The 115,343-nt window shown below is 44.9% G+C and carries 106 protein-coding genes (2 of these 106 cut by a window edge); 52 read left to right on the top strand and 54 right to left on the bottom strand.

Annotated elements, in window-relative coordinates; translation table 11 throughout:
• The 4 genes from cmk to gyrA form a co-directional block, all read right to left on the bottom strand.
• A protein-coding gene (cmk, locus tag ACXACM_RS12970; protein ID WP_474822219.1) for a (d)CMP kinase crosses the window boundary here: on the bottom strand, positions 1-649 show its 5' portion. The gene continues 26 nt to the left of window position 1, outside the view; 649 of the gene's 675 nt are visible here — the first part of the coding sequence; its start codon is at positions 647-649; the stop codon falls past the left edge of the window.
• 138 nt (positions 650-787) lie between these two features.
• Positions 788-2,068, bottom strand: coding sequence for a 3-phosphoshikimate 1-carboxyvinyltransferase (gene aroA, locus ACXACM_RS12965; protein WP_474822218.1), 1,281 nt, complete (start codon positions 2,066-2,068; stop codon positions 788-790).
• A 4-nt stretch (positions 2,069-2,072) separates the two neighbouring features.
• Entirely contained in the window at positions 2,073-3,158 is a 1,086-nt protein-coding gene (serC, locus tag ACXACM_RS12960) for a 3-phosphoserine/phosphohydroxythreonine transaminase (protein ID WP_474822216.1), read from the bottom strand.
• 94 nt (positions 3,159-3,252) lie between these two features.
• Positions 3,253-5,949 carry a DNA topoisomerase (ATP-hydrolyzing) subunit A gene (gene gyrA, locus ACXACM_RS12955; RefSeq protein WP_474822215.1) on the bottom strand — a complete coding sequence of 899 codons (2,697 nt, stop codon included), beginning with the start codon at positions 5,947-5,949 and terminating at the stop codon, positions 3,253-3,255.
• A 280-nt stretch (positions 5,950-6,229) separates the two neighbouring features.
• On the opposite strand from gyrA, the gene ubiG reads away from it, so the two are divergent.
• From ubiG to yfaE, 4 genes are all read left to right on the top strand, one after another.
• Positions 6,230-6,940 carry a bifunctional 2-polyprenyl-6-hydroxyphenol methylase/3-demethylubiquinol 3-O-methyltransferase UbiG gene (gene ubiG / locus ACXACM_RS12950; protein WP_474822214.1) on the top strand — a complete coding sequence of 237 codons (711 nt, stop codon included), beginning with the start codon at positions 6,230-6,232 and terminating at the stop codon, positions 6,938-6,940.
• Between the two features lie 422 nt (positions 6,941-7,362).
• Positions 7,363-9,684, top strand: a complete 2,322-nt coding sequence (gene nrdA / locus ACXACM_RS12945; RefSeq protein WP_474822213.1) for a class 1a ribonucleoside-diphosphate reductase subunit alpha — start codon at positions 7,363-7,365, stop codon at positions 9,682-9,684.
• 73 nt (positions 9,685-9,757) lie between these two features.
• Positions 9,758-10,888, top strand: a complete 1,131-nt coding sequence (gene nrdB, locus ACXACM_RS12940; RefSeq protein ID WP_474822211.1) for a class Ia ribonucleoside-diphosphate reductase subunit beta — start codon at positions 9,758-9,760, stop codon at positions 10,886-10,888.
• A gap of 16 nt (positions 10,889-10,904) precedes the next feature.
• Complete coding sequence (gene yfaE / locus ACXACM_RS12935; RefSeq protein WP_474822210.1) at positions 10,905-11,177, top strand: class I ribonucleotide reductase maintenance protein YfaE; 273 nt, start codon at positions 10,905-10,907, stop codon at positions 11,175-11,177.
• 37 nt (positions 11,178-11,214) lie between these two features.
• Here the strand turns inward: yfaE and ACXACM_RS12930 are convergent, their stop codons facing one another.
• The 4 genes from ACXACM_RS12930 to dapA all read right to left on the bottom strand — a co-directional run bounded on the left by ACXACM_RS12930 (position 11,215) and on the right by dapA (position 14,964).
• A complete protein-coding gene (locus tag ACXACM_RS12930) occupies positions 11,215-12,054 on the bottom strand; it encodes a DMT family transporter (protein ID WP_474822209.1) in 840 nt (279 codons plus the stop codon).
• 165 nt (positions 12,055-12,219) lie between these two features.
• Positions 12,220-12,933, bottom strand: a complete 714-nt coding sequence (gene purC / locus ACXACM_RS12925) for a phosphoribosylaminoimidazolesuccinocarboxamide synthase (RefSeq protein WP_474822207.1) — start codon at positions 12,931-12,933, stop codon at positions 12,220-12,222.
• A gap of 18 nt (positions 12,934-12,951) precedes the next feature.
• Entirely contained in the window at positions 12,952-14,067 is a 1,116-nt protein-coding gene (gene bamC, locus ACXACM_RS12920; RefSeq protein ID WP_474822206.1) for an outer membrane protein assembly factor BamC, read from the bottom strand.
• Positions 14,068-14,076: 9 nt separating this feature from the next.
• Complete coding sequence (gene dapA / locus ACXACM_RS12915; RefSeq protein ID WP_474822205.1) at positions 14,077-14,964, bottom strand: 4-hydroxy-tetrahydrodipicolinate synthase; 888 nt, start codon at positions 14,962-14,964, stop codon at positions 14,077-14,079.
• 161 nt (positions 14,965-15,125) lie between these two features.
• On the opposite strand from dapA, the gene ACXACM_RS12910 reads away from it, so the two are divergent.
• Both ACXACM_RS12910 and bcp read left to right on the top strand, forming a co-directional pair.
• Positions 15,126-15,665 (top strand): glycine cleavage system transcriptional repressor, encoded by a 540-nt coding sequence (locus tag ACXACM_RS12910; protein WP_474822204.1) that lies wholly within the window; start codon positions 15,126-15,128, stop codon positions 15,663-15,665.
• Complete coding sequence (bcp, locus tag ACXACM_RS12905; protein WP_474822202.1) at positions 15,662-16,129, top strand: thioredoxin-dependent thiol peroxidase; 468 nt, start codon at positions 15,662-15,664, stop codon at positions 16,127-16,129. The genes ACXACM_RS12910 and bcp overlap by 4 nt, the downstream gene beginning before the upstream one ends.
• Positions 16,130-16,192: 63 nt before the next feature.
• Here the strand turns inward: bcp and ACXACM_RS12900 are convergent, their stop codons facing one another.
• Entirely contained in the window at positions 16,193-17,275 is a 1,083-nt protein-coding gene (locus ACXACM_RS12900) for an AI-2E family transporter (RefSeq protein ID WP_474822200.1), read from the bottom strand.
• Between the two features lie 267 nt (positions 17,276-17,542).
• Between ACXACM_RS12900 and bepA the strand changes: the two genes are divergently transcribed.
• The gene (bepA, locus tag ACXACM_RS12895; RefSeq protein WP_474822199.1) at positions 17,543-19,006 is read left to right on the top strand and encodes a beta-barrel assembly-enhancing protease; all 1,464 of its coding nucleotides are present in this window, start codon (positions 17,543-17,545) and stop codon (positions 19,004-19,006) included.
• On the opposite strand, the gene ACXACM_RS12890 is transcribed toward bepA, so the two are convergent.
• Positions 18,992-19,495 (bottom strand): TlpA disulfide reductase family protein, encoded by a 504-nt coding sequence (locus ACXACM_RS12890; protein ID WP_474822197.1) that lies wholly within the window; start codon positions 19,493-19,495, stop codon positions 18,992-18,994. The genes bepA and ACXACM_RS12890 overlap by 15 nt on opposite strands.
• 83 nt (positions 19,496-19,578) lie before the next feature.
• On the opposite strand from ACXACM_RS12890, the gene arsC reads away from it, so the two are divergent.
• Genes arsC through ACXACM_RS12875 form a run of 3 tightly spaced genes read left to right on the top strand, consistent with a single transcriptional unit; the run spans position 19,579 to position 20,962 of the window.
• The gene (gene arsC / locus ACXACM_RS12885) at positions 19,579-19,932 is read left to right on the top strand and encodes an arsenate reductase (glutaredoxin) (protein WP_474824344.1); all 354 of its coding nucleotides are present in this window, start codon (positions 19,579-19,581) and stop codon (positions 19,930-19,932) included.
• The gene (gene wrbA / locus ACXACM_RS12880; RefSeq protein ID WP_474822196.1) at positions 19,932-20,525 is read left to right on the top strand and encodes an NAD(P)H:quinone oxidoreductase; all 594 of its coding nucleotides are present in this window, start codon (positions 19,932-19,934) and stop codon (positions 20,523-20,525) included. Before arsC ends, wrbA begins: the two co-directional genes overlap by 1 nt.
• 5 nt (positions 20,526-20,530) lie before the next feature.
• A complete protein-coding gene (locus tag ACXACM_RS12875; protein WP_474824342.1) occupies positions 20,531-20,962 on the top strand; it encodes a DUF2069 domain-containing protein in 432 nt (143 codons plus the stop codon).
• Between the two features lie 9 nt (positions 20,963-20,971).
• Here ACXACM_RS12875 and hda read toward each other — a convergent pair whose 3' ends face one another.
• The gene (hda, locus tag ACXACM_RS12870; RefSeq protein WP_474822195.1) at positions 20,972-21,709 is read right to left on the bottom strand and encodes a DnaA regulatory inactivator Hda; all 738 of its coding nucleotides are present in this window, start codon (positions 21,707-21,709) and stop codon (positions 20,972-20,974) included.
• 7 nt (positions 21,710-21,716) lie between these two features.
• On the bottom strand, positions 21,717-22,985 hold the full coding sequence (locus ACXACM_RS12865) for a DUF2066 domain-containing protein (protein ID WP_474822193.1): 1,269 nt from the start codon (positions 22,983-22,985) through the stop codon (positions 21,717-21,719).
• A 204-nt stretch (positions 22,986-23,189) separates the two neighbouring features.
• Between ACXACM_RS12865 and purM the strand changes: the two genes are divergently transcribed.
• From purM to fadE, 4 genes are all read left to right on the top strand, one after another.
• Positions 23,190-24,227, top strand: a complete 1,038-nt coding sequence (gene purM / locus ACXACM_RS12860; protein ID WP_474822192.1) for a phosphoribosylformylglycinamidine cyclo-ligase — start codon at positions 23,190-23,192, stop codon at positions 24,225-24,227.
• Positions 24,228-24,878 carry a phosphoribosylglycinamide formyltransferase gene (purN, locus tag ACXACM_RS12855; protein ID WP_474822190.1) on the top strand — a complete coding sequence of 217 codons (651 nt, stop codon included), beginning with the start codon at positions 24,228-24,230 and terminating at the stop codon, positions 24,876-24,878.
• Positions 24,838-25,584: a DUF3108 domain-containing protein gene (locus tag ACXACM_RS12850; protein ID WP_474822189.1), complete on the top strand. Its 747-nt coding sequence runs from the start codon at positions 24,838-24,840 to the stop codon at positions 25,582-25,584. Before purN ends, ACXACM_RS12850 begins: the two co-directional genes overlap by 41 nt.
• A 162-nt stretch (positions 25,585-25,746) precedes the next feature.
• Complete coding sequence (gene fadE, locus ACXACM_RS12845; protein WP_474822187.1) at positions 25,747-28,176, top strand: acyl-CoA dehydrogenase FadE; 2,430 nt, start codon at positions 25,747-25,749, stop codon at positions 28,174-28,176.
• 164 nt (positions 28,177-28,340) lie between these two features.
• On the opposite strand, the gene ACXACM_RS12840 is transcribed toward fadE, so the two are convergent.
• Positions 28,341-28,976, bottom strand: a complete 636-nt coding sequence (locus tag ACXACM_RS12840) for a response regulator transcription factor (RefSeq protein WP_474822185.1) — start codon at positions 28,974-28,976, stop codon at positions 28,341-28,343.
• A gap of 179 nt (positions 28,977-29,155) precedes the next feature.
• Here ACXACM_RS12840 and cmoA point away from each other — a divergent pair, with 179 nt between their 5' ends.
• The 8 genes from cmoA (at position 29,156) to ACXACM_RS12800 (ending at position 38,368) form a co-directional block, all read left to right on the top strand.
• Positions 29,156-29,902, top strand: a complete 747-nt coding sequence (cmoA, locus tag ACXACM_RS12835; protein ID WP_474822183.1) for a carboxy-S-adenosyl-L-methionine synthase CmoA — start codon at positions 29,156-29,158, stop codon at positions 29,900-29,902.
• A gap of 3 nt (positions 29,903-29,905) precedes the next feature.
• Positions 29,906-30,889, top strand: coding sequence for a tRNA 5-methoxyuridine(34)/uridine 5-oxyacetic acid(34) synthase CmoB (cmoB, locus tag ACXACM_RS12830; RefSeq protein WP_474822181.1), 984 nt, complete (start codon positions 29,906-29,908; stop codon positions 30,887-30,889).
• A gap of 95 nt (positions 30,890-30,984) precedes the next feature.
• The gene (locus tag ACXACM_RS12825) at positions 30,985-31,854 is read left to right on the top strand and encodes a kinase (RefSeq protein ID WP_474824340.1); all 870 of its coding nucleotides are present in this window, start codon (positions 30,985-30,987) and stop codon (positions 31,852-31,854) included.
• Positions 31,854-32,672: an HAD-IIB family hydrolase gene (locus ACXACM_RS12820; RefSeq protein WP_474822180.1), complete on the top strand. Its 819-nt coding sequence runs from the start codon at positions 31,854-31,856 to the stop codon at positions 32,670-32,672. Before ACXACM_RS12825 ends, ACXACM_RS12820 begins: the two co-directional genes overlap by 1 nt.
• 14 nt (positions 32,673-32,686) lie before the next feature.
• Positions 32,687-33,910, top strand: coding sequence for a glycosyltransferase family protein (locus ACXACM_RS12815; protein WP_474822178.1), 1,224 nt, complete (start codon positions 32,687-32,689; stop codon positions 33,908-33,910).
• Between the two features lie 3 nt (positions 33,911-33,913).
• Positions 33,914-35,674, top strand: a complete 1,761-nt coding sequence (locus ACXACM_RS12810; protein WP_474822176.1) for a sugar phosphorylase — start codon at positions 33,914-33,916, stop codon at positions 35,672-35,674.
• 64 nt (positions 35,675-35,738) lie between these two features.
• Positions 35,739-36,992 carry a molybdopterin molybdotransferase MoeA gene (gene moeA, locus ACXACM_RS12805; RefSeq protein ID WP_474822175.1) on the top strand — a complete coding sequence of 418 codons (1,254 nt, stop codon included), beginning with the start codon at positions 35,739-35,741 and terminating at the stop codon, positions 36,990-36,992.
• 5 nt (positions 36,993-36,997) lie between these two features.
• Positions 36,998-38,368, top strand: a complete 1,371-nt coding sequence (locus ACXACM_RS12800) for an MATE family efflux transporter (protein WP_474824338.1) — start codon at positions 36,998-37,000, stop codon at positions 38,366-38,368.
• On the opposite strand, the gene ACXACM_RS12795 is transcribed toward ACXACM_RS12800, so the two are convergent.
• The 6 genes from ACXACM_RS12795 to ACXACM_RS12770 are packed head-to-tail and all read right to left on the bottom strand — an operon-like array spanning position 38,365 to position 43,871.
• A complete protein-coding gene (locus tag ACXACM_RS12795; RefSeq protein ID WP_474822174.1) occupies positions 38,365-39,066 on the bottom strand; it encodes a rhomboid family intramembrane serine protease in 702 nt (233 codons plus the stop codon). The two genes, ACXACM_RS12800 and ACXACM_RS12795, sit on opposite strands and share 4 nt — an antisense overlap.
• 30 nt (positions 39,067-39,096) lie before the next feature.
• Positions 39,097-39,699 (bottom strand): nucleotidyltransferase family protein, encoded by a 603-nt coding sequence (locus ACXACM_RS12790; RefSeq protein WP_474822173.1) that lies wholly within the window; start codon positions 39,697-39,699, stop codon positions 39,097-39,099.
• A complete protein-coding gene (locus ACXACM_RS12785) occupies positions 39,684-40,670 on the bottom strand; it encodes an XdhC family protein (RefSeq protein WP_474822171.1) in 987 nt (328 codons plus the stop codon). Before ACXACM_RS12785 ends, ACXACM_RS12790 begins: the two co-directional genes overlap by 16 nt.
• On the bottom strand, positions 40,667-41,830 hold the full coding sequence (locus ACXACM_RS12780) for an RDD family protein (RefSeq protein WP_474822170.1): 1,164 nt from the start codon (positions 41,828-41,830) through the stop codon (positions 40,667-40,669). The genes ACXACM_RS12785 and ACXACM_RS12780 overlap by 4 nt, the downstream gene beginning before the upstream one ends.
• Before the next feature lie 29 nt (positions 41,831-41,859).
• Positions 41,860-43,035, bottom strand: coding sequence for a vWA domain-containing protein (locus ACXACM_RS12775; protein ID WP_474822168.1), 1,176 nt, complete (start codon positions 43,033-43,035; stop codon positions 41,860-41,862).
• Complete coding sequence (locus ACXACM_RS12770) at positions 43,035-43,871, bottom strand: AAA family ATPase (RefSeq protein ID WP_474822167.1); 837 nt, start codon at positions 43,869-43,871, stop codon at positions 43,035-43,037. Before ACXACM_RS12770 ends, ACXACM_RS12775 begins: the two co-directional genes overlap by 1 nt.
• Before the next feature lie 300 nt (positions 43,872-44,171).
• Here ACXACM_RS12770 and cysK point away from each other — a divergent pair, with 300 nt between their 5' ends.
• Together cysK and ACXACM_RS12760 are read left to right on the top strand one after the other, a co-directional pair.
• On the top strand, positions 44,172-45,137 hold the full coding sequence (gene cysK / locus ACXACM_RS12765; RefSeq protein ID WP_474822166.1) for a cysteine synthase A: 966 nt from the start codon (positions 44,172-44,174) through the stop codon (positions 45,135-45,137).
• 139 nt (positions 45,138-45,276) lie between these two features.
• Positions 45,277-45,735, top strand: coding sequence for a hypothetical protein (locus ACXACM_RS12760; RefSeq protein WP_474822164.1), 459 nt, complete (start codon positions 45,277-45,279; stop codon positions 45,733-45,735).
• Position 45,736: 1 nt separating this feature from the next.
• On the opposite strand, the gene ggt is transcribed toward ACXACM_RS12760, so the two are convergent.
• Positions 45,737-47,470 carry a gamma-glutamyltransferase gene (gene ggt, locus ACXACM_RS12755; RefSeq protein ID WP_474824336.1) on the bottom strand — a complete coding sequence of 578 codons (1,734 nt, stop codon included), beginning with the start codon at positions 47,468-47,470 and terminating at the stop codon, positions 45,737-45,739.
• A gap of 35 nt (positions 47,471-47,505) precedes the next feature.
• Positions 47,506-48,270 (bottom strand): enoyl-CoA hydratase, encoded by a 765-nt coding sequence (locus tag ACXACM_RS12750; RefSeq protein ID WP_474822162.1) that lies wholly within the window; start codon positions 48,268-48,270, stop codon positions 47,506-47,508.
• 59 nt (positions 48,271-48,329) lie between these two features.
• Between ACXACM_RS12750 and rrtA the strand changes: the two genes are divergently transcribed.
• Positions 48,330-48,962 (top strand): rhombosortase, encoded by a 633-nt coding sequence (gene rrtA / locus ACXACM_RS12745; protein ID WP_474822161.1) that lies wholly within the window; start codon positions 48,330-48,332, stop codon positions 48,960-48,962.
• Between the two features lie 32 nt (positions 48,963-48,994).
• Here rrtA and ACXACM_RS12740 read toward each other — a convergent pair whose 3' ends face one another.
• Complete coding sequence (locus ACXACM_RS12740) at positions 48,995-51,487, bottom strand: prolyl oligopeptidase family serine peptidase (RefSeq protein WP_474822160.1); 2,493 nt, start codon at positions 51,485-51,487, stop codon at positions 48,995-48,997.
• A 265-nt stretch (positions 51,488-51,752) separates the two neighbouring features.
• On the opposite strand from ACXACM_RS12740, the gene ACXACM_RS12735 reads away from it, so the two are divergent.
• A complete protein-coding gene (locus tag ACXACM_RS12735; RefSeq protein WP_474822158.1) occupies positions 51,753-52,289 on the top strand; it encodes a glutathione peroxidase in 537 nt (178 codons plus the stop codon).
• A 369-nt stretch (positions 52,290-52,658) separates the two neighbouring features.
• Here the strand turns inward: ACXACM_RS12735 and ACXACM_RS12730 are convergent, their stop codons facing one another.
• The gene (locus ACXACM_RS12730) at positions 52,659-53,906 is read right to left on the bottom strand and encodes a cystathionine gamma-synthase family protein (RefSeq protein WP_474822156.1); all 1,248 of its coding nucleotides are present in this window, start codon (positions 53,904-53,906) and stop codon (positions 52,659-52,661) included.
• A gap of 207 nt (positions 53,907-54,113) precedes the next feature.
• Between ACXACM_RS12730 and ACXACM_RS12725 the strand changes: the two genes are divergently transcribed.
• On the top strand, positions 54,114-54,890 hold the full coding sequence (locus tag ACXACM_RS12725) for an NRDE family protein (RefSeq protein ID WP_474822155.1): 777 nt from the start codon (positions 54,114-54,116) through the stop codon (positions 54,888-54,890).
• 108 nt (positions 54,891-54,998) lie between these two features.
• Positions 54,999-56,189 (top strand): amino acid aminotransferase, encoded by a 1,191-nt coding sequence (locus tag ACXACM_RS12720; protein WP_474822153.1) that lies wholly within the window; start codon positions 54,999-55,001, stop codon positions 56,187-56,189.
• 65 nt (positions 56,190-56,254) lie between these two features.
• On the opposite strand, the gene ACXACM_RS12715 is transcribed toward ACXACM_RS12720, so the two are convergent.
• The 4 genes from ACXACM_RS12715 to ACXACM_RS12700 form a co-directional block, all read right to left on the bottom strand.
• On the bottom strand, positions 56,255-57,430 hold the full coding sequence (locus tag ACXACM_RS12715; protein ID WP_474822152.1) for a response regulator: 1,176 nt from the start codon (positions 57,428-57,430) through the stop codon (positions 56,255-56,257).
• A gap of 94 nt (positions 57,431-57,524) precedes the next feature.
• Positions 57,525-57,899 (bottom strand): hypothetical protein, encoded by a 375-nt coding sequence (locus ACXACM_RS12710; protein ID WP_474822151.1) that lies wholly within the window; start codon positions 57,897-57,899, stop codon positions 57,525-57,527.
• A 77-nt stretch (positions 57,900-57,976) separates the two neighbouring features.
• Positions 57,977-61,132 carry an efflux RND transporter permease subunit gene (locus ACXACM_RS12705; RefSeq protein ID WP_474822149.1) on the bottom strand — a complete coding sequence of 1,052 codons (3,156 nt, stop codon included), beginning with the start codon at positions 61,130-61,132 and terminating at the stop codon, positions 57,977-57,979.
• Positions 61,125-62,354 carry an efflux RND transporter periplasmic adaptor subunit gene (locus ACXACM_RS12700; RefSeq protein WP_474822147.1) on the bottom strand — a complete coding sequence of 410 codons (1,230 nt, stop codon included), beginning with the start codon at positions 62,352-62,354 and terminating at the stop codon, positions 61,125-61,127. Before ACXACM_RS12700 ends, ACXACM_RS12705 begins: the two co-directional genes overlap by 8 nt.
• A gap of 322 nt (positions 62,355-62,676) precedes the next feature.
• Here ACXACM_RS12700 and ACXACM_RS12695 point away from each other — a divergent pair, with 322 nt between their 5' ends.
• Positions 62,677-62,985, top strand: a complete 309-nt coding sequence (locus ACXACM_RS12695; RefSeq protein WP_474822145.1) for an isoamylase early set domain-containing protein — start codon at positions 62,677-62,679, stop codon at positions 62,983-62,985.
• Between the two features lie 31 nt (positions 62,986-63,016).
• On the opposite strand, the gene ACXACM_RS12690 is transcribed toward ACXACM_RS12695, so the two are convergent.
• Both ACXACM_RS12690 and ACXACM_RS12685 read right to left on the bottom strand, forming a co-directional pair.
• Positions 63,017-63,943, bottom strand: coding sequence for an electron transfer flavoprotein subunit alpha/FixB family protein (locus ACXACM_RS12690; RefSeq protein ID WP_474822143.1), 927 nt, complete (start codon positions 63,941-63,943; stop codon positions 63,017-63,019).
• The gene (locus tag ACXACM_RS12685) at positions 63,940-64,692 is read right to left on the bottom strand and encodes an electron transfer flavoprotein subunit beta/FixA family protein (protein ID WP_474822142.1); all 753 of its coding nucleotides are present in this window, start codon (positions 64,690-64,692) and stop codon (positions 63,940-63,942) included. Before ACXACM_RS12685 ends, ACXACM_RS12690 begins: the two co-directional genes overlap by 4 nt.
• A gap of 251 nt (positions 64,693-64,943) precedes the next feature.
• On the opposite strand from ACXACM_RS12685, the gene ACXACM_RS12680 reads away from it, so the two are divergent.
• The 5 genes from ACXACM_RS12680 to fldA all read left to right on the top strand — a co-directional run bounded on the left by ACXACM_RS12680 (position 64,944) and on the right by fldA (position 68,893).
• Positions 64,944-66,587, top strand: coding sequence for an electron transfer flavoprotein-ubiquinone oxidoreductase (locus ACXACM_RS12680; protein ID WP_474822140.1), 1,644 nt, complete (start codon positions 64,944-64,946; stop codon positions 66,585-66,587).
• Between the two features lie 112 nt (positions 66,588-66,699).
• Positions 66,700-67,092, top strand: coding sequence for an H-NS histone family protein (locus tag ACXACM_RS12675; protein ID WP_474822139.1), 393 nt, complete (start codon positions 66,700-66,702; stop codon positions 67,090-67,092).
• A gap of 137 nt (positions 67,093-67,229) precedes the next feature.
• Positions 67,230-68,012 carry an alpha/beta fold hydrolase gene (locus ACXACM_RS12670; protein WP_474822138.1) on the top strand — a complete coding sequence of 261 codons (783 nt, stop codon included), beginning with the start codon at positions 67,230-67,232 and terminating at the stop codon, positions 68,010-68,012.
• A 106-nt stretch (positions 68,013-68,118) separates the two neighbouring features.
• Positions 68,119-68,337: a DUF2788 domain-containing protein gene (locus ACXACM_RS12665; protein WP_474824334.1), complete on the top strand. Its 219-nt coding sequence runs from the start codon at positions 68,119-68,121 to the stop codon at positions 68,335-68,337.
• Between the two features lie 31 nt (positions 68,338-68,368).
• Entirely contained in the window at positions 68,369-68,893 is a 525-nt protein-coding gene (gene fldA, locus ACXACM_RS12660; protein WP_474822136.1) for a flavodoxin FldA, read from the top strand.
• 43 nt (positions 68,894-68,936) lie between these two features.
• On the opposite strand, the gene ACXACM_RS12655 is transcribed toward fldA, so the two are convergent.
• Positions 68,937-70,937, bottom strand: coding sequence for a methyl-accepting chemotaxis protein (locus ACXACM_RS12655; RefSeq protein WP_474822135.1), 2,001 nt, complete (start codon positions 70,935-70,937; stop codon positions 68,937-68,939).
• A 468-nt stretch (positions 70,938-71,405) separates the two neighbouring features.
• Between ACXACM_RS12655 and fur the strand changes: the two genes are divergently transcribed.
• Positions 71,406-71,831: a ferric iron uptake transcriptional regulator gene (fur, locus tag ACXACM_RS12650; protein WP_474822134.1), complete on the top strand. Its 426-nt coding sequence runs from the start codon at positions 71,406-71,408 to the stop codon at positions 71,829-71,831.
• Positions 71,832-71,864: 33 nt separating this feature from the next.
• On the opposite strand, the gene ACXACM_RS12645 is transcribed toward fur, so the two are convergent.
• The 4 genes from ACXACM_RS12645 to ACXACM_RS12630 are packed head-to-tail and all read right to left on the bottom strand — an operon-like array spanning position 71,865 to position 75,122.
• A complete protein-coding gene (locus ACXACM_RS12645; RefSeq protein WP_474822132.1) occupies positions 71,865-72,731 on the bottom strand; it encodes an aminotransferase class IV in 867 nt (288 codons plus the stop codon).
• A 10-nt stretch (positions 72,732-72,741) separates the two neighbouring features.
• Positions 72,742-73,680 carry a 5-oxoprolinase subunit C family protein gene (locus ACXACM_RS12640; protein WP_474822131.1) on the bottom strand — a complete coding sequence of 313 codons (939 nt, stop codon included), beginning with the start codon at positions 73,678-73,680 and terminating at the stop codon, positions 72,742-72,744.
• Complete coding sequence (locus ACXACM_RS12635; protein WP_474822130.1) at positions 73,673-74,359, bottom strand: 5-oxoprolinase subunit B family protein; 687 nt, start codon at positions 74,357-74,359, stop codon at positions 73,673-73,675. The genes ACXACM_RS12640 and ACXACM_RS12635 overlap by 8 nt, the downstream gene beginning before the upstream one ends.
• Positions 74,360-74,387: 28 nt before the next feature.
• On the bottom strand, positions 74,388-75,122 hold the full coding sequence (locus ACXACM_RS12630) for a 5-oxoprolinase subunit PxpA (RefSeq protein ID WP_474822128.1): 735 nt from the start codon (positions 75,120-75,122) through the stop codon (positions 74,388-74,390).
• A gap of 66 nt (positions 75,123-75,188) precedes the next feature.
• Between ACXACM_RS12630 and ACXACM_RS12625 the strand changes: the two genes are divergently transcribed.
• The 5 genes from ACXACM_RS12625 (at position 75,189) to ACXACM_RS12605 (ending at position 84,083) form a co-directional block, all read left to right on the top strand.
• Positions 75,189-76,028, top strand: coding sequence for a CvfB family protein (locus ACXACM_RS12625; protein WP_474822127.1), 840 nt, complete (start codon positions 75,189-75,191; stop codon positions 76,026-76,028).
• Positions 76,029-76,039: 11 nt separating this feature from the next.
• Positions 76,040-76,438 carry an OsmC family protein gene (locus ACXACM_RS12620; protein ID WP_474822126.1) on the top strand — a complete coding sequence of 133 codons (399 nt, stop codon included), beginning with the start codon at positions 76,040-76,042 and terminating at the stop codon, positions 76,436-76,438.
• 207 nt (positions 76,439-76,645) lie between these two features.
• Positions 76,646-77,716, top strand: a complete 1,071-nt coding sequence (locus ACXACM_RS12615) for an efflux RND transporter periplasmic adaptor subunit (protein ID WP_474822124.1) — start codon at positions 76,646-76,648, stop codon at positions 77,714-77,716.
• A 24-nt stretch (positions 77,717-77,740) separates the two neighbouring features.
• Positions 77,741-81,034 (top strand): efflux RND transporter permease subunit, encoded by a 3,294-nt coding sequence (locus ACXACM_RS12610; protein ID WP_474822123.1) that lies wholly within the window; start codon positions 77,741-77,743, stop codon positions 81,032-81,034.
• Positions 81,027-84,083: an efflux RND transporter permease subunit gene (locus ACXACM_RS12605; protein WP_474822122.1), complete on the top strand. Its 3,057-nt coding sequence runs from the start codon at positions 81,027-81,029 to the stop codon at positions 84,081-84,083. Before ACXACM_RS12610 ends, ACXACM_RS12605 begins: the two co-directional genes overlap by 8 nt.
• Positions 84,084-84,175: 92 nt before the next feature.
• Here ACXACM_RS12605 and ACXACM_RS12600 read toward each other — a convergent pair whose 3' ends face one another.
• Complete coding sequence (locus tag ACXACM_RS12600; protein WP_474822120.1) at positions 84,176-84,496, bottom strand: hypothetical protein; 321 nt, start codon at positions 84,494-84,496, stop codon at positions 84,176-84,178.
• Between the two features lie 393 nt (positions 84,497-84,889).
• Positions 84,890-85,414 (bottom strand): hypothetical protein, encoded by a 525-nt coding sequence (locus ACXACM_RS12595; RefSeq protein ID WP_474822119.1) that lies wholly within the window; start codon positions 85,412-85,414, stop codon positions 84,890-84,892.
• Positions 85,415-85,668: 254 nt separating this feature from the next.
• Here ACXACM_RS12595 and ACXACM_RS12590 point away from each other — a divergent pair, with 254 nt between their 5' ends.
• The 8 genes from ACXACM_RS12590 to ACXACM_RS12555 all read left to right on the top strand — a co-directional run bounded on the left by ACXACM_RS12590 (position 85,669) and on the right by ACXACM_RS12555 (position 92,621).
• Positions 85,669-86,904: a pyridoxal phosphate-dependent aminotransferase gene (locus ACXACM_RS12590; RefSeq protein WP_474822118.1), complete on the top strand. Its 1,236-nt coding sequence runs from the start codon at positions 85,669-85,671 to the stop codon at positions 86,902-86,904.
• Between the two features lie 19 nt (positions 86,905-86,923).
• Positions 86,924-87,529 (top strand): 5'-deoxynucleotidase, encoded by a 606-nt coding sequence (yfbR, locus tag ACXACM_RS12585; protein WP_474822116.1) that lies wholly within the window; start codon positions 86,924-86,926, stop codon positions 87,527-87,529.
• An 87-nt stretch (positions 87,530-87,616) separates the two neighbouring features.
• Positions 87,617-88,984 (top strand): anti-phage deoxyguanosine triphosphatase, encoded by a 1,368-nt coding sequence (locus tag ACXACM_RS12580; protein WP_474824332.1) that lies wholly within the window; start codon positions 87,617-87,619, stop codon positions 88,982-88,984.
• Positions 88,985-89,193: 209 nt separating this feature from the next.
• Positions 89,194-90,198, top strand: coding sequence for a protein-methionine-sulfoxide reductase catalytic subunit MsrP (gene msrP, locus ACXACM_RS12575; protein WP_474822115.1), 1,005 nt, complete (start codon positions 89,194-89,196; stop codon positions 90,196-90,198).
• Positions 90,198-90,839, top strand: coding sequence for a protein-methionine-sulfoxide reductase heme-binding subunit MsrQ (locus tag ACXACM_RS12570; protein WP_474822114.1), 642 nt, complete (start codon positions 90,198-90,200; stop codon positions 90,837-90,839). The genes msrP and ACXACM_RS12570 overlap by 1 nt, the downstream gene beginning before the upstream one ends.
• A 133-nt stretch (positions 90,840-90,972) precedes the next feature.
• The gene (locus ACXACM_RS12565) at positions 90,973-91,347 is read left to right on the top strand and encodes a deoxyguanosinetriphosphate triphosphohydrolase (protein ID WP_474822112.1); all 375 of its coding nucleotides are present in this window, start codon (positions 90,973-90,975) and stop codon (positions 91,345-91,347) included.
• A gap of 52 nt (positions 91,348-91,399) precedes the next feature.
• Positions 91,400-91,864 (top strand): YchJ family protein, encoded by a 465-nt coding sequence (locus ACXACM_RS12560; RefSeq protein WP_474822111.1) that lies wholly within the window; start codon positions 91,400-91,402, stop codon positions 91,862-91,864.
• Positions 91,865-91,988: 124 nt separating this feature from the next.
• Complete coding sequence (locus ACXACM_RS12555) at positions 91,989-92,621, top strand: SDR family oxidoreductase (protein WP_474822109.1); 633 nt, start codon at positions 91,989-91,991, stop codon at positions 92,619-92,621.
• A gap of 24 nt (positions 92,622-92,645) precedes the next feature.
• On the opposite strand, the gene ACXACM_RS12550 is transcribed toward ACXACM_RS12555, so the two are convergent.
• The 14 genes from ACXACM_RS12550 to yceD form a co-directional block, all read right to left on the bottom strand.
• Positions 92,646-93,194 (bottom strand): pyridoxamine 5'-phosphate oxidase family protein, encoded by a 549-nt coding sequence (locus ACXACM_RS12550; RefSeq protein WP_474822108.1) that lies wholly within the window; start codon positions 93,192-93,194, stop codon positions 92,646-92,648.
• 15 nt (positions 93,195-93,209) lie between these two features.
• Complete coding sequence (locus ACXACM_RS12545) at positions 93,210-93,983, bottom strand: TatD family hydrolase (protein ID WP_474822106.1); 774 nt, start codon at positions 93,981-93,983, stop codon at positions 93,210-93,212.
• A 24-nt stretch (positions 93,984-94,007) separates the two neighbouring features.
• The gene (gene holB, locus ACXACM_RS12540; RefSeq protein ID WP_474822105.1) at positions 94,008-94,892 is read right to left on the bottom strand and encodes a DNA polymerase III subunit delta'; all 885 of its coding nucleotides are present in this window, start codon (positions 94,890-94,892) and stop codon (positions 94,008-94,010) included.
• On the bottom strand, positions 94,889-95,506 hold the full coding sequence (gene tmk / locus ACXACM_RS12535) for a dTMP kinase (RefSeq protein ID WP_474822104.1): 618 nt from the start codon (positions 95,504-95,506) through the stop codon (positions 94,889-94,891). The genes holB and tmk overlap by 4 nt, the downstream gene beginning before the upstream one ends.
• Before the next feature lies 1 nt (position 95,507).
• Complete coding sequence (gene mltG / locus ACXACM_RS12530) at positions 95,508-96,521, bottom strand: endolytic transglycosylase MltG (RefSeq protein WP_474822102.1); 1,014 nt, start codon at positions 96,519-96,521, stop codon at positions 95,508-95,510.
• On the bottom strand, positions 96,518-97,315 hold the full coding sequence (gene pabC / locus ACXACM_RS12525) for an aminodeoxychorismate lyase (RefSeq protein WP_474822101.1): 798 nt from the start codon (positions 97,313-97,315) through the stop codon (positions 96,518-96,520). The genes mltG and pabC overlap by 4 nt, the downstream gene beginning before the upstream one ends.
• Positions 97,316-97,521: 206 nt before the next feature.
• Positions 97,522-98,760 (bottom strand): beta-ketoacyl-ACP synthase II, encoded by a 1,239-nt coding sequence (gene fabF, locus ACXACM_RS12520; RefSeq protein WP_474822100.1) that lies wholly within the window; start codon positions 98,758-98,760, stop codon positions 97,522-97,524.
• An 81-nt stretch (positions 98,761-98,841) separates the two neighbouring features.
• A complete protein-coding gene (gene acpP, locus ACXACM_RS12515) occupies positions 98,842-99,081 on the bottom strand; it encodes an acyl carrier protein (protein ID WP_216026242.1) in 240 nt (79 codons plus the stop codon).
• Positions 99,082-99,276: 195 nt separating this feature from the next.
• The gene (fabG, locus tag ACXACM_RS12510) at positions 99,277-100,017 is read right to left on the bottom strand and encodes a 3-oxoacyl-ACP reductase FabG (protein ID WP_474822098.1); all 741 of its coding nucleotides are present in this window, start codon (positions 100,015-100,017) and stop codon (positions 99,277-99,279) included.
• A 21-nt stretch (positions 100,018-100,038) separates the two neighbouring features.
• Positions 100,039-100,962 (bottom strand): ACP S-malonyltransferase, encoded by a 924-nt coding sequence (gene fabD, locus ACXACM_RS12505; protein WP_474822097.1) that lies wholly within the window; start codon positions 100,960-100,962, stop codon positions 100,039-100,041.
• A gap of 48 nt (positions 100,963-101,010) precedes the next feature.
• A complete protein-coding gene (locus tag ACXACM_RS12500; RefSeq protein ID WP_474822095.1) occupies positions 101,011-101,976 on the bottom strand; it encodes a beta-ketoacyl-ACP synthase III in 966 nt (321 codons plus the stop codon).
• Positions 101,973-102,998 (bottom strand): phosphate acyltransferase PlsX, encoded by a 1,026-nt coding sequence (gene plsX / locus ACXACM_RS12495; RefSeq protein ID WP_474822094.1) that lies wholly within the window; start codon positions 102,996-102,998, stop codon positions 101,973-101,975. Before plsX ends, ACXACM_RS12500 begins: the two co-directional genes overlap by 4 nt.
• Positions 102,999-103,016: 18 nt before the next feature.
• The gene (gene rpmF / locus ACXACM_RS12490) at positions 103,017-103,187 is read right to left on the bottom strand and encodes a 50S ribosomal protein L32 (RefSeq protein ID WP_474822093.1); all 171 of its coding nucleotides are present in this window, start codon (positions 103,185-103,187) and stop codon (positions 103,017-103,019) included.
• Between the two features lie 3 nt (positions 103,188-103,190).
• Positions 103,191-103,721 (bottom strand): 23S rRNA accumulation protein YceD, encoded by a 531-nt coding sequence (yceD, locus tag ACXACM_RS12485; RefSeq protein ID WP_474822091.1) that lies wholly within the window; start codon positions 103,719-103,721, stop codon positions 103,191-103,193.
• 162 nt (positions 103,722-103,883) lie between these two features.
• Here yceD and ACXACM_RS12480 point away from each other — a divergent pair, with 162 nt between their 5' ends.
• Complete coding sequence (locus ACXACM_RS12480; protein ID WP_474822090.1) at positions 103,884-104,504, top strand: Maf family protein; 621 nt, start codon at positions 103,884-103,886, stop codon at positions 104,502-104,504.
• On the opposite strand, the gene ACXACM_RS12475 is transcribed toward ACXACM_RS12480, so the two are convergent.
• Together ACXACM_RS12475 and rluC are read right to left on the bottom strand one after the other, a co-directional pair.
• Positions 104,493-105,146 (bottom strand): HAD-IA family hydrolase, encoded by a 654-nt coding sequence (locus tag ACXACM_RS12475; protein WP_474822088.1) that lies wholly within the window; start codon positions 105,144-105,146, stop codon positions 104,493-104,495. The genes ACXACM_RS12480 and ACXACM_RS12475 overlap by 12 nt on opposite strands.
• Positions 105,133-106,086 carry a 23S rRNA pseudouridine(955/2504/2580) synthase RluC gene (gene rluC / locus ACXACM_RS12470; RefSeq protein WP_474822086.1) on the bottom strand — a complete coding sequence of 318 codons (954 nt, stop codon included), beginning with the start codon at positions 106,084-106,086 and terminating at the stop codon, positions 105,133-105,135. The genes ACXACM_RS12475 and rluC overlap by 14 nt, the downstream gene beginning before the upstream one ends.
• A gap of 723 nt (positions 106,087-106,809) precedes the next feature.
• Here rluC and rne point away from each other — a divergent pair.
• A complete protein-coding gene (gene rne, locus ACXACM_RS12465; RefSeq protein WP_474822085.1) occupies positions 106,810-110,001 on the top strand; it encodes a ribonuclease E in 3,192 nt (1,063 codons plus the stop codon).
• Positions 110,002-110,066: 65 nt separating this feature from the next.
• Positions 110,067-111,041, top strand: a complete 975-nt coding sequence (locus tag ACXACM_RS12460) for a phosphotransferase (protein WP_474822084.1) — start codon at positions 110,067-110,069, stop codon at positions 111,039-111,041.
• Between the two features lie 50 nt (positions 111,042-111,091).
• On the opposite strand, the gene ACXACM_RS12455 is transcribed toward ACXACM_RS12460, so the two are convergent.
• Positions 111,092-111,643 (bottom strand): DUF2058 domain-containing protein, encoded by a 552-nt coding sequence (locus ACXACM_RS12455; RefSeq protein ID WP_474822083.1) that lies wholly within the window; start codon positions 111,641-111,643, stop codon positions 111,092-111,094.
• Positions 111,644-111,655: 12 nt separating this feature from the next.
• A complete protein-coding gene (topA, locus tag ACXACM_RS12450) occupies positions 111,656-114,289 on the bottom strand; it encodes a type I DNA topoisomerase (protein ID WP_474822081.1) in 2,634 nt (877 codons plus the stop codon).
• A 351-nt stretch (positions 114,290-114,640) separates the two neighbouring features.
• Here topA and astB point away from each other — a divergent pair, with 351 nt between their 5' ends.
• On the top strand, positions 114,641-115,343 hold the 5' portion of the coding sequence (gene astB, locus ACXACM_RS12445; protein WP_474822080.1) for an N-succinylarginine dihydrolase. 644 nt of this gene lie beyond the right edge of the window; only the first 703 of its 1,347 coding nucleotides appear in the window; it begins with the start codon at positions 114,641-114,643; its stop codon lies off the right edge, out of view.

The raw sequence follows: 115,343 nt of genomic DNA, 5'->3' as shown, positions 1-115,343 counted from the left end.
CCATCGCTTTATCAAACACTTGGTTAATATCCAAGTGCGTAGAATCAATTACAATTGCATCTTCAGCCGGTACCAAAGGCGCTACTGAACGGGTAGTATCCCGCTCATCTCTCGCTTTGATATCGGTTAAAAGGCGCGCAATATTAACATCCATGCCCTTGTCTTTCAACTGAGCATATCTGCGCTCGGCACGGGCTTCGGCACTAGCCGTGAGGAATAACTTTACACCTGCATCGGGAAAAACCACTGTCCCCATGTCTCGTCCGTCTGCGACAAGGCCAGGTTCCATCTGAAATGCACGCTGGCGTCGAAGCAATGCTTCTCTCACTCTCGGTAGTGCTGCTATTTGCGAAGCTACCGCCCCGACCTGTTCAGTTCGAATGTCATCTGTGACATCTTCACCTTCGAGAATTATTCGCGTGCTGCTGCCATTGGTTTCAAAACTTACATCAAGGCCCGTTGCTAAAGGCACTACGCAACCTTCATCATCCACGGGTAAGTCATGATGTAAAGCCGCTACCGCTAAAACGCGGTATATTGCGCCACTGTCCAGGAAATGCCAGCCGAGTCTCTCGGCGAGTAAGCTACTTAATGTTCCTTTGCCTGCTCCGCTGGGTCCGTCTACCGTGACGACAGGAATAAGTTGCATACCTGCTCCACTTTAAAAAAAGGTTAATAAATCGCGCGCAATTATACGCGCCTTCTCAACAGAAGCAATGCCGACAAAAGTATTGTCGGCATGGTTTTCACCTATTTTCGAAGACTTTTCCGAACTGTTGATGGCGATTTAATGACAAATTGAGGAAAAACGATTGAAGTAATCGGGGAATGTTTTCGCTGTACAACCCGGATCATTAATTGTCACTGATGTGTCACTAAGCGCGACCAACGAAAAGCACATGGCTACACGATGATCATTATATGTATCAATAGCAGCATGGGTTAATTTCTCTGCTGGCCACACCGTAATATAATCATGACCTTCCTCAACAGTAGCACCTACTTTTCTCAGTTCAGTGGCCATCGCGTGGAGACGATCGGTTTCTTTGACCCGCCAATTATAGATGTTCCTGATAGACGTAGGCCCTTCTGCAAATAATGCAGTGGTTGCAATTGTCATCGCAGCATCGGGAATATGATTCATGTCCATATCAACGCCAACGAGAGGCGCACCGATGACAACAATCGCATCATCGAACCACTCAACACCTGCTCCCATGGCTTCAAGTACGTCAGCAAAGCGAATATCGCCCTGAATACTTTTACTGCCTATTCCCGTCACCTTAACCCTGCCACCTTTAATTGCTGCAGCAGCAAGGAAATACGACGCTGATGACGCATCACCTTCCACTAAGAAGGTTCCTGGAGCCTGATATACCTGATTGCCCTTTACTTCAAAACTTGAATAGTCATTATTAGTAACATTCACGCCAAACTTTTGCATGGTGTCCAGGGTTATATCGATATAGGGTTTTGATACCAACTCGCCTTTTATTTTAATTATGGTATCAGTGGTGAACAATGGTGCAGCCATTAGCAACGCAGTGAGGAATTGACTGGACACGCTGCCGTCTACAAACACTTCACCACCTTGCAAGGCTTTGCCTGCTATGTGCAAAGGCGGGAAACCAGGGTTCTTTAAATATGTAATATTAGCACCGGTTTCATTTAGCGATTCCACCAAATCGCCAATAGGACGCTCTTCCATTCGCGGTTCACCAGTAAGCAATACATTGACGTCGCTGGCGGCAAGCACCGCACAAAGTGGCCGCATTGCCGTTCCGGCATTACCTAAAAACAACGAAAGTTGATCTGCTACTGAAAATTTCCCACCCACTCCAGTCACTTCACACTGGGTTTTGCAATTGCTGAGGGTGTATTCCACGCCGAGCTGTTCCAATGCGACTAACATATGTCTTATGTCATCACTATCGAGCAAATTAGTGAGTCGAGTGGTGCCTTTGGCTAACGCTGCAAGTAACAGCGCCCGGTTAGAAAGGCTTTTTGAACCAGGTACGTTGACTTCGCCGTCGACGCGACTTATTGGTTGTAAGGTTAACTGCTCCACACTATCACCCGTATTGCTTTTCAAATTGTTGCATAAATTCTACCAATGCCTGAACACCCGCTTTAGGCATGGCATTGTAGATACTGGCCCGCATACCGCCCACCATACGATGACCTTTTAAAGCCCGAAGACCAGCGGCTTCCGCTTCTTCAAGAAAGCACGTATTTAAACTGTCATCAGCTAACAGGAAAGGAACATTCATGATAGAGCGATTGTCCGGATGAACGGGGTTACGATAAAAATCGCTGCCATCGATAGCCGCGTAAAGTAAGGCGGCCTTTTCTTTATTGCGATTTTCCATCACAGACAGGCCACCTTGTGCCTTCAACCACTTAAACACCAAGCCTGCCAAATACCAGGAAAAGGTGGGAGGCGTGTTATACATGGAATCGTTCTTTGCCATCAGGCCATAGTCAAAAATTGAAGGGGTTTCAATTCTGGCGTTGCCGATGAGATCCTCTCTGACAATGATTACCGATAAGCCGGATGGGCCAATGTTTTTCTGTGCCCCAGCATAGATAATACCATGGGCACTCACATCAAGAGGAGCTGACAATATGCAAGACGACATATCTGAGACCAAAGGCACGTCACCGCTTTCTGGCAACCAGTTGTATGCAATGCCATCCACGGTTTCGTTCGGGCAAAAATGCAAGTATGCGGCAGACGCATCAATAGTTTCTGGAGAAGGCGGCACCATATAGGCCAACCCGTCTTTTTTTGAAACTTCACCAACAACCTTTGCTCGATTGTATTTGGAGGCCTCCGTCACAGCACCTTTTGACCAGGAACCTGATACAAGATGTAAAGAAGTATCATTCGCTTTAGATATATTTAATGGAACAGCAGCAAATTGTCCTCTGCCGCCGCCATGTGAAAACAACACCTTATAATTGTCCGGGATGGCGAGGAGATCTCTGAGATCCTGCTCTGCTGTGGCGGCCACATCAATAAATGCCTTACCGCGGTGACTCACCTCCATTACCGAGCAACCTGAGCCCTGCCAATCAGTAAACTCAGCCTGAGCTTGTGCCATGACTTCAGCAGGTAACATGGCGGGTCCTGCACTAAAATTATATACGTTTTTCATAGCAAATTTTTCAACACCTGCAAACACAACAAGCGGCATAAGCCGCTTGTTCATAAAAGAATGAAAATGGCCTCATACCTGAGACCACTTTCCCTTATTCTTCTGTCGTTGGCTTATTATTATCAGCATCGGCGGCACCCTCATTTAAAGGGGTGTCTGCGGTATTTTCTCCGCTTTCCTCGCCTTCCAGTTCAAGCTCATCGTCGATAATTTCTTCAATGCGCTGGAGCCCGACAACGTGCTCATCTTCACCGGTACGGATCAGACGAACACCCTGGGTATTCCGTCCCACAGTTGATACTTCATCAACACGGGTTCTTACCAGGGTTCCCTGGTCACTGATAAGCATAATTTCATCCATCGGATCTACCTGAACAGCGCCGACGACTTTGCCGTTGCGTTCCGATACCTTAATAGACACCACGCCTTGGGTAGCACGACTCTTGGCCGGATATTCCTCTAGCGGCGTACGCTTACCATATCCGTTCTCGGTAGCGGTTAGAATTGCGCCATCGCCTCTTGGAACGATAAGTGATACTACCCGCTGACCGTCCTGAAGTTTTATACCCCGAACACCTGTTGCCGTCCTTCCCATTGGGCGTAAGGCTTGAAGCTCTTCACCTGTTTCAGGGTCTCGTTTTACCTCACCGGTCTCTGCATCGCGAAGCTTCTCGTTAAAGCGAACAACCTTACCTTCATCAGAGAACAACATAATGTCGTCATCACCATGGGTAATGTCTACGCCGATAAGTTCATCGCCTTCGTTCAGGTTCACCGCAATAATACCGCTGGAACGAGGTCTGGAATAGAGGCTGAGATCAGTTTTCTTCACGGTACCATTAGCGGTAGCCATGAGCACAAACTTACCTTCTTCAAACTCTTTGATTGGCAATATCGCAGTGATGCGTTCGTTGTCTTCCAAAGGAAGGATGTTAACAATTGGCTTACCGCGAGCATTACGGCTGGCAAACGGCAATTGATAAACTTTCAACCAGTACAACCGGCCCCGCGTGGAGAAGCAAAGAATGTGATCGTGTGTATTAGCTACCAACAGACGCTCAATGAAATCTTCGTCTTTCATTTTAGTTGCTGACTTGCCTTTACCACCTCGTCGTTGCGCCTCATATTCGGTAAGTTTTTGATATTTGACATAACCTTCACGTGAAAGCGTTACAACCACATCCTCTTGTTCGATGAGATCTTCTATATCAATATCGTGGCTGGCTGCAGTGATCTCTGTACGTCTTTCATCACCGAACTCATCCCGTACTTTTTCAAGTTCTTCACGAATGACTTCCATCAAACGTTCAGGGCTCTGCAGTATGTGAAGTAACTCAGCAATCAGCGCCAGAAGCTCTTTATACTCATCGAGAATTTTTTCATGTTCAAGGCCTGTAAGCTTGTGCAGACGTAAATCAAGAATCGCTTGAGCTTGCTGTTCGGTGAGGAAATATTTGCCATCTCTAATACCGAATTCCGGGGTTAGCCAATCTGGTCTTGCAGCATCATCTCCCGCCCGCTCCAACATGTCGGCGACATTACCCAAATTCCAACCTTGGGATACCAACGCTTTTTTCGCTTCTGCCGGGCTAGGCGAAGCTTTAATAAGTTCGATGATAGGATCGATATTGGTGAGCGCAATAGCGAGACCTTCAAGGATATGGGCGCGATCCCGTGCTTTGCGCAGTTCAAACACCGTTCTTCGTGTAACGACTTCCCGGCGATGGAGAATAAACGCTTCGAGCATTTCCTTGAGGTTAAATACTTTAGGCTGGCCATTATCCAGCGCCACCATATTAATGCCGAAAACAGTTTGAAGCTGCGTATTGGCATATAAATGGTTCAACAGTACTTCAGCAGATTCGTTGCGCTTCACCTCAATAACGATGCGCATACCATCTTTATCAGATTCGTCCCGCAGCGCAGAAATACCTTCAATGCGCTTCTCTTTTACCAGTTCGGCAATTTTTTCGATAAGACGGGCTTTGTTAACCTGGTAGGGAATTTCGTTGACTACAATGGTTTCTTTGCCGTTGCTGTCAGTTTCAATCTCGGCCTTGGCACGAAGATAAATTTTACCACGGCCCGTGCGGTATGCATCGTTGATCCCTTTGCGGCCACTGATCATAGCTGCTGTAGGGAAATCTGGCCCTGGGATATATTCCATCAAACTTTCAATGGGCAGTGACGGGTCTTCAATTAGCGCAACACAACCGTTAATAACTTCCGTAAGATTGTGCGGCGGGATGTTTGTTGCCATACCAACAGCAATACCTGACGAACCGTTGACCAACAAATTGGGTACTTTGGTAGGTAATACTTCTGGGATGTGTTCTGTGCCGTCGTAGTTAGGCACGAAATCCACTGTTTCTTTTTCTAGATCAGCCAATAGCTCATGGGCTATCTTCGCCATTCTGACTTCGGTATAACGCATGGCTGCCGCCGAGTCGCCGTCTACCGAACCAAAGTTACCCTGCCCGTCTACCAGCATATACCGAAGAGAGAAAGGCTGTGCCATACGAACGATGGTATCGTAAACTGCACTGTCGCCGTGGGGGTGGTACTTACCGATTACATCACCCACGACACGGGCTGATTTTTTGTAAGGTTTGTTGAAGTCATTTTTGAGTTCATTCATCGCGAACAATACGCGACGGTGAACAGGCTTAAGACCATCTCTTACATCGGGCAACGCGCGCCCGACAATAACGCTCATCGCATAATCAAGGTAAGAGTTTTTCAACTCTTCCTCTATATTAACGGGAAGAATTTCTTTAGCGTTATCACTCATAAACTGCAATATCCCTTTTTTAATCTATCCAGGCAAAGGTACAAACTTTCGAAATAAAAGTATAAAAGCTACCGCCAGCCTGTTTATTATTGGGTGGCTAATTAATCCTTGAGTGTACCATTGCAAATACAATTTATGTAGCGCTTAATCGCTGCAATTGCGGGCTAAAGCACTAACAGCTTACTTTTCACTCAATTGAATTAACGACATCGCGATTAATGTGCCTTTTCGCTATGTGATCATGTATCGTAATACATTATGCAGTTGATATGAGAATGTTATGACTACTAATGTTGATCAACAGGAAATAGCTAAATTCAGTGAGATCGCTTCGAGATGGTGGGATGCTGAAGGTGAATTTAAACCTCTCCATCTTATTAATCCATTACGTCTCGATTTTATCGCTCAACACAGTGAAGGCCTGTTTGGGAAAAAAGTTCTCGATGTAGGATGTGGTGGTGGAATTCTGGCAGAATCAATGGCGAAGCTTGGGGCTGAGGTAACTGGCATCGATTTAGCTGAAGCATCTTTGGAAGTTGCCAAGCTCCACAGCTTGGAGTCGCAAGTGTCTGTAGACTATCACTGTGTTGCAGCGGAGGCCTTCGCATCGCAAAACCCCGGGCAATACGATATCGTAACCTGCATGGAAATGCTCGAACACGTTCCCGACCCTGCGTCCATTATTAAAGCGTGTTCCACATTAGTGAAGCCCGGAGGACATCTTTTTTTCTCAACCATTAACCGCAATGTAAAATCTTGGCTAATGGGCATTATTGGCGCAGAATATGTACTTAAACTTGTACCTAAAGGCACACACCAACACGAGCGGTTCATCAAGCCCTCTGAACTTATGGCGATGACTGATGAAACGGATATTTTGATCCGTCACGCTACAGGCCTTCATATGGATCCCTTAAGCCGCCAGTTCTATTTATCTGACAAAAATATCGATGTGAACTATATTATTCATGGGCAAAAATCAAATGGATAGCACAATATGTTGTGTCAGTGCACTCATTGACCACCACATGTAGTTTTTTCCATCAGACTGCCATCAGTGATTAAAAACTTTTAATCACTGACGAAAAAAATAAATAACAGTTGCATTTAGCTGGATAGATACATTTAAGCACCTTCTAGGTGAGTCACTACTAACTAGGATTACGCGTTGATTTGATCGCTGTTTTAACCACCAGATATTGGGTTGCAAAAGGCTAGAAACCTCATTATCTTGTGTCTTATCCGGCGGGTGTTTCACTAAAAAAATGCAATGAGAATTTTCAGGATCTCCAGCAGTCAACAAACGATCTACCGCGGGACAGGCTTTTACAGCCACCCTAATATTTCAAATATAATCGATGAAACGGGTGCCAGCCCAATTTTCATGCGCTAACAAACTAACGGCCAGTACTAATGAATAACAACTTGTATGTCACCAAGCGTAATGGCGAAAAAGAAGCCATTGAGTTAGATAAGATCCACAAAGTGATTACATGGGCAGCTGAAGGATTAAACAATGTTTCTGTTTCCCAGGTTGAAATAAAAGCTCAGATACAATTTTACGACGGTATTAAAACCGGAGAAATCCATGAGACCCTGATAAAATCAGCTGCCGACCTGATCTCTACTGATGCACCTGATTATCAGTATCTGGCCGCACGTTTGGCTATTTTTCACTTGCGGAAAAAGGCCTATGGTCAGTTTGAACCTCCCAGATTGTTTGATCACGTCAAGAAAATGGTTGAAATGGGTAAATATGACGAGCACTTACTGGCAGATTACAGTCAGGAAGAGTTCGACGCCATGGACGATTTCATTGATCACTGGCGGGATATGAATTTCAGTTATGCCGCAGTGAAACAGTTAGAAGGTAAATACCTGGTACAAAACCGTGTTACCGGCGATATTTACGAAAGCGCACAGTTTCTGTATGTGCTTGTTGCTGCATGTTTGTTTGGGAATTACCCGAAAGACACCCGTTTGCAGTACATTCGTCGTTTCTACGACGCAGCTTCCACGTTTAAATTATCATTGCCCACACCCATTATGGCCGGTGTACGCACCCCTACCCGTCAGTTCAGTTCTTGCGTACTGATTGAAACCGGTGACAGCCTTGATTCAATCAACGCCACTGCCAGTGCCATTGTGAAATATGTAAGTCAGCGCGCTGGTATCGGTGTAAACGCCGGGCGTATTCGCGCCTTAGGCAGCCCAATACGCGGTGGAGAAGCATTCCACACCGGTTGTATTCCATTTTACAAGTACTTCCAGACTGCAGTAAAAAGCTGCTCTCAGGGCGGTGTTCGCGGTGGTGCGGCTACCTTGTTCTACCCGCTTTGGCACATGGAAGTAGAATCACTACTGGTATTAAAAAATAACCGTGGTGTTGAAGAGAACCGCGTTCGTCATCTCGACTATGGTGTGCAATTTAATAAACTCATGTACCAGAGAATGATGAAGGATGATTACATCACCTTGTTTAGCCCCTCAGACGTGCCGGGTTTATATGATGCCTTCTTCGCTGATCAGGACAAATTTGAGCAGTTGTATGTGCAGTACGAACAGGACGAATCCATCCGTAAGAAACGTATCAAAGCGATGGAGTTGTTCAGTTTATTTATGCAGGAGCGCGCTTCAACGGGTCGTATTTATCTGCAAAATGTAGATCACTGCAATACACACAGTCCGTTTGACCCTGCGGTAGCACCTGTACGCCAGAGTAATCTCTGCCTTGAAATCGCCTTGCCAACCAAGCCTCTCGAGCATGTGAATGATGAAAATGGCGAAATCGCTTTGTGTACGCTGTCTGCTTTTAACCTGGGCGCAATTGATTCTCTGGATGAACTTGAGGAATTATCTGACCTCGCGGTTAGAGCCCTGGACAGCCTTCTTGACTATCAGGATTACCCTGTACCAGCGGCTTACCATGCCACAATGAATCGCCGTACTTTAGGTATTGGCGTTATCAACTTTGCTTACTATCTGGCGAAGAATGGCGTGAAGTATTCTGACTTCAGTGCCAATGGACTTATTCATAAAACATTTGAAGCCATGCAATATAATTTGTTGAAAGCTTCGGTGAATCTGGCCAAAGAAAAAGGTGCATGCCCTAAGTTCAATGAAACGACGTATGCAAAAGGCATTCTACCCATAGATACCTACAAGAAAGATTTGGACAAAGTATGTAATGAGCCGCTGCACCTTGACTGGGAATCTCTTCGAGAAGAGATCAAAACTCACGGTTTGCGGAACTCTACATTGTCTGCATTAATGCCTTCGGAAACGTCATCGCAAATTTCAAATGCTACAAACGGTATTGAGCCACCGCGAGGCCACATCAGTATTAAATCGAGTAAAGATGGGGTCCTCAAACAGGTCGTTCCAGAGTATGAAGCACTGAAAGATAAGTACGAGTTGCTGTGGGACATTCCATCTAATGATGGTTACTTACAGTTGGTTGGCATCATGCAGAAATTCGTTGATCAAACTATATCAGCCAACACCAGCTACGATCCGAACAAATACGAAAGTGGCAAGGTGCCAATGAAGCTGTTACTCAAAGATTTGCTGACAGCTTATAAATTGGGCGTAAAAACGCTGTACTATCACAACACTCGAGATGGCAACACTGATTCCAGTTCTATGGAAGTGAAGCAAACACAATCTCAGCCTCAGGCCCAAACCGCTGTTATCGAAGAAGATGACGATTGTGCCGGTGGTGCTTGTAAGATATAGGTCCGTAACAGGTTGGGCGCGAATGCGCCCTCTTACGTACTCCAGTTAAATTTTGTATTGAGTGATAGCAGTGATGAAATATACAACCTTCAATCAACAAAGCGTTAATCCCCTCGTAGAACCAATGTTTTTTGGAAACCCGGTTAACGTTGCCCGTTATGACCAGCAAAAACACAGTATTTTTGAGAAACTCATCGAAAAACAAATCTCCTTCTTCTGGCGTCCGGAAGAAGTTGATGTCACGCGGGATCGCGTCGACTTTCAAAAGCTGACTGAGCCTGAGCAACATATATTTATTTCCAACCTGAAATACCAAACATTATTAGATTCAGTTCAGGGACGTAGCCCTAATATTGCGTTTCTCCCTATCGTATCACTGCCTGAGTTAGAAACCTGGATAGAAACCTGGTCATTTTTCGAAACCATTCACTCCCGTTCTTATACTCATATATTGCGAAACCTGTTTTCTGACCCCAGCAGTATCTTTGAAGACATTGTGGTAAATGATCAAATCAAACGTCGTGCGGCAGATATTTCCAAATATTATGATGATTTGATTTTCCATACCCAGCTTTGGCAAACACAAGGCGAAGGGATCCACACCGTCGATGGCAAAGCGTACGAAGTGACAATGCGCGTGCTTAAAAAGAAAATGTTCTTGTGTATGAATTCAGTAAATGCGCTGGAAGCTATTCGCTTTTACGTTTCCTTTGCTTGTACATTCGCGTTTGCCGAAAGGGAACTCATGGAAGGTAACGCCAAGATCATTCGCCTGATTGCCCGTGACGAAAACCTTCATTTGTCTTCAACCCAACACATTCTCAATTTGTGGGCTAAAGGCAAAGACGACCCGGAAATGGCAGAAATCGCAGAGGAATGCAAAGAGGAAGCCCGGGAGATATTCGTCAGCGCAGTAGAACAGGAAAAAGAATGGGCTGACTATCTGTTCAAAAGTGGCTCAATGATTGGCATGAACAAAGAGATTTTATGTCAGTATGTTGAATACATCGCGAACCAGAGAATGACAGCAATTGGCTTTGATGCACCGTTTGAAGTAAAGAGTAACCCATTACCGTGGATGAACAATTACTTGAATTCAGACAACGTCCAGGTGGCACCTCAAGAGTCTGAAATTAGCTCTTACCTGGTAGGACAAATTGACTCGGCAGTAAGTGAAGACGACTTCGCTGATTTTGAGTTATAAGCCTTTATAGCTTTACATGGATAAAACAGACAAGTTATTGCAGATTGACATCGTCAATCTGCAATCTATTCATGGTTTGCCCGAAAAAACCCTACTGGAATCACTAGAAGCTGCAGGTATCGCGTGCCACTACCACTGTCGGGATGGTTTTTGTGGCGCTTGTCGCACCAAACTACTTTCAGGCACGGTAACTTATACATCAGACCCCCTCGCCTTCATTGATGATGATGAAATTCTACCGTGCTGCTGCAAACCCGATGGCCCTATCAAAATAGACATCTCACAGTAACGCTGAACGCTTCTTTCAAGGCATTGCATATCCATACTTAAGCCTGTTGTTTATTTCGTATAACTAACACTATGCCACCCAATATAGCTACGCTGGCAAGAATAATTTGCAGGCTTATGGTTTCACCAAGAAATATCCAGCCCATCAGCGTGGCAATAACGGGAACACTCAGTTGTATGGTAGCGGCGTTCGTGGCTTTGATAAGTGGAAGTACACGATACCACAGTGCATAACCCAACCCTGATGCCAAGGAACCGGATAAAACGGCAAGGACGAACCCGGTAAGATCGACGGTTGCAGTGGATGACATAAGTAACAACACTATTGCCGCCATGGGACTGGCTTTGACAAAATTACCGCCTGTCATCTCTAGTGCAGACGATACCCCCCTTCCCATAAGGGAGTATGCTCCCCAGGCCACACCGGCGATCACCATGGTGCTCGCCGCCAGTAAAGGTGGCGACGTCAAGCCGGGTAAGAGTAAAATTATTAAACCGAGGATAGCCAGAACAAAACCAGAGGTTTGGATCCGGCTGAACGTTTCGCCTTTGAAAAATCCCCAGGTGAGCATGGAAATCTGAACAGCACCGAATAAAAGAAGAGCTCCTGTGCCGGTACTTAAATTTACATACGCGAAAGAAAACCCTCCTGCGTATATAAATAGCGCGGTAGCACCAAACCAACTTCCTTCCCGAAAGCCATTTTTCCTATTGAGCAATAACAATACCGTCAGGGTAATGGCACCACTTAACAGACGAACGAACGTGAAACTTGCCGGGTCAATTGCCGTTTCGCTCAAGGCCATACGACACAAAAGTGAATTGGCTGCAAACGCAATCATTGCCGCTGCAATAAAAATAACCTGAGATAGATGCATTACACGCCTGAATTAAAGCTTTATCGGTATACCTTCGATCTTATAGCAATTTGGATGGTATTTGGCTTAATATACAAAAAATATTGATGGATTTAACGGACAGAGGAAGTAACAGGGCAACAAGGGAGAAATGCGTCAATCACAGGTGCGATTGACGCAGGTATATTACAACTGCAAACCAAGGCGTGCTGCCACCTCGATATAGGTTTCAACGACTGAGCCTAGCCCTTGACGGAAACGATCCTTATCCATTTTTTTACGGGTTTCCTTGTCCCACAATCGGCAGCCATCTGGTGTGAATTCGTCACCTAGAACAATATTGCCGGCGCTGTCTAACCCAAATTCCAGTTTATAATCAACCAGAATCATACCGCCTTCATCAAAGAGTGCCTTAAGCACATCATTGACTGCAAAGGTTAAACGTTTCATTTCGGCAATTTGTGCCTCCGTTGCCCAACCAAATGAAACAATATGATAATCGTTGACCATTGGATCGTGAAGTGCATCGTTTTTAAGGAAAAACTCAAACAAAGGTGGATCAAGTGAAATACCTTCTTCAACCCCTAACCGACGAACCAATGAGCCTGCAGCCACATTTCTAACCACACATTCAACTGGGATCATATCCAGTTTCTTGACCAGTGAATCGTTATCGGATAACAGTGACTCTACCTGAGTAGCAATGCCTGCCGCTTCCAGTTTATTCATAATGAAGTGGTTAAACTTGTTATTTACCTCTCCTTTGCGGTCTAACTGTTCAATTTTTTCACCGTCAAATGCAGAAGTATCATTTCTGAATTCCAGAATCAGCTTGTCACTGTCATCGGTTAAAAAGACTGTTTTCGCTTTACCACGATAGAGTTCTTCGCGCTTTTCCATTGTTTCTCTCAAGAAAGTTTAAATATCCAAATCGTCTTCAGACATGACGCGAGCAAACTGATCATACATATCGGCCACCTTTTTGGGCTCGAAGGGTTCGCTCTCGTCATTCATAAACGTAATGGTTGATTGGTTATCGCCTGACGGTGTTACCTTAAGTCGATAATCGCCCTTCTCCAACAGGTTTTTTCCACTGCTGAATAAGCCGCTCCACCAACCGCTGTCGTCACCGTTGTAACTAACAAAAAGTAATCCGGTGGATTTATCCAAATCTTTAACGTCAAAACTCATCTTGCGCAACACCAGCAGCAACCGCGGCCAGGCGATGTCATACTGAGCATTCACCACATAAGCAGGAGAACCTTCCTTGTCAAAGCCAAGCTCAAGATTCAATCCTTTGCGGATCTCTGCAATGCGTTTGGTTTGATCAAGCTGGATCTGATACTCGTAGTGAGTAATGACCTCATTAAGAATATTCACTTCTTCCCGACGTTCAACAAGGGCATTAAGATTAGCCAGGCTTTGTGTATTGCCACCATCTACAGATGACTTGTAATCCTGTAGCGATGCACTTAAAGACGCTGTTCTACCATGGGGCTTCACCGACATGTTAAACACGAAGCGTCTGGCGATTTCCTTTGACTGCGCCTCGCTCCATTGATACCAAGACGACTCTTCTGTTTCTTTTTCTACCACCCAATTGGTAATAAGTTGACCGTTCTCTTTGTCGAAGGATTCAACACCTATGTTGTTCTCTTCTAAGAAGCTTAACAGCGTGTTCCAAATAGCAACAGAAAGAGGCTGACTGTCGTCAACCTGGTCAAACCAAATCGTCGCGCTTTGCGTGCCCTCTTCTACATGAGAGCCACTTACTAAAGGCAACACAAGTGCGGGAGATTGTACAGTCAGTGATTTACCAACAAGAGATTCATCGGCGTTATTGCCTAAAGTAGGCAAATCGTACTCTGAAGAAAATTCCGGTGCATCCATGCCTTCAGGGATCTTCACCGACGCGCGTTGCGATGCTTCCAGATAATCGTAACTACCAGATGCGGTTTGGTAATCTTGTTGGCTCGAACAACCTGTCAGGGTCAAAATTGTCAGACCACTAACCAAAGCCAGAGTGTTTTTCATTCGGGATCCTTAATAACCAGCAATCAATGCGTATTTTTTTAATAGTTCTTCGAGTTGTTTTTGGCTCGTAAGTTCCGGTAAAACCATCGGCAAGCGTAATTCTGCACTTTGCATAAGCCCCATTTTGTATAATGCCCACTTTGGCATTACCGGGTTTGGCTCTATAAACATAGCGTCATGAAGGTCTGCAATTGATGCATTTACTTTACGGCATTCATCGTAGTTGCCGGCAAGTGCAGCATTACACATATCCGAAATTGCACGGGGGACAACGTTCGCCGTCACAGAAATAACACCGTGGCCACCAGCACTTAAAAACTCCGCACTCGTTCCGTCATCACCGCTAAGCAGAACAAAGTCGTCAGGCACTAATGCCTGCGTGGCTCGTAAACGGGATAAATCACCCGTTGCATCTTTTAACCCGACAATATTTTTATGTGACGTCAATTCAGCCACAGTTTCCGGCAACATATCAGCGACAGTTCGGCCAGGAACGTTATAAAGCAATACAGGTAAATCTGTGGCATCAGCTACCGCTTCAAAGTGTTTTACCATGCCCCGCTGTTGGGGTTTATTGTAATAAGGTACAACACTTAAAAAACCGTCAATGCCCAGCCCCGCCATCTGTTCGCTAAGAAAAATGGCTTCATCAGTGGCATTGGCGCCACTACCGGCAATAACGGGTAGCTTGCCTTCGGCATATTCTACCGTGCGTTTAACTACTTCGATATGTTCTTCAAACGGTAGAGTCGCAGATTCGCCCGTTGTACCAACAGACACAATACCATGGGTCCCCTGCTCAACGTGAAACTGAACCAATTTCTGCAATGCAGAATAATCTATCGCGCCAGCTTCATTCATTGGCGTGACCAGTGCGACGTAACTGCCTTTAAACATAATCTCTCCCGCTTTTGTGAGCGCACATGTTAATGAGGTAAACCTTCAAAAACAAGCCGCTTTGCTGCCTTTTTGAGATTATTTACTTACTGAAACATACACTGGCGGGATAAAAAAACTCTGTGTTACCATTCTCACGGGAATTTTTACAACGAGAAGTCATGAACCATCAACTGATCGTAACCATACTGGGAACCGATAAAAGCGGCATTCTCAGCGAAATTGCCGGTGCAGTTTCCGATTTGCAATGCAATATACTTGATAGCCGTCAGGCCGTTTATGGTAAAGAGTTTTCTTTAACCATGATTATCGAAGGCACTCACCAAGCGATTACACGGGCCGAACTCACGCTACCACAGTTGTGTCAGCATCTCGGCTTACTGTCAGTATTAAAACGAACCAGCCACCATGAGAAACAGAACCTCAGTTACCTTTACGACGTATCATTTAGTGGTAAAGATAGCCCCGGGTTACTCGGCATAGTAACGAGTTTTTTCGCAGACCGTCATGTATCTATCAGTGCGTTTCGCCAAAGTACCGATGTAGACAAGCAAAAACAACAGACTGCTGTTCGTTGTAAGTTTGTCGTGAGTGTGCCCGACAACGTTGATTTAGAACAATTAAAATGCGAACTGGATACCCTTTATGCGTCGTTGAATCTCACTGGCGCAATGGTTGACAAATACAAAGGAGACATATGAACACACTAACAGCAGGCGACACCGCGCCAGCATTTACTTTGCCTGATCAAAACAACAACCCTGTACAATTAGCTCAATTTGCGGGTAAGAAAGTACTCGTCTACTTTTATCCAAAGGCGATGACGCCGGGCTGCACCGTTCAGGCGCAAAACTTACGTGATAGCCAAGAGGAATTACAGACCCATAACGTTGAAGTATTGGGTATTAGTCCCGACGCCGTTAAACGTCTGCCGAAATTTATTGAAAAAGAGCAGTTGAATTTTACTCTGTTATCAGACGAAGACCACGCTGTAGCAGAAGCGTTTGGTGTTTGGGGCTTGAAAAAATTTATGGGCCGAGAGTACGACGGCATTCATCGTATTAGCTTTTTGATAGACGAAAACGGTGTGATAGAGAAAGTATTTGATAAATTTAAAACTAAAGATCACCACCAGGTTGTGTTGGATTATCTCGATAACGCCTGAATAAATTTGTTAGCACATAGAGAACACCAAAAAGCCCAACGGGCTTTTTGGTTGATGGTTGTTTCATTCAGCCGTAACGATGGTGGTTTCATCCGTGCCATCTGACCAGGCGGTAATGACAGCCTTGACTAAGGTAGCCAACGGGATGGCAAAGAACACTCCCCAAAACCCCCATAAACCGCCAAAGAACAGCACGGCAATAATAATGTATAACGGATGAAGGCTTACTGCCTCACTGAAGAGCAGCGGTACAAGCAAGTTGCCATCAAGCGCCTGAATAATCGCATAGGCTATCATCAGATACCAAAAATCCGGTGTCAGCCCCCACTGAAACAGAGCGACTACAGCCACTGGAATAGTAACCACTGCTGCGCCTATGTATGGAATAAGCACAGATAAACCTACCAAAACACCAAGCAAGACGGCGTATCGCAGATCCATCAACACAAAGGTAATACAGGAAACGGTACCAACGATAATAATTTCAATCACTTTTCCTCGTATGTAGTTGGCAATTTGGGTATTCATTTCATGACCAACCTGGGTGATCAAACGACGCTCTTTAGGTAACAATGAGGATATGCTGTCTAAAAAGAAAAGTTTGTCTTTGAGCATAAAGAACACCATAAGAGGTACAAGTATCATATAAACCAAGATGGCGGCGAGGTTGCCAATTGAACTTACCGAAGCGGTGAGTAACTGTTGACCAACATCGACAAGGTGCTCATTTATACTCTCCATCATATCGGTGATTTGGTAGACCTGGACATAATCAGGATACTTTTCAGGTAGACGGAGAAACCAATCCTGAGCGTTTTGCCAGATCAGAGGGGTTTCCTGAATAAGGTTCACACTTTGACGACTCACCGTTGGTAACAAACCAATAACCAGCAAAATGGTAAGTGCAACAAATATCAACATAACCACACTGCAAGCAATAGTTCGTCTTATACCGATCTTCACCAGGCGATTTACCGGCCAGTCGAGTAGATAGGCGATCACAGCGGCAACTAAAACCGGCATAATCAACCCGCCCCAGAACACCAGTACTGTCGCAGTAAGCAAAATTAATATGAGCAGCATAGCTGCATCGGGATCAGAAAACTTTCGGCGGTACCAGCGGCCGAACACACTCAGTAAACTCATATTCTATGCTCTGCATGAACAAGAAGGAAAAGCATCATAGGGGAAGTTACCTATCTTTAGCAACTTAATCCCGAATACACAGTCCAACCTGTGAATAAACGGAGACACGATAACTGTGTCTGAAAGCTTATTATGCATGATTCTCGGTGGTATTCATCGCCGTGTTGCGGCACAATGCTGAAATATCACGATGGAAAAAATGAAACTTACCAGGGTGTTATCTACTCTACATTTCATAGGTTATGTAGTACTTACAGTAAAGGTCCAATGAGAGACAAACTCACAACAGGGTTAAAATGCGGCTTATTTATGATGGCGTTCAGTTTAAGCGCCGTCGCTCAAGATGCATCTTACACCGACAAAAATGCCCTCCCAGAAATTGGCGTGGTGGCCTCTGAGGTTTTGCCCCTCGATAAAGAAATGTTGATAGGCGACGCTGTCATGCGTCAAATGCGGGGGCAAGCCCCGGTAATTGGCGACCCAGTGCTTGATGAGTACCTTCAGGATTTAGGCAATCGCCTGGTCATTGAGGCAGAAAACAGCAAGTTCCCTTTCGAATTTTTCTGGGTAAACAACAAAGCTATTAACGCATTTGCGTTTTTTGGTGGTCATATTGGCGTGCACACCGGGCTTATCCACAATGCAAAAAACGAGAGTGAATTAGCATCGGTATTAGCCCATGAAATTGCCCATGTCACGCAACGCCACCTTGCCAGACGTATGCAAGCCCAACAGCGTGCAGCGCCAATTGCTCTGGCCACAATGCTTGGCGGTGTATTGCTTGCAATGGCAGATCCGCAAGCGGGTATGGCCGCCATTTCAGCCGGTCAGGCAACATCAGCGCAGATGCAAATTGATTATACCCGCAGCAACGAACAAGAAGCTGACCGCATTGGTATTGCTATGCTCGCACGTTCGGGGTTTGATCCCAACGGCGCCGCTACTTTCTTTTCTACACTTGCAGAACAATATCGCATGGTGTCAAGGCCTCCGGCGCGCTTGCTTTCTCACCCACTTACAGAAAACCGTATCGCAGACGCCCGTAACCGCGTGGAAGATTTCCCCCCTGTTCGATTACCTCCAAGCCTGTCGTTTCAATTAGCAAAAGCCCGGGTAATGGCGCGCTACACCTTAGATAAAAAATATGCTTTGGACTACTATGAAGAAGTCGTAGAAAAACGTGATTACGTACTAAAAGAAGCTGGTCTCTATGGACTGTCCTTGGCTTACTTACGCAATGAACAAGTTGGCAAAGCAAAAGCAATTATTGACGAATTGTTAACCAGAGATCCTGAAAACTTATTTTACCTCGATGTCGCCACTGATATCTCTTTGGCCATCGGTGACGTAAAAGAAGCTGTTGAACGACTCAGACCTCACCTGGCGAGAACGCCAAGGAATCAGGTCTTAGCGCTTAATCAGGCCAATGCAATGATACAAGCCGAGTTGTATCTCGAAGCTATCGCGGTGCTGAAAGATTTTCTTCTCGTCCATCCTGACTATGAAATTGCCCATCAACTGTTAAGTGAAGCTTACAAGCAAAGTAAGGACTTCAAGGGGATGCATCAGAGTAAAGCGGAAGTGATGGCGTTAAACGGCGCATATGAACGGGCTATTGACGAGTTACAATTTGCCTATAATTTCAGTGGCGATAATCATTTGGACAAGCAGCGTATACGCGCGCGAATTAAGCAATTCAGAGACGATGTAGAAAGGTTAAAGCGCCTCTGATGTGGCCGATGTCGCAGTGACGTCATCTAACAACACTTGCAGCGATTGCACATCTTGCTCTCCAAAAAGACTCTGCACCACCTTACCCTTAGGCGAGACAATGAAAGTTGCCGGTAAGTAAGGTGGCGTGGACATAGGCAAAACAGTGCTATCGTCCATCACAATGACTGGGTATTGAATATCCAGTTCATCAACTACCGCTTTCAGTTGCTGGCGATCTGCAGGGTCATAGCTGACTCCATAAATCCGGAACGTTGAACTATTTTTGTAGTGCAGTATGTTCAGTGCTGGTATTTCCCTGAGACAAGGTGAACACCAGGGGGCAAAAAAATTGATAACTTTCCATTGACCATCATCACTATCCCAACTTAACTTCTCGCCGTTTAGCGTAACAGCATCACTTTTCCATCCGTTACTTGTCCAAATCCCTATACCCAAAGCAAATAAACCTGCGAAAACGACTACAATGGCTGACCGCTGAATTTTCATATTTTTTCATTCTCTAGATGTAGATTTGAATGTTAACCTTGTTAAAATCAGACACACAATTTAAAAAAGTGATTATCTCCATAATGGAACAAGTGACCATTCTTCACAACCCGCGATGCTCCAAGAGTCGTCAAACCCTGGCACTACTAAACGAGAAAGGCATTGAACCAATTATTATTGAGTACCTCAAAACACCCCTGTCTTTGGAGGAGCTAAAAACTCTGGCAAAACAGCTCGGACAAGTTTCACCTATCGACATGATGCGAACCAAAGAGCCTGAGTTCAAAATTTTGAAAGATCAGAACGCACATCTAACCGATGATATTCTATTCGCAGCTATGACAAACACGCCAAAACTTATCGAACGCCCGATAGTGATTCACAACGATAAAGCCGCTATTGGACGCCCACCTGAACGAGTACTGGATATTCTTTAATGCCACATGTACTGATCCTCTACTACTCCCGGCACGGTAGCACCAAAAAATTGGCTCAGGCTATTGCCAAAGGTGTAGAGCAACAAGGTCTGGAGGCCCGCATCCGCACGGTGCCGCCTATTCCGGAATATCTTTCCACCCAGCCTGCAATACCAGATTCAGGCGCGCCCTTTGTAAACGAACAGGATCTAGCGTCGTGTTCTGCGCTGGCTATGGGTAGCCCTACACGATTTGGTAATATGGCAGCGCCATTAAAACACTTTTTGGACAGTACCAGTGCCAGTTGGTTAAAAGGTGCTCTCATAAACAAACCCGCTTGTGTATTTACATCTACATCGAGTTTACACGGTGGTCAGGAATCAACATTACTCAGCATGATGCTCCCCCTGCTTCATCACGGTATGGTTTTATGCGGTATTCCCTATAGTGAACCGGCACTTCACGATACCACGTCAGGTGGCAGCCCTTATGGTGTTACCCATGTTGCAAAAAACAACGATACCCGGTTGACCGATGATGAAATGACGCTAGCCGTTGCCCAGGGTGCTCGCCTCGCTTCACTGGCGAAAAAACTATCAGGACAATCTGCATGATCCCTATGTCTGCATCCACGAAGAAACTTCGTTATCTGGCCCTTGTTTCCCATATATTACTTTTGCTGTGGGTCACTGTCTGGCAATTCACGCTTGTTTCAGAGCGCGTGTATTCAACATTGTTTCTCGCACTTTTTTATTTGTTACCTCTGTTACTGCCACTAAGAGGTATTGTGGCAGGCAAACCCTATACTCATGCGTGGGCGAACTTTGTCGTCCTTTTTTATGTGATCCACGGTTTTACAGTAGTCTATGCCATACCTGAAGAGAGAGCGTACGCGATCATAGAACTCATACTGGCTACAAGTATGTTCACTGGCTGCGCAGGTTATGCCCGCTTAAGAGGGCGTGAATTAGGCCTGGGTTTAACAAAACTAAAGGAAGAAATGAAAGCTGAAAAGGCACGTTTTGAGGTTCAGGAAGATAAGGGAAATTAGCGCACAGGCTCAGTCGAGCTTAAGTTCCCGCTTTACCATACTTACAGATACTTTTTTCTGCTCTTGTAGAGAGCGGGTATCAAGACGCTCCAGAATTCCAAGCAGCGTTGGGAGATCACGCTCACAGTGATGAAGTAAAAACTGGATTGCCTGGGGGGAGAATTTAAGCCCCCGTTCACTCGCCCGATTTGCTAACACCTCAGCTCGGAGCTCATCGCTTAGAGGTTGCAGTTGATAGGTAAGCCCCCACGATAGTCGCGAACGTAAATCAGCCAATTGAAATGAAGGATGGGTTACGCCTAACCGTGAGGTCATCAATAGCACGGTAGATTGCCGTTCCACAACGCGATTGATAAAGTCAAACAAGGCCTCTTCCCACTTAGCATCACCTGCAATGGCGTGAACATTGTCTAAACACAGGTAGGGCAACCCCTCAAGATGATCGAATACCGCCGTAGTCCATTGAGACGAATTTTCCAGATTAAGGTAAAGATGCGCAATTGAATTATCAGCTAGCTGATGACAGAACGCATACAACAGATGGCTTTTACCCTTTCCTTTACCACCGACTAACATGACGCCAGGCAAGGTGCTTTTCTCTAGCACACTCAACGCTAATGAAGAGCGCCATTGCATCCCTGCATTCGCCAGTGCAGACATCAAACTTACCACAGCCTCATTGTCTCCTGAAACGAAACTAGCAAAAGTTTCATCTGTGGGTAAAGACACGGGCAATGGTAGTTGCATGAGGGCTTTAATTATTCCAGTAAAAATTAAGTTCCTGAGTAGCCTGACCGAATTTATCTGTTAGCGGTTTAAACCGTTCGTCAAGGGTGATCAGGTTGTAGAAGTCAGTAGTCTCTGCCAGTAAGGATAAGGAGAGCGTTGCCACCGATCCTTCCTGTTTGACTAGCGACACATGATTGACAACACTCATCTCTGACAAATAAGTCGTCATGTGAGCGTAATTAACGAGAGAGTCAATATTGGCCACTGAAATTTCAATAACGTTTAAAGCGAGGTTTTCCCCAGTAGGAATGATAGCAAACTCCCGCCCAAGATAATCACTGTAATCTTGTACAAAATTATGTATTAACACTTCTCTATCTGCGTTATACAAACTGCCAAACTGCACATCGCCTTTGGCAATAATGACCCAGTCTATGGCATAGTCGCCAACAGCAGCCCGGCTTTTCATGGATTCGAATTCTTCTCTTGAAAATGCGGGTTTACTGACCTCTTCCACAAGATCGTCAACCAAATATTCACTGAGCTCATCCATACCACTGGCTGAAAACGCAGGTCGATTACTCTGAAACTTTATTCTGGACGCTTGTTCCTGCGCCTGCTCTTCCTGAGCAAAATCAGGTATGGAATTGGCTTTTACTTTGTATAACCTGGCACCAACGACAAAGTCTGCGCCATAACGAACAGACGCGGTGTTAAGTCGCTCTGCAAAACGCCCCCACACATCATAGGTAGAAATATTCGTATTGTCGTCTAAATCCATCAGAGGAAAGCTAACCGGAACACCTCTTTCAGTAGCAATGGCTTTAATCGAATTTTTAATTGCATTATTTGCGCTGTCATCGATAATCGATCGCACTCCATTTTCACTTTCGATTGCGAGCCAAATCAAACTATCAGGTCGCCTTTGGCCCCATAGTGGTAAGCTTTCCTGTTTCAATAAATTGGTCAGTGCCTGCACGTCGAAATCCGCTATATAAAGTAGACCACTTTCAATGACTTCAAATCTATATGAGCGCAAGTATTGCTGAGGGTTACGAATAACGTGACTCACCACTGCGTTGTCGACAATATCACGCTGCCCGGTCATTTTAATAAAGACTTGCCGCATTGCCGCTTTTGCAGCATTACGCTGGGTGTTTTGAGACTGATCCTCAACAGCAACGACGCCCTGTCCTACCGACACCGCAGTACTAGCCTGCACTGATGACATAAACGCAAACAGTGTAATCAATAGCGTCACTATACCTACATGGCTTTTAGATAAAAAATACATGAAAAACAGCTATTACCTCTTCATAAAAAGCGAGTTGCAGCAGAGTGGCTATTGTCTGTTATCTGACAACATTTTGCATCTAGATTTAAATAAAAACTTTTTCCCTTAAGCGATATGTGCGCCAAAACAACGCAAAGCACGTTGGACTTACCCCAAGTTACTGGTAGAATCCGCGTTTTTCTACCACTCCTTCAGGGCCAGATCGTGAGCGAAAACAAAACATCGTTAAGTTATAAAGATGCAGGTGTTGATATTGATGCCGGCAACCAATTAGTTGAACGTATTAAAACAGTCACAAAAAGGACACATCGTCCGGAAGTCAAAGGTGGTCTGGGTGGTTTTGGTGCGCTGTGTGAGTTGCCGACAAAGTATAAGAAACCTCTGCTGGTTTCTGGAACGGATGGTGTAGGAACAAAATTGCGTGTTGCAATGGATGCGGGTCGCCACGACACCGTTGGTATTGATCTTGTTGCCATGTGTGTTAACGATCTTATTGTTCAGGGAGCCGAGCCCCTGTTTTTCCTCGATTATTACGCCACTGGTAAACTGGATGTAAATGTTGCTGCAGATGTGGTTACCGGCATAGGCGCCGGCTGCGAACAAGCTGGCTGCGCGCTTATTGGCGGTGAAACGGCCGAAATGCCAGGTATGTATCACGATGGTGATTACGATATCGCCGGCTTTTGTGTTGGCGTAGTTGAAGCTGACAGTGTCATTGATGGCAGTGGCGTAAAGCCCGGACAGAAAATTATTGCCCTTGGTGCGTCCGGGCCTCACTCTAATGGCTATTCTTTGATCCGTAAAATCATAGAAGTCAGTGACGCTAATCTCAATGGTGATTTAGACGGCAAACCGTTAATTGACCACCTCCTGGCGCCCACAAAGATCTATGTAAAATCTGTCCTTGCATTGCTGGAATCGGTAAAGGTTGAAGCTATCTCTCATATTACTGGCGGTGGTTTCTGGGAAAATATCCCTCGTGTCCTTCCTGATGATGCAAAAGTGGTTGTTAACGAAGACAGCTGGCAATGGCCATCTGTGTTTAACTGGTTACAGGAAAACGGTAACGTAGAAACCCACGAAATGTACCGCACCTTTAATTGCGGTGTAGGCATGATACTTGTCGTTGATGAAGACAATGTTGAGCAAGCGCTTTCCATTCTGCAACAAGAAGGTGAAAAAGCCTGGGTATTGGGGCATGTGGCAGCCCGTGGCGAAGGTGAACAGGTAGAGATTGTTTAAATGAGTCAAAGCAAGCCCCGTCTTTGCGTTCTAATTTCAGGCAATGGATCGAACTTACAGGCCATGATTGACAGCGTTCAGTCGGGCCGTCTACACGCGGATATTGTTGCTGTCATCGCCAACAAAGCTAATGCGTATGGGTTGGCCCGGGCAGAACAAGCCGGTATCCCAGCTGTTTGTGTTGAGCACAAAAACTTTGAAAGCCGCGAAGAATACGACATGGTGTTAAAAGAAACCATCGATTCTTACACGCCAGATTGCGTCGTGCTGGCAGGCTTTATGCGCATTTTGACCGCTGACTTCGTTCATCACTATGCTGGAAAATTATTGAACATTCACCCGTCTTTGCTGCCTAAGTACAAAGGGTTAAACACCCATCAACGCGCGATAGAAAACGGTGATAAAGAGCACGGTGTCAGTGTACACTTTGTTACGCCCGAACTGGATGGTGGCCCCGTCATCATACAAAGTCGCGTACCTGTGTTCCCTGAGGATACGCCGGATGAGCTTGCAGCGAGGGTGCAGGAGCAGGAACGACAAATCTATCCGCTGGTATTGCAGTGGTTTGTCGCCGGTCGTCTCACCATGAAAGACAATAAGGCTGTACTTGATGAAAAAACGCTTCCAGCACAAGGTTATGCCTACGATTAAACGTCAATGGCGAGTGATTATTGCAATTCTGGGCTTGCTTCTCGCAAGCGGCCCTGCTATTGCCGGTAGTAACTATGTGCTCACTCCTTTTGAGGCCAACTACACGGCTTTCAAATGGAATGATGACGTCGGTTCAGTCACAATCAAACTGACTCCCCTGGCGAAAGATCAATATTCTCTTACTTACGCGTCAAAAGTATCAAAATTTTTCTTGTCCGATGAACGCTATGAGCACTCTATTTTCTTTTACGAGAACGGTAGCTTCACGCCCTATCAATATTTCTATAAACGAGAAGGAACAGGGCCAGACAAAAGTCTGGAGGTCAGGTTTGCTTCCCAGCCTAATAAACACATCAAGATCAGTGATAATGAGTCGTTGCCCTGGCAAGGCGAGACAGATAATCAACTATATCGGTTAGATCTGGCAAAACAACTAGCGTCAGGCGCCAAGGACATTTCTTACGACTTTATAAATTACCGGGGTGAGAAAAAAACCTACGGCATAGAAGTTTTGGAAAACACAACCTTATCCCTACCCTACGGAAAGCTGGACACAATTAAGGTAAAACTGATCCGCCATAATAGCAGCCGGGAAACGTTCGCCTGGTTTGCCCCTGCACTTAATTACAATTTAGTCAGGCTACAGCAATTTAAAGACGGTGAAGAACAAGGCGACATCCGCCTTTCATCGTATCAGCAACTGTAATGTGCTGTCGCCGGTATGCCCAGCGATAGCCATTATTTTCTATTTTCTACGCTTCCTTTCTTGACCTTTTGTTAACAAGCATTTAGCTTTAGCATCATGCTGGTCTGACCTCAAAAGGCAGTGCCATTCGTTTTATATTTTCATACTGATCAGGAGCGAAGTATGGGTGAATTACTCTGTTTTCTCATTTTTGTAGTAGCAGGTTGTATTGCTGCCTACAAAAGAATGAATTTATCGAATACCGTGTGGCTACTGGCTGCGGTTATGGTGTTAGGCACGTTATTTGGTGAAGTTGGCTTTATTGCCTGGTTACTGTTCTTGGTAGTTGCTGTTCCCCTTTCAATGGAAAATGTACGTAAGACGTACCTCACGAAACCAATCCTTAAGTTTTATAAAAAAGTGAGTCCTGAAATGTCCACCACAGAACAGGAGGCTATTGATGCTGGTACTGTGTGGTGGGACGGTGAACTATTTTCTGGAAAACCAGACTGGAACACCTTGCACTCTATACCGAAAGGCAGATTAACCGCTGAGGAACAAGCTTTTCTGGATGGGCCTGTAGACCGTGCTTGTGCCATGGTTGATGAATGGCAAATTAACCATCAGGATGCGGATTTACCTCCACACGTATGGCAATTTTTGAAAGACAACAAGTTTTTCGCCATGATCATTAAAAAGAAATATGGCGGGCTGGAATTTTCTGCCTATGCCCAGTCTCGCGTGCTACAAAAACTAGCCGGTTGTTCGGCAGTGCTATCCAGTACAGTTGGCGTGCCCAATTCTCTTGGCCCGGGCGAATTATTGCAACATTACGGTACCCCTGAACAACAAGATTACTACTTGCCTCGCCTGGCGAAAGGCGATGAAGTGCCATGTTTCGCCCTCACAGGGCCAGAGGCCGGTTCAGATGCCGGTGCAATTCCAGATATTGGTATAGTGTGTAAGGGTGAATGGGAAGGCAAAGAGGTGCTGGGTATGCGCCTTACTTTCAACAAACGTTACATCACACTGGCCCCCGTTGCGACAGTTGTAGGTCTGGCGTTTAAATTGGAAGACCCGGACGGTTTGATTGGCGATATAAAGCAGTTGGGTATCACCTGTGCCCTCATTCCCCGGGATACCAAGGGTATGGAAATAGGTCGACGTCATCTGCCCCTTAACACGCCGTTCCAAAATGGTCCTATTCGTGGTGAAAATGTGTTCGTACCGCTGGATTTTATAATTGGCGGACAACAAATGGCAGGTAAAGGTTGGCGTATGCTGATGGAATGTCTGTCTGTAGGCCGTTGTATTACCCTACCTTCCACCGGTGCTGGTGGTGCAAAAACCGCTGCGTTGGCAACAGGCGCATATGCCCGTATCCGACGTCAATTCCGTTTGCCGGTAGGTAAAATGGAAGGTGTGGAAGAGATGCTTGCCAGAATTGGGGGGAATGCTTATGTCATGGATGCGGTTACCCGCTTTTCTACAGTAGGTGTAGACTTAGGAGAAAAACCATCCGTTATATCAGCCATTAGTAAATATCACCTGACAGAAAAAATGCGCCAGGTGATTAACGACGCCATGGATGTACATGGTGGAAAAGGCATCATGCTTGGGCCTAATAACTACCTGGGGCGTAGTTACCAGGGTGCACCTATTTCTATCACCGTTGAAGGCGCGAATATTCTTACCCGAAACATGATGATATTTGGCCAGGGTGCAATGCGCTGTCATCCGTATGTGCTGTCTGAAATTCAGGCCGCGGCGCTGGAAGATAAGCATGCGCAACTTGATGCATTCGATAAAGCCGTATTTGGACACATTGGCTTTGCCATTGCGAATAAAGTGCGCTCTTTCTGGTTCTCCCTCACCGGTGGTATTTTCCACACTACGCCATTTAACGACGATACCCGTCGTTACTATCAGCTACTGCAGGGCTACAGTGCAAACCTGGCTTTTTTAACTGATATTTCCATGGGGATGCTAGGCGGTGAACTTAAGCGTAAGGAAAGGTTGTCTGCGAGACTGGGAGATATCTTAAGTGGGTTGTATCTTGCTAGCGCCACATTAAAGCGCTTTGACGAAGATGGTCGTTTGCAGGAAGATGCTCCTTTTATGCACTGGGCAATGCAAAACACCTTGTACGATATAGAGGAGGCGCTGGATACCTTCTTATCTAACTTTCCTAATAAAGCCATGGGATTTGCACTAAAAGTATTAGTGATGCCGTTCGGTCGTCGTTGTAATCGTCCTGACGATAAACTCGAACATAAAATAGCCACAATTTTGCAAACCCCTGGGACTGCGCGCTCCCGTTTAGGCGAAGGACAGTACCTAACCAGAGAAGAAGGCAGTTTATTTGGTGATTTAGAGCAAACCCTTGACAACGTCATAGCCGCCGAACCCATTTTCGACCGTATCTGCGGGAAGAAAAAGGCCAAATTGTCTTTTACACAATTAGATAAGCTTGCTGACGAAGCTTTAGAACAAGGCTGGATAGATGAAGAAGAAGCTGCGCTACTTAAAGAGACAGAAGCAGGACGACTTCGTACTATTAATGTGGATGACTTTGACCACGAAGAACTGGTGGCAAAAATTCAATCGAGTTAATCAGTGACTATTGTAAAGTTACACTAAGAGCGTGTAGACCATTGCGGCAAAACATAGCGAAAAGGCCTATAAGCTATAATAAAAAAGCCACTTTATAAAAGTGGCTTTTTTTAATTTGTCGGTTTAGTTTATTTACCGGTTTGATGGCAAACAAACAGTGGTGGTTAATTGAACTGGAGTTTATCCATGAGTAACACCGCTTGAGTACGGGTGTTAATTTCTAACTTCCGGAGAATAGCACTGATATGCGCTTTAATAGTCGCTTCGGTTACATTCATTTCGTGGGCAATCTGCTTGTTCATTAAGCCTGCACGCAGAAATGACAGCACCTGTATTTGTTTAGGTGTTAGCTCCCGGAACCGCTTGAGTAATTGCGCCATTTCTTCATCGACGTTTTCCAGCTCCGGCTTCATCGCTTCAGGTACCCACGTATCACCACCCTTAATTGTGACGATAGCTTGAGCGATTTGTGCGGTAGGCGCTGATTTCGGGATAAAGCCTTGCGCTCCAAGCCCCATAACCTGAGCGACAACCTCAATACTCTCATTTGCAGAAATAACCGCTACCGGTAAATCCGGATACACGTCTTTAACTGATATCAACCCGTTAAAGTATTCACCACCTGGCATGTTTAAATCGAGTAGAAGTAAATCAATCTGATGATTTTCATTTAACACTACCAGTGTCGATTCAAGACTGTCAGCTTCAATTATTTCTGCATCCTTAAAATGAGGTTCCAGTGCAGCACTCAAGGCTTCTCTGAATAAAGGATGATCATCTGCTACTAAAATACGCGTCATACTGTGCTTGCTCGCCCGATTGATATAGTTTTAATCCGTAATATAATACTTTAGACTAATGTTAAAAAGATAAACAGCTATTGCCTCGACATTATTGCAAAATTTTTCCTTTAAGTGTGTAAAAACATGCACTATTGAGTAAAATTGCCGCCCTTTTATCTAACGCATTGGTGATTTTTGTGCAAAAGCCTGACAATTTATTCGCTTCACCCATGGGCCAGGTCAGTGATTTTCAATTTGATGAACGGGTCGCCGATGTCTTTCCAGACATGATTCAACGCTCCGTTCCAGGGTATCAAACCATACTGCACACCATTGGTGAGCTAGCCAAAACGTATATTACTTCAGACTCACAAGCATATGATTTGGGTTGCTCTCTTGGCGCTGCTAGTCTGGCAATGGCAAGAAATACCGAGCATGTAAATTGTGACATCATAGGCATTGATAATTCACAAGCCATGATCGAACGCTGTGAGCGCAAAGTAAATAGCTTTAACTTACCTAACCCGGTATCACTGCGCTGTGAGTCTATACTCGACTCTGACATTACCCACGCATCCATGGTGGTAATGAATTTCACTTTGCAGTTTTTATCTCCCAGCGACCGTCTCACGATGGTGAAAAAAATCTATGACGGGCTCAACCCCGGCGGCATTCTTTTACTTTCGGAAAAAATACAGCATCCCAGTGAGCAAGGTAACCAGTTATTGATCGAATTACATCATCAATTTAAACGCAATAATGGCTACAGCGAATTAGAAGTCAGTCAAAAGCGGGCAGCGCTTGAAAACGTAATGCTAACCGATACATTTGCTACCCACGAATCACGCCTGCAGAAAGCGGGTTTCAGCGATATTGTCATGTGGTTCAAGTGTTACAACTTTGCATCCATAATCGCGATAAAGCCTAAGAAAAATCAAGAGTAGAACATGAATACACTTGCTCAGACCTGGTTTAACGCCAGTTATCAACGCCTGCTTCAGGGGCCAATCGCACACTGGGTGGAAACCCTGCCTGCACAACTCGCTGAATGGGCGAAAAACGATCTCCATGGTGAGTTTGACAAGTGGTGTAAGTTAGTTGCTAAGCTCCCCGCGACAACGCCATCAGAAATCGATATTAAAAACCTGGTACGCATAGGGCACGAGGGCGATATATCAGACTATCAACGCAAACAAATTGAAGGTTTGCTGAAACAATTCACACCCTGGCGCAAAGGCCCATTTCACATTCACGGTATTCACTTAGACACAGAATGGCGTTCAGACTGGAAATGGGAACGGGTGTTACCCCACATTTCACCTCTGGCGAATAGACAAGTATTAGATGTGGGATGTGGCAGCGGCTATCACATGTGGCGTATGTTAGGTGAAAACGCACACAGTGTGTATGGCATCGATCCCTCCCAGTTATTTTTAATTCAATTCCAGGCTATCAAGCACTTCATTGCATCTGATGCCATCCATTTTTTGCCTTTGGGTATTGAGCATATGCCTGCCCTAAACGCCTTCGATACGGTCTTTTCTATGGGGGTGCTCTATCATCGCAAAGATCCTTTGTTGTTTTTAACTCAGTTAAAAGACCAGTTGCGTAAAGGGGGTGAGCTCGTCCTGGAAACCCTTGTTGTAGATGGCGATGAACACACGGTTCTTATGGCTGGTGAAAGGTACGCACAAATGCGAAACGTATGGTTTTTGCCAAGTGTTGATGCATTGAAGCTATGGTTGGCTCGGTTGGGATTTACCGATATCAGGCTTGCGGATATCAGTATAACAACACCCGAAGAACAACGTTCAACCCCTTGGATGACATCACAATCACTGTCTGATTTTCTTGATCCACAAGATAATACAAAAACCATTGAAGGCTACCCTGCACCACAACGAGCAGTCATTGTTGCAACTAAGCGGTAATTTTTTTACGTAATAAATTGACCTTTGTTGGCATAATTGTTGTAGATACTATACAAGAGTAAATGTGCAATTTAGCACGTCAAACGGGTAGTATCATGGATATCAAAGGCTTTTTGACTGAACAGCAATTGCCTGACAGTTATCAACAAATTGCACAACAATGGTTCATCCCACTGGCAGAGGAAATTGCACTGCACCAAAAAGGTGCTGAGCAACCGTATTTTGTGGGAGTGAACGGCTGCCAAGGTTCCGGTAAGTCCACAGTTTGTGCTTTTCTCGTGCATTATTTTTCTCAATGTGGCCTAACCGCTGTCACGGTTTCCCTTGATGACTTTTATCTTTCAAAAGAAGAGAGGCGACATTTAGCCAACACTGTACACCCATTACTTGCCACACGTGGCGTGCCCGGCACTCATAACACGGTTTTGGCAGCAAATACCTTTCACGCTCTGCAGGAGGGGCAAACCGTTGCCCTGCCACGTTTTAATAAATCCACAGACAACCCCTTTGCCCCAGAGGAATGGCCAGTCGTTAAAGAAGCACCTGATATTGTCTTGGTTGAGGGCTGGTGCTGGGGTGTAACGCCCCAGGATAGCGAAGCTCTTATTAAACCAGTCAACAAATTAGAAGCAGAAGAAGATCGGGACGGCGTCTGGCGACAGTTTGTAAATTCGCAATTGGCCACGGAATATCAGAAGTTATTTGACGAAATGGATTACTGGTTCATGCTTAAAGGGCCTTCATTTGAACGGGTGTACCAATGGCGGTGCGAACAAGAACACAAGCTAGCCACTAAAAACGGTCACAATGGCAGTGGCATAATGACAGACCAACAAATCCTTCGCTTTATCCAGCACTATCAGCGCTTAACAGAGCACGGGTTTAGAACCTTGCCGGAACGCTGTCAGCGTGTTTTTGAGTTGGACGAGCACAGAAATATTTTTAACGTAATCAGGACCAAGTAATGATAGAGCAGCAAATTATCATTTTCACCGATATGGACGGAACACTTTTAGATCACCATACCTATAGTTTTGAAGCTGCATTGCCTACTCTTGCGAGCCTTAAAAAAAACATTATCCCAGTGATTCCGACCACCAGCAAAACTTTTGTTGAACTGCTTGAACTGCGTGAAAAAATTGCCCTGTCAGGCCCTTTTATCGTGGAAAATGGAGCAGCTGCTTACATCCCTCATGGCTTCTTTGAAAAAAAGCCAGCGGGTACGGTATGGCAAGATGGATTCTGGTGTAAATCTTTTACTTCTGCAAAGCAGTACTGGCTAAAATTATTGGAGAAAGTTAAACCCGATTTTACAGATGAGTTCACCCATTTCAGTGAAATGTCGGTAGATGATATTTGTGAGGCAACAGGTTTAACTGAGGCTGAAGCCAGCCGTGCAGCCCAACGGCAATTCGGTGAACCCGTACTCTGGACAGGAACAGAAGAAAGAAAACAAGCTTTCCTCAAATCTGTCAAAGACCGCGGCGCTTATCCTTTGGAAGGTGGCCGATTCATTCACATTTCCGGTGATTGCAACAAAGGCGCTGCATTGAAGTGGTTCGTCGAAGAATGGTGTCGACAACATGACACCTCAGTCACCAGTATTGCTTTAGGCGATGGTAAAAACGATATCGCAATGCTCGAGGCAGCGGATTACGCGGTGCGAATAGCTTCGCCTACTCACGCGCCACCCGAATTAGAAAAACAAGAAAACGTATATACCAGCACCCGCCACGGCCCTGAAGGTTGGGCGGAAGTACTGACCCAATTACTTTTTAAATAGGACATGGAGAATTTATGGCTGATTTTTATCAAAACGGTGTAATTACAACCTTACACAACTTATCTAGACGTCCTACAGAAGAACTCGAAGCAGAGCTGCTGCGATTTTCTCAAAAACGTCCTATGGCATTAATCCTGCCCTCACTCTACTCAGAGCTTGAAGGTGAAGCACTGCCACATATCGTTGAAGAACTCACCCGCGTACCTTATTTATCCGAGATCGTTATTGGCCTCGATCGGGCCGACAAATCACAGTACAAATCGGCATTGTCTTTTTTCAGTAAGCTTCCTCAACATCACCGTGTGCTCTGGAATGACGGGCCACGGCTTAAAGCCCTCGACGATGAACTATCGGCGCTGAACCTGGCTCCAAAAGAACTGGGTAAAGGCCGAAACGTATGGTACTGCATGGGGTATATTCTCGCGTCTAACCGCGCTGAATCTGTAGCACTGCACGATTGTGATATCGTCACTTACCAACGGGACCTACTTGCTCGACTAATCTACCCTGTAGCACACCCACAGTTTAATTATGAATTCTGTAAAGGGTATTACGCCCGTGTTGCTAACGGAAAGATCAACGGACGAGTATCAAGACTCTTAGTCACACCGTTGTTACGGGCGCTAAAACGCACGTTAGGTGATCACGAGTACCTTGAGTTTATGGACAGCTTTAGATACCCGCTGGCAGGCGAGTTTTCTTTCCGTCGCGATGTACTTAATGATATCCGCATTCCAAGCGACTGGGGCCTCGAAGTCGGTGTTTTGTCTGAAATGCACCGCAATTATAACCACAACAGATTATGTCAGGCAGATATTGCTGATATTTATGATCACAAACATCAGGATCTTTCCTTTAATAACGATCAGGGTGGCTTATCCAAGATGTCTATCGACATCACCAAAGCCCTGTTTCGCAAACTGGCGACCCAAGGCTTCACATTCAGTAATGAAATGTTTCGTTCAATTAAAGCCACCTACTATCGCATTGCATTAGATTTTGTTGAAACTTATCACAACGATGCGGTTATGAACGGACTCACGTTAGACATACACAACGAGGAAAAAGCGGTAGAACTTTTTGCCAGTAACATCATGAAAGCCGGTACGAATTTCCTGGAAAACCCAATGGAAACGCCGTTTATACCAAGCTGGAACAGAGTGACAAGCGCCGTTCCGGATATTCTCGATCGACTGCTAGAAGCAGTTGAAGCAGACACAGCAGAACTACTAGGGTAAAGAATGAGTACAAACTGGGATCTCTTACACGAAAAAGTAAGTCATCATCTGCAAGCCATCTATGCTGATATCCAACTCGATATCGGCATAGGCGACCTCGCGACACAGTTACTGACCATCATGGGTTTAAACAGTGATGCAGATATCACCACGCCATCGCCACATGCTAACCAATGGGATGAAAATGATATAATCATGATCACCTACGGTGACAGTGTAATAAGCGAAGGAGAAAAGCCACTGTTCACCCTCAATCGCTTTTTACATACCTATTGTAAAAACACCATAAATAAAGTGCATATGCTGCCCTTTTTTCCGTACAGCTCGGACGATGGTTTCTCAGTTATCGATTACTCCAGTGTAAATGAATCCCTGGGCGATTGGACAGATATTGAGCGTCTGGCAAAAGACTACGGACTTATGTTTGACCTTGTAATCAACCATTGTTCAGCGAGAAGTGCCTGGTTTCAGAACTTTCAGAAGGGCGAAGATCCTGGTCGAGATTTTTTCTTCACTGCCGACCCGGCAGAAGATCTTTCCATGGTCACTCGACCCAGAGTTTCTCCTTTGCTAAGGGAAACAGAAACCGCAACTGGCACTCAGCATGTATGGTGTACTTTTAGCCATGATCAGGTGGACTTCGACTTTAGAAACCCGAAAGTACTTGAGGCATTTGTCGACATTATTAAATTGTACCTCGATAAAGGGGCTAAGCTGTTCCGGTTAGATGCTGTGGCTTTTTTGTGGAAAATCATCGGCACGCCTTGCATCAACTTGTTTCAGACCCACGAAGTAATCAGATTGCTTCGAACTCTTATCGAGCACGCTGACCCGAGTGTGATCATAATTACTGAAACCAACATTCCCAATCGGGAAAATCTTACCTATTTTGGTAATGCCAACGAAGCCCACGCCATTTATAACTTTTCTTTGCCGCCTTTACTGGTTAATACACTGGTAACGGGGAATTGTACTTATCTGAAAAACTGGATGATGAGTATGCCACCGGCGCAAAATGGAACAACCTACTTTAACTTTATCGCATCTCACGATGGCATTGGGCTGCGACCTGCAGAAGGCCTTCTGAACGACGAAGAAATATCAACACTGGTCCATACCATGCAGAACTTTGGCGGAAAGGTTTCCTGGCGAGCTTCAGCTCATGGGCAACAAAAGCCATACGAAATTAATATCACACTTTTCGATGCCCTTCAGGGTACAGTGGGTGGCCCGGATCGCTGGCAAGTCGACCGCTTCATTTGTGCTCATGCAATTATGCTGGGAATGGAAGGGATTCCAGGGCTCTATATTCACAGTTTACTCGGCACCAGTAACGATTATGAAAAGGTGGCTAACACCGGCCAGAATCGTTCAATTAATCGTCGCCGCTGGGATTTTGAAGAACTCGAAGCATTGTTAGACTCCCCGTACTCACAACATCACAAAGTGTTAACGCGAATATCTCAGTTGATTCGTATACGAAAAGCGCAGCCCGCATTTCACCCCAACGCAACGCAATTCACTTTGCAACTCGGTGACGAGATGTTTGGCTATTGGCGGCAAAGCCTCGATAGAAAACAGAGTGTATTTTGTATAAGTAATATTACCGACAAAGAACAGGCCATTTTACTTTCGAGCATCAATCTCATCGGAACAGACGCCTGGCTGGATCTCATCACCCGTGATGAACTTACTGATGTCGGCGGTTTTCTACAATTAAAACCGTATCAAACCGTTTGGATTAGCAATATGGATTTTGAATAAGAGCGAGTTGGTTTTGTGCCATCAATGCGCCATAATCGCCTTTTTAAGCTAGAGTAAACGCGGTATGGCCCAAACACCTTCTCCATGGTTGTCTCTTGACGACGCTCTGACACTTGCCCTGTCTGCTATCTCTCCCGTTCGCGACACAGTTTCCCTCCCTGTCGCTACGGCCCTGGGTTGCGTTCTGGCCGAGGATTTCATTTCACCAGTTAACGTACCCCCTGCAGACAATTCAGCTATGGACGGCTATGCCGTCTATGCCAGTGATACCCAGTCAGAGATACCTCTTAACGTAGTCGCAGAACAATTTGCGGGCATGCCACGGTCAGAGCAAAATCAGGAGAAAGGCACTGCTACCAGAATAATGACAGGCGCACTCATTCCTCCGGGTGCTGATTGTGTTGTTATGCAGGAAAACACTGTCACAGATGTCTCAACCGTTACGATTCAAAAGCCAGCTATAGCAGGGGAAAACATCAGGCGAACTGGTGCTGATATTGAGATGGGCACAACCGTTATATCAAAAGGCACGATGCTTACCCCGAGTCATCTCGTTTTACTTCACTCTATGGGGATAAGCCATATTGCTGTTATCCGCCCACTTAATGTCGGCATCTTAGCGACCGGGGATGAACTGGTTGAGCCTGGTGAGTCACTTTCCTCAGGGCAGATCTATGAATCTAACCGAATAGGCACCCGGGCTCTTCTAGCGCAGCTGCCTGTAACTATTACCGATTATGGCATTGTTCAAGATGATAAAGCGGTTTTATCTGACATTCTCACAAAAGCATCCAATGAACAAGATGTGATCATTAGCAGCGGTGGCGTTTCTGTGGGAGATGCCGACTTTGTTAAAGAATTAGTTGCACAACTTGGAGAAATTGACTTTTGGAAAGTTGCCATTAAACCCGGAAAACCTTTTGCTTTTGGTAAGTTGGGATCGGCGGTTTTTTGTGGTCTTCCGGGAAATCCGGTGTCTGCATTCGTCACCGCACAACAATTGGTGTTGCCTGTCATTCATCAACTGAGTGGCGTTGCTTATCAGCACAAAGCCAAAACCTTATCACTCACCGCTACATTGCAACGCGACATAAAACGCCGAAAAGGACGACAAGAATTTCTGCGAGCCAACATGTACCAGGACGAAAAATTGCAATGGTGTGTTTGCCCGCTGTCTAAACAAAGCTCTGGCGTTATGACCAGTGTTACTAACGCCAACTGTTACCTGGTTTTGCCGGCTGAAGTGAGTGAAGTAAAAGCGGGAGAACCCGTTCAGGTGCAACCTATGCGGTTAAATGACAAGTGGAATGCTCTATGAGTGTGTTGTTTTCTCCCAGATTTATTTTAGAAAGCCGGCGACTATTATCACTTGCCTGGCCTTTACTGATCGCACAAGTCACTCAAATGCTAATGGGCGTAATCGACACCATTATGGCAGGGCACTATAGTGCGGTGGATATGGCTGCAGTGGCGTTGGGATTCAGCATTATCGTGCCTCTTCAGTGCTTTATACAGGGTTTAGCACTTGCTATGCCTCCTATCCTGTCACGCCTTCACGGTAAAGGTGATGTTCAAAGCGTTGCCTGTGCAGCCCAACAAGCCGGTTATCTTCTCATATCCGTAAGTGTGCTAATAACGTTCCTGTGGCCGTTTGCGCCCGACCTGGTTGCCTTATTTCCCATGGAAACCAGTTTATATGTAATTACAGTGGATTACGTTCGTTTCGTACTGCTTTCAATGCCCGGGTTTGCGCTTTATCAGTGGTTGAGAAATTATTGTGAAGGCTTGGGCACAACTAAGCCCACTATGATCATAACCCTCATTGGCCTGCTGTTTAATGTGTTAGGCAATTACATATTTATTTATGGTTTAGGACCTATACCGGCATTTGGCGGTGCGGGCTGTGGAATTGCTACCACTTTGGTTATTTACACTATGCTTATTGCTTCCTTTATGTATGTAAATAAAGCAAAGAGATTACAAAAGTATGCTCTGTTCGCCCGACTTCATAAACCGGATGTCGTTCAGATATGGCGCACACTTCGACTCGGTTTTCCTGTTGCAATGACGCTGCTTTTCGAAGTAACGTTATTTGCAGTGGTTGCTCTGCTCCTTGCACCTTTTGGCGCTAACACGGTTGCTGCACACCAGGTTGCGCTGAATTTTAGCGCCATTATGTTCATGTTTCCGCTGAGCCTGGGAATGGCATTATCCATTCGTGTGGGTTATCGCATTGGTCAGCACAACCCTGCACATGCACAAACTGTAGTAAAAAGCGGTATTACCATAGGTATTATTGTTGCCTCACTGACTGCCACTTTTACAGTGCTCGCTAAAAGCGCCATTATTTCTCTGTACACCAAAGACGCAGCTGTGTTTGCGCTGGCTAATTCTTTGCTTATTTATGCCGCACTGTTTCAATTTTCTGATTCCATACAAGTACTTTCTGCTAACGCATTACGTGGCTATAAAGACACTACAGCCATGTTAGTCATTACCTTTATTGCATATTGGCTAATTGGTTTACCCACCGGAGTCATTCTCGGACGAACAAACTGGGTTACAGAAGCGCCCTTGTCTGCAGCAGGGTTTTGGATAGGCTTTATCGTTGGGCTAAGCAGTGCTGCAGTAATGCTAGGTGCGCGGGTTATCTATATCCAAAAGCGACACTCAAGAGTTCAACTTGCTTCTTAGTGATAGGTGGAACGGGGGGAGCCACTCCCGTTTTCTTTCTGTGAAGATTCGATTATGTCATTGCGCCACTGATCGCCAATAACAGGGTCTTCATTGTCAATGTTTTCCCAGTCGTAATGCCTGGGTGTCGGTTTTGGGTCTTGGCTACCGAAAAGTAGCGCCGCAATTGCACCTCCCAGGGCACCAAAGAAATGAGCTTCGTAGGAAATAGCAGGGTCCCTGGGGAATATGGTCATGACCATACCACCGTATAAAAAGAATGCGATCATCATGAGTCCTACTGAGCGGGCATCCCTTCGCATGATCGCAACAACAAACAAATAAAAAAACAAGCCATGACTCACTCCACTGGCACCGAGGTGAACGGCAGGTCTTCCCATGAGCCATACCCCAACGCCTGAAAAAAGCCATGCGAAAATTAGCGCTTTCAAACGGGTAGTGGGATAGCCGTAATAAAGTGCGCTACCCAACACGATCAGCGGCAGAGTATTGTGAAACAAATGTTCATAAGAGCCGTGAACCAAAGGCGCTGTAAACACCCCCAGTACCCCTTCAATGGTGAGTGGTTTGATACCCAGCATACCCAAAGGCAAATCAAACAACACGCCAGCTGACTGAATAACCCACAAAGCCACCACAAAGCACACCGGCAAAGTGAGTGATTGAAGCAAGCTGTCTCTGGTTAATCTTGTATTCATTAATTGAATATTGGGACTAGACGAACATTCTCAAGGTACGGTGTAACGTTTCCAATCTTCTGTATAGTCAATATCCAGGGCGGCTTGTGGATGATTTACTGCAATGCATTGTTGTGGAGCGTTTCGCAAAATCTGAGACGCTCCTCCTTTTCCGGTTATGGCGCTCAGTAAAGGAAAATCTGCCCTGGGGAAAATAGCCGGCGCCATAAGTACCCCGTTGCATCGGCTGGCAATCCGCATCTCGGGAAATCGCGTCTTTGCTTCACACAACGTTTGCAAAGATACGGTTGTTATTTCAGGTGTATCAGATACAGCCAACATTACATGACCAATTTTATCAAATTGCTTAGATGCAAATATTTCATTTACGCCGCAAGCTATACTGCATCCCATGCCCTGTTGCCAATTTTCATTATGAACTATCTCTACTTCTTTATCAGCTAATGCTGTGACAATGGAAGTATGGTATTTCCCCGTAACGACAGTCAGGAGCAACGGGCTTAACGCCTGATATTGTTCAACAACATAATTTAGTAGATGGCTGCCAGAAGGATGGAGGCTGAGTAACTTATTGCTACCGTACCTTCGACTTTCTCCCGCTGCGAGTAGAACTATGGCTAACTGGCCTGACACGACTTACCCTTCAACGAGGTGGCAGATTTTTGATAGATTGCGGCATGAGCCTCACTGAGAATGGATAGCGCAATGGACTCGGGTAAATCACCACCGAGGGCTAATCCGGCAGGAGCACTCAAAGCAACAGAAAAATCCCTATCGCACAACCCTGCCTCACTTAACACCCGGTCCGCTCGATGAACAGGGCCCAAAAGAGCCAGGTAGCGCAGTTCTTCAAACTTAGCGGAAGCAATGGTGGCCAGCGCTTGAGCATCTAAACCAACCTGGTGATGCATAACCACAATGGCCTGACACTCGGCAAACCAGGGTTCTTGTTTCAATATTGCCGGGGGATATTGAGTAGCAAAATGTGCTGAAGAAAAATCAGATTTGCGGGCAAACCGTGCCCGTGGATCATTAACATACACTTGCCAACCGAGCCTCGCCGCCAAATCGCACAGGGGCAAGGCATCAATACCGCCCCCTAAAATTGCCAGGCAAGGCGGAGGACTTAACCAGTGACAATACACAGATGAATCTTCAGTAGGGGCATGAGTAACAAACCCATAGGGGTCCCCTGGTTCCTTTGGCTGGCAATAGCCTACACTTTTCCTCGCCGTCAGAGCAGACAACAACGCTGGCAACTGCAAATACGCCGAATCAACGGTAATCGGTTGTAGTAACAAGGTTACTTCGCCGCCACAACCAATACCGAGGCGCCAGGCTATATCTCCTTCTTCCTGCATGTCGTATGTGACAAGTTTAGCTCTGCTCGTTGCCCAGCTTTTTCGTGCCTGATGCAGTAGGTCACTTTCCAGGCAACCACCAGAAACAACACCTAATTGTTCACCATCCTCATTAAACAGCATCATGGCACCCGCTTTTCGATAAGAAGAACCCTGGGTACTGACTATTGTTACCAGCACCCAATTGGATTCATCTTTTCTTTTAAACCAATCTTTGAGCACATGATATATATGGTGATTCAAATACCCTCTCCTTCTGTCCCCTTTACTTTGCTTAATTTGCTAGCGGACATTTTAGGACCCCTTTGTCGGACAACCAGCGTTTCAGCTATTTTATCTTGTATCGCCTGACGGTTTGGATCCCAGAAGACCTGAAAGAAACCCAACAGACCCGTAGCGAAACCCGCAGTATAGCCGCCATATCGACCAAAGCTTTCCCATAAGGAAGGTGACCTGCCGTCCAACCGCAAAACCCGTATTCCTGTGAGCCATTTTCCTGGGGTATAACCCTTAAAACTCGCAGGAAAAATACTGTAATACAGGGCAGCCCAACCTAACCCCCACCCCAACTCAGATAAGAGACTTTTACTATCGTGAATAACTTGTCGCAGAGATTCTAAAAAACTATCTTTGTGGTCACTTTCTGCGGGTAAACTCGCTTGGATTTCGCCAACCGATGACGACGCCTCATTTTCCCCAGCCTCCATCTCAGCTTTAATTTTGTCTTGCTGTGCGTAGAATGCATCATGCATGGCTGTATTTAGCGCACTGACTTGCGCGTCATCTAGTTGACCGTTATCGGTTAACGAATCAAACACTTCTTCAATGCGAGTCACTGTTCCGCCAATATCCGCCTGATTTTCGCCGAACTCTGTTGCCACAGATGTCAAACACGCCATATCACTATCGCATTGCTGCCACATCAACGCCGTTCCCCCTACCAGTAAGGGTTCAGCTACGGCTGACGCATTTTGGCCTGTCTGGCTATCAGGTGCATCTGGTATGTCGTCGTCCATAATAGTAAATAGCAACCACGCTAAAATGGTTACTCCACAAACGCGCAGCCCTTGCGTAACGCCACTGCGAGTAGACTTTTTCGCCATATTATTACCGGCTTTAATGAAGGTGATTGCCGCTACGAGTGCAAAAATCATTGCGTTGGCTGATGAGATAAAATAGATAAAAGAAACATCGAGTAACTGGGCCATGGCCCTTCGCATGGGCGTTGCCAACGGCGTCCCCAACAATTCAGGTGCAACCTGAAATGCATAGGGAGTAACAATTTCTCGGGTTTCTTTTCGACTGTGGTTTGAGTCGTCTTCTGCTACCGGAGCAGAGAGGCCAATATGGGACTCGTTGCCATCTTGTGTATCAGATCCAACAGACTTTGCGCTCTGTTCCATTACCGTCATCCTTTTGTGCAGACCTTTTGCTATTTTTGCAACACCTTAACAGCTTGGTTCAACCCGTTGAGCGTTAGCGGATACATGTTCTCGTCCATCAATTCCCTGATCAGATTAATTGATTCGTAGTAGGACCAATAAGCTTCTCGTTGCGGGTTCAACCATACTACCCTGTGAAAGTGCTGGGTAAGTCGCCGGAGCCACACTTCTCCGGCCTCCTCGTTCATGTGTTCAACGCTACCACCAGGCCAACTAATTTCATAGGGCCCCATAGTAGCATCGCCCACAAAAATGACTTTGTAATCTCGCCCAAAAGTGTGAATGATATCCGTTACTGCTATTGAAGAAGACGACCGACGGGCATTTTCAGTCCAAACAGATTCATAAACACAGTTGTGAAAGTAAAAGTACTCCATGTGTTTGAACTCAGTCTTAGCGGCAGAAAATAAAGCTTTTGTTTCTTCAATGAACGGGTCCATTGACCCTCCTACATCGAAAAACAACAAAACGTTTACCGCATTGGCTTTCTGTGGACGCATATGAATGTCAAGTAGCCCTCCCTGTTTTGCTGTCTTGTCAATCGTCTGTGCTACGTCGAGTTCATCGCTGACGCCAGTGCGAGCCAGCATTCTCAACTTTCGCAGGGCAAGCTTAAGGTTACGCGTACCCAGTGTGGCATCTGCAGATAAGTCACTGTAGGTTCGTTTGTCCCACACTTTTACCGCTGAACGACGCCGGCTACCATGCTGGCCTATTCTCACCCCCTCGGGATTATCTCCATAGGCGCCAAACGGTGACGTTCCTCCAGTTCCAACCCATTTATTCCCCCCCTGATGTCGTTTTTCCTGCTCTTGTAAGCGTTGCTTCAGGGTTTCCATCAATTTATCAAGACCGCCCAATGATTGCAGTTTGGCTCGCTCTTCCTCACTCAGATTGCGTTCTATTTGCTTCTCTAACCAAGCTTGAGGAATATCAGAATTGGTCAAATCAACTGACTGAACGCCCTCGAAGTAATCGGTAAAAGCGCGGTCAAAAATGTCAAATTTAGCCTCGTCTTTCACCATTACCATACGAGACACATAGTAAAACGCCTCCAGGTCAGCAAAGACGACGTGGTTCTCGACGGCCTTGATCAAATCTAACAGTTCACGACTACTAACACCAAGGCCATACTTTCTAAGCGTAAAGAAGAATTCAATGAACATTAACGACGTGCCATAAACATGAGTTTTTCGAAAAGGTGAATATCCTGTTCGTTTTTCAAAAGAGCACCATAGAGCGGCGGTAAACTCTGACTATTGTCTTTATTCCTCAGCACCTCGGGCTCGATATCCTCAGCAACTAACAGTTTTAACCAGTCTATAAGTTCTGACGTAGACGGCTTTTTCTTTAAACCAGGGATTTCCCGAAGTTCGAAAAAAGCCCCAAGCGCTTCATCTAATAGCTTTGCCTTGATAGAAGGAAAATGAACATCGACTATACGACGCATATCGTCTTGTGAAGGAAACTGGATATAGTGGAAAAAGCACCGGCGCAAGAAGGCATCAGGCAATTCTTTTTCATTATTGGAAGTAATTATCACGATAGGTCGCTGTTGCGCTTTCACCAGTTGCTGCGTTTCATATACATAGAATTCCATTTTGTCGAGTTCCTGAAGTAAATCGTTGGGAAACTCGATATCTGCTTTATCTATTTCATCTATGAGTAATATTGGGCGTTGTGTTGCCTCAAAGGCATGCCAGAGTTTACCTTTGACAATGTAGTTAGCAATGTCATGTACTTTTTCATCGCCAAGCTGTGAATCTCTTAAGCGGGAGACTGCATCGTATTCGTACAATCCTTGCTGGGCTTTGGTCGTAGATTTAATATGCCATTGTATCAGTTCACACCCCAGACTTTTTGCCAACTCTTCTGCCAATAAGGTTTTACCTGTTCCGGGCTCCCCTTTTATCAATAGCGGCCGTTCAAGGGTAATGGCCGCGTTGACCGCGAGTTGTAATTCTTTTGTTGCTATGTACTGGGATGTTCCGGTAAAGCCCATGTGTCCTCCGTCTGAGTATTATTTTTGCCTATTAGAATACACGTAACACAATGGCGTTCAACGATTGAAAATATAAGAACCATCGTTTTGTCGCCCAGGTTACAAGCATATTGTCCTAAGATAATGATGGGTGTGATCCACCTCATCGCAAAGTAAACTAAGATATAGCAAAAAAGCACTTTTCATTTTGCTTTTTGACATCAATTATATACAGGTAAAAAGATATCTGTGTGCTTGAAACAGCCAAAGAGGTTGTGGCACGTTTGTCTGCAGATATCATGAACCAGGTAAGGAATCATAATGCAAGTATTTGACGACAATTCACTTTCAATCGGTGGCACACCACTCGTAAAACTAAACCGTGTCACTGGTGGTAACGTCTATGCGAAAATTGAATCGCGTAATCCTAGTTTCAGCGTGAAGTGCCGCATTGGTGCCAACATGATTTGGGATGCAGAGAAACGAGGCGTTCTTACAGCTGGCAAAGAAATTGTTGAGCCAACCAGTGGTAACACAGGTATCGCGTTAGCATTCGTTGCGGCTTCCAGAGGTTATAAACTTACACTTACCATGCCCAGCAGCATGAGCTTGGAACGCCGCAAATTACTCAAAGCGTTGGGCGCAAATTTGGTGTTAACAGAAGCACCTAAAGGTATGAAAGGCGCCGTCGCCGCAGCTCAGGAAATTGTTGATTCAAACCCGGAAAAATACGTACTGCTTCAACAGTTCGATAACCCGGCAAACCCAGAAATTCATGAGAAAACCACAGGCCCTGAGATCTGGGATGCAACCGAAGGTAAGGTCGATGCTTTTGTAGCCGGCGTTGGTACAGGTGGCACTATCACTGGTGTCAGCCGATTTATCAAAAACACAAAGGGTAAAGCAATCACATCAGTTGCTGTTGAGCCTACTGATTCACCGGTCATCACTCAGGCCAAAAATGGTGAACCTCTTACCCCTGGGCCACATAAAATTCAAGGTATTGGTGCTGGTTTTATCCCTGGAAATCTCGATTTAGACCTTATCGATGAAGTCGAACAAGTGACTAACGAAGAGTGTATGGCCATGGTACACCGACTAATGAAAGAAGAAGGTATATTAGCTGGAATTTCATCCGGTGCCGCTGTAGTGGCTGCCAAACGCTTTGCGGAAAAACCCGAGAACAAAGATAAAGTCGTCGTTGTATTACTCGCTAGTGGAACTGAGCGCTACCTAAGCAGTCCATTGTTCGCTGGAGAGTTTACTGATCACGAAGAAGTACAGTAAAGGCTAAAAAATAGTTCAGAGCGGGGTGTCCACCCCGCTTTTTTTTTGTCATTATACTCATCCATTGAATGTCACCTTTGCTTTTCTTCAAAGCAAACCAGAGTTAAGTAGTGATTTTTTCTGCTGTATGGAAGCTATTATGATTTCACAACGTCGCCTCACCCTTCTTTCATTCTTTATCTTATTGTTGCTAGCCGGCTGTGAAAAAAAAGAGCCTGGTATAGGGCGCTACGGTATGCTGGATGATAACACCCCCGATTACGCTGCTGTGATGTTTATGGATAGTGTTTATCAGGATAAAAACATTGACCGTGCTTTATCACTGAGTTCAGAAAGTATGGGGCGTATGTTACGTAAATATCACACAAACCGGAATGTTCAACGGCACATTATCAATCTACGATACGATAAAGTAACTGTCACCCCACAGGGTTCAAATCGCGTTGGGCGTAACGAATTTGCAGAAAAAGCAACGGTTACCTTGTTTTTCAGTGGCACTTATAACGACGACAAAATTGAAGATTTACGTACAGTTCAATTGATCCAGGAAGACGGTCAGTGGAAAGTTGACCGAATTGACCCGGATCATTTCATGTAGCTTATTGACCTACAGCAACGCCTTCCCGCCGTGGGTCTGCACCGCCAATTAGCTGTCCGTCTTTCAGCTGAATTCCGTGCAGGCCAGAGTTGAGATCGATGATTTTTACCGTGTGCCCCAGTTTCTCCAGAGGGGCTTTCAGCGACTCCAGTGGTGTACCTTTTTCTAATGCCATGTAATCGTTTCTGTTAGTCATACGAGGCAAGTTGATGGCTTGCTGAATATTCAGACCAAAATCAAGCACACCGAACAATGTCTGGGCAACATAACTTACTATACGACTGCCGCCTGGCGAGCCTAGCACCAACGACAAGTCGCCTTTCTCATCAAATACCATCGTTGGGCTCATGGCACTTCTTGGCCGTTTCCCTGGTTCGACACGGTTAGCCACGGGCCACCCACCTCGTTCCGGATTAAATGAAAAGTCGGTCAACTGGTTATTTAACAAAAAGCCTTCCACCATTAAGCCCGACCCAAACATAAATTCAATACTGGTGGTAATAGATACTGCGTTGCCTTGTTTATCTACAACAGAAAAGTGGCTGGTATTGGGTTGTTCCAGGTTCATTCCAACGGAAATTGCAGCTTTAGTGTAAGGTTCACCCGCACGGGCTTTCTTCCATTGTTTGTCTGCAGCTATTCCTTGCGCGCGCCGTTTTAAATATGGGTCGTTGATAAGTGCAGCGAATGGCAAATCCACATAATCGCTGTCTGCTATGTATTTCTCTCTATCGGCGTAGCTCAGTGCACTTGCCTGGGCAAACAAGTTAGCAAAATCTACACTGTCGGGAGATAGCGTAGATATATCCTTGTCTTTGAGAAGTTTTAAGATCTGAAAAACACTGATCCCGCCAGAACTCGGCGGCGCCATACCGCATATTTTGTGAGAACGGTAATCGCCACAAACGGGCTTTTTCTCCACTGCTTCATAAGAAGCTAAATCTGCTAACGTCATTTTACCCGCGTTGATGGGAGCACTATTGACTGCTTTGACAATTTTTTCGGCAATGGGGCCTTTATAAAAGTAGTCTGCTCCTTCTTCTGCAATATGCCGTAATGTGTCTGCCAGTGCTTTATTTTTCCTGATGGCACCTTCTTTAAGCGGTAAACCAGCCGGGTAAAAATAGGTAGCACTGGAGGGAAACTTTTTCAAACCCGGGTGTCTGTCAATCTCTACCAAATGTGCCAATCGTGGAGACACCTTAAAACCGTTAGCACTGGTATTAATGGCATCGGTAAACAGTTCCTTCCAAGGTAAATTACCAAAGGATTCTTGTGCAGTTTCCAGTGCTCGTAACGCTCCTGGGACGCCCACAGATTTACCGCCGACCACAGCCTCGAGCCAACTCATGGACTTTGTACCGTTGTAAAACCAATAGGGATTCACAGCAGCGGGCGCCGTTTCGCGACCATCAAATGTATGCAGCGTCTTTGTAGTGTTATCCCAATAAAGAATAAAAGCACCACCACCGATCCCCGACGATTGTGGCTCGACCAAAGTAAGCATTGCCTGAATTGCAACTGCCGCATCAATAGCAGAGCCGCCCTTCTCGATGATATTTTTTCCCGCCCATGACGCATAGGGATTGGCAGCAACTACCATATAATCTTTAGCGACGTGGGCCTGTTTACGCTCGTAACCGGTGGCAGCTTCAGGTTCGTTTCTTTCAACGGCCTGAACACCCAATGCAAGTGTGACGGAAAGGTATACAGCTTTAACTGCTGTTGACTGCATTAATTCACGAAATTTCAAACTCTGGATTCCCCACTCTATTTAAATTTTTCAGTATTAACCGGGCGCTTATTGATAAAGGCATCGAACGCTTCTTTAGCAGCATCGCTACTAAGCGCTTCTAAGAAAACATCCAGTTCTGCGCTAATTTGCTTCTCTATTGCATCGTCTTCATTGCTCATTAACAATTTAGTTTGTTTAAGTGCAAATGTGGGTTTCGCGGCAAGTTTCTTACATACAGACACGACTTTGCCTGTAAGTTCTTCTGAGGGCACAATGTCATTGAGTATACCAAATTGTAGCGCCTCTTCAGCGCCAAAAACCTCTCCGAGCATCAGCCATTCACTCGCCTTTCTTCGGCCAGCAATACGCGGCAATATGTAGCTTGACGCGTATTCCGGTACTAAACCAAGGTTAATAAACGGCATACAGAATTTTGTGTTCGGAGCACTGTAAACCAAGTCACAATGTAGCAATAAAGTTGTACCTATGCCTACCGCAACACCATGAACTTCAGCAACCACAGGACAAGTGCAGGTGCGCAAAGCTTGCATAAACGCGTTGATCTCAGCAATGGTATCGCCCTCTTTGCGTTGTGCGAAGTACTCGATGTCGTTTCCGGCAGTAAATCCGTCACCTTCTCCCCTGATGTGTACAACCTTAACAGCATCATTGTCGCTGGCATGTGAAAGCGCATTCGCCATATCCTGATACATGTTCGGTGTCAGCGCGTTTTTCTTTTCCACACGATTAATAGAGATAGTCATAATATGGTTGTCGATCGTGGACAATACCTGGCTCATCGATTTCTCCTTTGCTACTAGGGCGTTTTCTTGTCGTTTTTTTTGTATGATACCGGCTAATGGTTTCTCAGTTCAAAGATTTCATCTTGCTTTTAGAAAATAAACAAGGCTTTACTGGCCCGCTTTTACTTATCTTGTTATGCATTACCGCCTGGTTTTTTGAGCCCAGTTCAGGTGAATGGCTTGCATATGACCGCTTTGCGGTTCAGGGGCTTGAAACCTGGCGTTTACTCAGTGCAAATATTGTCCATACAAATGGCAATCATCTGTTGCTCAACGTAGCTGCATTATTATTGCTCACTGTTCTGCACAGCGAACATTATCGGATACTGCGCTTTTTTAAGTTATTTGTGTGGTGCGCACTTTTCACAAGTATAAGCATCTACTGCTTTTCAACAGATATGATTTGGTATGCGGGACTTTCTGGTGCCTTACATGGTGTTTTTGTTTGGGGAGCGCTTATGGACTTACGCGCAGGCTATAAATCTGGTTGGGTTTTGCTTGCGGGCGTTGTAATAAAAATCTTATACGAGCAAAAATTTGGTGGATCAGCAGACATGGCTGCGTTAATCGACGCATCTGTGGCTGTCGACGCTCACTTATATGGTGGACTCGCCGGCTTTACGTTTTATGTGCTCTTCGTAATACCTGGCGTAAGCGCATTAATTCAAAAAAACAAAAATATTCATTGATTGCACCAGCTTATTCACTGGTGCAACTTGATTTACAGGTTTGTTTCGAACAGTTTGTAAATGCGTCGATATTCATCAAGCCATGAGCTGGGCTGAACAAATCCGTGTGGCTCAACAGGATAGATTGCGGTTTCGAAATCGGTTTTTTCGAGCTCAATGAGGCGTTGTACAAGCCTTACCGTGTCTTGGAAGAAAACGTTGTTATCAACCATTGGAGCGATGATCAACAGCGGCTTTTGTAATCCTTCTGCAAAATAGATAGGCGAACTGCGCTTATAGGCAATAGGATCTATATCTGGGGTATTTAAAATATTGGACGTGTAACCATAATTGTAATGCGCCCAGTCAGTTACGGGCCGAAGCGCTGCACCGGCAGCAAAAAGTTCAGGCTCATTAAACATAGACATAAAGGTTAAAAAACCGCCGTAAGAACCACCATAAGTACCGATTCGGTTTACATCTACATTGGCGTTCTCTACTAACCAGTTAACGCCATCCTGCAAATCCTCAACTTCAGGGGTCCCCATCTGACGGTAAATTGCTGTTCGCCAGTCTCTCCCATACCCTTTCGACGCTCGGTAATCCATATCCATCACCACATAGCCTTGCTGAACCAGCATGCTGTTGAACATATACTCACGAAAATAGCCTGACCAACCTAGGTGGGCGTTTTGTAAATAACCCGCTCCGTGATTGAACACCACTGCTTTTCTGGCAGGGCCTGACATCGTATTTTCCGGTAAGTAAATTCGCGCGTAAATAGGCTGCGCTGAATGAGAAGACGGTATTGCCACTATCTGAGGTACTGCCCAAGGCAGTGATAAAAATTTGTCGCTTACCGTTTGGGTGATCTGTTGTACAGGTGCATCTGTCACCGCAGGTTTAATAAAAAGCTCTGGTGGCCGATTGACTTTACTATGAGTAAGCAAAAGGCTGTTGCTATCGGGACTAAGAACATAATCGGTGATGCCATTGAGCTCGGTTAATACTTCGCTTTCACCTGTTAAAGTGGATACGCGATAAACCTCGTAAATGCCAGGGTGTTTTTTATTGGCAGTATAATAAATATATTCGTCGTTGCGCGTAAGCGACGGTGACTCTACGACAAACTGACCATGGGTTAACTGTCTTGGGGTGTCTCCCGGCTTGTGTAGGTAAAGGTGCGAATAGCCATCCCGTTCTGATTGATAAAATAACGTAGCTGATTGATTAAGCCAACCAAACTGATTGTGACTGTAATTAATCCATGCATCATCGTGCAGACGTTCTACGACTTTTAATGTGCTGTGTTTGAAGTCAACGGTTACTATCCAGCGGTCTTTGTTGTCTGCAGCCTCCAACATAAGGGCTGCATTTTTACCACTTGAATGCCATCGAATAGAAGGGTTATTGATATTTCGACCACTCAATAACTTTATTTTTCTTGGTAAGCGGTTAACCGTATACGTTTCCCCTCGTGCCGCGGCGTTTTCGGCTTTGACAGAGGCTAAAACATCGTCGTTATAACCCGGTAAAGACACGTATGAAAGCTTTGATTTTTTCCCTGAAATGAGATTGATGAGCCAAACATCGTGTTGAACCTCCTCGCTGTCTGCTACTCGCTGTCGCACTCTGATTGACGCGATTCTGCCGTCTTCCTGAATGTAATGTGGCATGATATCACTGTCGCTGCTGGCTCCCCTGTTCTCAGTGGTTGCAATTAGTGCATAATTACCATCAGGAGACACAGAAGCACTTACCAAACGGTCATCTTTATTAAAATACAGAGTCTCGGGCGCATAAGCGGGACTCACCAAGCGCACATCCTGCTCTCGCTGTGACGCAGCCTCCCTTTGTTGTCTTTTTTCCGCCACATATTCAATGAGCGCGTGTTGTTCCCTGGCGATATAATCACCAGCCGGAGACACTGCTTCAGGTTTATCAGAAAACGCCCAACTCAAAAGTACTTCACGTTGCCCCGTTTCAACGTTTATCGCAATAATACTATTACCACTTCTGGCACTGAGTCGTCCGTCGGTCATAAAACGGATCCCCCGTAGCGCCTCTCCACCTCGGGTTAACTGAACAATAGTATTGTCTTGTTTTTTCACAAACAGACTATTGTCTACTCGAAATGCAATAATATTGCCGTTCTGACTAACCACCTTCTCATCGAACCGATATTGATAGATTTCCGACAGGGGTACAGCTTTAGCGTTTTTTGGGCTGGTTACCGATGCCGCGTAAACATCGTAAAGATGACTCCCTTTTTTGCGCTGCTCATAAACGATTTTCTGACTATCAAGGCTCCAGCCCGGGCGTATTGGCATGTTCCCAATCCATTGAGGATCGGCCATGATTTGCTCAAGAGTGATGGCTGTATTATCGGTTTGCAACTCGACTACATCCGGGTGTACTGGGGGCATTGGATTTGTTATTACCGCTTCTGGTTTAACGTCACTGCCAACTGTTTCGACCGTTGCCATACATGCTGATAATGATTCGCAAAGTGCGACTGTCGCCAAAATGCTTAACATTTTTTTCATTATGAATTGTTCTTTTATGTGTTATGAATTGATTTGATACCCATGACTAGCTTAAAAAGCAAATAACCGGTATTACTAAGAGTTGTGAACAACCTCAATTAGACCGGGATGTAATAAGTATACATACAAGTTCATTACATCACGTCAGGTTTATCGATACTACTTTATGACTTGTCGCGACGTTTAGAAAGTGCGTTCATAAGCTTTTTTGAAGAGTCTGCGTTATTTGTATGCTCATAGAATTTGCCATGTAGAAGAGAATCAAATGAAAAAATTATTACTGTTACTCACATTGACAATGTTTGCCAGCACCTCTTTGGCAGACTCGTGCCCCTCTGTTTTAAAATTTGTAAAAAGAAAACTCAACTCTCAGGAAACCGTCAATTTATGCGATGCATACAAAGGTAAAGCCATATTAGTTGTTAATACAGCAAGTTACTGTGGTTACACCCCACAATTTGAAGGCCTCGAATCCATCTATGAAAAGTATAAAAATGACAACTTTACAGTTCTTGGTTTTCCATCTCATGACTTCAATCAAGAATATAAAGACGAAGGAAAAACAGCAGAGCTTTGTGAACTTACTTACGGGGTAAAATTCCCCATGTTCGAACCAACAACCGTCAAAGGAGATGAGCAAGATCCACTTTACCGTATGTTAACTAAAGCAACTGGGAAGGCTCCTAGCTGGAACTTTAATAAGTATCTTATCGATGCTAAAGGAAACATCGTGAATCATTATAGTAGTCAGGTGAAACCAAATGACCCAGTTTTGGTGAAGGATATCGAAGCAGCGATGTAAAATAAAAAAGCCCCGCTCTGGGCGGGGCAATCAAGCACACTCAACTTGGAACACACTTTAGCAACAAGAAACAAAATCATTTCGCTTCTTTGCGCTAACTGCATTGATTTAGTCAACGAGCAATTACGTTAGTTCAAATTAAATTGTATATTTTTTTAGATAAAAATTTTTGATGTTGGTGATGTGTAATGCAACTACATTATTTGGCAGGAAAAAATGGAGCAAGCAGCGGCATTAAACTATCAAAAACGTACAAAAGTTCGCCAAAACATCATACGACAAAATGAATGTCCGCATACTTGCTAAATGCATGTTATCAGGTTTGTAGTAAAATTGCTGCTGCAATAACGGATATTTTACAAAAACAAACTAATTCGCCATCGCGGCTAACGCTTGTTCAAAGTCGTTAATCAGGTCTTCCGTGTCTTCAATGCCGATGGAAAGGCGTATCATTCCTTCAGAAATACCCATTTTAACCCTCTCCTCGCGACCATTTTCAAAGTAGATTGTGGGAGCAACGGGTAGTGCCAGCGTCCGGTTATCCCCAAGGTGTGTGGCACATATCACCAGTTGCAACTGGTTAATAAAACTAACAGGGTCAATTCCGTCAACAAGATCCAGACTCAATATGGCACCATAGCCCCCTTGTAGAATTTCTCTGGCAATGAAATGCTGGGGATGTTCGGCAAGACCCGGGTAATAGACCTTAGTGACTTTCTCGTGACTTTCTAAATAGGTAGCCAGTTTTACTGCATTGGTGCAATTTTGTCGCATGCGAAGACCAAGCGTTTCCATTCCCGTCGCTATGGTGTGTGCCGAACTCGGCGCCAATGTCGCGCCAATGTCGCGTAAACCGCGCTTCTTGATTTGGGTAAGCCCCCATTGACCTGTATCCGCTACCTGATAATTGGGTTTAATATTGGCGAAATGTTGCCAGTTGAATGTCCCTAAATCAACGACAACTCCACCGAGAACATTTCCATGCCCGGATGCGTATTTGGTTAACGAGCTTATCACCAACGATGCACCAACACTTTTTGCATTGAATAGCGGAGGAGGTGTCATTGTGTTGTCCAACACGAACAATAGATCTTGCTGTTTGCAAAACTGCCCTATGGCTGACACATCGGCCACCTGCGTCACTGGATTGGCGATAGTTTCCGTATACACCATGCGGGTATTGGGTTGATAAGCGGCGACGACTTCCTCAACCCGGGTCACATCGACAAAGCTGATTTGTACACCAAAATCGTCAAGTGTGTCCATTAAACAACGGGTATTGCCAAATAAATATTGACTGACAATAATGTGATCACCGGCTTTTAACAGTGCAAACATAGTGCTGCTGATAGCCGCCATTCCGGTGGCAAAACACAACGCCCCTACGCCACCTTCCATGTCGTTTAGCATACCCTGCAAGGCTGCAACCGAGCCGGATGAAGAGCGTGAATAAACGTGCGCAGCTACTTTACCCTGAAAAGCATCTATAATGCCCTGAGCATCATCAAAAGCAAATAAAACTGAATTCGTTGTACTGGTATGAACTGCGCCGTGTTCAGGTGTGTTTAAGCACAGATCTGCGTGTACCTGACGGGTAGTGAATCCCTTTTTATTCACAGTGTAAAACTCCACATTGATAAAGTGTCAAAGCTTGATGACCGGACAAACAGATATCATTGATCTGTCTGCAGGTAGTGAGAAAACAAACCAAGCAAAAAGAATAATTTTACCGTAAACTCGATGCGCATCCCAGTGGCAATTTAGTGCCAGCGAACACTATTTGTAATATGCTGGCTCATAATAAATTTCAACATGCTACGCCTAATGTGTATTTTATTGATTGCTAATAACGTAAGGGACGATTATCCCCTCATTATTGCTGCAAACAGAGATGAATTTCATCACCGCCCCACCCATCACGCGCAGCGTTGGTCAGATCACCCTTCAATTTATGGCGGCCGGGATTTAGTGGCTGGTGGAACCTGGTTCGGCTTGGCTGACCATGGCAACCTGGCAGCAATTACAAATATCAGAGCGCCACAGACAACCTTGTCGAACAAGCGTAGTCGAGGCGAACTTGTGGTTAAGTACCTCACCTATGATGGCTCACATAAGCGCTTTCACGAGAATTTATCGACGACACGCGGGCATTACGAAGGCTACAACCTGTTGTTCGGGAATTGGAAAAACTTGTCGGTTTATAATAACCACAATGATACCGTCCAACATTTAAGCAATGGATTTTACGGTCTGTCAAATGACGCGTTAAATACACCTTGGCCCAAAGTCACCTCAGGGCTTATAGCGCTGGAGCAAAAAGTGATGGAGAGAGATGTCATTACTCCCTTCGACTTCCTCGACATACTGCATAATACAAAACGCGCAGAAGATAACGAGCTTCCCGACACTGGTGTGCCCTACCTGTGGGAGAAACGTTTGTCGTCTATTTTTATTAGTGGGGAAGAATATGGTACTCGCTGCTCCACCGTTCTTCTGGTAAACAAACTCGGTGAAGCGCAATTTGTTGAATATAGCTATGGGCCTGGTGGTGAATATATCGGTGAACGAGAGGCAAATTTCACTTTTTCACTTGTACGGTAAAAATAACCCATAATATTGCGTAATTTTTTAATTTTTGGGGTCGTATTTTGCGTTGGCGGTGGCATAATGCCGGACTCGCTTAATTATCACGCAACGTGAGGACATACTGTGTTTGAAGTTTTACCCCAACTCGCTCCCGACCCAATCCTGGGCCTATCAGCAGCTTTTCGCGAAGATACCAATTCGGCAAAAATTGATTTAGGCGTAGGCGTTTATAAAGACGAACAGGGAAATACACCAATAATGACATCTGTGGCGAAAGCGCAACAGATCCTATTGGAACGTGAAACCTCTAAAACTTACATCACACCACAAGGTCATCAAGGCTACATTGATGGCATGCTTGAACTACTCCTCGGTAAAAACAGCAAAGTAATAATGGCTGACCGTGTTGCCGCAGTGCAAGCACCCGGTGGTTGCGGTGCTTTACGGATCTTATCTGAGCTCCTGGCACGTTGTGGCGATAATATGAAAGTGTGGGTGAGTGACCCGACCTGGGCAAATCACATCCCCCTCATTGGATCTGCAGGCCTACAAATTGAGACTTACCCCTATTTTGATAAAAAGGCTGAAGGCATTAATTTTGACGCCATGATGGACACCCTATCGCAAACAGGTAAAGGTGACGTCGTGTTATTGCATGGATGTTGTCATAACCCTACTGGTGCTGATCTGACAAATGCTCAGTGGGATGAAATCCTCAAACTAGCGCAGGAAAAAGGTTTCCTTCCGTTCATTGATGTAGCATATCTTGGCTTTGGTGACGGTCTTGAAGAAGACGCCTATGGTATCCGCTTGCTCTCAGAAAACTTACCTGAAGTAATCATTGCCGCTTCTTGTTCGAAAAACTTTGGTCTTTATCGTGAAAGAACTGGCTTGGCAGCAATTATAACAGAAACCAGTGCGACGAAAAAAATTGCCCAAGGACAAATTCAGTCTGTGGCTCGAGGAATTTACTCTATGCCTCCAAGCTGGGGAGGCGCGCTGGTCGATATTATCCTGGCCGACAACGCTTTGAAAACAGAATGGATGACAGAAGTCAATGAGATGCGTAACCGCATGCAGTCCCTTCGTACCATGTTAGTTGATAAGTTAGCCGAGAATGGTGCAAACCGTGACTTTAGCTTCCTCAATACGCAAAAAGGAATGTTTTCATTCCTATGTATTACCCCGGAACAGGTTAGAGAAGTACGCAGTAAACACAGTGTTTACTTTGTTGATTCAAGTCGCGTGAATATAGCTGGAATTAACCAGAAAAACGTCGATGCCCTGGCAAAGGCGCTGGTTTCGGTACTCTAACCAATTTAAGCCAGACATTTAATTCGTCATTTACTACAGGAAGCGGCCCTTGTTGGCCGCTTCAATTAGAAAAACTCAAGATCACGGTAATCTTCATCGTCGCTTTCTAAAACCAACGTATCGGCCTTTACCCCCATATCCAGCATCCGATCTTTTAAACGCTCTTCAATACCTGTATACAAGTTAACCAAGTCTTTTAGAGACGTACTCTTGTCCCCATTGCCATTCGAAGTTTCTAATGCTGTTTCTACAATTTCCAACATACGGCTAAGTGGGTAAGAAACGTTTAAATCTGCGTTTAGCGCTTCCACAATATTAATGGCTAAACGCTCTGCGCCAGCAAGGTTTTGTCTTTCTGCAGACGTATTTGCATCATTTAAGTGAGAAGAAAAGTGCAATAAGTCCTGATGGGTTTTCGCCAGAGCACTATCTTTCATGACAGCCGTAACCTGCTGATTTATTGCTGGCACCAGCATTTTACACATCGATAATAACGTATCATGGGCCCCACCCGACTTGTCCGCGACATGCTTAATTAACAATGAAACGTCTGCACTGTTAACCAAAGTTCGACGTCCAAATCGATATGTACTCCCTTGCCTTCGCAGAACAGAAAACACTTTTACTGTGGTATCATCGCAAGGCAGTAAGTTTGTATCAAAATGAACTGGGCAACTCCCATCGCGAAACTCCATTGCCACCTGAACGCCATTTAAGCGAAAGGCATTAATCGTGGCTTTAGCTATGTCTGGAATTGATCTAGCCTTAACTGTTTCCGCCAGAATGGAAATTCCGAGTTCGTATAACGCTGAATCAGTTTTTGCAGATAGTGTATCAGCCGCTTTTTGCTGATTATCCGCCCGCATTTGTCTAACGGTAAGTAACTGATGCTTAAGTGCAAAAAGTGTTTCGGTAAACTGAATGACTTTGTATGGCTTTGTGATGTAGTAAGATACACCACCATTATAAGCTTGTATCATACTCGATTCGCGATTGTCTTCACTGACCACAACAATAATTGGCGTGATCAGTGGGTCATCACGATGTGTATTAGCTGCCAGGCAGGTGGCATTAAGGTTGTCAATTTCCCAATTGCAAACAATAATGTCGAAATTCGACGTGGCTAACACTTGTTGTGCGGCTTCAAAGGAATGCGTTGTACTAATATCAAAACTTTCCGACAAAGACAGCTGATATATCTCAGCCTGTACATCGTCGTTTTCCACCAGAAGTAATTTCACAATTGCGGTTCCCTTGTTTGCTCCTATGTAGTTATAGTCGCTATACGGTGTTCTCGCACGTCTTCCTGGTAAGAAACGGTGATCAGAAGCTCAATCATGCCGCAATATCGTGTCTCTGGGTTGCTTTTTTCTGTGCCTCAGACACTAATATCTGTAACTTTTTGCACGCCTTGACATAATTCGCATCACGCTGAAAGTAAACCTGCTCGATCACATCGCCTTGTTCGTCAATAAGAAAACTCGCAAGGCGTGCACTTCTGTGCGGCAAATACCACGTATGAAGCTTGAAATTCACATGTTGCGGGGCAGACTCCACGATTCGCCATATACAGTATGGAACGTGCATACCAATACTATCTGCAGTGCCCCCTTGAAGTACCTGAAGACACTGAGATACATCTCGGCCTTTGTCTAAACGAATTCCATAACGTGAAATAAGCTTATCGATATTTTTCATGCCTGTGTACATAGCAACACCTCATTTACTGTATAAGTAAACAGTACTGTATATGCGTTCACATATCAAGCATTTTGTTTAAATTAACATCAATTTGCGATTTCAGGATCCTTTGTAACGGTATATTTTGTTGTTGAATCTTTTTTTCCTGCAAATAAATTACGCAGATCATGCATTATTAAATACAGGCAGGGAACCAAGATAAGTGTAATAACAGTGGCGAATAAAATTCCGAATGCTAATGAAACTGCCATTGGAATCACAATTTGTGCTTGTAAGCTTCGTTCAAATACAATGGGCATCAGCCCCATAAACGTAGTAAGTGACGTCAGAACGATGGCTCTGAATCGCTGTGTACCCGCTTGAATAGCAGCATCAATTAACCTGTGCCCTTCTTTTCTGGACCGGTTCACGAAATCGACCATTATCAGACTGTCATTCACCACTACCCCAGAGAGCGCAATGATGCCACAAATCGACAATACGCTAACGGCCAGGCCTAAAACCAAATGACCGAAAATCGCTCCCACAAGGCCAAAGGGAATGACAGACATAATAATCAACGGCTGAGAATATGAACGCAACGGTATAGCAAGCAATGCATAAATGGCAAAGAGTGCAAAAGCAAGGCCTTTTACCAATCCCAGCATCGCGTCCTGTTCTTCTTTTGAATTACCCTGTAATTTAAAGTTAACCTCGGGGTAACGTTCAAGTATATCAGGTACAATCTTGGTAGTAACTTCGCGGGTTATTTCACCTGGGTTAATACGATCTTTATCAATCTTCGCAGACACAGTAACTGAGCGACTCCCATCAACACGAACAATAGAATCGTACCCTTTGCCCAAATTTATCTCGCCCACTTCTTCAAAGGGAATATCCTCGCCTGTGGGAGTCCGCACCCGCATCGTTTGCAAGTGACTAATTGACGAACGCTCCTCTTTGGGGTATCGCACCATAACCTTAACTTCTTCATCATCGCGCTGAACCCTTTGTACTTCAGCACCGTAAAAGCCGTAACGAACCTGCTGTCCTAGCTGCTGTAAGGTAATGCCCAACGCTTCTGCTTGTTGGGTCACAGAAAGTTGAATTTCATCACTGCCACTTGCCAGCGTATCGTTGATGTCTGAAACACCCTCAAACGCAGCCAATCGCGCCTTTAATTCTCCACTGATGGCTTCAAGTGACTGAAAGCCTGAAGAGCTAAATTCGAAGCTGATATCAGCCCCTCCCATTCCACCTGGAGAGCCAATATTTAAAGACTTTATCCCAGGAATTTCCGGCATTTCATCACGCCACCGTTGATGAATTTCAAAATCTTTCATTTGACGACTTTCACCCTTGGTTAGCTCAACAAAAATCTCACCGGATGTTGAGCCGTTGTCATAGGCAATAGCGTGTTTAATAATTTTCTCGCCAGACTCACTCTCAACGTTTTCGTCCATTCTATGCATGGCATCCAACATCGCCTGAATCGTCTTATCCCGTTGTTGAATGGAAGAACCTGGCTCAAGTTCAAACGAGGCCAGCATAAAATCACTGGGAATGTTTGGAAAAAATACAAAACGAACCAGCCCCCCTTGGAACAAACCTATGGTGATGATCATCATTGCTACAAATATCGAAAGGGTCAGATATCGTGCAGAGATAGCGGTATGCAAAAATGGGGCATAAACATTATCGATAAAGCGCTTAATACCCTCGCTGAAGAAATCCCTGAATTTCTGTAAAGCGTTGGCTTTTGCAGGATCATAGGGTTTAAGTTTCATGTGCACCAAGTGTGCAGGTAAGATTAATTTTGACTCGATAAGGGAAAATATCAAACAAATAACCACAACCCAGCCAATGGTCTTCCAGATGACACCAAAGGGACCAGACACCATTAACATGGGCGTGAATGCAGCTACTGTGGTCAACACACCAAACGTGGCGGGCATGGCTACTTTCTTCACCCCCGCGATGACATTCTCTGCGCTATGGCCTTTCTTATCGATTTCTGAATATGCTGACTCACCCATGATGATGGCATCATCAACAACAATGCCCAGTACAAGGATAAATGCGAATAAACTAAGCATGTTAATTGACACATCAAAGGTGTCTAAGGGCATGACAAACAGCGCGCCGAGAAAACACACAGGTAAACCCCAGATAACCCAAAATGCCAGTTTAATTTTCAGAAACAGGGACAATACGATAAAAACTAAAAGCGCGCCGAAGAACATGTTCGACAACATCATATTTAGCCTGTCGGCAAGGTAAAACGAAAAGTCCCCCCAGGAATCTGCAGTAATATTTGCAGGAAACTCCGCCTTGTTATCGTCGAGATATTTATTTACCTGTTCTGAAATTTCCAGCGCATTTTGGTCGCCCACCGCCCTAACGCGAATGTGTATGGCATTTTTATCATCGAACTGAGAAAATTGATTATCTTCCACAAAACCGTCATTAATATGTGCAACGTCTCCAAGGGTAACCCGGGTACCATTTTGCTGAGTAATCAATACAATTTTTGCGAAATCATCGCCAGTATAAGCCTGGCCTTTTGTGCGTAATAATATATCTCCGTTATCAGTTTTTATGGCACCACCTGGCAAGTCCACACTCGATTGCCTGACAACGTTCACCACATCAGAAAAAGTGAGATTGAATTTTTGCAACTCTGTTTCAGAAAGCTCGATTGACACCTCATAGTCCCTCGCCCCAACCACAGTGGCTGAAGAGATCCCCGGAAGGTTGGCAATGTCATCGCGAACGCCTTTTGCAAACTCTTTAAGTTCTCGTTCTGTCGCATCACCATAAACAGAAATCCAAATTACATCTTGCTGAATTTTCTGTCGGTACACGATGGGCTTTTCTGTATTGCCAGGGAAACTGGGAACGGCATCAACCTGCACCTTCACTTCATCCAGCACTTCCTGAACGTCGTAGTCCTCTTCAACCTCAATGCTAACAGTTCCCAATCCTTCGACCGCTGTTGATGTAATTTGCTTGATGCCATCAAGATCTTTTACCGCTTCCTCAATTTTTAAGATTACCCCCTCCTCAACTTCCTGAGGAGCTGCGCCAAGATAGGGAACCCTGACATTTATCACATTTATCTCGAATGCCGGAAATACCTGCTTTTGAATTGAAAATGCTGAAAATAAACCGCCAACAAGCAAAATAACCATAAGCAGGTTAGCGGCGACATTGTTTCTAGCAAACCAGGCAATAACGCCAGAGTGGGTATCAATTTTACTCATTTTCACTCCCCTCATCGCTGAGTGAAATTGGCTTGCCTATTGCTGCTGGTTTATCGCCGTCGGACAATAACTCTTCACCCGCAACCCGTAATTTCATTCCCTCATAGGGGTTAGGCACCACACTGAGTATGACCTTCATTCCATTTTCAATGCCGCTGTGCAGGTAAATGTGCTTTGCTGTTGCTCTTGCTACTTCTACCGCATTAATTTGCAGTGTATTTTCATCAGAAACCGTCAAAACAGTTCCATCGAGCCGAAGTGCACTTTTTGGCAATACAAATAAAGGCTGTGTTTTCAACGACGTAATATTCGCTTCTACAAACTGACCAAAACGCAATATCCGGTTATGATTCGATTGGCCTCTGTTGTAAGGATCTACAACTTCAGCAATAGCATATATAACACGGCTACCTGCGTCCAAAATACCTTCAGTACGAACCAATTTAGCCTGCCATTCATGGGATTCTCCGGCAACCACCGCATGGATGGACACAGACGCAGCATCTTTCAGGCTGCCGTTTACATCTATAAACGCAAGTTCAGATTCAGTTATGGGCAACCTTATTTCCGCCACTTCCGTTGAGTAAAGTGTACCTATTTCTGTACCAACGCCGATAAACTGTCCAACATCAATACTCCGCGCTATTACAATCCCGTCATATGGGGCTCGGACTTCAGTTCTCGCAAGGTTACGCTTAGCTCTCTCGTATTTTGCTTCTGCAGCTTTGACATTCGCTTTTTCCCTGGCCAATTGAGGCTTTCTCAAGCCCAGAGATGGCGGCACCACACTGTTTACTGATCGCCATTCTTGTTCAGCTACCTTCCCTCTGGCAATTTCTTCTTCCAGCGCAGCTTCTGCCTGAGCCAATTCCGCTTCTGCCAGCTTCACTTCGGTCTGGTAATCATCTTGCTCTAGCACCGCCAGGACATCTCCCTTGCGGAACATACCACCGGAAACAAAAACGTCTGCTATAAGCACAACCTGTCCACTCACCTGTGCACTTAAGCGAGTTTCATTTTTAGGTACAACATTTCCCTGAGAATTGATGACAAAGGAGGTGGGCTGCCGGTAATAGGCAGATGCTTCCACGAGAAAGTCTTTCTTTTCAACCGTTTTCTCTTCCGGCGGTTTCTTAGACATGATAAGCACTACGGCTACCACTATCGCTATAACTATCACAATCAGCGGGCCAAACGTTTTTAACAATCCGCTCTTAGACATGTTCTTTCCCTTATCAACAACGACCCAGAGAGATAAAATACGTACCTCTCTAATTTCTGTGCCACCTAGTTGCAGTTCAACCAGTTTATATAGACATCGCAGATTCTAACCCTAAAGTGCTAAACCACCGCGATATAGTTTGTTAAATTTTATTTCAGTTAGAAACACATAGACTCAAGCATGTTGTTAACAAAAAAACATCAAGCTTAATCGCCCGTTTACAATGCGTGGAGAACGCCCCAACATTATTTAAAAAGGGCTTGAACTGTCTGATTTTTAGCCGTAAGTTGTAATCAGATAACGTTGTGAAATGAGGGATGTCATGAGTTTGAAGAAACAGTACTTAAAGTCTAAACCTGTATGTAAAGTCACATTCCGTTTAGCAGCCAGTGAAGCAGGCGATGCTCAAACGGCCCGGTTAATCGGTGATTTTAATGCGTGGGACGAAAGTGTGCCGCCGATGAAGAAGTTAAAAAATGGCGATTTTACGCAAACGGTCAATCTTGATGCTGATGCTGAATATGCTTTTCGCTATCTCATCGACGATGAAACCTGGGAAAATGACTGGCAGGCAGATGCCTATCGCCCCTCTCCCGTCAGCATGGAAGAAAATTCTATCGTAAAAGTGTAAATACCCGGCCGCACGCCGCGGCCGGCTTTATTTACAGGGTTTGTTCCAGTTGTGGGAGTACATCGAACAAGTCACCCACCAGGCCATAATCTGCTACCTGGAAAATAGGTGCCTCTTCATCTTTGTTTATAGCAACGATGACTTTTGAATCCTTCATCCCAGCAAGGTGTTGGATTGCTCCAGAAATACCTACTGCAATATAGAGTTGCGGAGCGACGATTTTTCCCGTTTGACCTACTTGCATATCATTAGGCACAAAACCAGCATCTACCGCTGCCCTGGAAGCACCTATGGCGGCACCTAATTTATCAGCAATCCCTTCAAGCAAAGAGAAGTTATCGCCATTTTGCATTCCTCTGCCGCCGGAAATAATTACCTCTGCAGCAGTCAATTCAGGCCTTTCTGATTCCGTGAGAGATGCACTTACAAACGCTGAACTTGTGGCCGGTATAACCTTATCGAGTTGAACTATCTCAGCGTTTCCGTCTCCCGATACAGCATCAAATGCAGATGTACGCACTGTTAACACATGAACAGATTCCTCTGACTTCACGGTGGCTATGGCATTACCTGCGTAGATAGGCCGCACAAACGTGTCCTGGGAAGCAATATCGATGATATCCGAAACTTGTTCTACATCGAGTAATGCAGCAACACGGGGCATAAAGTTTTTCCCTGTCGTTGTAGCTGCCGCCAAAATATGGCTGTATCCGTCAGCAAGAGACACCACCAGCGCTGCCGTATTTTCCGCTAGTTGATGAGCATAAGCTTCGTCACTAGCGACAATGACCTTGGTTACGCCGCTGAGTTTTGCAGCTTCACTAATAACCTCTTCGGACACCTTACCCGCAACTAAAACATGCATCTCACTATTCAGTTTGGAAGCCGCACCTGCCAATTTAGCTGTTTCTGGTTTCAACTGGCTATTGTCGTGTTCTGCAATGATCAGGATCTTCATGAAATCACCTTCGCTTCGTTCTTTAACTTTTCAACTAGCTCTGCCACGTCTGCCACTTTGACGCCGCCTTCACGTTCGGCGGGTGGCGTGACGCTAACGATCTTCACCTTAGCTGTAAGGTCAACGTCAAACTCTGCTGCAGGCAGAACTTCCATAGGCTTTCTTTTTGCCTTCATGATGTTAGGCAGCGAAGCGTAGCGAGGCTCATTAAGGCGCAAATCAGTAGTCACCACTGCAGGCATTGAAAGCGCGACAGTTTGGAGACCCCCGTCAACTTCTCGTGTGACGTTAACTTTATCGCCATCGATAATCACTTCAGAGGCAAATGTACCCTGAGGCAATTCAGCCAAAGCCGCTAACATCTGACCGGTCTGATTGTTGTCGGAGTCTATGCTTTGTTTACCCAGAATGACTAGCTGAGGCTGTTCTCGTTCATATAATTTGTGAAGCAGCTTTGCCACATGCAGCGAAGACAACTGTAAATCTGTCTCAATATGAACGGCGCGGTCAGCACCCAGTGCCAACGCCGTTCTCAATTGTTCCTGGCAAGATTTATCGCCAATGGAGACGACGACGATTTCGCTGGCAACCCCCTTCTCTTTGAGACGAACGGCTTCTTCAACCGCAATTTCACAAAATGGATTGAGTGCCATTTTGGCATTAGTCAGATCGACGCCTGTTTCATCAGCTTTAACGCGAACCTTCACGTTATAATCAATAACGCGCTTTACAGGTACAAGTATTTTCATCTTTTACCTCATTCAATGGGAAGTTGCTTTTTAAAAAACTCACTTACCCCATGTTTATAAACTATATTGGCGTAAATGTTATTCGCCTATTAACAGTGTCTCAACAAATAGACGCTGACATTATCTTTACGTTAACGTAAACTTGTAGGAAATGTACTTGCTGTTAACGTAAACGTCAACTTATATTCCCCCTGGTTTGTGGTTCGATTCCCTTAAGCAAACCAGGCAAAAGTAGCCAAGAGGAGAAAATCATGGAACGTGAGTCAATGGAGTTCGATGTAGTCATTGTTGGTGCCGGTCCCGCCGGACTTTCTTCGGCATGCCGTATTATGCAATTAGCCGAACAACAAAACCTCACACTGTCCGTTTGCGTGGTTGAAAAAGGTTCAGAAGTTGGTGCTCATATCTTGTCTGGTGCTGTGTTTGAAACCCGCGCATTGGAAGAACTATTTCCCGACTGGAAAACAGAGTCTGCTCCGCTAAATACAGAAGTCACTCGCGACGATATTTTCTTCTTAAAAGACGAGGACAGCTTTCAAAAAATTCCCGGAGCCTTGGTACCAAAAACCATGCATAACCAAGGTAATTACATTACTTCCATGGGGAACATGTGTCGTTGGCTTGCTGAAAAAGCTGAGTCACTTGGTGTTGAAGTTTTCCCAGGCTTTCCAGCTTCAGAGGTTATTTACGACGATACTGGCAAAGTGGTTGGTGTTATCACCGGCGATATGGGTCTGGATGCGAATGGTGAACAAAAAGACAGTTTCATGCCGGGCATGGAATTAAGAGCGAAATACACTATTTTCGCAGAGGGCTGTCGCGGTCACTTAGGTAAGCAGCTTATTAATAAATTTGCCCTTAATGAAACCAGTGACGAACAACATTACGCCATTGGATTTAAAGAAATTTGGGATATAGACCCGGACCTTCACGAAGCTGGATTAGTTGTACATACCGCTGGATGGCCGTTGACTAATACGAACGGAGGGGGGTTTCTTTATCATGCCGAAAACAATCAGGTCTTTGTCGGTTTAATTGTCGATTTAAATTACGACAACCCCTACTTAAGTCCATTTGATGAATTTCAACGAATGAAACATCATCCTGTCTATGCCAAATATCTGGTAAATGGAAAACGCGTGTCTTATGGTGCCAGAGCGATTACGAAAGGCGGCCTTAACGCCATTCCGGACATGGCATTTCCAGGGGGAATAATAATTGGCTGTAATGCTGGAACATTGAATTTCGCCAAAATTAAGGGAAATCACACTGCGATGAAATCAGGTATTTTAGCCGCCGATGCCATTGTAAATGCCATCGCAAAGAACCAGTCTGAAGATTTTATAGCGGACTTCAAAAAGAGGTTTAAGGAATCTTGGTTGTACAAGGAACTTGAGAGCGCAGCCAACTTTGGGCCAGCAATTCACAAATTTGGTACGTTTATAGGTGGCGCCTACAATGTCCTTGAACAAAATATTTTTGGCGGAAAACGACTGTTTAAATTAACTGACAATAAAATAGATTACGCACAACTTAAGAAAGCCGAAATGGTAAGACCCATTTCCTATCCAAAACCTGATGGTAAATTGAGTTTTGATAAATTGTCTTCCGTGTTCTTGTCAAATACGAATCATGAAGAAGATCAACCCTGCCATTTAGTCTTAAAAGATGCAGATATCCCGCTCACCATTAATTTACCCTTGTATGCTGAGCCAGCACAGCGGTATTGTCCAGCCGGTGTATATGAAATAATAGAAGAAAATGGCGAAAAGCGTTTTCAAATAAACTCACAGAACTGCATTCATTGTAAAACCTGTGATATTAAAGATCCGTCACAAAATATTACCTGGGTAACACCTGAAGGAACCGGCGGGCCAAATTACCCAAATATGTAATTATACCTGTAAACACTTTCTCTTTTAAAAGCCATATTTCATGGCTTTTATTTTATTTAAAAATTAACTATTATTCAGGGGATTTTTTACACTTCTAAATTAAGGTTAATTAATGAGCGATTTTTTAGAAATACTCACTCATGGAAGGCGTTTACAAGGTGCTGTTAAGGAATTAAGCATTGCTGAACTGGAAGCAGTTCAGGAAAAACTGGCTGGTATTATTGCCAAGCGTGTTGAAAAAGAACAAGCTGAAGAACAAGCCAAACAAGAAAAATTAAAGAAGATAGCTGAAATTCAAAAGCAACTTGAAGAAGCGGGCCTTGAGGTGAGTGATTTAAAATCATCTCCTTCTGAAAAATCCACCACGGGTAAAAAGCGTCCGGTTAAATTCGAATTAAAAGACGACCAAGGAAATATTCACAGATGGACAGGCATAGGACGTATGCCTCGTGTTTACAAACAAGCTCTTGAAAATGGCAAATCTTTAGAAGATTTTGCTATCTAAATAACTAATGCGTGTTGACCCTTGGTGAAAGAACATACCAAAAAATAGCCAGCACGATTCAGGACTTCGTGTTAATTTTTAAATTAGCACGAAGTCTCAAAAAAAGATTTCCCCTCGCCTGATATCGGATCCTAGTCATGTCCTCGTCTATAAATGTTAAGTATTCAGCGCACCCCACATCAAATGAATTACTGGTGTTAATTCACGGTTTATTCGGCTCTTTAGACAACTTGAGTTTTATTCACCGACATTTTGAGCAATCTCATAATGTACTTTCCGTGGATTTGCCTAACCACGGAAGATCAACGCACATCTCTGGGTTTTCACTGGAAAGATGTGTAGAATTAGTACTACCAGTAATCAGCGACCACGCCAACGGTCCAGTTTACGTTTTAGGACATTCCCTCGGTGGAAAAGTAGCCATGTTGATGGCACTGAACAACCCAGATACTGTGCAAAAACTTGTGGTCGCCGATATTGCACCTGTTAAGTATCCCTCTCTTCACGATGCGATCATCACATCTCTGGGTAATGTCAATCTCGAAAAGCTTAACACCCGGAGTGATGCAGACACGCAGTTGAGTGAAGGGATCCCGGAGACAGGCATAAGACAATTTTTGTTAAAAAGTCTATGGCAAACACCAGAGAAGCAGTGGAAGTGGCGTTTTAACCTCGATGATTTAGCGGAAAATTACGCAAATATTCGTGGTTGGCCAGAAATACAAAAAGCTTTTCCAAAACCCTGCCTTTTTGTAAAGGGCGGCAACTCCAATTACATTACTAAAGAGATGCAGTCAGCCATTGTCAGCAAGTTCCCGAGCGCAAAAGCACATATAATCGAAAACGCTGGGCATTGGTTACATGCCGAGAAGCCAGTGGCTTTTAATAATGTCGTTGAAAGGTTCTTAGCAAGCCAATAATGGTTGCGGAAGAACCTGTGAATTCTGAGATAAATTACGCCGTTTTCACTGCGAATAGAACGCACATTGTGATATAGTCACGGCCGAATAGTTGACTAATAAAATTATGCTTGCTGAAAATTACGAATTAATTGAAACCATTATGCTTTATGGCGGACTTGTCTGCTTGTTCGTATTAATGGGGTACGCGGTACACGACGTGCTAAAAAACAATGATGTTCCCCTGATTGGCAGAGTTGTAACTTATGGCGTTCTAGGCTTAGGCGCGTTGGGCTTTGTTGCGAAGGGTATCATTGAAATCGTCTGGCTGAGTTCCGGCGTGTAATTTCAGTTGCGAGTGCAAATAGAGGGTGATTATGGCAAGTGTAGGCTTGTTTTTTGGAAGCGATACCGGTAATACCGAACACGTCGCTAAAATGATTCAAAAAGAATTGGGAAAAAACCTCATCGAGGTCCACGACATCGCTAAGAGCAGTAAAGAACAGATCGCTGAATTCGACCTGCTTATTTTTGGTATCCCTACATGGTATTACGGCGAAGCGCAGTGCGATTGGGATGATTTCTTTCCAGAACTGGAAGACATTGATTTTAACGATAAGTTAGTAGCAATTTTCGGTTGTGGCGATCAAGAAGATTATGCCGAATATTTCCTGGATGCCATGGGCATGATACGAGATATTGTTGAGCCACGGGGCGCCATTCTGGTCGGTCAATGGCCCACCGAAGGCTACGACTTCGAAGCTTCCAAAGGCATGGCAGATGATACCCACTTTGTTGGTTTAGGTATCGACGAAGACAGACAGCCTGAGCTTACCGAAGAGCGAGTGAAAAGCTGGTGTAAACAATTGCATGAAGAATTGTGTCTGGCTGAACTGGCCTGATTTATTAAAAAGACATGAACAAAGCGAGTGACTGCTCGCTTTGTTATAGCTGAAATCTATCCACGACCACCCGCAACCGATCCATTTGTGTATCAACCTGACTAATTGATTGGTTTGCTCTGCGAGTTATTTCGGCACTGGCATCAGCTAAGTTTACAATCCCTTTCAGGTTATCCGCTACATCTGCAAGTAATGTGTCTTGGTTTTGTGTATCTACAACAAAACTCTGATTAATTTTCTTTAGTTTAACTATCAAATCCTCGATCGTAGCCATTTCTCCGTGTACATCCTGACTAATACTCACACATTGCTGTGAATTATCCAGGCTGAGCTTTATGGCATCTACAGCTTGCTTAGCATCTCGCTGTAAGCTCGCAATCATTACTTCTATTTCTTCTGTTGAGTCATGGGTTTTACTCGCCAAAGTCCGGACTTCATCTGCTACTACGGCGAAGCCACGTCCCTGCTCTCCCGCTCTAGCAGCTTCAATTGCAGCATTCAGTGCTAGCAAATTGGTTTGATCGGCAATAGTTTTGATAACATCTAAGATGGTACCAATTGACTTACTATTGACTTCCAAACGGTGAATGATAGAGGAGGACTCTTCTGCTTGTGTTGCTTGCCGCGATACTTGCTGTAGATTTTCATCTACCATTGATGAAGCTCTAGATGTGTTGTCTGCGACATGATTTAACGTGTCCATGGCTACGAGGATATCCTCAAGTTTTCTTTGGCTCGCTTCACGTAAGTCATCCGTGCTCTTTGAAGTTTCACGTACCTTAACACGCTGTTTATCTACTTCTTTGAGACTTTTTTCGCCCAACGCAACACTTCCACCGGAGACCGCTAACAATTGCTTCTCCTGTTCATGGATGTTGCCAATGAGTTCCCGAAGTGCATCCGTTAAACTATTCACTTTTTTGGCGAGAGCTGAAAACTCATCACTACCCTTTTCTTCCAAACGGATATTTAATCGTCCATTACTAATTTTAGTCAGGCCGTCATTTATTGTCTGCAACGGTTGTGCAATGCTACGCCTTACAACAAGTGATAATACAAATGCTGCAATCAAGCCAAGTCCAGAAACAATAAGCGTATTTAACAGGCTCTCTTGTACTGTACTAAGAATAATATCCTGCCCTTGTAAAGTTGAATTTGAAACGTCCTCATAAAGTACATTTATTGCATCAACAGTTGCTTGTAATTCGTTAACACCATCCACCCTTGCTAACCCAGTAGTTTCAATTTGCTTTATTTTTGACTGTTGCAGTTCAACTATGCCATTAGTGTTTGTGAGCACCTCAGAAATAATGGCGTACTGTTCGTCAAACTGCTCCATGATACCTTCAGTGTTTATCCCCTCTGCCATGCGGTATAAATAATCAATATCGACCCGCAGATTACTAAGCTGATAGTCAAGGTCATTTAATAAGTTCTCTGACTTTAGCTTATCGTCGGTATTCACTACATCAGAAACCAATTCGCTCAAACCTAATAATTTATTATCAATATTGGAACCAAGCCCGGCCAGAGCATCCATATCCGGGGAGTCACTTTCTATAAAGCTCAAATCCATCATGAGTGCACCTGCCTCATCAATTGCTTCTACAGCCCGAGCTTCCAAAGTTTGGAGCTGAGTTTGAAGTTGAATACGCTGTGCTATCGCCTTGTACATCTCGCGGCTATTGCTGATAAATTTCACCGCACTCGTTGAGACAATTAGCGCACTGTCATTATCCGGAAAACTTTCTTTCAGCCCGACAAGTTGGCCTTCAAAGTCCTGTAGCAAGTGGGAAAACTGTGTTCGATTTTTAGTAAGGGACGCTTGGTCATCAGTATAAAAACCTGTTGCAGTAATGGCTACGAGAGACAATGCATCACTTTTCAGAGCCACCATTCTTGATTGCAAAGGCATTATTTCATCTACAACACGTTCTGCTGCGCCACGAATACCATTTAGACTCATGAATGAAAGTGAACTGACAATAAGAAGTAAGCATCCAAAAAGAGCAAAAGCAAATGTAATTTTACGGACAACAGTCATGCGCATTCTAACTTCACCCACACACTATTTTTAACAAAAAAATTAACATACATTCTTGTTAAAAAATAAAACATTATGTAAAAGTAGCAAGAAAAAGCGCTACTTTCCAATCAAAATGATCATAAATGTCACTAAAAGCCCACATAACACAAATCTATTCAGCATAGAAAAACCTCAATCTTATATATAATCTATTTACATTTTGTACACATAACTTCCATTAAAAGCCTGCACGTTCTAACCGGTCAACTGATTCAATTGTCACTTAAGCGGCTAAGCTACCTAACCTAACTCTGTTTAGTCGGAATTATAATATTATTAGGCTGTCTCACTGGTAGTTTGTGCAATCAACACTAGTGGCCATTCAGATAGTTTTTCTAGCTGCAATTTCTCGCTTTTACTTTTAAATCTGAGCAAAGTACCTATAATGTGCGGTAAACCAAAAAGCGCTTCTAAAAGTGGTAATTTATGGACCAAAACAAAGAACTGAAAAAAGCGGGATTGAAAGTAACCCTTCCTCGTTTAAAAATTTTGCAGATCTTGCAGGAACCCGCCAATCAGCATATCAGTGCCGAAGATGTGTATAAAATCTTGATAGAACAAGGTGAAGAGATAGGCCTGGCAACAGTATATCGAGTACTCAATCAGTTTGATGATGCAGGCATATTAAACCGTCATCATTTTGAAGGCGGTAAGTCCGTTTTCGAAATAAGTCACAAAGAACACCATGACCACTTAGTGTGTTTAAAGTGTGGCAAAGTTATCGAATTTGAAGATGACGTAATTGAGCAAAGGCAGATCGAAATTGCCGAACGGAATAATATAAAGTTGACCCATCACAGTCTTTATTTGTACGGCGAATGTACAGACGACAATTGTGAAGGAAAAGATTAAAAAAAAAGCCTGCTATTACATGCAGGCTTTTTTTTATAACTCAAATTTGTGACGGTTAAAACTCTCAATTGCTTCCAGCCAGACAAGACCGACTTCGCCATTGCCAACAGGCTTGTCGTCGACATGAGTTACGGGCGCAATTTCCTTGCTGGAACTGGTAAGCCAAACCTCATCTGCTTCTTTTAATTCATCTAAACTAAGTGACCGTTCTACTACATCAATACCATCCATAGATAAACTTTTAATCACCAGATCCCGGGTGATACCGGGTAGAATCTGGTTGTCTAATGGAGGCGTTACTATTGCGCCATTTACAACGGCAAACACGTTACAAGCACTGGCTTCTGTTATCTGCTCATTGTCATTGTATAAAATGACTTCCTGCTTACCTGCCGCTTTGCCTTGCTGAAAATGCAAAACATTACCCAATAACGATGTAGATTTGATATTGCATCGTTGCCAACGTTTATCGCGCTCCGTAATGACAGAAAATGTCGCTACTCTTTGACGGTCGGCGACCGGCGGCGCTGCGCTGGCAAAAGCAAATGCGAACACTGTGGGTGCCACATTATCTGGGAAACCATGGGCCCGCTGCATTACAGTACCTCTGGATACCTGAATGTAGATACCAATAGAGTCAGATGCCAAAGCATCGTGGTTCTTGAGAACTAAGTCAGTGATCAGACTTTGCCATTGATCTGCGCTTTTTGGGTTAGAAATTCCTAACGCCGCCAAGCCATTATCAAGCCGTTCGAGATGACCTCGCAATCCTACAGGCCGCCCAGACAATGTTGGTACGACCTCGTAAATGCCATCACCAAAGAGAAAACCTCTATCCATAGGAGAGATCCGGGCTTCTTCAAGAGGCAAAAATTCACCGTTTAAAAATGCTACTGCCATCGACTTTACACTAATCCTTATAAAGAGAAGATCTAAACCGTTGCTTTAACAACCAACAACTTCTGGCGTCATTTGCATCAGTTCGGGTAAAAGACACAACGTCTGAGGGCACGGCTTGCGCAAGACGGCCAATATCATAAGGCGCTATTGAGCCCAACTTGGGATACCCCCCCAACGTCTGTCTATCGCGCATCATTATAATCGGCTGACCATCTCCGGGCACCTGAACAGAACCCAGATTTATGCCTTCCGACCGCATAGTTCGAGAATTTGCCTTAACTGTCGACCCCTGCAATCGATAGCCCATTCTGCTGATTTGGGAAGTTACTTCGTATGATGACGTGTAGAAACGCGCAAGAGAAAGGCTACTAAATTGCTTCTCCTGGTAACCGGCTACCAGTGCTAAAGGCGTTGTGAGTTGGTAATCAGGTCTTTGTTCATCAGGAATTGTTCGGGTTTCATGTACAAATGAAAACCTGGCTGGCAATACATCGCCACTTTGTAATGCCCTGCCCTTGCCATGGATACCACCGAGTTTTTCTCTGGCAATAGTGCAAACCGAACCCGCTATCAAGGGCAATTCCCAGACCCCGTGTAACCCGACATTGGCTCGCTGACCTAACCGATGAGGTTCTACTGAGAGCTGTTGACCCGGCGAAAGGTGAATGGTTGTCCACGTTGGCATTTGACGTTGATTAACCATTACAGTAATTTCAGGGCCGCAAATTGCCATCGAAGTTTTTGCCGAAACTTCGAACTCGCATCTCCCCATCACCTCTAATGCCGGCGTATTTAACGGGTTACAACACAACCAATTAGCCATTTCGAAAGCTTCTGCGTCCATAGGGCCGCCTTCACACAGCCCTTGTTCCTGGCCGTGGGTTCTCCCCGCATCAACAATAATACTCACCATGCCAGGGTTGACCACTGTGAGTAACGAATCAGTCATGCCAACTCCGGTAATCTTGCTCGTCGATGGAATAAAAAGAAAGTGTATCTCCCATTTGCAGGTAGCCCGAAGGTGAGGCATCAATGTCAAACAACGGAATGGGGCAAAGCCCGAGAAGATGCCAGCCTCCAGGAGATTCACTGGGGTAAATAGCACTTTGTCTGTCAGCAATAGCAACAGCTCCCGCCGGCACTTTGCTTCTGGGACTGGCGAGACGGGGCATTGCTAGAGATGGCGGATTTTCCCCTAAGTAAGCAAAGCCCGGTGCAAAACCCACTGCAAATACTTTAAACCTTGTAGCAGTATGATGTTCGATTATCTCGATATCAGATAATCCTGTATGAGAAGCAATTAAGTGCAAATCGTTTGCATGAGGAGCACCGTACCAGACAGGTATTTTGTGGTGTGATGCCTGGCGTTTTTCCCCCTCGCTGACTTTCAAACCTTTTAGATAATGATAGACACCATGGTTGTCAATTTTGTACGGGTCAAACACAACAAGTAAAGAATCGTAAGACGGGATGAGATGCTTTAACCACGACGGAGGATTGTTCTTTAAGTAATTATGGTATGTCTCCACCTGATCATTCTGTTCGGGCAGATCTAAACCTGAAAAATAACAAATTAATCCATCCATTCCTGCAGGTTCTATCGCTGAAAATGGTACAAACGGCTGCAAAATTACTCCTATTACTTGACGTGAACCTTCATACAATACGCAGCAAATGACTAAAACGTGCTGCCATCTCAATAGCGCCAGGTGAATCACCGTGCACACATAAGGTATCAGCTTTTAGCGCTAACTGTTTTCCACTCTCGGTTATTACAACCCCTTTCGATATCATCAATTCCACCTGCGCTTCAGCCTCCTGAGCATTCAACACAGCACCAGGCTGATCTCGTGGTGTCAACAAACCTTCATCGGTATATCTTCGGTCTGCGAATGCTTCAAACATAAGCGGCAAGGAAAATTCTTGGGCTTCCTTGGCTAGCGCTTCTCGATGTGGTGTTGCCTGAATCATCAACGCCATCCTACCTTGCCCGACTTCTGAAACCGCAGCCATGACAGCCAGACACAACTTTTTGTTTTTTAACAAATCATTGTATAGTGCACCATGAGGTTTTACGTAATCTACGCTACAGCCCTGGCTTATTGCAAGACCGCATAAAGCCCCAACCTGATATTGAATCATCGCTTTAACGTCATCTGGTGGAATTACCATACTGCGGCGACCAAAACCCTGCAGATCAGGATATGCCGGATGTGCACCAATACTAACCCCAGCTTGCTTGGCAAGAGCAATGGCTTTTTTCATTACAATCGGGTCCCCAGCGTGATAGCCACAGGCGATATTAGCTTGGTCAATATAAGACATAATGGCTTCATCTACTGGCATCTGCCAGGCTCCGAATCCTTCCCCGAGATCACAATTCAACTTCATAATGGTTTAGCAATAACTGACAATTGGTTATCATACTACCCGCATTTACTTTTACAGTCAGTTCTGATGATTAAAATTGGAAAAACAAATACGTTGCACGTAGCCGCATCCCTGCCCTTTGGATATCACTTAGCATCGGACAACCCTGATGATCCTATGGTTTTATTACCACAAGATCAGGTTACTACCCCCCTTAAAGACGGTGATGAGGTGTCAGTGTTCGTAGGCACCGATGAAACAGGCAATCTTCAGGCGTGGACAACACCACCGCTGGCAGAAGTGGGCGATACCATTGTATTAAAAGCTGTTGGCGCTACCCATTTCGGCGGCTTTTTTGACTGGGGGCTGAGTAAAGATCTACTGGTCCCTGCCGGGATGCAGGAAAGTCCGGTTAATCAAGGCTTTAATTACGTTGTTCATATTTATTATGACGACAAGACCAATCGCATTCTTGGCGCAACCAAATTGCACCACTTTCTTAAGGAAACAGGGGCTGAAGTTAAACCAGGGGACACTGTGCAGTGTTTGGTATATGCAAAAACTGAACTCGGCTTTAAGGTAGTGATAAACCGCTCGATCCTGGGACTTATATTTCATAGCGACGCATTTGTGAAACTTAAGATTGGTCAGGAAATTGAAGGCTATATAAAAAGCGTGCGTGAGGACGGGAAAATTGATGTCGCTCTGCAACGTACAGACAAAGTTGGCAGAAACAACCTTGAGACCGCCATTTTGGAAGATCTTGAAGCTTATGGCGGCGTATCTACACTTACCGATAAAAGTAAACCAGAAGACATATACACCCACTTTAATGTGAGTAAAGCGGCGTATAAAAAAGCACTGGGCGCACTTTACAAAAAGCGTCTTATCAGCATTGATAAAGACACCATCAGATTAAATAAATAAGCGAACTAATTATGAAAGCGAAAGTTGTTTGGGACAAAGACCTTACGTTTACCGGTACCACGGAATCCGGTTATAAAACGGTTATGGACGGTAACGGGCAGGCCGTATCTCCTATGGAATCTGTTTTACTTGCCGCTGGCTCGTGTTCGAGTATTGATGTAGTAGAAATACTCAAAAAAGGCCGCTTTGATATCACACATTGCGAGTGCGACCTTCAAGCCGAGCGGGCTGAAAAACCGCCTCGTGTATTTACCAAAATCACTGCAACCTATTCAGTCAAAGGTAAAGGATTAACAGATAAAGCCGTAGCACGAGCTGTGCAACTCTCTGCACAAAAGTACTGTTCAGTGATGTTGATGCTTGCTGGAAATGTCGACATCGACACCCACTACAACATCATTGAAGATTAAAATTTCGCCACTTCCTGTTTAATATGGAAGTGGCACTTTCGCCACTAATTAGTCAGTCTCGCCAAATAATAGCCAACACTTATTTTCCTACCGCGTTCAAAAAGAAACAAACCACTGATCTATAAAGTAAAATTATTTATTTATTTTCTGGCACAGTGAGTGCTCAATGGAAAGTATTAAAACAATACTTTTTTACGGGCCAAGATCATGGAAACTAGAAATATTCATTTAATGGGAACTTCACTCGCGTTGATTTTACTCTGTATGCCGCTTACTGGATGTGGCAATGCAAGCGCCGACGATGAACCCCAAAAGGAAGAGGCCATTGCCTTATCAATTCCTGTTGAGGCAACAAAAATTGAAAGAGGTGTCATTACATCAAACTACGCCACATCAGCCATTCTTGAGGCGAAGCAAGAAGCGTTCGTGGTTGCGCGAGCGTCAGGTATCATTGAAGACATCTTCGTTGAAGAAGGTGATTATGTGGAAAAAGGTCAGGTTCTTGCGCAACTCGATAAGCGTCGCTACGAACTCAACCTCATAAAAGCCAAAGCAGACCTTGCAGGTATTGAACAAGAACTTGCAAAAATAAACGCCGTTTACTCAAGAAAACTCGTTAGCGAGGACGTGTTTGAGAAGCTCCAAGCGCAATTTGACGGTGCTAAAGCGAACGTAGAATTAGCAGAACTCGATCTTAAAGAAACCATTATTACTGCGCCCATCAGTGGTTATATCGCCGAACGAAATGCTAAAGTCGGCAATCTTACCGAATCATTTCAACGTGAAAGAATGTTTCACATTGTTGAGCAAAAATCCCTTCAGGGAATAGTGTATTTACCGGAAAGTGAGCTGCCTCGGATTCAAATGGACCAAAGGGCAACGCTACGGGTTCCTGCTTTAGAAAATATCAATGTACCAGCGAGTGTAAGTAGAATAAGCCCGGTTGTTGACGCAAACACCGGTACATTCAAAGTGACACTCCACGTACCCAATGATAAGGGAAGCCTTAAAGCGGGTATGTTTACCGAAGTCGCACTCAATTACGCTACCCGCGAAAATACCCCACTACTTCCACGCCAGGCACTGGTGAGTATTGATAATCAGAGCAATGTGTTTGTCGTAAGAGAAGGCAAAGCACTGAAAGTACCTGTCACTTTGGGTTTTGAGGAAGGCGATCTGGTTGAGATCACCAACGGACTTACCGGTGGTGAAACTGTTGTCACTGTCGGTCATCAGAATCTCAAGGATCAATCGCCCGTTGATGTGGTTAACGGCTAACTATCTGAAAAAAGGAGTATTCAGATGAGTATTGTAAAACTCGCCGTAAAGAGACCCGTCGCCATTGCCATGTTCACTGTCGCAGTATTGCTGTTTGGTATGGTTTCCCTCGGCAGGCTATCGGTAAACCTGCTACCCGAACTCTCGTATCCAACGCTTACGATCAGAACAGATTATAACGGCGCTGCGCCAAACGAGGTTGAACAATTAGTAAGCAAGCCTGTTGAAGAAGCCGTTGGCGTGGTTAAAGGTGTTAAATCGGTAAAATCTGTTTCCCGTCCAGGACAATCCGATGTTGTTCTTGAATTCGCCTGGGGCACGGACATGGATTTTGCAAGCCTGGAAGTACGCGAAAAACTCGACATTTTGCAGCTTCCTCTTGATGTAGAAAAACCCAGACTTCTCAAGTTCAACCCGAGTATGGACCCGGTAATGAAACTGGGATTGTCCCTTGCTCCTGATTTTACGGAAAATGCTGGCGAAAACAGCGTTGCAGAATTAAAACGTTTACGTCTTTACGCTGAGGAGCAAATTAAGCGTCGCCTGGAATCCATTGAGGGTGTTGCATCAGTGCGATTAGGAGGCGGCCTTGAAAACGAAATTCTGGTTGCGGTCGATCATCGAAAAGCCAGTCAGGTAAATGTAGAAATCAGCGACGTTATTACCCGCCTTCAGGAGGAAAATGTAAACACCGCCGGCGGACGTATCGATGCAGGCACGGAAGCGTTTTTAGTCAGGACGTTAAACGAATTTGAAAGTCTTAGAGACATAGAAAATGTCTATATACGTCAGTTTGAAGGACGTAATGTTCAACTCAAAGACGTGGCCACAGTTAGTAACTTCTTCAAAGATCGCGATGCCATTACTCGTTTTAATGGCGTTGAGGGAACAGAAATCGCTATTTATAAAGAAGGCGACGCCAATTCCGTTGACGTTGCGCAACGCGTCATAGAACGCTTGAATGAAATTAACACATCCCTGCCAGCTCACTATGACCTTGAAACTATTTACAACCAGAGCATCTTTATTAAACAAGCCATTGATGATGTAAAAGTATCTGCGTTAGTCGGCGGATTGCTCGCGATGCTGGTCATTTATCTGTTTCTGCGAAATTTCTGGACTACCTTAATTATCTCAATCTCCATACCTGTGTCTGTCATTGCCACATTCAATTTAATGTATGGCAACGATATCAGCCTCAATATCATGAGTTTAGGCGGCATTGCCCTCGCTGTAGGCTTGCTGGTGGATAACAGCATTGTGGTACTTGAGAATATCGACAGACACAAAAGAGAACGAGGGGAAAACAATGCGCAGGCAGCAGAAAATGGAACCCGGGAAGTAGCTGGTGCTATTGTTGCTTCTACACTCACAACCATGGCGGTGTTTGTTCCACTGATTTTTGTTGAAGGTATAGCAGGTCAGCTGTTTAGCGATCAAGCAATGACTGTGTCTTTTGCTCTTGCAGCCTCCCTGGTGGTCGCGCTCACCGTCATCCCTTCCCTCGCTGCGAGAAGTAAAAAAAGCGAACTGGCGCATGCCGCTGTGTTTGAGAAGGCCAAGCGCCGTCCAACCACGGTTTTGGGCTGGGCAGCAACAGTACTTGGCTTCCCATTTAAATTAGTGTTTGTATATATGCCAGCTGCTTTGATCACACTGGTTATAGGCACCTGGGCCATATTGGCAAAGATTTGTGGTTTTGTTTTTCGTCCAATGAGTCTTGGTGTATCAGCTCTATTTGATCGTCTTCAGCGTGGCTACGACAGTATTATAAAAATGGCTCTGCGTCAGCGCATACTTGTTCTCGTAGTTACGATACTTGTGACTGGCGCTTCAATCCTGCTGGTTCCTAAATTGGGGATGGAACTTATTCCCAAGCTGTCACAAGGAGAGTTTTTTGTTGAAGTAACGCTGCCTAGTGGAACCCGTGTGGAACGAACTGATAACCTTCTTGCTGAGCTGGCAAAAGTGACGAATTCACACCCAGACGTACAACGTACCTACTCTTTAGCGGGTACAGGTAGTTTACTCAGCGCCGCGCCTTCACAGGGCGGCGATCATTGGGGCAAACTCAATGTGGTCATGCAGCCAGAGGCGCCTTCTGAAGCCATAAACGCCGTGAAGGAAAAAATGCGCGTATTCTTACGTACCCAAGCTGGTGTTCAGAGTCAATTCGGAGAACCCGCGCTGTTTAGCTTTAGCGCACCGCTACAAATTCAATTACAAGGGTATGATCTCAGTCAGTTGCGCCTTTATAGCCAACAGATCATCAGTGAGTTGGAAACCAATAAACGATTTGCTGATATCACTTCTACGCTTCAAGCTGGTAACCCTGAACTTAAAATACGCTTTAACAACGCTAAGCTTGCCCGCCTGAATTTAGATGCAAAGCAGATTGCCGATACGGTTTCAGCCCAAATTGGCGGTAGTGTGGCAACTCAATACAGTATTGATGATCGCAAGGTAGATATATTAGTCCGCAGTAAAACGCAGCAGCGTGACAATGTTGCTGACGTCAGCGCTATTATTATTAACCCTCAAAGTGAGTTCCCACTGCCCTTAGGCGCAGTGGCAGATATCTACATGAGCACCGGCCCAAGTGAAATAACTCGGGTTAGTCAACAGCGCGTAGTTCTTATTGAAGCAAACCTGGCATTTGGTGATTTAGCTGATGCAGTTGCAGATGCGGACACCGCAATTGACGCCGTTACCCTGCCCTTATCAATGAAAGTCGCGGTAGCAGGTCAAAGGGAAGACATGGATGAAAGTTTCAGATCACTTCAATTCGCATTAGCACTTGCTGTGTTTATGGTATATCTGGTGATGGCATCCCAGTTTGAATCGCTCCTGCATCCACTGCTTATACTATTTGCAGTGCCACTAGCTGGGGCTGGTTCTGTTTTAGGCCTGTGGTTAACCAACACCCATGTGTCAGTCGTTGTATTTATCGGGCTTATCATGTTGTGCGGTATTGTGGTTAACAATGCCATCGTACTCATAGACCGTATTAACCAACTTCGTACTCAAGGTATGGATAAGTCCCCGGCTATTGTTGAAGCAGCTAAAAGCCGTCTACGTCCCATTATCATGACTACACTCACTACTATCCTGGGACTTTTACCCATGGCTATTGGCTTTGGTGATGGCGCAGAAGTGAGAACGCCGATGGCGATTACGGTTATCTTTGGCTTACTCTTTGCCACATTACTGACGCTTGTTGTGTTGCCTGTTTTATACAGCATATTTGATAACAAACGCTTTGCACGGGAATCAATTGCGACTATCTCCACCGGCCAGGGAGAAAATCACTATGGATAATCAACAGGTCGTTGGTGCTGGTCTGGCTCGATTTGCGTTGAGTCATCCGGTCACAATTAGCATGTGCTTTTTATCCATGCTGCTGTTTGGTGTACTTGCCGCTCAATGGCTGCCTCTGGAGAAGTTTCCAGGTATTGATATTCCCCAGATTGTAGTGGAAGTGCCCTATCGGGACGCCACTCCTGCCGAAGTGGAACGCATGATCACCCGTCCGATAGAAGAAGTATTGGCCACCATGTCCGGGATCAAGCGCATGCGTGCAACATCATTTGAAAATCGTGCACAGGTGTTTATTGAGTTCGATTGGGATGAAAATATCAAGGCAAAAAGCATTGAAGCCAGGGAAAAAATAGACGCCATCAGGCAAACACTCCCCGATGACGTGGAACGTATCCTGGTCTACAAATTTAATACTGATGATATGCCCATTTTTCAATTGCGCGTTTCCAGCGAGCGAGATTTAAGCAGTGCCTATGACTTACTTGATCGCAATCTTAAACGCCCGTTAGAGCGGGTTGCAGGCGTATCCAAGGTAGAACTTTATGGTGTATTAAAAAAACAGATCATTATTCGCCTGCTGCCGGAAAAATTAGCGGCTTTGCATATTGACAACCAACATCTGTCCACTCGGTTACAGAATGCTAATTTTTCTGCCACGGCAGGTTCTTTATCCACTCAAAATAAAATTGTTGTTAATCCGGTAGGAGAATTCACCACCATTGAGGATTTCGAGAACCTGTTTATACGTGAGGGTATTCGGCTCAAAGACATTGCAACTATCCGCTATGAAACACCAGAGCGCAGTGAAGGCCGCCATTTAGACAGAACCTATGCTGTTGGCTTTAATATTTACCGGGAATCTGGAAGCAACCTGGTGGAAGTGGCACAGCGGGTGATGGACGTCATTAACCAAGCACAAACAGACCCCGAGTTTAACGGCATCAGCCTTTTTGTCATGGACGATGTTGCCCATAGTGTAAGCACATCTCTTGGCGATTTAGTCTCCGCTGGTTTGTTGGGAGCCTTGTTGTCGGTTGGCATTTTATATTTATTTTTAAGACAATTAACTACCACGCTCATTGTGGTTTTATCCGTGCCCTTTTCTATCTGCATCACCCTTGGAGTGATGTACCTGATGGGGTATTCACTGAATATTTTGTCCTTGATGGGCTTGATGCTAGCGGTAGGTATGCTGGTAGACAACGCCGTCGTGGTCAGTGAAAGTATCTTCCAGGCAAGGCAAAGTGATGCAAATCCGATTCGGGCAACACAAACGGGTATCAGCCGGGTAAGTCTCGCTGTAATTGCAGGCACAGCCACAACTGCCATCGTCTTTCTCCCCAATATTGTGGGTGTGAAAATCGATGTAACTGTATTTCTTGAGCACGTAGCTATTGCGATTTGCATTTCCTTGTTTGCCTCTTTGCTGCTAGCGCAAACGCTCATTCCACTTCTCATATCAAAAGTGTCCGTGCCAACAGTTAAAAAGGCTTCTCCGCCAGCATACATAAATAGGTATGGAAAACTTTTGGGCTGGTCTTTACATCATCCAAAAACTATGGGATTCATCGCTCTATTGCTACTAGCCAGTACCGCTATTCCAATGAGCAGTATCAGTGGCGATGAAGAGAATAACGGTGATCAGGGACGGATTTGGCTCAACTATCATATGACCCAGAATTACAGTATGGATGAAGTCGAAAAAACCGTTGATAAGATGGAAACCTATTTATATGACAAGCAGGCCAACTTTCATATTAAACAGGTTTATACTTTTTTCGAAGCCGGTCACGCCGTTTCCGGTATTACTTTAGAAGACGAATTGCCTGTTCCCGTATCCGACATAAAAAAGAAGATACGAGAGGGAATGCCCAGTTTTGCCAGAGCCCGTCCATCTTTCGACTGGGATTCAGGAAATGGTGGAGGTGTTCGTATTACCCTGCTTGGCGAGTCCTCAGAAAAACTCCGTGAAATTGCAGATCAAATGGTGCCGGTAATTGCTGCTATCGATGGCTTAGAAGATGTCAAAGCTGATGTTGGCACCGAAAAACAAGAATATCAGATTAAGATAAATCGAGAGAAAGCGTGGCGTTTAGGCATTAAATCCAACGAAATTGGTAATTTGATCAGCACCGCTTTAAGAGGCGCAAATCTGCGAACATTCCGTTATGGGGATGCCGGAGAAATACAGGTAAGAATGATGTACGGGGAATCTGCACAAACATCATTGTCAGCATTGAGAAGCGTAAGTATTGGCAACGTGAATAATCAGCCCATTACGTTAGACATGGTAGCTGATGTTACCCAAGTGCCTCAATTGGCAGAAATTCGCCGTTTCTATCGTCAAACCGCGCTGTCAATAGGCGCTAATCTCGGTGAAGATATAACTGTCGAACAAGCCCGCGAACGAATAGAACAAGGTTTGCAATACATCACTTTGCCCACTGGCTATACATGGACACTTGACGGTAGTTTCCAGCGCCAGGATGAAGCATTCGCCGTCATGCAACTAAACATGTTACTGGCAATTGTGATGATTTACATTGTTATGGCGGCTTTGTTTGAATCTCTTTTATTACCCACTGCGGTTATAACTTCATTGTTGTTTTCGTTTAGCGGTGTTTTTTGGGCCTTTCTCATTACAGGCACATCCATGTCAGTTATGGGTATGATTGGCATGCTTATCCTGATGGGAATTGTGGTCAATAATGGCATCGTGTTGGTTGACAGGATAAATCAATACATCAATGAGGGCGTCGATTTATACACAGCAGTAGCAGAGGGCTGTATGGCCAGGATCCGTCCGGTGTTGATGACCGTTGCAACAACTGTTCTGGGCTTAGTGCCCTTAGCTGTTGGTACAACAAGGATAGGAGGCGATGGCCCACCATATTCTCCTATGGCCATCGCCATAATCGGAGGATTGATTTTCTCTACAATGACAAGCCTGGTACTGGTTCCCTTAGCATATGTAGCACTGCTGAAGCTAAGGTACAATGTACAGCGCTTGTTTTCGAACAGTAAGCAATGGGTGTCACGGTGGGTATGAAAAACCTGATGTAACAACACATTTTTCTGAACCGGGTGTTATTAGTGCATACTGCTAACTAATATCCACCCGGCTCACCAGCTTAACCACAATTAAATACGCGATACTAGGAAATCGTGGACTGCTGTTGCATCTCGTTGTACAGAAAAGTCAACCAGATCTGCACCATTGCAAGTTACGCCCTCTTCTGAGGCTAACATGCGCAGAACTTCACGTTCGGTAGCGGCAATACGACCTACATTGCGGCTTAGGTTAACGCGTAAAGCACGAACATCATCTGTAGCAACAGCTTTACAGAAGCCGGCAAATTGGGTATCACCGATAAAGCGATATTGTTTATCAGCAGCAACTGCTGGTGTAGCAACTGCAGTTACAGTTAAAAGAACAGCAAGAGATTTAGCGATAGCTTTCATGATTCATTTCCTTAACAGTTTTGGCGAACTTGATTTTGAGTCTTCAGAACACAACGCCCTGTCGACAACTTTATTTAGCAACAAAACTGAGAGAAATGCTGTTGTATTATTGTATAGGGTGAGTAAACCTAGCGTAAAACGGCATGTTAAAATTTACCATAAACGCTAAACCATTGATAATTAATGAAATAAAAATATGTTAAATTACAAAAAAAATAGATTTTTATTTTTTTATATCATAAAAGTCTAAAAAAATCGACGTAACAGTACACCTCAGACATAAAATAATGAAATTTTAACAAATAAATTGTAAAAACATGAATGCAAGATGAGATAATTTGACAAAAATGTTGTAATAAAACTACAAAGAGCGATGATTTACCCTTGTCAAATTTATATTTTCACGGGATGCCAGTAAACCATGCTATTGCAGGATTGAGACAGCAACTTATTCAACTGGCCGAATCGTGTTAGTGGCGGCGCACAAGTTGTGATGCACTGAGCGACAAACTGATGGCAATTATTTTGGACAACATCGTATTCGCTGTACGTATAAAGCCTGTCAATACCACGAAGTGCCCAGGCTTCCTCAGCCATCACCATCGACGACGGCTTACAGGCGGTGTATATGATGTCGCCGCTTCGATTTGCTAAAAAGCGCTCTGCTGACACCGCTCTTATTAGCCCGGTACCGGCAAGCTCGATCACCATCCCTTCCCACCATACGCCGGTGTGGATCAACACGTCATAAATGCCACAACAAACTACTGCACCATTAACCGGTTCCACAGAGGCAGTTGAACGCTCACCTGGAAAAAGAGCAATATTGCCCTCATCACAGCTTAAAGATTTGGCTATTTCGTTTCCGGCATAGGCGGCAGAAACTGCAGCACCTAACCACAGCAAAGGTAATGGCATAAAATTCCAAGTGAACAAATTTCAATCAGTATAACAAAGTGACAGACCCAAAGGGCTTGCAGACTTATTTGGTTACATTATCAATACTTGCTCAAGCTATTTGTGTACTTAATTCCACGTGTTTCGTTCACAGATGAAAATCTTTCTCATCACTATCAGATAAAATGATGATAAAGATAGCAAATTATTCTTAACAACCAGCCTGACAATGCGATAACCTGACACCCACAATAACCACAGCAAGAAATGCAGTAATGAAACCAGTAGAACGCTCTCACAAATTAGACAACGTGTGTTACGACATCCGGGGTCCCATTGCGGCACAAGCAAGAAAAATGGAAGATGAGGGCCACCGAATTCTCAAACTCAATATCGGTAACCCCGCTCCTTTCGGGTTTGAAGCACCGGATGACATTGTCAAAGATGTCATTCACAACTTGCCAACTTCTCAAGGGTATTCTGATTCATCTGGTATATACGCCGCTCGCGTTGCCGTTATGCAGTACTATCAACAAATGAATATCGCTGATATCCGTATCAACGATATTTTTATAGGCAATGGCGTAAGCGAAATGATCATGATGGCCATGCAAGCGCTGCTGAATCACGGTGACGAGGTGCTATTACCCAGCCCTGATTATCCACTTTGGACTGCCGCGGTTAGCCTTTCTTCAGGTACACCCGTTCATTACCGATGCGACGAACAAGCTGATTGGTTCCCGGATATTGATGATATCAAAAGCAAGATAACAAGCCGCACCCGGGCAATTGTGTTAATTAACCCTAATAACCCAACTGGTGCTGTTTATGACAAGACACTCTTACAACAAATTGTCGATGTGGCGAAAGCACATGAGCTGGTTATTTTCTCTGATGAAATTTATGACAAAATTTTGTATGACGGTCGCAAACATACCTGTATTGCGTCTCTTACAGACGATGTCTTTTGTGTCACCTTAGGCGGCTTGTCTAAAAACTACCGGGTGGCAGGATTTCGAGCGGGTTGGTTAGTTGTCAGTGGCAACAAACGCATTGCCAAAGACTATATTGAAGGCCTAAATATGCTGGCATCTATGCGCATGTGCGCAAACGTGCCATGCCAAAGTGCCATTCAAACTGCATTGGGCGGCTACCAGAGTATCAACGATCTTGTTACTGATGGCGGGCGACTGAAACTTCAGCGAGATATTGCATCAAATATGCTCAATGACATTCCGGGCATCACCTGCGTTAAGCCCAAAGGCGCTATGTATTGTTTTGCCCGTGTAGATGAGAAAAAATTTAATATTGCCAGTGACGAGCAAATGATTTTTGACCTTCTTAATGAAGAAAAGATCCTTCTCGTACACGGGCGGGCTTTCAATTTAAATGAAGGCTGCTATTTCCGGTTAGTATTTTTGCCCCACGTTGATGTGCTTCAACCCGCATTGACCCGCATCGGAAACTTTTTCAAGTATTATCGTCAGCACGATACAGCCGTTAGTAAATAATGCTAAAAGAGAGTGAGTCATGACACAACAAAGCACCTTTTTGGCGTGGATATTACGTATGCCTCTTATAAAGCGCTGGGCGTTAATGCATACCGTTAAACGTGAAAATATTGCCGAACATTCTCATCAGGTAGCAGTCATTGCACATCTGCTCACTGTGATAAGAAATGAACACTTCGGCGATACGTTAAGCCCTGAGAGAGCTGCTACTGTCGCACTTTATCACGAGGTATCCGAAACCAAGCTTTCCGACATTAATCACGTGACTAAATACCATAACCCGCAAATCACCCGCGAGTTCAAAAAACTCGAGGAGACCTCTGAAAAAGAATGTTTGGCATCACTCCCTAAACGATTGCAGCCACATTTTGCCAGCCTTGTGGTTCAATCCAATGTTGAACCGGAATATAAGGCGGTAGTTAAAGCTGCGGATCTCATCTCAGCGTATCTAAAAGCCTGCGACGAAATTCAATTGGGTAATCGTGAATTTATTCCGGTTCGGGATCGCCTTGATGGAATGCTTGCACATTTTAAAGAAACGTTACCGGAGGTTCGTTACCTGTTCGATACGTTTGCGGATAATTGCCTGGTTAGTGTGGATGAGTTATCCCAGCAAGACAATTAATCAATCGGTTCTATCACTCTTGCTATACGACGTTATGTAATGATGTTATGTTGTTGATATTGTAATCATTGTTGCTCCACTATGACTATGCACGGTTCAAAATCTTTAAACAACGCCTTTCAGCATGAACAATCGCCCTGGTGTGAGCGACGTTTACCGCGAAGTCAAAATCGGGATGGTGACCACCGCAATCCCTTTCAAAGAGACAAAGCCAGGGTGCTCCATTCAGCCGCATTCAGGCGATTACAGGCGAAAACTCAGGTACTAGGCGTGGGGCTCAGTGATTTCTATCGTACCCGCTTAACCCATTCACTAGAGGCTGCTCAAATAGGCACGGGGATTACAGCCCAGTTATGTGGAAAGTTCCCTGAGATCGCCACGGAGCTGGGCTTAGACGCTCCTCTCATCGAAACACTGTGTTTAGCCCATGATATTGGCCATCCCCCCTTCGGTCACGGCGGGGAAATTGCGCTTAATTATATGATGCATGAATACGGAGGTTTTGAAGGGAACGGACAGACTTTCCGCATCATTACACAGTTAGAACCTTATACCGCTGAACACGGTATGAACCTAACGCGCAGAAGTGTACTCGGTTTGGTGAAGTATCCGAATTTTATCGACGCCCTTCTCAACGACAACGCCACGCCTGCTAAGCCTCAATCTTTTCGGCAAGTAAAAGCAGATCTGTGGCATCCGCCTAAAGGACTCTTTCGATGTGACGAGCCACTTTTCGATTGGTTACTCGACCCATTTAATGCCGATGACAAGTCCAAATTCACGCGCTTTAAAAGTAAAGATAAAGGACACAACAAAACCCGCTTTAAGTCTTTTGATTGCTCTATAATGGAGTTGTCAGACGATATCGCTTATGGGATCCACGATTTAGAAGATGCCATAGTAATGGGCATGGTGCACAAGCACCATTTTGAAGAAGATGTCACCCTGCCCTTGCGTGAAATGGCAGTTCCCTGGCTATCAAAAAACATTGAGTCACTAACACACAAACTCTTTAGTAGTGAACACCACGAACGCAAAAACGCCATCGGAGCTCTGGTAAATAGCTTTATTACGGCGATAGAAATTCAGCCCGTTGATGGCTTTTCTCACCCCTTACTAGCATTCAATGCGACCATGCCTCCTCACTTTGCTAAAGCCCTGGAGTTGTTTAAGCGTTTTGTATATACAAAAGTCATTCGCCGACCAGATGTCCAGTTACTGGAATATAAAGGTCAGTTAGTGGTTATGGAGCTCTTTGAAGCATTTGCGTCAGATCCAGAGCGGCTACTGCCAGAAAATACCCAGTTGCGTTGGCGAAAAGCGTGTGAGGAGCAAAATGGTATGCGTGTGCTGGCAGACTACATTTCTGGTATGACTGATGAGTTTGCGTCGCGCTTATACGGCAGTATTTTTTCGCCCAAACAAGGTGGAATACATGACTCCTTTCAAGTTTAAATCTCTCTTTAACTGCTAAGATTATGGCAATGTCGTGAGGTGTTTTAACAGAACTTAAGAGAAGTTAAATCATCCGATACACTGCTTATAACATTACTGTCATGTTTTTTCGTGAACTAGTTTTCGATTTAAACCGAATATACTTTATGAAATTTATTTGCGTTGTCACTGGTCTACAATACTGACCTTCGGTGAATCAGGAAACAATTATGGGCAAACCTTATAAACCCACTGTAGTTTTAAAAGATAATGACGTTACAGACGAATCCGTTTACCGCAGCAGAAGACAAGTCCTTAAAGCAATGGGATACATTGGTGCAGGTTCATTACTAAGCGGCAAAGCCAATGCATTTGGCTGGTTTAGCGATGACGAAGACGAAAAAACCTTTACTACCAAACCGCTAACCTATAGCCGAAATGAAAATTACGTGATTGACGGCGAGCTAACGCCCTATGACAAAGTAACCACATTCAACAATTTCTATGAATTTGGTACAGCCAAGGATGATCCGGCAAAGAATGCCCAGTCATTTAAGGTACAGCCCTGGTCCTTAAGTATTGACGGATTGGTAGAAAACCCCTTATCGCTGGACTACGACGACCTTTACTCCACCTTCAGTCTTGAAGAGCGTATCTACCGCATGCGGTGTGTGGAAGCATGGTCGATGGTTATTCCCTGGACGGGATTTCAACTCAGTGAACTTCTAAAGAAAGCCAAGCCCTTATCTTCCGCAAAATACGTAGCCTTTGAAACACTTTACGACCGCAAGCAAATGCCCGGGCAGCGCAGTCGTTTTGTGGGTGGAGGTATTGATTACCCCTACGTTGAAGGGTTAACTATCGACGAAGCCATGCACCCTTTGACTTTGCTGTCTGTTGGGGTATACGGGAAAACGCTACCTCCACAAAATGGTGCCCCTATACGGTTAGTCGTTCCGTGGAAATACGGTTTTAAAAGCATCAAATCAATTGTTCGTATTCGTTTGACAGACAAAGAACCCCCTACTACATGGAACCGTCTTGCTCAACAAGAATACGGTTTCTACGCAAACGTTAACCCGAGTGTAGATCATCCCCGTTGGAGCCAGGCTTCAGAACGAAGGATCACCACTGGTGGCCTTTTTAATCAACAGCGCATTCCCACTCAAATGTTTAACGGCTACGCAGAAGTGGCAGACATATACAGAGGCCTGGATTTAACGAAAAACTATTGATGCAAACGCTATTTTCAAAACCTATCCGCCTTACTACAACGAATCGATATGTTGTAAAAGGGGCGTTACATGCTTTCGCCCTTGGCTACGCTGCGTGGCTTTTTTATGCTGCTGTCAACGATACCTTAGGGGCCGACCCTGTAGAAGCACTGCTAAACGCAACGGGCCTCACAGCGATCAACCTGTTGCTTGTTTCACTGACGATATCTCCTCTTGCACAACGTTTGCCCTGTGGCGATTTGATAAAATTCAGACGAGCAACCGGTATTTATGCGTTTGTTTATGCACTACTTCACGTGACAACGTATATCACCTTCGAACTCCAATTGCAGTGGTCGTTAATTGCTGAAGAATTAACGAAACGCCCATACATCATTGTTGGTGCTATCGCCCTTATCATTTTGTTGATGCTTACCGTGACTTCTCCTGTGGTCATCAGGCGAAAAATGGGGAGAAACTGGCAGCGCCTCCATAACCTGGTATATCCGTGTCTGTTTTTGGCTTTACTACATTACACCTGGTCATTGAAAACAGGGTGGCAAGACCCGGTATTTTATTGGCTGGGCGCAGTTATTATTTTTATCAGTCGCAAATCTGTTTTAAGAGCATTCTCAGCAATTAACGTTAAGAAAAGCAGTTAAGTAGCTAAACAATATAAGAGTACATAGATGACACCGCCCATTGGCGGTGTTTTTTTATGCAAAAAAAACTTGCATCGTCAAAAGAAAGAAACTACTGTATACGCATACACTGTATAAACAAACAGGTTTCGATATGGTTAATGCAAACAGTCATCATGCTAACAATGTGGTTCAACTTTCTTTCCCTTTCGACGGCGCTCCCGCCGAAGTGTCACGGCCAAGGGGCTGGTGTTATTTGTTATCGAATTCAGTGGCTTTTAAAAAAGACATGCCTCACACCATTCGAATGCAAAAACCTGCTCAAGAAACTGTACCCACGTGGATTTCAAAATTAATTACTAGTGGTCAGTGTAAAACCATATATGTTGAAGACCTTGCACTTAAAGCATCGGAGCGCGCAAATATACAAAAACTTTGTCACCTGTATGCTGTGTCAGTAATTAATCTACAGGTAAAAAATGACGACAATATTCAAGGTGCGAAAAACGTAGTTGTTGGACCGTGGTAAATATTGCGGGTATACAATGTGAAGCGTAAACTGCCCTCCTCGGAGGTGATAAATGCTTTGTTATTGTAGTAGTGGTAAAAGATTTAGTGACTGTTGCCAGCCCATAGTTGCAGGGAATAAAGTCGCATCGAGTGCAGAAACACTCATGCGTTCACGATATTCTGCATATGCTATCGGTGCATACAACTACATTCTTCAGACTTATAGCGCTAAAAAAAGAGCAACATTGACTGAAGCTGCACTGGCAGCTGATTGTCATGATACCAAATGGATCCGCCTTCAAGTTGTCACAGTGCCCTGTAACCATGAAGTCGAATTTAAAGCTTGGTACACCGACACCCAACGCCTTTTCCTGTTACACGAAACTTCCACTTTTATCACTGAACAGGGTGAGTGGAAATATCACACAGGGCTCATCCATACTGACACGGGCCAATATAGACCTAGACGAAATGAAGCTTGTGTCTGCGGTAGTGCTAAGAAATACAAAAAATGCTGTATGGCTTTGTACTCTTAGAATTCATACATGCATATGCTTACATGTCATCTACCGTCCTCTATTGTCAGTTCACAGAAGCTAGTGATCCATCTAATCAGCAAATCATAGAAATCTCACATTTGATGATAAATGAGGTTCAAAAATGACGAACGTACTAATTATTGGCGCTAGCGGAAATATTGCGAAAAAAGCAACGATAAAACTGCTAGAAGAGGGAATCTCAGTTAAGGCATTGGTAAGAGATGCTGAAAAACTAAATGATATTCAGCATGATAATCTGACTATATTTGAAAAAGATTTAGAAGACGATTTTTCAGCAGCCTTTAAAGATTGTGAACAAGTGGTCTTCGCTGCAGGCTCTGGCGGTAGTACGGGTGCAGATAAGACGCTATTAATAGACTTGTGGTCAGCCCGAAATGCGGTTGAGTATGCCAAAAAACATGGTACTAATCGCTTTACCATGATCAGTTCTTTAGGCGCCGATGACCCAGACGCCGTACCATCTGAAATAAAGCCCTATTTAGTGGCTAAGCACATGGCAGACGAACACCTGAAACTCAGTGGATTACGTTACACCATCATGCGCCCAGGCTCACTTTTAGATGAACCCGGTACCGGCAAAGTCCAAACTACAATGCCAGAAGATAAAGATGATGCAGTGATCCCACGAGAGGACGTTGCTACAGCCATCGTTAACGCCGTTAAATCCACTGGCAGTGAAAATAGGATAATCCCTCTCTATCGTGGCGATCACGATATCGCAGAATTTTTCTAAAAACCAGATTGGCTTTATAGGTGGTTAAGGAACAACCGCCCTTGATATCCATCCCATTTTATCTCTTTTACTTAATACCCGTAGGTGAGGGCTGTGCTTAAGAGCTAAATAATCTACCTCGCTGGGATCAAATGCAATAAGACAGAAATGGGCAGGAGGTTTCGCAGACACACCAGCGTTGTTAAGCAATTGTTTGTCTTCAAGTGGCGTTTTCGGTTGCCCCCAGAAATACTGTTTTTTCCCGTGGTCCGACATCGATTGCCAACAGGCGTACAACCGTTCTGGCTCTGAATCAAGGGTGATGATTTTAGCCTTGCACGTTATTCGGTATTGCTCACGGGTTGCAGCAAAATACCAACACAAAGCACAATCAGATCGAAGGCGAATTTCAGCTATTTTCTCTGTACGAAGGTCAGAATACGCATATAAAAATTGATTTTCGTTATCCAGTTCCCGCAACACCAAAGTGCGTACCTGAGGTAAGCCTTGGTCGTTACAAGTTGCCATTTGAAAATAGCGGCTTTCCGGTATACCACGAGTCTGCTGAAGACTTTTTCCAACCGGGAGATCCAATCCGGAGAGTTGGAGTCAGCTGTTTTTAACATGATCGAACAATCGATAGAAGTTGTCTGTTGTTATCTCTGCCAGTGACTGCACCGACACACCTTTTAGCTCAGCGATAAACTCGGCAACTTCCACCACATAGCCTGGCTGATTCTCTTTGCCACGATGGGGTACTGGGGCCAACCAGGGAGAGTCAGTTTCAATAAGGAGCCGTTCTAATGGCAATGCGGTCACTACATCTCTTAATGCTTGTGCTGAATTGAAAGTCACGATTCCGGATATGGAAATATAGAAATCCATTGCTATGGCTTCCTGAGCCATTTCTAAAGATTCGGTGAAGCAATGCAGTACCCCCTTGGTGTGAGGTGCCTTATGCGCTTTTAATAAAGCGATGGTGTCTTCTCTTGCATCCCTGGTGTGAATGATTAACGGTTTACTCAGGGTATTCGCCACTTTGATGTGGTCGACAAACGAGGTACGCTGAACCTCTTTTGTATCTGCGCTGTAAAAATAGTCTAACCCGGTTTCTCCAACAGCGACAACTTCAGGACGCGCCGCTTTTTCAAGTAAGGTATCATAATCACAGGCATCTTCCTGATGGAGTGGATGCACACCACAGGATACAGAAACATCTTCAAAACCTTTTACTTTCTCGTACATAGTGTCGAAGTCTTTAACTGAAACTGATACACAGAGAAAATGCTCTACTCCCCGCTTTCTGGCAAAATCTAACGCCTCATTTAGAGCAGTATCATCCAGTTTTAGCCTATCGAGGTGGCAATGAGAATCTACAAACAAAATATAACCCTTAATCGATCTGTATTAATGCGATGAAAAAACGGATAGCAGGCCGGAAAGGATCACCGACTTATTGACCCCAGCATGGGACAAACGCTGCTTCGCTTCTATACATCGCAAGGCTTTTTGATAATCCGCTGAGCCCATACTATTAAGATAAGCCTGATGGGCTTCTGCTTGAAGCCATGTTACGACCTGCAAAGCGTCATCCTGCCATTTTCCAGCAAGTGTGTTGACACTAACTTCTTTGTTTTTAAGACTTGCCAATCCTTGCTCAAAGGTTTCAAAAGACATGCTTTCAGAATTCTCTTCAAGACTTGCGCGTAAGGATAGAGGGGAGAAACCGTAGGCTCCCATATACTGTTCGCTCACATTTGAAAAGCCGGCTTGGGCAAGCCACAACTGCAACTGTTTTTTATCAGGAAGTGGTAATGTGTGCTTTTCGCAACGACTTAAAATAGTAGGTAATAAACCAGTAAGCTGGCTTGTTAATAGTAATAAATAAGTGTTATCTGTGGGTTCTTCTAAGGTTTTTAATAAGGCGTTTGCCGCTGCTTCGGTCATACTTTCAGCCCGAGGCATAACCAGCACCTTGTTGTTTCCCAACTGCGCAGTACCAGCTAGTTTGCCAATACCTTCGCGAATTTTATCTACGCCTAGTTGTTTTTCACTGGATAGCCAATGAAAGTCAGGATGAGTACCTGCGGAAAATAAATCACAGCTTTGACAGACACCACAAGCACCATCTTCTTTGGTATTTTTACATAGGATGGCCTGAGCTAAGCCGCGAGAAAGATCCTGCTTTCCCAATCCCGGAGGGCCATTAAGCAGTAGTGCATGATGCAGACTACGTTTTTGTAAACGTCCCACGAGTTGATTAAATAGTGAAGCAAACCAGGGATAAATCACGACAGATAAGCCTCAAGGGTCGTTCTTACATCATTATGCACTCTTTCCATTGGCTGCATTGCATCAATGATATGTACACGTTCGTCGCCATGGGCAAGCTGTAAATAACGCTCTCGAGTGCGCTGAAAAAATGCCAAACCGGATTTTTCGATACGATCAAGTTCACCGCGACCTCGCGCTCGTTTGAGCCCTTCGGCAGGATCAACATCCAGGTATAATGTGAGATCCGGCTTAAAACCTTGTAAGCACAGCTGTCTTAAAGCATCGAGTTTATCAGCATCTATTTGTCTGCCTCCGCCCTGATAGGCCAGAGAAGACAAATCATGGCGATCGCCAATTACCCACTGGCCTTTTTCCAGCGCCGGTTGAATAACATTTACCAGAAGTTGCCTTCTGGCTGCATACATCAGCATTAATTCCGTTTCTTCCGACACATTTTCCTTCCACTCGTGTTTCACGCATTCCCGTATAGCTTCTGCCATGGGCGTTCCACCCGGCTCCCGTGTGGTAATACAGCTATGACCGCGCTGGCAAACAATGTGCTTCACTATGTCGATAACCGAGCTCTTCCCTGCCCCTTCAAGGCCTTCAATAACAATAAACTTTCCAATCATACTACTTTGGGCCCTGATTGCGTTGATACTGGTTTACAGCTGCATTATGCGCTTCCAGTGAAGATGAAAAGACGTGACTGCCGTCTCCTTTTGCCACAAAATATAATGCTTCAGTTTTTTGAGGATGCAATGCAGCAAGGATCGCCTCTCTACCAGGCATGGCAATAGGCGTAGGCGGCAGACCTTTAATAACGTACGTATTGTACGCCGTTTTCTCACTCAAATGCGCGTATTTAATATCTCCGTCAAACCGATCACCCAACCCATAAATAATGGTTGGGTCAGTTTGCAATCGCATGTTCCTGTTTAATCTGTTTACAAAGACACCCGCAATTAAGGGACGCTCTGCAGCTACTGCGGTTTCTTTTTCAATGATAGACGCAAGGATTAACGCTTCATAGGGTGTGCGAAGAGGCAAATCGACATCTCTTTCCTGCCATGTCTGTTTAACGAATGCGACGAGATCTTCATTGGCACGTCTTAATATTTCACTGACGTGAGTCCCTGATGTGTAAAAATAACTATCAGCGAGAAAAACACCTTCCGGATAAGCATTATCAGGCATTCCACTGACGCCTGAAAATAAGGGGATATTTTCGGTCTTCACATCATTAACAAGATAAGGTTGGTTAGAAAGTACTTCCAGCCATTGCTGCAAGGTCTGCCCTTCAATAAGTGAAACACTGAACTGGCGTACCTTACCCTCTGACATAGTGGCGAATAACGTTATGAAACTTTGCCCTGGCATAAGTTCATAAGTGCCCGCTTTGATGTGAATAGCCTCCGGGTTCAGTTTAAACCATAGCTTGGTTAACCAACCTGGCAGTGACACTATTCGGTTCTCGTTTAGTTTCTTTGCAACCGACCGTGGTGACTGCCCCGGTTCAACCGTAAACAATACCGGCTCGTTAATGTTTACCGAAGCATTCAGCGCATTCATCCCCCACATACTCAGCGCAATAGCTGCACTGAGCGAGATAACAACAACAATGGCAATGCCCACAGCCCATTTCATAAAAAGTCCGCTACCTTGTCCATAATATGTTGCTGTAATTGCCTGACAGGTTTTATATCAAATTCAAACGTCTGTTTCTGGTGATGAACCACTGTTACAGGCACAATTTTCATTAGCGCATTACACACAAATAAACCGTCTGCACAGAGTAAGTCATCCAGCCTGTAATTGCTCACCTCAACACTTGTACCCTCTGCACGCAGGGTAGCAATAAGATAATTCCTGAATACACCTTCCACACCACATTGCTCGATTGCAGGCGTATACCAAGTGCCGTTTTTGTACCAAAAAACGTTACTCGCACTGGCTTCTATGACGAACCCGTCAATACTGGTAACCAGCGCATCATCGAAATTCAAGTGCTGCTTTACAAGTACCTGTTCCAACCTGTTCAGATGCTTAATGCCCGCGAGCAATGGCTGAAGACCAAGCTTTACCGGGCTTACATCAACTTCTATCCCGCTTGTGCGCCAGCTTTCATAATGCGAAGGAATGTGATGGCGAGAAAAGGTTACCCGGGCTAAGGCTGTCTCATCCCGTTGATAACCACGGCCACCGAAACCAGCTGACAGATGAATTTTTAGAACGCCATTGGCCAATGCCTGTGCTTGTTTAAACGCATCATCTTGCAATTGATCACAGTCGATATTAATCATTAAGCGCTGGCTATCAGAAAGAAGACGCTGACGATGAAATTCCCACAATGTAATTTCGCCATTTTTTACCACGGTTGTTGTAAAAAGTCCGTCTCCATACTGTGAAGCACGATCCAAGGCTGGGCTGGTTGACATCAAGATCCCGTTTAACTTACAAACAGGCGGCAGATTATATCAGTAGACAAGGGATAATTCAGCAGACTTAAAGCCTGTTGACCTTTGCAGTGCACTTGAGCTTGAGCTTGAGCGTTCAGCACTCTCAAGAAGTGAGAAATCAGTAAATTAAAAATAGCAAACATAAAAAACCCGCTTTTAAGCGGGTTTTTTAACCGATTTTCAGGTAATTAAATACGTTTGAAAATTAAGGAACCGTTTGTACCGCCAAACCCAAAAGAGTTACACAATGCATAAGGAGACTCGAAAGCTTTTGCTTTGTGAGGTACGAAATCGAGGTCGCAGCCTTCACCTGGATTATCCAGGTTAATGGTCGGCGGAGCCATCTTATCTCGTAACGCGAGAACAGTAAAAATGGCTTCAACAGAACCGGCCGCGCCTAAGAGGTGACCAGTCATAGATTTGGTGGAGCTTACCAGCAAATTATGAGCGTGGTCGCCGAAGACTCGCTTAACAGCTGCCACTTCTGCTTTATCCCCTGCTGGTGTAGACGTACCGTGAGCATTAATATAGCCGATGTCTTTCCCATCCATTTTGGCATCTAACAGTGCGTTTTCCATTGAGCGGGCAGCGCCTTCACCGTCGGAAGGTGGCGATGTCATGTGATAAGCATCACCGCTCATTCCAAAGCCGGTTAATTCAGCATAAATAGTAGCGCCTCGGGCAACAGCGGATTCGTATGATTCAAGCATCATTACACCAGCACCCTCTCCCATGACAAAACCATCCCGGTCTTTGTCCCATGGGCGGCTTGCTTGTTGAGGTGCATCATTATTTGCTGATAGTGCTCTTGCAGCTGCAAAACCTGCAATACCAAGAGGCGTTATAGACGCTTCAGCACCGCCAGCCAACATAGCATCGGCATCACCATATGCAATAGTTCTGGCTGCAACGCCAATATTGTGAACACCCGTGGTACAGGCTGTCACAATATTCAGATTGGGCCCTTTTAAGCCTTCCATGATTGAAAGAAACCCGGAGATCATATTGGTAATAGTAGACGGAACAAAAAACGGAGATACCCGTTTAGGACCACTGTTTAGCAATTTGATATGATTTTGCTCGATTTGCTCAAGACCACCGATACCTGAACCAATAGCCACACCTACACGGTGTGCATTGTCTTCAGTGATACAAAGTCCGGAATCGGCCAACGCTTGTTTACCCGCAGCAATACCCAGCTGGATAAACCGATCCATCTTCTTTGTTTCTTTCTTTTCGATATATTCTTGCGGATCAAAGTTATCAACCTGACCTGCAAATCGAGTGGAATAGTTACTGCAATCGAACAGGGTAATGTCTCCAATACCGCTCTCGCCTTTCAACAACCGAGACCAGGTACCCTCCACTGTAACATCCAGCGGAGATAACATTCCCATTCCAGTAACCACTACGCGACGTTTTGTCACAAAAAGCCCTCGTATTGGAAATAACGATAGATACAAAAACGGCTCTTAACAGAGCCGTTTCCGCAAATTCAACAGACGATATTAGTCGTCTTTGTTTGCATTGATGTAGTCGATAGCAGATTGAACAGTTGTAATTTTTTCTGCTTCTTCGTCAGGAATTTCAGTATCGAACTCTTCCTCTAAAGCCATTACCAGCTCAACAGTGTCGAGTGAATCTGCGCCCAAATCATCAACGAAGGAAGCTTCAGCTTTTACTTCTTCTTCTTTAACGCCCAGCTGTTCTACGATGATCTTTTTTACGCGCTCTTCAATGTTACTCATAATTCTAGGTTTCCCTTAACGTCACTAGATAAAAAAGTGCCGCTAGTTTATTTTGCAAGTCATTGCCTTGCAAGTACCAGTTTATTTAAATTATCTGGTCAAACCAGCAACTAACCAATTAAATTCTACAAATTTTTAACACCATCACCCTTTCAAAACAAGGATAAAGTGTTGTTAACTGCATAAATTGCAGTATTAGTTCATATACATACCACCATTCACATGAATGGTTTCACCGGTAATATAAGCTGCGCCATCACTTACCAAAAAGGCAACAGTGGCAGCTATTTCTTCAGGCGCGCCTAACCGGTTTGCCGGAATATCCTTAAAGATCGCTTCCTTCTGGTCATCTGTCAATGCTTTCGTCATATCCGTATCGATAAAACCAGGCGCAACCACGTTAATGGTAATACCCCGGGAAGCCACCTCTCGCGCCATTGATTTCGAAAACCCAATAACACCGGCTTTAGCGGCTGCATAATTAGCCTGGCCAGCATTTCCTGAGCTACCAACAACAGAGCCAACATTAACAATGCGACCACAGCGTTTTTTCATCATACCACGCAATACCGCTTTAGAGAGCGTAAATATTGACGACAAATTGGTATCGATAATATCCTGCCATTCATCGTCTTTCATGCGCATGAGCAGGTTGTCACGGGTAATACCCGCGTTATTGATAAGAATATCAATAACGCCAAAGTCATCTGCAATGGTTTTTAATACCGCTTCTACAGAGGTTTTGTCAGTGACATTCAAGGCCAAACCTTTTCCACCTGACTCAGCAAGGTAATCAGAGATTGCCTCAGCCCCTTTTTCACTGGTAGCTGTACCAATTACCGTTGCGCCCTGTGCTGCAAGGGCTTCGGCAATAGCTTTGCCTATTCCCCGACTTGCGCCGGTCACTAATGCGATTTTTCCGCTTAATTGTGTCATATTCTTCCTATTAACCCCAGATTAAACTGCTAATAGCGAGTCTGGTGTGTTCACTGCCACGCTGGTAAGTGACTTATCAATACGCTTATTAAGGCCGGTTAGTACCTTGCCTGGTCCCACTTCGACAACCTTGTCTACGCCGGAAGCAGCAAGAAACTGAATGGTTTTCGTCCACTGAACCGGATAATAAAGTTGTCTCACGAGTGCATCTCTAATTGCAGTTGGTGTTTCTTCTATTTTAACATCAACATTATTCACCACCGGAATAGAAGGCGTGCTAATGTTGATCGACGCCAGTGCGTCATCGAGCTTATCTGCTGCTGGACGCATGAGTTCACAGTGAGATGGTACGCTTACTGATAGCGGTAGCGCACGTTTAGCACCGGCCTCTTTACATGCATCTCCGGCTTTTTCCGCTGCATTTCTCTCTCCGGCAATGACAACCTGACCAGGTGAATTAAAATTCACAGGAGCAACAACATCGCCGGTAGCTATGGCAGTTTGTTCACAAATTTCTGCAATTTTGTTATCGTCCAGGCCAATTATGGCGTACATAGCACCAGCACCAGCCGGAACAGCTTGCTGCATAAATTTACCTCTGGCTTCAACCAGTGTTACGGCATCTGCAAAGGCAATAGCACCAGCACATACTAATGCTGAATATTCGCCTAAACTATGTCCGGCAACGTAATCAGCGTTAAGCCCTTGTTCTTGCAAAATACGCCATATGGCCACACTGGCGCTGAGAAGTGCCGGCTGAGTTATGTGGGTTTCGTTTAATTTGCCTTGCTCATCAGTTTGAACCAGTTCCCACAAGTCATACCCTAATACTTCTGAAGCTTCAGCAAAGGTTTGCTCGACGATAGCATGTTCTTCGGCAAGCTCTTTTAGCATGCCAACAGTTTGAGAACCCTGACCGGGGAAAACACAGGCAGTTCGACTCATCTTTGTTCCTTCTTCTTATCTTCTTTTACTCGGAGTAAAAAATGTATATCAATATCTGACTAATGCAGAGGCCCAGGCGAATCCGCCTCCAAATGCCTCTAACAATAAATTCTGACCACGTTTTATTCTGCCATCGCGAATTGCAGTGTCCAGAGCAGTAGGCACAGTGGCTGCAGATGTATTTCCATATTTCTCAAGGGTGATGACCACTTGATCAAGTGACATATCCAACTTCTTCGCTGTGGCTTTTATAATACGAAAATTAGCCTGGTGAGGAACTAACCAATCGAGGTCAGACTTTTGCATATTATTGGCTTCAAGGGTTTGTATTACGGTTTCAGACAATTTCGTCACCGCAACTTTGAATACTTCATTCCCCTTCATTACGCCCCAGTTTTCATGTACCGATGCCTCATCACCGCGAGTCGGATTTCCGACGTATAGTAGATCGCCATAAGAACCTGCGGCATGTATATGGGTCGACAAGATGCCCGGCTCGTCGCTGGCTTCAATAATCGTAGCTCCGGCACCGTCGCCGAACAAAATCACCATGGAGCGATCTTTGGGGTCAACCAGCCTGCTTAAGCAGTCGGTGCCCACCACGAGAATGCGCTTGGCCATTCCAGACTTAATATACTGATCAGCTACGCTCAGTGCGTAACAGTAACCAGCGCAAGCTGCGGCAACATCAAACGCAGGAATGCCATCGAGTTGTAAAATACGTTGAATTTCACAAGCAGTACTGGGGAGAGAATATCGCCCACTGGTAGTGGCACACACAATCATATCTATTGACTGAGGGTCGACATCAGCAGCTTCGATGGCATGACGACTGGCCTCTGCGCCCATCGTTGCCGCGGTTTCATCTGCCCCAATAATGCGTCTTTCTTTGATACCGGTGCGGTCGGTAATCCACTCGTCACTGGTATCTACCATTAATTCGAGATCGGCGTTCGTGCGGACTTCGCTAGGATAATAGCTGCCAGTCCCGATAATTCGTGAATAATTACTCAAATCTGCTCCAACAAAACCGTTTCTATTTTACTTTTTATTTTTTCCGGAATACCCATTCTTGCTTCCTGCATTGCCTGGTAAATAGCATAGTAAAATGCATCGGCTGAGGCGTTCCCGTGACTCTTGATCACAATGCCGCGCAATCCTAACAGACTCGCACCATTATACTGGTCGGGGTTCACGCGGTTGTAGATGCTTTTTAGCAGTGGTAAAGCAATTCTGGCCATAAGTCGGGTCAAAAGGTTTAATTGTGACTGTCTTTTGACCTCACTGATCACGAGTTTAGCTAAACCTTCCGTAGATTTTAACGCGACATTGCCTGTAAAGCCGTCAGTGACAACCACATCAGCACAATCGGTGAAGATATCGTCCCCTTCGACGTAACCAATGTAGTTAAGAGCATCTGCCTGACGAAACAATTGATCTGCAATTTTTACTTGCGCATTGCCCTTAATATCCTCTTCGCCAACATTGAGCAGCGCCACTCGAGGCTTCTCAACACCAAAGACTTCCTGAGCAAGTACGCTCCCCATCACGCCGTACTGAAACAATATCTCCGACGTACAATTTACATTGGCACCAAGATCTAAAAGAAATACTCTGTGCTGACTCGCTGTCGGCATGCCAGATACCAGCGCCGGGCGATCTATACCGGGTAATGTTTTTAACAAATAATAGGCCATGGCCAAAAGCGCACCAGTATTACCGGCACTCACACATGCTGAAGCAGATTTATTCTCCACCAGTTCAACAATACGTCGCATGGATGACTTTTTCTTATTTCGAAGTGCATACGCGGGGGCATCACCCATTTCAACAACATCTTCGCAGTGTTCTACAGTCACTCGGGCTCGTTGTTCAGGTAACAGGTTGTCAAGTGCGGGGTTAATGACCGACTGGTCGCCACACAAAATAAAGTTAAAATCGGGATGAAGCCGGACGGCTTTGAGGGTTGCCGGAAGGATAACAGGGGGACCATGATCGCCCCCCATGATATCTAACGCGATGGTTAGCTTAGACAAAAGGTAATCACCAATCGATTAACGTTCGATGACTTTTTTGCCTTTATAGTAACCATCAGCGGTTACGTGATGACGACGGTGAGTTTCACCTGACGTTGAATCGACAGACAAAGTCGCGCCTGTCAATGCATCGTGTGAACGACGCATACCACGCTTAGAGCGTGTTTTACGATTTTGTTGTACTGCCATAACTTACTCCTGGTCTCGCTTAAGTTCTTTCAAAACCGCGAAAGGGTTTGGTCGCTCATTTGCCGGGTCAATTTTTCCAAATGTCATATCATCTTTACTCACTGCACAATCCTCCTCTGCATGAAGGGCGACAATGGGTAACGAAATAATCAATTCGTCTTCAAAAATTTGAAGCAGACTGACTTCTCCGTGGTCGTTGACCTCTACCGGTTCATAAGCTTCGGGCAATCCTTCATCATCCTCTTGTTGTCCCTGCACCGGACTAAAACAAAACTCTGTATAAAGGTCGTGAGTAAACTCACCATTGCACCGCTGACAGATAAGTGTTACCTGTGTTTGTAAGTGACCGTGAAAGACAGTAAGACCCTGCGCGTCTTTTTTGAACTGTACTTCGGCGTTCACCCATTCATCACAACTGACAACAGCTTCATTTAACCGCACCATGTCTTTACTCGCAATAACGCCCCTGTAATCGGAACGTTTTACGGCGCTTTTGACCGGGTCGACGGAATGAGGTAATTTCACTTTCTGCATAGGGCGCGCATAATATAGATTTGCCTTATCACTGTCAAAGCATTAATCGCATTTCACAGCAATTCTCGGTAATTTATCTTTTCTTCGCCATAGACCTGTGTTGTAGAATCGGTCAGACTTAGGCACATCATACACTACTGTGATTATTCGGATACGGCCGTAATGTTACCTCCACCCTTTATTCTTGCCAGTTCATCCCGCTACCGGCAGTCGCAAATGGCAGCGCTTGGCATTAATGCAAAGTGTATCTCACCTAACATCGATGAACAGCGAAAACATGGCGAGACTCCTGATGCTCTAGCGACTCGACTAGCTGGCGAAAAAGCAACGAAAGTGGCATCTTCCCATCCAAATGCGCTGGTTATAGGCTCAGACCAGGTTGCGTCATTGACAGACGATAACGGAGAGACTGTCATTCTGGGAAAACCCCATCACTTTGAGGCCGCAATGGAGCAACTGACTCTTTGCAGCGGAAAAACAGTTACCTTTCATACTGCGTTGAGCCTTGTTCAGCAGAGCGTGAACAAGCAATATACTGCTATTGACACGACTACCGTGTATTTCAAAACACTCACGAAACAGCACATTACACAATATCTACACTGTGAAACGCCTTATGATTGTGCAGGAAGTTTTAAGTCTGAGGGGAAAGGCGTTTTATTATTCGACCAAATAGATTCACGTGATCCCCAGGCTTTGATTGGCCTGCCAGTAATGCTACTCAGGGACATGCTGTCAGAATTTGATATTGATTTGCTCGTTCTTGCCACCTCAGACAGGTAACAGCCAGCGCCTCAACTCGTCGATGTCGTGTACAATAGCCTGGGGCTCAAATGCTTCCAGATGTAATGGCGCGTGAACACCATAAGATACCCCTATTCTATCAATACCTGCGTCTCTGGCCATTTGCATATCAAAGGTAGTATCGCCAACCATGACAGTTTCGTGTGGTGCTGCACCAGATTCCGCAAGCAGTTGAATAATCATGTCTGCTGAAGGTTTTGACTCGGCATCGTCTGCCGTGCGTGAATAAGAAAAATATTGCTCTGTGTTGGTATTCGCCCACGCTCTCTCCAAACCACGTCGTGCTTTACCTGTTGCAACAGCGAGGACATTTCCATTTTCATGAAGTGCCGTCAGCATATCAGTGACACCAGAAAATAGCGGGCTCGGAATCTGATCTTGCTCAATAAAAACAGCTTTATAAGCATCAACTAGCTCATCAGTCTGTTTATCATCGGTAAGCTGAAACAGGGTTTGAATTGCTGGGCGAAGACTAATACCAATGATGCCACCAACAGCTTCAGGCGTAGGTACAGCTACATCACACCGCTTGGCAGCCAATTGCATACAATGGATGATCTTTGCAGCCGAATCCATCAGCGTGCCATCCCAGTCAAAAATAATAAATTTATAAGATTTCATTTAACTGCTTAATTGAGTTCGTTAACGCTGTATCCAAAGGTGCATCGAAACGCACTGTTTCTTCCGTACCTGGATGAGTAAACCGAATGCTAGCTGCATGTAGAAATAAGCGTTTTAGGCCCAGCCCGTGCATTTTTTCATCAAACTCAGCATTGCCATATTTGGGATCGCAGGCTATGGCGTGTCCGGCGTGTTGGCAATGTACCCGAATTTGGTGGGTACGGCCTGTGATTGGCGAAGCTTCCACTAAGGTTGCACCGCTAAAGCGTTGCAATATACGAAAACGGGTTTCGGAAGGCTTGCCATTTTCACTCACACTAACTAAGCGTTCTCCAGATTGTAAGACGTTCTTTAACAAGGGGGCTTTCACCTTGAAACGATTCTCTGGCCACTCCCCCGCGACCAGGGCCTGGTACCGTTTATCCATCTGACCTTCTCGTAACTGTGCGTGCAGATGGCGAAGTGCTGAGCGCTTTTTGGCCACCAGAATGCAACCTGACGTATCGCGATCGAGGCGGTGTACTAATTCCATAAAACTAGCCTGGGGCCTTAGCGCACGAAGCCCTTCAATAAGTCCGAAATTTAAACCGCTACCGCCATGTACCGCCGTGCCGGACGGCTTATTGATAACTAAAATACGCTCATCCTCATAGAGAATGCAGGATTCAATTTCAGCCACCTTTTCTAACTTAGGGTTTGGCGTGTCCTTGACTTCGGCAGTGCGAAGCGGTGGAATGCGAACGAGATCATCGGTAGCAAGTTTATAGTCGGGTTTTACCCTGCCTTTATTTACCCTTACTTCGCCTTTGCGCAATATGCGGTAAATCATACTTTTTGGCACGCCTTTTAACTGGGTGCGCAAAAAGTTGTCTACCCGTTGACCTGCCAGATCGGGTTCTATCGTTACAAAACGAACTTTTTGATGGATTTCATTTTTCATGGTCGCAAGTATAACTGACTAGATGTAATTCCCTAAGCAAAAATACGCTAAGACACTCACTTTCGATGGCAAAATAAAATACAGAACTACATATTCTCAAATGAGATCACTCGTTTAGAACCTTTAGAAAAAGATAATATCTTGTGTCTAGCTGTGCTTGAGTTCGGAAAATCTTTCCACTGACCTGTACCACCAATCAAAAATAACTAAATATGAACAAAAAACATACCGCGCAAGTTGACATTTCATTGATAATTGAAAAATTAGCAGGAAGTTTGCTTGCGTCTCTCGGGAAGATGGTGAGATAATCCAAAGGATTTTGTTGTTGTTTAAACTATGTGACAAATTGCAACTACAAAATCCGGTTCGAACTTTAACGTGAACCATGAATGTCGGGCGGGCACCTGAATTATTTGAATAGCCCAGTTTATATCGGCAGCACAAAAGCCTTTAAAACTAAGCACCGTCAAAATTTTAAAATAAAAGTTCGCCGTTTAGCCAAACAGAATTAAATTGACCTTTCCCCGGATAAAAGTAATCGGGGGAAAAACAAAAAGTAAGGGCCGTCGTTCCCGACACCCATGTAAATAGCGCAATTATCATGCGCTGGGTAATACGACTGTACAACAAATTCCGCACACAGCCGGGAGGCTGAGTGGCGAGTGTTTGCACGCGTCATTTTGATTTTGTGTCTATGCGGCTGTTCAAACAGAGTTAGATACAATGAAAAGAATGTTAATTAACGCAACTCAACAAGAAGAGTTGCGCGTCGCCCTTGTAGATGGGCAACGCTTGTATGATCTTGATATAGAAAGTCCCGGGCACGAACAAAAGAAAGCCAATATTTACAAGGGTAAAATTACCCGTGTAGAGCCTAGTTTAGAAGCTGCCTTTGTTGATTATGGCGCGGAACGTCACGGTTTCCTTCCCTTAAAAGAAATTGCACGAACTTACTTCCCCAAAGGTTACAAATTCGAAGGCCGTCCCAACATCAAAGATGTTATTAAAGAAGGTCAGGAAGTCATTGTTCAAATAGACAAAGAAGAAAGAGGCCAAAAAGGCGCTGCCTTGACTACCTTTTTGTCTTTAGCCGGCAGTTATTTGGTACTCATGCCAAACAATCCCCGAGCTGGCGGTATATCCAGAAGAATCGAAGGCGACGAGCGCAACGACCTCAAAGACTCTCTATCCCGTTTAGATTTACCCGATGGCATGGGCCTTATCGTTCGTACTGCAGGTGTGGGAAAATCTTACGAAGAACTTGAATGGGATTTAAAGGTACTGCTCAAGCATTGGCAGGCTATTTCTGAGGTTGCCGAAAACCGTGCTGCACCGTTTTTAATTCACCAGGAAAGTAATGTTATTGTTCGCGCCATTCGCGATTACCTGCGTAGAGATATCGGTGAAATCCTCATCGACAAAACCAGTATTTATGAAGAAGCCCTTCAGCACATTGAACTGGTTCGCCCAGACTTTGCCAGTCGGGTGAAGCTCTACAAAGGCGACGTTCCCCTATTTAGTCATTATCAAATCGAAAGCCAGATTGAATCGGCGTTTCAACGTGAAGTTCGCTTACCTTCAGGTGGTTCGATTGTCATCGACCCGACAGAAGCCTTGACGTCCATCGATATTAACTCTGCCAGAGCAACAAAAGGCGGAGATATCGAGGAGACCGCGCTCAATACCAACCTTGAAGCGGCAGACGAAATCGCCCGTCAATTGCGCCTGCGAGACCTCGGTGGCCTTGTGGTAATTGATTTTATTGATATGACGCCGGTACGCCACCAGCGCGAAGTTGAAAACCGAATGAAGGATGCTGTACGCTCGGATCGTGCGAGAGTGCAACTAGGCCGCATTTCTCGTTTTGGTTTGTTAGAAATGTCCCGTCAGCGTTTGCGCCCTTCATTAGGTGAATCGGCGCATCACGTTTGTCCCCGTTGCTCAGGCCACGGTACCATTCGTGGTACAGAATCACTGGCGCTTTCGATTCTTCGCATCATGGAAGAGGAAGCGATTAAAGACAACACCGGACAAATTGAAGCGCAGCTTCCCGTTCCTGTCGCAACGTATCTGGTCAACGAAAAACGCAAATCAATCAATGTTATTGAGAAGCGTCATAATGTCTCATTGCTACTCATCCCTAACCCTAATCTGGATACCCCCCATTATGAGGTTGTCAGACACCGTCCGGATGAAGTTGTTTCTGAAGCCAGCTACAACGTAAGCCTTAAAGAAAATGAAGAAGACACGTCCTTCCAGCCGTCAGCTGCGCCAGTTAAACGGGAAGAGCCGGCACTAAAAGGTTTAGTCGCGCCCACTGAAGCACCTCCAGCTCCTGCTCCAGCTACTCGCCAGCCAAAGAAAGCACCTGAGCAAGCCGCGCAATCAGGTAACCTGTTTACCAAGCTGGGCAAATGGATATCCTTGATCCTTGGCGGTGAAGAAGAAAAAGAGCCGCAGAAAGAAGAAGTGGAAACTAAGCCACGACGTTCACGAAATAGCGACAACCGCAACCGTAAACCGCGTAATAATCGTAATCGCCGTGCTAAGCACTACGACCAGCAAGGTGAAAAAGACGACAACAAATCGTCTGCTAAACGTCAGGAAGAGAAGCGCAATAAGCCAAAACAAAAGCGTAGAAACCAAGACGCTAAAAGCATTGAGCAAGATACAAAAAAAGCTGATCAGCAAACTGATAAGTCGCCTGAAAGCGAATCTCAGGAAGCCAAACCAGCCCGCAAGAAACAAGTGGCTGAGCGCCGTAAACGCCGTGATAAACGTCGCAGCGTACGCGTGCAAAGTGACAGTGTACAACAGCAGCAAAGCACACCAGTAGAAGCAGGTGTTGATTCTCCAACGGCGACAGCTGCACCGGCAGAAAAAGTAGAAAGTCACTCTGCTGCATCAGTGGATAATACTGAAGTCAATGCGTTGCCAGTTGAGAACGAAGTAAAAGCAACTCAGTCTGCTCAGCTTAAGCCTGAGGTACAGCAGGAAAGCCCTGAAAAAACACAGGATCAGTCGGCTACTTCGGACGTAAGTGACGAGCAAGACGCACAAGCCAGTGATGACAATGGTCAAAAGCGGGAAGCTCGTGGGCGCTCAAGACGCTCACCAAGGCATGTTCGGGCAGCGGGACAACGCAGACGTAAAGAACAGGATACGCCGGAAGGACAACAACCTTCAGACATCCACGTCCGACACTCTGAGCCTGGCAACGAAACTACAACGGTTGAAACAAGTCAGGTCGATACAACTACGGGAACTGCTCCTGAACCTGCGGAGAATCCCGTAGCAGAAACTGTGGAGCCAAAAGCTGACAGCAGTTCGGCTCAGGACGACAACAAGGCTGTTGCTAGCGAAGCAGTGCAAGACGAACTTCAGTTTGACCTAGCGGATCCAGATAAAGATACACAACCTAAATCTTCACGGACACAAAAACCTCGTGTTCGCGTTGAAGGTGACACTATCAGCGCACCTGAACAGGTCGAAATTAATCTCGCCTCAGAAGAAAAAGCGGAAACAAGTCAGACACCGTCTTCAGAAAGTGAAGAAGAAACTGTTGTCGCAGAAAAAGCGTCATCAACGAAAGATGCAACGACTGACGCAGCCACTGTTGAAGAAACCCAAACAGATGCTGGTAAGTCAGTGGTAGAAACCACTTTGCCAAGCTTTACACCAACCCGTAGTCTGGGCCAAAAATCAGCATCCCACCCAACCACTCTACCTGCAGAGGTTGATGCGCAGTTTGGTATTGCTGAACCTATTGCAAAGCCAGATGATAAACGCCCGTTACTGGTAAAATCAGCTAAATCTGCATCTGTGTCTAGTGCAACGTCTTCTGCCGCCGCACCCATGACATTACCCACTGAGTTTGGTGATCAAGATGAAGCAAAACAAGAAGCTGTGAATTAACTCACACTTTTAATGACATCATAAAGCCGTACACGTAAGTACGGCTTTTTTTTGGGGAGCAAACAATGACGCAAAAAGTACCAGTACACTTTGTTAAATGGTTGCATGACCTCACCCATGAAAATTATCGAGCGGTCTCCCTTATTCAACCACTTTGGAATAATTATGGCGCGTGCTTTCGTGCTATTGATGAAACCGGAAAGTCTATTGTCGTCAAAGCTGTATCTCCCCAGGCCCCCTCTTCTCACCCAAAAGGCTGGAATTCTCTTGTTGGTCATGACAGAAAACTTACTTCCTACGAGGTAGAACGCCACTTCTACGAAAAACTACAGCCTTTCACAACCCACAAATGTACCGTTCCAAAACTTGTGGCTTCAGATAGCCGGGACAACGCCACCCTGCTAGTTTTGGAAGATGTCGACACTGCATTTCCACGTCGCAGTTCAGTATTATCAGTCAAGCAGGCTGAATGCGTTTTGACGTGGCTGGCTGACTTTCATGGCAAATTTATCAACCTGAAAGACACCCGGGTATGGCAAGAAGGAACCTACTGGCATTTAAATACGCGCCTTGATGAGTGGCGGGTAATGCCAGATTCACTTTTGAAGGAGAATGCTAAAGTTATAGCACAGCAATTGGCGAATTGTGCTTATCAGACTTTGTTACATGGCGATGCAAAAGTTGCAAACTTCTGTTTTAGCGATGATTTCACACAATGTGCCGGGGTGGATTTTCAGTATACCGGCCATGGATGCGGAATAAAGGACGTAGCTTACTTTATCGGCAGCGCGTTATCAGAAGATGATCAAAAAGACCACACCGAGTACTGCCTTTCAATTTACTTCACTCGCTTGTACGAGGCAATTTGCAATTATCACGATAGTGACCTCGCCCATGCTGTCGTTCAGGAGTGGCAAAAACTCTATAATCTTGCCTGTGCGGATTTTTGTCGGTTCCTTATTGGTTGGAGCCCTGACCATTGGAAACTGAATTCAACACTGAAGAAAAGAACGCAAATTGCGCTTGAATCAGTTGTGTAATACTGTTGGAAAGCGAGCAGTGCGCTATGCACGCACTGCGAGAAGGTTACTTACCAGGTTAAATCGTCGGGAATTTCGTAGTCAGCGTACCAATCATCTTCGTCCTGCTCGTTACCGTCGGCACCTTTAGTGTCCAAATCAGCACGATAAATTACAAAGGCCTCGTCACGCTGGGCAATTTTGTCAGCCACTGGTGTTGGTACAAGTTCGTAACTGTCATCAAGCAACACGACGACCAAACGGCCTTTTGTGACCTGCTTGTGCATGTCATCGCTGACATACATGCGTTTTACCAAATTATTGTGAGTAAAATTGAGCAGGGTATCGCCTTTACGGGTTTGCTTGTTAACTTCTATCAGTTGCTTTATCTGAGCCAACACAGAGCGCTTCTCTCGAGCTTTTTGTTGTTGCTCGTTCAACTCCCGATCTTTTACCCTTTTCTCTTCTGCAGCTTTCTCAGCAGCCAGTTTGGCCTCGTCAACCTCAACCGCCTGATTTTTATTCTTGAGCTTCTGCTTTTTGCGCTTCGCCGCCCGGGCCTGTTTCGCAGAGGATTTATCCGCGAGCCCGGCCTTTAATAGTTGGTCTTGTAAAGATGCCATATGATGTGCGACCTATTTTTTCTTTTTGTCCTGGGTAACCCACTTGCCGCCTTCATACCAGGCTGACCAACCAGTAGATTTACCATTTTCATTTTCTGACATAACGTACTGCTGCTTCGTTTTCCGGCTAAAGCGAACAATCGTTGGGTTACCATCTGGATCTTCCTGAGGCGCATCTGCCAAATAATAAAACTTGGGAGAGATACGCTCTCGGAAGCGCGCTAACTCGGCGACCTTGGGCGCTCGGGTCTCCCTCGATTTCGGGAAATTATGGGCAGCTAAAAAGATGCCAGACGCACCATCACGAAGCACAAAATGGGCATCAGTTTTTTCACAAGGCAACTCGGGGAGATCTACCGGATCTTCTTTAGGTGGCGCAGCTTCACCATTGCGTAGCAGTTTACGGGTATTCTTACAGGTTTCACTGGTACAGCCGAAATATTTTCCAAATCGACCGTTTTTAAGCTCCATATCGCTGCCGCATTTGTCACACTCGATAATTGGACCGTCATACCCCTTAATTTTAAAAGTACCAGTTTCTACGTAAGTACCGGGACAAGTAGGTGTGTTACCGCATACGTGGAGTTTGCGTTTTTCATCCACGAGGTAACTGTCCATCGCAGTGCCGCAAATCTGACAACGGCGTTTAGCCCTCAGCGCTTCTGTCTCTAGCTCGTCCTCATCATCAACTTTCACCACCTCATCACCAGATGTGAGGTTCATCGTATTTGTGCAACGCTCTTTTGGCGGTAAGTTGTACCCAGAGCAGCCCAGGAAGACGCCAGTAGATGCTGTGCGCACGTTCATTTCGCGGCCGCATTTATCACATGTTATACCAGAGGGAATAGCCTGATTAGCGCGCATGCCCCCTTCTTCTGCAGCTTTTTCAGCTAACAACAGCTTGGCATAAAAATCATCGTAGAAAGCATCTAAGACTTGCTTCCAATTCTTTTTGCCATCAGCAATATCATCCAGATGCTGTTCCATGTTTGCAGTGAAATCATAGCTCATAAGATCATCAAAGTTTTCCATTAAACGATCATTGACGATTTCACCCATTTTCTCGGCGTAAAAACGTTTATTTTCCAGCCGCACATAGCCGCGGTCCTGAATCGTAGAAATGATACTGGCGTACGTAGACGGCCTGCCAATTCCGCGTTTTTCCAACTCTTTTACCAGTGAAGCTTCGTTAAAACGGGCAACGGGTTTGGTAAAATGCTGTTTCGGGTCAAGAGCCTGTAAATCGAGGCTATCACCTTGTTTTACATCGGGGAGTAAACGCTCTTCCTCACCTTTTTTACGCAATTGGGGCTGAACCTTCGTCCAACCATCAAATTTAAGTACGCGCCCTTTCGCCACCAATTCGTAATCACCTGCAGACACTTTTATGGTTGTGGCATCGTATTTGGCATTCGTCATCTGACAAGCGACAAACTGTCGCCAGATAAGCTCGTATAGGCGCTGTGCGTCTCTCTCCATCTCTTTAAGGGATGCAGCCTGAACACTTACACTTGAAGGACGAATGGCTTCGTGAGCTTCCTGAGCGCCCTCCTTGCTACCATAACGAATTGGGTTGTCAGGCAAATAACGGCTTCCAAAACTGTCTTCGATATATTGGCGACAGTTATCCAGCGCTTCCTGGCTTAAATTCGTGGAATCCGTACGCATGTAAGTGATATGCCCGGCTTCATACAGACGCTGCGCCAGCATCATGGTTTTCTTTACACCAAAACCGAGCCTGGTACTGGCAGCCTGTTGCAATGTCGAGGTAATAAACGGCGCAGACGGCTTGCTTTGCGTCGGCTTGGATTCACGGCTATCGACAATATAGGGAGAACCATTTAAACGTTCCAGCGCGGTGTCGGTTTCAGCTTTGTTTTTGGGCTTGAACGGCTTGTCCTGATAGCGGCTCACCAACATTCTTAGCTGTTGCTGTTGCGCTGATGTCAAATCGGCATGAACGTCCCAGAATTCCTCTGGCACGAATGCCTTAATTTCCCGTTCACGTTCAACCACCAGGCGAACAGCCACAGACTGAACCCGGCCTGCTGACAAGCCCCTTGCAATCTTTTTCCACAACAATGGCGACACCATGAAGCCAACAACACGGTCGAGGAATCGACGAGCCTGTTGCGCATTCACTCTGTCAGTATTCACCTCTCCCGGATGGGAAAAGGCGTCTTGAATGGCATTTTTCGTGATCTCGTTGAATACAACCCGCTGATAGGTTTTGCCTTTATCGCCAAGCAATTCTCTTAAATGCCAGGCGATGGCTTCCCCTTCGCGGTCCAAATCCGTTGCGAGATAAACAGTATCTGCGTCTTTGGCCAACTTCTTCAGTTCGTTGACAACTTTTTCTTTACCTTGCAATACCTGGTAGTGGGCTTTCCAGTCAGCTTCGGGGTCAACGCCCATGCGATCTACCAGCTTTCGATACTCATATTTTCTGAGATACTCTTCCCGCTCACTGTCGCTGAGAAGCTTCAGTTCCTTGGCCGGTTTTTTGGGTTCGACGTTTCCGACAGCCTTTGTCGGCAAATCGCGAACGTGGCCAACTGAAGATTTAACGATAAAATTTTTGCCAAGATACTTATTTATCGTTTTCGCTTTAGCTGGTGACTCTACAATGACCAGTGATTTTGCCATAAAAATTAATTAAACCTGTTCTTAATCAGAGGGTTAACCCTGTTTTATCTAAACTTTGGGACAGCAAAATGCCTATGGTGGCTGTCCTCTCTTTTTTTAACATATATCTACAAAGTGAATGGAAAACAAGATCTTCTTAATAGTTATTCTTTACAGCGTTGCTAAAACCGCCAAACTCTGTTCACTTTTTCGCCACTGGCATTGGCAACGGCATTAAAAGTCGTATAATGCCGCCCAAATGGCCCATTTTAAACCATCATACTTTAACTAGTCTGTTTATTAGGATTCTTCAAGGAATTTCAAGTCCATAGACAAACAGCAATTGAAAAACTACATTAAAAGAGGCAAGTCATGCGGCAATACGAAGTCAATTTTGACGGTTTAGTTGGTCCTACCCACAATTATGCGGGTTTGTCTGTTGGTAATGTCGCCTCGCAAAATAACGCGAGTGCAGTGAGCAACCCGAAAGAAGCTGCAAAGCAAGGGCTGACAAAAATGAAGGCACTGGCTGACATGGGGATGAAGCAAGGGGTGCTAGCACCTCAAGAGCGCCCCGACATCGCCGCTTTGCGTCGTATTGGATTCACAGGTTCTGACGCCCGTGTACTTGCCTTGGCAGCACAGAACGCGCCACAAGTGTTCTTAGCGTGTTGCTCCGCATCCAGTATGTGGACAGCAAATGCAGCCACTGTATCACCCAGTGCTGACACCGCCGACGGTAGAGTTCATTTCACGCCTGCAAATCTGACGAATAAATTCCACCGTTCTTTAGAGCCTGTGGTCACCGGCAACATTTTAAAAGCAACATTTGCGTCAGAAAAATATTTTGCTCACCATACCCACCTACCAGACAATGAACACTTCGGCGATGAGGGCGCCGCTAACCACACCCGTCTTTGCACTGATTACGGCCGGGCCGGTGTAGAATTATTTGTGTATGGTCGCTACGCATTTGACAGTACGAAACCTGCTCCGAAAAGGTATCCGGCACGTCAGACTCTCGAAGCGTGTCAGGCGGTGGCGAGGTTGCATGGTTTGGATGATGACAATGTGG

Source organism: Alteromonas sp. AWQ4_252 (assembly GCF_056158205.1).
This window is presented reverse-complemented; position numbering and strand designations above follow the sequence as displayed.

Excerpts from the sequence above, each read along its gene's own strand:
- ACXACM_RS12750 (WP_474822162.1), bottom strand. The coding sequence starts at position 48,270 with ATGAGCCAGGTATTGTCCACGATCGACAACCATATTATGACTATCTCT.
- ACXACM_RS12820 (WP_474822180.1), top strand. The coding sequence starts at position 31,854 with ATGATAGAGCAGCAAATTATCATTTTCACCGATATGGACGGAACACTT.
- ACXACM_RS12640 (WP_474822131.1), bottom strand. The coding sequence starts at position 73,680 with ATGACTGATTCGTTACTCACAGTGGTCAACCCTGGCATGGTGAGTATT.
- ACXACM_RS12735 (WP_474822158.1), top strand. The coding sequence starts at position 51,753 with ATGAAAAAATTATTACTGTTACTCACATTGACAATGTTTGCCAGCACC.
- ACXACM_RS12565 (WP_474822112.1), top strand. The coding sequence starts at position 90,973 with ATGGTTAATGCAAACAGTCATCATGCTAACAATGTGGTTCAACTTTCT.
- rpmF (WP_474822093.1), bottom strand. The coding sequence starts at position 103,187 with ATGGCAGTACAACAAAATCGTAAAACACGCTCTAAGCGTGGTATGCGT.
- ACXACM_RS12795 (WP_474822174.1), bottom strand. The coding sequence starts at position 39,066 with ATGAATACAAGATTAACCAGAGACAGCTTGCTTCAATCACTCACTTTG.
- topA (WP_474822081.1), bottom strand. The coding sequence starts at position 114,289 with ATGGCAAAATCACTGGTCATTGTAGAGTCACCAGCTAAAGCGAAAACG.
- ACXACM_RS12645 (WP_474822132.1), bottom strand. The coding sequence starts at position 72,731 with ATGGCAGTAGCATTTTTAAACGGTGAATTTTTGCCTCTTGAAGAAGCC.
- gyrA (WP_474822215.1), bottom strand. The coding sequence starts at position 5,949 with ATGAGTGATAACGCTAAAGAAATTCTTCCCGTTAATATAGAGGAAGAG.
- ACXACM_RS12675 (WP_474822139.1), top strand. The coding sequence starts at position 66,700 with ATGAGCGATTTTTTAGAAATACTCACTCATGGAAGGCGTTTACAAGGT.
- ACXACM_RS12605 (WP_474822122.1), top strand. The coding sequence starts at position 81,027 with ATGGATAATCAACAGGTCGTTGGTGCTGGTCTGGCTCGATTTGCGTTG.
- ACXACM_RS12840 (WP_474822185.1), bottom strand. The coding sequence starts at position 28,976 with ATGACGCGTATTTTAGTAGCAGATGATCATCCTTTATTCAGAGAAGCC.
- tmk (WP_474822104.1), bottom strand. The coding sequence starts at position 95,506 with ATGATTGGAAAGTTTATTGTTATTGAAGGCCTTGAAGGGGCAGGGAAG.
- ACXACM_RS12480 (WP_474822090.1), top strand. The coding sequence starts at position 103,884 with ATGTTACCTCCACCCTTTATTCTTGCCAGTTCATCCCGCTACCGGCAG.
- ACXACM_RS12775 (WP_474822168.1), bottom strand. The coding sequence starts at position 43,035 with ATGTTCATTGAATTCTTCTTTACGCTTAGAAAGTATGGCCTTGGTGTT.
- msrP (WP_474822115.1), top strand. The coding sequence starts at position 89,194 with ATGGGCAAACCTTATAAACCCACTGTAGTTTTAAAAGATAATGACGTT.
- purN (WP_474822190.1), top strand. The coding sequence starts at position 24,228 with ATGAGTCAAAGCAAGCCCCGTCTTTGCGTTCTAATTTCAGGCAATGGA.
- ACXACM_RS12625 (WP_474822127.1), top strand. The coding sequence starts at position 75,189 with ATGATTAAAATTGGAAAAACAAATACGTTGCACGTAGCCGCATCCCTG.
- ACXACM_RS12865 (WP_474822193.1), bottom strand. The coding sequence starts at position 22,985 with ATGTATTTTTTATCTAAAAGCCATGTAGGTATAGTGACGCTATTGATT.
- mltG (WP_474822102.1), bottom strand. The coding sequence starts at position 96,521 with ATGAAATGGGCTGTGGGCATTGCCATTGTTGTTGTTATCTCGCTCAGT.
- ACXACM_RS12655 (WP_474822135.1), bottom strand. The coding sequence starts at position 70,937 with ATGACTGTTGTCCGTAAAATTACATTTGCTTTTGCTCTTTTTGGATGC.
- ACXACM_RS12590 (WP_474822118.1), top strand. The coding sequence starts at position 85,669 with ATGAAACCAGTAGAACGCTCTCACAAATTAGACAACGTGTGTTACGAC.
- ACXACM_RS12680 (WP_474822140.1), top strand. The coding sequence starts at position 64,944 with ATGGAACGTGAGTCAATGGAGTTCGATGTAGTCATTGTTGGTGCCGGT.
- ACXACM_RS12560 (WP_474822111.1), top strand. The coding sequence starts at position 91,400 with ATGCTTTGTTATTGTAGTAGTGGTAAAAGATTTAGTGACTGTTGCCAG.
- ACXACM_RS12780 (WP_474822170.1), bottom strand. The coding sequence starts at position 41,830 with ATGGAACAGAGCGCAAAGTCTGTTGGATCTGATACACAAGATGGCAAC.
- fldA (WP_474822136.1), top strand. The coding sequence starts at position 68,369 with ATGGCAAGTGTAGGCTTGTTTTTTGGAAGCGATACCGGTAATACCGAA.
- rrtA (WP_474822161.1), top strand. The coding sequence starts at position 48,330 with ATGGTTTCTCAGTTCAAAGATTTCATCTTGCTTTTAGAAAATAAACAA.
- fadE (WP_474822187.1), top strand. The coding sequence starts at position 25,747 with ATGGGTGAATTACTCTGTTTTCTCATTTTTGTAGTAGCAGGTTGTATT.
- dapA (WP_474822205.1), bottom strand. The coding sequence starts at position 14,964 with ATGTTTAAAGGCAGTTACGTCGCACTGGTCACGCCAATGAATGAAGCT.
- ACXACM_RS12890 (WP_474822197.1), bottom strand. The coding sequence starts at position 19,495 with ATGAAAATTCAGCGGTCAGCCATTGTAGTCGTTTTCGCAGGTTTATTT.
- ACXACM_RS12910 (WP_474822204.1), top strand. The coding sequence starts at position 15,126 with ATGAACCATCAACTGATCGTAACCATACTGGGAACCGATAAAAGCGGC.
- ACXACM_RS12460 (WP_474822084.1), top strand. The coding sequence starts at position 110,067 with ATGACGCAAAAAGTACCAGTACACTTTGTTAAATGGTTGCATGACCTC.
- ggt (WP_474824336.1), bottom strand. The coding sequence starts at position 47,470 with ATGCAGTCAACAGCAGTTAAAGCTGTATACCTTTCCGTCACACTTGCA.
- ACXACM_RS12555 (WP_474822109.1), top strand. The coding sequence starts at position 91,989 with ATGACGAACGTACTAATTATTGGCGCTAGCGGAAATATTGCGAAAAAA.
- bepA (WP_474822199.1), top strand. The coding sequence starts at position 17,543 with ATGAGAGACAAACTCACAACAGGGTTAAAATGCGGCTTATTTATGATG.
- ACXACM_RS12825 (WP_474824340.1), top strand. The coding sequence starts at position 30,985 with ATGGATATCAAAGGCTTTTTGACTGAACAGCAATTGCCTGACAGTTAT.
- nrdB (WP_474822211.1), top strand. The coding sequence starts at position 9,758 with ATGAAATATACAACCTTCAATCAACAAAGCGTTAATCCCCTCGTAGAA.
- ACXACM_RS12930 (WP_474822209.1), bottom strand. The coding sequence starts at position 12,054 with ATGCATCTATCTCAGGTTATTTTTATTGCAGCGGCAATGATTGCGTTT.
- ACXACM_RS12900 (WP_474822200.1), bottom strand. The coding sequence starts at position 17,275 with ATGAGTTTACTGAGTGTGTTCGGCCGCTGGTACCGCCGAAAGTTTTCT.
- ACXACM_RS12710 (WP_474822151.1), bottom strand. The coding sequence starts at position 57,899 with ATGTACACAGGCATGAAAAATATCGATAAGCTTATTTCACGTTATGGA.
- moeA (WP_474822175.1), top strand. The coding sequence starts at position 35,739 with ATGGCCCAAACACCTTCTCCATGGTTGTCTCTTGACGACGCTCTGACA.
- ACXACM_RS12850 (WP_474822189.1), top strand. The coding sequence starts at position 24,838 with ATGAAAAAACGCTTCCAGCACAAGGTTATGCCTACGATTAAACGTCAA.
- ACXACM_RS12630 (WP_474822128.1), bottom strand. The coding sequence starts at position 75,122 with ATGAAGTTGAATTGTGATCTCGGGGAAGGATTCGGAGCCTGGCAGATG.
- ACXACM_RS12695 (WP_474822145.1), top strand. The coding sequence starts at position 62,677 with ATGAGTTTGAAGAAACAGTACTTAAAGTCTAAACCTGTATGTAAAGTC.
- ACXACM_RS12615 (WP_474822124.1), top strand. The coding sequence starts at position 76,646 with ATGGAAACTAGAAATATTCATTTAATGGGAACTTCACTCGCGTTGATT.
- ACXACM_RS12815 (WP_474822178.1), top strand. The coding sequence starts at position 32,687 with ATGGCTGATTTTTATCAAAACGGTGTAATTACAACCTTACACAACTTA.
- ACXACM_RS12690 (WP_474822143.1), bottom strand. The coding sequence starts at position 63,943 with ATGAAGATCCTGATCATTGCAGAACACGACAATAGCCAGTTGAAACCA.
- ACXACM_RS12810 (WP_474822176.1), top strand. The coding sequence starts at position 33,914 with ATGAGTACAAACTGGGATCTCTTACACGAAAAAGTAAGTCATCATCTG.
- rne (WP_474822085.1), top strand. The coding sequence starts at position 106,810 with ATGAAAAGAATGTTAATTAACGCAACTCAACAAGAAGAGTTGCGCGTC.
- ACXACM_RS12685 (WP_474822142.1), bottom strand. The coding sequence starts at position 64,692 with ATGAAAATACTTGTACCTGTAAAGCGCGTTATTGATTATAACGTGAAG.
- purC (WP_474822207.1), bottom strand. The coding sequence starts at position 12,933 with ATGGAAAAGCGCGAAGAACTCTATCGTGGTAAAGCGAAAACAGTCTTT.
- ACXACM_RS12725 (WP_474822155.1), top strand. The coding sequence starts at position 54,114 with ATGTGTATTTTATTGATTGCTAATAACGTAAGGGACGATTATCCCCTC.
- cysK (WP_474822166.1), top strand. The coding sequence starts at position 44,172 with ATGCAAGTATTTGACGACAATTCACTTTCAATCGGTGGCACACCACTC.
- yfaE (WP_474822210.1), top strand. The coding sequence starts at position 10,905 with ATGGATAAAACAGACAAGTTATTGCAGATTGACATCGTCAATCTGCAA.
- ACXACM_RS12475 (WP_474822088.1), bottom strand. The coding sequence starts at position 105,146 with ATGAAATCTTATAAATTTATTATTTTTGACTGGGATGGCACGCTGATG.
- ACXACM_RS12580 (WP_474824332.1), top strand. The coding sequence starts at position 87,617 with ATGCACGGTTCAAAATCTTTAAACAACGCCTTTCAGCATGAACAATCG.
- fabG (WP_474822098.1), bottom strand. The coding sequence starts at position 100,017 with ATGACACAATTAAGCGGAAAAATCGCATTAGTGACCGGCGCAAGTCGG.
- serC (WP_474822216.1), bottom strand. The coding sequence starts at position 3,158 with ATGAAAAACGTATATAATTTTAGTGCAGGACCCGCCATGTTACCTGCT.
- ACXACM_RS12875 (WP_474824342.1), top strand. The coding sequence starts at position 20,531 with ATGTCTGCATCCACGAAGAAACTTCGTTATCTGGCCCTTGTTTCCCAT.
- ACXACM_RS12595 (WP_474822119.1), bottom strand. The coding sequence starts at position 85,414 with ATGCCATTACCTTTGCTGTGGTTAGGTGCTGCAGTTTCTGCCGCCTAT.
- hda (WP_474822195.1), bottom strand. The coding sequence starts at position 21,709 with ATGCAACTACCATTGCCCGTGTCTTTACCCACAGATGAAACTTTTGCT.
- ACXACM_RS12705 (WP_474822149.1), bottom strand. The coding sequence starts at position 61,132 with ATGAGTAAAATTGATACCCACTCTGGCGTTATTGCCTGGTTTGCTAGA.
- cmoB (WP_474822181.1), top strand. The coding sequence starts at position 29,906 with ATGAATACACTTGCTCAGACCTGGTTTAACGCCAGTTATCAACGCCTG.
- ubiG (WP_474822214.1), top strand. The coding sequence starts at position 6,230 with ATGACTACTAATGTTGATCAACAGGAAATAGCTAAATTCAGTGAGATC.
- fabD (WP_474822097.1), bottom strand. The coding sequence starts at position 100,962 with ATGAGTCGAACTGCCTGTGTTTTCCCCGGTCAGGGTTCTCAAACTGTT.
- bcp (WP_474822202.1), top strand. The coding sequence starts at position 15,662 with ATGAACACACTAACAGCAGGCGACACCGCGCCAGCATTTACTTTGCCT.
- bamC (WP_474822206.1), bottom strand. The coding sequence starts at position 14,067 with ATGAAAAACACTCTGGCTTTGGTTAGTGGTCTGACAATTTTGACCCTG.
- ACXACM_RS12760 (WP_474822164.1), top strand. The coding sequence starts at position 45,277 with ATGATTTCACAACGTCGCCTCACCCTTCTTTCATTCTTTATCTTATTG.
- ACXACM_RS12620 (WP_474822126.1), top strand. The coding sequence starts at position 76,040 with ATGAAAGCGAAAGTTGTTTGGGACAAAGACCTTACGTTTACCGGTACC.
- ACXACM_RS12770 (WP_474822167.1), bottom strand. The coding sequence starts at position 43,871 with ATGGGCTTTACCGGAACATCCCAGTACATAGCAACAAAAGAATTACAA.
- yceD (WP_474822091.1), bottom strand. The coding sequence starts at position 103,721 with ATGCAGAAAGTGAAATTACCTCATTCCGTCGACCCGGTCAAAAGCGCC.
- ACXACM_RS12700 (WP_474822147.1), bottom strand. The coding sequence starts at position 62,354 with ATGTCTAAGAGCGGATTGTTAAAAACGTTTGGCCCGCTGATTGTGATA.
- wrbA (WP_474822196.1), top strand. The coding sequence starts at position 19,932 with ATGCCACATGTACTGATCCTCTACTACTCCCGGCACGGTAGCACCAAA.
- ACXACM_RS12600 (WP_474822120.1), bottom strand. The coding sequence starts at position 84,496 with ATGAAAGCTATCGCTAAATCTCTTGCTGTTCTTTTAACTGTAACTGCA.
- acpP (WP_216026242.1), bottom strand. The coding sequence starts at position 99,081 with ATGAGTAACATTGAAGAGCGCGTAAAAAAGATCATCGTAGAACAGCTG.
- arsC (WP_474824344.1), top strand. The coding sequence starts at position 19,579 with ATGGAACAAGTGACCATTCTTCACAACCCGCGATGCTCCAAGAGTCGT.
- ACXACM_RS12455 (WP_474822083.1), bottom strand. The coding sequence starts at position 111,643 with ATGGCATCTTTACAAGACCAACTATTAAAGGCCGGGCTCGCGGATAAA.
- ACXACM_RS12740 (WP_474822160.1), bottom strand. The coding sequence starts at position 51,487 with ATGAAAAAAATGTTAAGCATTTTGGCGACAGTCGCACTTTGCGAATCA.
- nrdA (WP_474822213.1), top strand. The coding sequence starts at position 7,363 with ATGAATAACAACTTGTATGTCACCAAGCGTAATGGCGAAAAAGAAGCC.
- ACXACM_RS12665 (WP_474824334.1), top strand. The coding sequence starts at position 68,119 with ATGCTTGCTGAAAATTACGAATTAATTGAAACCATTATGCTTTATGGC.
- yfbR (WP_474822116.1), top strand. The coding sequence starts at position 86,924 with ATGACACAACAAAGCACCTTTTTGGCGTGGATATTACGTATGCCTCTT.
- ACXACM_RS12570 (WP_474822114.1), top strand. The coding sequence starts at position 90,198 with ATGCAAACGCTATTTTCAAAACCTATCCGCCTTACTACAACGAATCGA.
- fur (WP_474822134.1), top strand. The coding sequence starts at position 71,406 with ATGGACCAAAACAAAGAACTGAAAAAAGCGGGATTGAAAGTAACCCTT.
- ACXACM_RS12670 (WP_474822138.1), top strand. The coding sequence starts at position 67,230 with ATGTCCTCGTCTATAAATGTTAAGTATTCAGCGCACCCCACATCAAAT.
- ACXACM_RS12610 (WP_474822123.1), top strand. The coding sequence starts at position 77,741 with ATGAGTATTGTAAAACTCGCCGTAAAGAGACCCGTCGCCATTGCCATG.
- rluC (WP_474822086.1), bottom strand. The coding sequence starts at position 106,086 with ATGAAAAATGAAATCCATCAAAAAGTTCGTTTTGTAACGATAGAACCC.